This is a genomic window from Mycobacterium yunnanensis (assembly GCF_025823185.1).
Taxonomy (GTDB): domain Bacteria; phylum Actinomycetota; class Actinomycetes; order Mycobacteriales; family Mycobacteriaceae; genus Mycobacterium; species Mycobacterium yunnanensis.
In genome coordinates this window covers 744,838-848,436 of record NZ_JACKVK010000013.1, presented here as the reverse complement: position 1 = coordinate 848,436, position 103,599 = coordinate 744,838, and the positions used below count along the sequence as shown (strand labels likewise).

The 103,599-nt window shown below is 67.6% G+C and carries 83 protein-coding genes, 3 tRNA genes, 3 rRNA genes and 4 pseudogenes (1 of these 93 only partly in view); 53 read left to right on the top strand and 40 right to left on the bottom strand.

Annotated features, from left to right (window positions below; genetic code table 11):
• The first annotated feature begins 48 nt into the window (after positions 1 to 48).
• From H7K45_RS27645 to rrf (H7K45_RS27635), 3 genes are all read left to right on the top strand, one after another.
• Positions 49 to 3,169: ribosomal RNA gene (locus H7K45_RS27645) — 23S ribosomal RNA — on the top strand.
• Positions 3,170 to 3,308: 139 nt separating this feature from the next.
• A 5S ribosomal RNA gene (gene rrf, locus H7K45_RS27640) occupies positions 3,309 to 3,421 on the top strand.
• Between the two features lie 12 nt (positions 3,422 to 3,433).
• Positions 3,434 to 3,546: ribosomal RNA gene (gene rrf / locus H7K45_RS27635) — 5S ribosomal RNA — on the top strand.
• A gap of 84 nt (positions 3,547 to 3,630) precedes the next feature.
• On the opposite strand, the gene H7K45_RS27630 is transcribed toward rrf (H7K45_RS27635), so the two are convergent.
• Both H7K45_RS27630 and H7K45_RS27625 read right to left on the bottom strand, forming a co-directional pair.
• Positions 3,631 to 4,134 (bottom strand): methylated-DNA--[protein]-cysteine S-methyltransferase, encoded by a 504-nt coding sequence (locus tag H7K45_RS27630; RefSeq protein ID WP_263999350.1) that lies wholly within the window; start codon positions 4,132 to 4,134, stop codon positions 3,631 to 3,633.
• Positions 4,134 to 5,633 carry a DNA-3-methyladenine glycosylase 2 family protein gene (locus H7K45_RS27625; protein ID WP_263999281.1) on the bottom strand — a complete coding sequence of 500 codons (1,500 nt, stop codon included), beginning with the start codon at positions 5,631 to 5,633 and terminating at the stop codon, positions 4,134 to 4,136. Before H7K45_RS27625 ends, H7K45_RS27630 begins: the two co-directional genes overlap by 1 nt.
• Positions 5,634 to 6,087: 454 nt before the next feature.
• Between H7K45_RS27625 and H7K45_RS27620 the strand changes: the two are divergent.
• The 4 genes and pseudogenes from H7K45_RS27620 to H7K45_RS31730 all read left to right on the top strand — a co-directional run bounded on the left by H7K45_RS27620 (position 6,088) and on the right by H7K45_RS31730 (position 12,623).
• A pseudogene (locus tag H7K45_RS27620) lies at positions 6,088 to 7,531 on the top strand (DUF3375 domain-containing protein).
• The gene (locus H7K45_RS27615; RefSeq protein WP_263999280.1) at positions 7,528 to 8,106 is read left to right on the top strand and encodes a DUF4194 domain-containing protein; all 579 of its coding nucleotides are present in this window, start codon (positions 7,528 to 7,530) and stop codon (positions 8,104 to 8,106) included. The pseudogene H7K45_RS27620 and the gene H7K45_RS27615 overlap by 4 nt, the downstream one beginning before the upstream one ends.
• Entirely contained in the window at positions 8,099 to 11,482 is a 3,384-nt protein-coding gene (locus H7K45_RS27610; RefSeq protein ID WP_263999279.1) for an ATP-binding protein, read from the top strand. The genes H7K45_RS27615 and H7K45_RS27610 overlap by 8 nt, the downstream gene beginning before the upstream one ends.
• Before the next feature lie 14 nt (positions 11,483 to 11,496).
• A pseudogene (locus tag H7K45_RS31730) lies at positions 11,497 to 12,623 on the top strand (Wadjet anti-phage system protein JetD domain-containing protein).
• A 254-nt stretch (positions 12,624 to 12,877) separates the two neighbouring features.
• Here the strand turns inward: H7K45_RS31730 and H7K45_RS27600 are convergent.
• The 3 genes from H7K45_RS27600 to H7K45_RS27590 form a co-directional block, all read right to left on the bottom strand.
• Positions 12,878 to 13,645 (bottom strand): hypothetical protein, encoded by a 768-nt coding sequence (locus H7K45_RS27600; protein ID WP_263999278.1) that lies wholly within the window; start codon positions 13,643 to 13,645, stop codon positions 12,878 to 12,880.
• The gene (locus tag H7K45_RS27595) at positions 13,642 to 14,319 is read right to left on the bottom strand and encodes a helix-turn-helix domain-containing protein (RefSeq protein WP_263999277.1); all 678 of its coding nucleotides are present in this window, start codon (positions 14,317 to 14,319) and stop codon (positions 13,642 to 13,644) included. The genes H7K45_RS27600 and H7K45_RS27595 overlap by 4 nt, the downstream gene beginning before the upstream one ends.
• Before the next feature lie 309 nt (positions 14,320 to 14,628).
• Positions 14,629 to 16,413 carry an ABC transporter ATP-binding protein gene (locus tag H7K45_RS27590; RefSeq protein WP_263999276.1) on the bottom strand — a complete coding sequence of 595 codons (1,785 nt, stop codon included), beginning with the start codon at positions 16,411 to 16,413 and terminating at the stop codon, positions 14,629 to 14,631.
• A gap of 271 nt (positions 16,414 to 16,684) precedes the next feature.
• On the opposite strand from H7K45_RS27590, the gene H7K45_RS27585 reads away from it, so the two are divergent.
• The 3 genes from H7K45_RS27585 (at position 16,685) to H7K45_RS27575 (ending at position 20,240) form a co-directional block, all read left to right on the top strand.
• The gene (locus tag H7K45_RS27585; RefSeq protein WP_263999275.1) at positions 16,685 to 17,413 is read left to right on the top strand and encodes a beta-ketoacyl-[acyl-carrier-protein] synthase family protein; all 729 of its coding nucleotides are present in this window, start codon (positions 16,685 to 16,687) and stop codon (positions 17,411 to 17,413) included.
• A gap of 70 nt (positions 17,414 to 17,483) precedes the next feature.
• Positions 17,484 to 19,409 carry an ABC transporter ATP-binding protein/permease gene (locus H7K45_RS27580; protein WP_263999274.1) on the top strand — a complete coding sequence of 642 codons (1,926 nt, stop codon included), beginning with the start codon at positions 17,484 to 17,486 and terminating at the stop codon, positions 19,407 to 19,409.
• Positions 19,410 to 19,463: 54 nt separating this feature from the next.
• Complete coding sequence (locus tag H7K45_RS27575) at positions 19,464 to 20,240, top strand: hypothetical protein (protein WP_263999273.1); 777 nt, start codon at positions 19,464 to 19,466, stop codon at positions 20,238 to 20,240.
• Here the strand turns inward: H7K45_RS27575 and H7K45_RS27570 are convergent.
• Entirely contained in the window at positions 20,237 to 21,841 is a 1,605-nt protein-coding gene (locus H7K45_RS27570) for an adenylate/guanylate cyclase domain-containing protein (RefSeq protein ID WP_263999272.1), read from the bottom strand. The genes H7K45_RS27575 and H7K45_RS27570 overlap by 4 nt on opposite strands.
• A gap of 47 nt (positions 21,842 to 21,888) precedes the next feature.
• Here H7K45_RS27570 and nucS point away from each other — a divergent pair, with 47 nt between their 5' ends.
• Positions 21,889 to 22,560 carry an endonuclease NucS gene (gene nucS, locus H7K45_RS27565; protein WP_263999270.1) on the top strand — a complete coding sequence of 224 codons (672 nt, stop codon included), beginning with the start codon at positions 21,889 to 21,891 and terminating at the stop codon, positions 22,558 to 22,560.
• A gap of 13 nt (positions 22,561 to 22,573) precedes the next feature.
• The gene (locus H7K45_RS27560) at positions 22,574 to 22,870 is read left to right on the top strand and encodes an Rv1322 family protein (protein WP_263999268.1); all 297 of its coding nucleotides are present in this window, start codon (positions 22,574 to 22,576) and stop codon (positions 22,868 to 22,870) included.
• A 3-nt stretch (positions 22,871 to 22,873) separates the two neighbouring features.
• Here H7K45_RS27560 and mce read toward each other — a convergent pair whose 3' ends face one another.
• On the bottom strand, positions 22,874 to 23,350 hold the full coding sequence (gene mce, locus H7K45_RS27555; protein ID WP_263999266.1) for a methylmalonyl-CoA epimerase: 477 nt from the start codon (positions 23,348 to 23,350) through the stop codon (positions 22,874 to 22,876).
• An 84-nt stretch (positions 23,351 to 23,434) separates the two neighbouring features.
• Between mce and H7K45_RS27550 the strand changes: the two genes are divergently transcribed.
• From H7K45_RS27550 to H7K45_RS27540, 3 genes are read left to right on the top strand one after another with little or no spacing between them, the layout of a single operon-like run.
• On the top strand, positions 23,435 to 24,616 hold the full coding sequence (locus H7K45_RS27550; protein WP_263999265.1) for an acetyl-CoA C-acetyltransferase: 1,182 nt from the start codon (positions 23,435 to 23,437) through the stop codon (positions 24,614 to 24,616).
• Positions 24,617 to 24,673: 57 nt separating this feature from the next.
• On the top strand, positions 24,674 to 25,072 hold the full coding sequence (locus tag H7K45_RS27545) for a DUF3817 domain-containing protein (protein WP_263999264.1): 399 nt from the start codon (positions 24,674 to 24,676) through the stop codon (positions 25,070 to 25,072).
• A gap of 22 nt (positions 25,073 to 25,094) precedes the next feature.
• Positions 25,095 to 25,985, top strand: a complete 891-nt coding sequence (locus H7K45_RS27540) for a tetratricopeptide repeat protein (RefSeq protein WP_263999263.1) — start codon at positions 25,095 to 25,097, stop codon at positions 25,983 to 25,985.
• A 12-nt stretch (positions 25,986 to 25,997) separates the two neighbouring features.
• Here the strand turns inward: H7K45_RS27540 and glgB are convergent, their stop codons facing one another.
• A complete protein-coding gene (glgB, locus tag H7K45_RS27535; RefSeq protein WP_263999262.1) occupies positions 25,998 to 28,205 on the bottom strand; it encodes a 1,4-alpha-glucan branching protein GlgB in 2,208 nt (735 codons plus the stop codon).
• A gap of 5 nt (positions 28,206 to 28,210) precedes the next feature.
• Positions 28,211 to 30,301 (bottom strand): alpha-1,4-glucan--maltose-1-phosphate maltosyltransferase, encoded by a 2,091-nt coding sequence (locus H7K45_RS27530; protein WP_263999261.1) that lies wholly within the window; start codon positions 30,299 to 30,301, stop codon positions 28,211 to 28,213.
• A gap of 158 nt (positions 30,302 to 30,459) precedes the next feature.
• Between H7K45_RS27530 and H7K45_RS27525 the strand changes: the two are divergent.
• Both H7K45_RS27525 and H7K45_RS27520 read left to right on the top strand, forming a co-directional pair.
• Positions 30,460 to 30,597, top strand: a pseudogene (locus H7K45_RS27525) (DUF3417 domain-containing protein); the annotation flags it as partial.
• Positions 30,598 to 30,632: 35 nt separating this feature from the next.
• The gene (locus H7K45_RS27520; RefSeq protein WP_263999260.1) at positions 30,633 to 31,481 is read left to right on the top strand and encodes a Vgb family protein; all 849 of its coding nucleotides are present in this window, start codon (positions 30,633 to 30,635) and stop codon (positions 31,479 to 31,481) included.
• 4 nt (positions 31,482 to 31,485) lie between these two features.
• Here H7K45_RS27520 and H7K45_RS27515 read toward each other — a convergent pair whose 3' ends face one another.
• The 3 genes from H7K45_RS27515 to H7K45_RS27505 form a co-directional block, all read right to left on the bottom strand.
• Positions 31,486 to 32,919 carry a neutral zinc metallopeptidase gene (locus H7K45_RS27515; protein WP_263999259.1) on the bottom strand — a complete coding sequence of 478 codons (1,434 nt, stop codon included), beginning with the start codon at positions 32,917 to 32,919 and terminating at the stop codon, positions 31,486 to 31,488.
• A gap of 104 nt (positions 32,920 to 33,023) precedes the next feature.
• Positions 33,024 to 35,027: an ATP-dependent DNA helicase gene (locus H7K45_RS27510; RefSeq protein ID WP_263999258.1), complete on the bottom strand. Its 2,004-nt coding sequence runs from the start codon at positions 35,025 to 35,027 to the stop codon at positions 33,024 to 33,026.
• A gap of 6 nt (positions 35,028 to 35,033) precedes the next feature.
• Entirely contained in the window at positions 35,034 to 36,371 is a 1,338-nt protein-coding gene (locus H7K45_RS27505; RefSeq protein WP_263999257.1) for a nicotinate phosphoribosyltransferase, read from the bottom strand.
• 67 nt (positions 36,372 to 36,438) lie between these two features.
• On the opposite strand from H7K45_RS27505, the gene clpS reads away from it, so the two are divergent.
• The 7 genes from clpS (at position 36,439) to rdgB (ending at position 41,458) form a co-directional block, all read left to right on the top strand.
• Positions 36,439 to 36,753: an ATP-dependent Clp protease adapter ClpS gene (gene clpS, locus H7K45_RS27500; protein WP_263999256.1), complete on the top strand. Its 315-nt coding sequence runs from the start codon at positions 36,439 to 36,441 to the stop codon at positions 36,751 to 36,753.
• A 12-nt stretch (positions 36,754 to 36,765) separates the two neighbouring features.
• Positions 36,766 to 37,350, top strand: coding sequence for an oxidative stress transcriptional regulator AosR (gene aosR, locus H7K45_RS27495; protein WP_263999255.1), 585 nt, complete (start codon positions 36,766 to 36,768; stop codon positions 37,348 to 37,350).
• Positions 37,347 to 38,375, top strand: coding sequence for a P1 family peptidase (locus tag H7K45_RS27490; protein ID WP_263999254.1), 1,029 nt, complete (start codon positions 37,347 to 37,349; stop codon positions 38,373 to 38,375). Before aosR ends, H7K45_RS27490 begins: the two co-directional genes overlap by 4 nt.
• 61 nt (positions 38,376 to 38,436) lie before the next feature.
• Entirely contained in the window at positions 38,437 to 39,093 is a 657-nt protein-coding gene (locus H7K45_RS27485; protein WP_263999253.1) for a rhomboid family intramembrane serine protease, read from the top strand.
• A gap of 171 nt (positions 39,094 to 39,264) precedes the next feature.
• The gene (locus H7K45_RS27480; protein WP_263999252.1) at positions 39,265 to 40,038 is read left to right on the top strand and encodes a cyclic nucleotide-degrading phosphodiesterase; all 774 of its coding nucleotides are present in this window, start codon (positions 39,265 to 39,267) and stop codon (positions 40,036 to 40,038) included.
• Between the two features lie 30 nt (positions 40,039 to 40,068).
• Positions 40,069 to 40,851: a ribonuclease PH gene (gene rph / locus H7K45_RS27475; RefSeq protein WP_263999251.1), complete on the top strand. Its 783-nt coding sequence runs from the start codon at positions 40,069 to 40,071 to the stop codon at positions 40,849 to 40,851.
• 7 nt (positions 40,852 to 40,858) lie between these two features.
• On the top strand, positions 40,859 to 41,458 hold the full coding sequence (rdgB, locus tag H7K45_RS27470; RefSeq protein ID WP_263999250.1) for an RdgB/HAM1 family non-canonical purine NTP pyrophosphatase: 600 nt from the start codon (positions 40,859 to 40,861) through the stop codon (positions 41,456 to 41,458).
• Positions 41,459 to 41,461: 3 nt separating this feature from the next.
• Here the strand turns inward: rdgB and H7K45_RS27465 are convergent, their stop codons facing one another.
• Together H7K45_RS27465 and H7K45_RS27460 are read right to left on the bottom strand one after the other, a co-directional pair.
• Positions 41,462 to 41,812 (bottom strand): DUF3817 domain-containing protein, encoded by a 351-nt coding sequence (locus H7K45_RS27465; RefSeq protein WP_263999249.1) that lies wholly within the window; start codon positions 41,810 to 41,812, stop codon positions 41,462 to 41,464.
• Positions 41,809 to 42,195: a hypothetical protein gene (locus H7K45_RS27460; protein WP_263999248.1), complete on the bottom strand. Its 387-nt coding sequence runs from the start codon at positions 42,193 to 42,195 to the stop codon at positions 41,809 to 41,811. The genes H7K45_RS27465 and H7K45_RS27460 overlap by 4 nt, the downstream gene beginning before the upstream one ends.
• Positions 42,196 to 42,297: 102 nt before the next feature.
• On the opposite strand from H7K45_RS27460, the gene H7K45_RS27455 reads away from it, so the two are divergent.
• Positions 42,298 to 42,381 (top strand) — tRNA-Leu (locus H7K45_RS27455).
• Positions 42,382 to 42,384: 3 nt separating this feature from the next.
• On the opposite strand, the gene H7K45_RS27450 is transcribed toward H7K45_RS27455, so the two are convergent.
• Positions 42,385 to 43,383: a GlxA family transcriptional regulator gene (locus H7K45_RS27450; RefSeq protein ID WP_263999247.1), complete on the bottom strand. Its 999-nt coding sequence runs from the start codon at positions 43,381 to 43,383 to the stop codon at positions 42,385 to 42,387.
• Positions 43,384 to 43,473: 90 nt separating this feature from the next.
• Between H7K45_RS27450 and H7K45_RS27445 the strand changes: the two genes are divergently transcribed.
• Positions 43,474 to 44,112 (top strand): HD domain-containing protein, encoded by a 639-nt coding sequence (locus H7K45_RS27445; RefSeq protein WP_263999246.1) that lies wholly within the window; start codon positions 43,474 to 43,476, stop codon positions 44,110 to 44,112.
• A 50-nt stretch (positions 44,113 to 44,162) separates the two neighbouring features.
• Here the strand turns inward: H7K45_RS27445 and H7K45_RS27440 are convergent.
• Positions 44,163 to 44,858: pseudogene (locus H7K45_RS27440) on the bottom strand (sulfatase-like hydrolase/transferase); the annotation flags it as partial.
• Positions 44,859 to 45,038: 180 nt separating this feature from the next.
• Between H7K45_RS27440 and H7K45_RS27435 the strand changes: the two are divergent.
• The gene (locus tag H7K45_RS27435; RefSeq protein WP_263999245.1) at positions 45,039 to 46,391 is read left to right on the top strand and encodes an HNH endonuclease signature motif containing protein; all 1,353 of its coding nucleotides are present in this window, start codon (positions 45,039 to 45,041) and stop codon (positions 46,389 to 46,391) included.
• Here the strand turns inward: H7K45_RS27435 and H7K45_RS27430 are convergent.
• The 4 genes from H7K45_RS27430 to H7K45_RS27415 form a co-directional block, all read right to left on the bottom strand.
• Positions 46,388 to 48,799, bottom strand: coding sequence for a lysylphosphatidylglycerol synthase transmembrane domain-containing protein (locus tag H7K45_RS27430; protein ID WP_263999244.1), 2,412 nt, complete (start codon positions 48,797 to 48,799; stop codon positions 46,388 to 46,390). The two genes, H7K45_RS27435 and H7K45_RS27430, sit on opposite strands and share 4 nt — an antisense overlap.
• A gap of 103 nt (positions 48,800 to 48,902) precedes the next feature.
• Entirely contained in the window at positions 48,903 to 49,712 is an 810-nt protein-coding gene (locus tag H7K45_RS27425; protein ID WP_263999243.1) for an SDR family NAD(P)-dependent oxidoreductase, read from the bottom strand.
• A gap of 33 nt (positions 49,713 to 49,745) precedes the next feature.
• Complete coding sequence (locus tag H7K45_RS27420) at positions 49,746 to 51,311, bottom strand: FAD-binding protein (RefSeq protein ID WP_263999242.1); 1,566 nt, start codon at positions 51,309 to 51,311, stop codon at positions 49,746 to 49,748.
• Between the two features lie 16 nt (positions 51,312 to 51,327).
• Complete coding sequence (locus H7K45_RS27415; RefSeq protein ID WP_263999241.1) at positions 51,328 to 51,768, bottom strand: nuclear transport factor 2 family protein; 441 nt, start codon at positions 51,766 to 51,768, stop codon at positions 51,328 to 51,330.
• A 69-nt stretch (positions 51,769 to 51,837) separates the two neighbouring features.
• Between H7K45_RS27415 and H7K45_RS27410 the strand changes: the two genes are divergently transcribed.
• A complete protein-coding gene (locus H7K45_RS27410) occupies positions 51,838 to 52,728 on the top strand; it encodes an SDR family NAD(P)-dependent oxidoreductase (protein ID WP_263999240.1) in 891 nt (296 codons plus the stop codon).
• Between the two features lie 5 nt (positions 52,729 to 52,733).
• On the opposite strand, the gene H7K45_RS27405 is transcribed toward H7K45_RS27410, so the two are convergent.
• Entirely contained in the window at positions 52,734 to 53,531 is a 798-nt protein-coding gene (locus tag H7K45_RS27405; RefSeq protein WP_263999349.1) for an oxygenase MpaB family protein, read from the bottom strand.
• A gap of 123 nt (positions 53,532 to 53,654) precedes the next feature.
• Here H7K45_RS27405 and H7K45_RS27400 point away from each other — a divergent pair, with 123 nt between their 5' ends.
• Positions 53,655 to 55,424 carry an MOSC and FAD-binding oxidoreductase domain-containing protein gene (locus H7K45_RS27400; protein ID WP_263999239.1) on the top strand — a complete coding sequence of 590 codons (1,770 nt, stop codon included), beginning with the start codon at positions 53,655 to 53,657 and terminating at the stop codon, positions 55,422 to 55,424.
• Positions 55,425 to 55,431: 7 nt separating this feature from the next.
• On the opposite strand, the gene H7K45_RS27395 is transcribed toward H7K45_RS27400, so the two are convergent.
• Complete coding sequence (locus H7K45_RS27395) at positions 55,432 to 56,085, bottom strand: DedA family protein (RefSeq protein WP_263999238.1); 654 nt, start codon at positions 56,083 to 56,085, stop codon at positions 55,432 to 55,434.
• A 44-nt stretch (positions 56,086 to 56,129) separates the two neighbouring features.
• Between H7K45_RS27395 and H7K45_RS27390 the strand changes: the two genes are divergently transcribed.
• Genes H7K45_RS27390 through H7K45_RS27370 form a run of 5 tightly spaced genes read left to right on the top strand, consistent with a single transcriptional unit; the run spans position 56,130 to position 60,198 of the window.
• On the top strand, positions 56,130 to 57,038 hold the full coding sequence (locus H7K45_RS27390) for an enoyl-CoA hydratase (RefSeq protein ID WP_263999236.1): 909 nt from the start codon (positions 56,130 to 56,132) through the stop codon (positions 57,036 to 57,038).
• On the top strand, positions 57,031 to 58,176 hold the full coding sequence (locus H7K45_RS27385) for a thiolase family protein (RefSeq protein WP_263999235.1): 1,146 nt from the start codon (positions 57,031 to 57,033) through the stop codon (positions 58,174 to 58,176). The genes H7K45_RS27390 and H7K45_RS27385 overlap by 8 nt, the downstream gene beginning before the upstream one ends.
• 58 nt (positions 58,177 to 58,234) lie before the next feature.
• Positions 58,235 to 58,438 (top strand): hypothetical protein, encoded by a 204-nt coding sequence (locus H7K45_RS27380; protein WP_263999233.1) that lies wholly within the window; start codon positions 58,235 to 58,237, stop codon positions 58,436 to 58,438.
• A 39-nt stretch (positions 58,439 to 58,477) separates the two neighbouring features.
• Positions 58,478 to 59,479: a patatin-like phospholipase family protein gene (locus H7K45_RS27375; protein ID WP_263999232.1), complete on the top strand. Its 1,002-nt coding sequence runs from the start codon at positions 58,478 to 58,480 to the stop codon at positions 59,477 to 59,479.
• Positions 59,480 to 59,499: 20 nt separating this feature from the next.
• Entirely contained in the window at positions 59,500 to 60,198 is a 699-nt protein-coding gene (locus H7K45_RS27370; RefSeq protein WP_263999231.1) for a 2-C-methyl-D-erythritol 4-phosphate cytidylyltransferase, read from the top strand.
• On the opposite strand, the gene H7K45_RS27365 is transcribed toward H7K45_RS27370, so the two are convergent.
• Together H7K45_RS27365 and H7K45_RS27360 are read right to left on the bottom strand one after the other, a co-directional pair.
• Complete coding sequence (locus tag H7K45_RS27365) at positions 60,176 to 60,901, bottom strand: IspD/TarI family cytidylyltransferase (protein WP_372512656.1); 726 nt, start codon at positions 60,899 to 60,901, stop codon at positions 60,176 to 60,178. The genes H7K45_RS27370 and H7K45_RS27365 overlap by 23 nt on opposite strands.
• Positions 60,898 to 61,320 (bottom strand): PPOX class F420-dependent oxidoreductase, encoded by a 423-nt coding sequence (locus tag H7K45_RS27360; RefSeq protein WP_263999230.1) that lies wholly within the window; start codon positions 61,318 to 61,320, stop codon positions 60,898 to 60,900. Before H7K45_RS27360 ends, H7K45_RS27365 begins: the two co-directional genes overlap by 4 nt.
• Before the next feature lie 175 nt (positions 61,321 to 61,495).
• Between H7K45_RS27360 and H7K45_RS27355 the strand changes: the two genes are divergently transcribed.
• The 3 genes from H7K45_RS27355 to H7K45_RS27345 all read left to right on the top strand — a co-directional run bounded on the left by H7K45_RS27355 (position 61,496) and on the right by H7K45_RS27345 (position 66,133).
• Positions 61,496 to 64,342 (top strand): MMPL/RND family transporter, encoded by a 2,847-nt coding sequence (locus H7K45_RS27355; RefSeq protein ID WP_263999229.1) that lies wholly within the window; start codon positions 61,496 to 61,498, stop codon positions 64,340 to 64,342.
• A 126-nt stretch (positions 64,343 to 64,468) separates the two neighbouring features.
• On the top strand, positions 64,469 to 65,671 hold the full coding sequence (locus H7K45_RS27350) for a low temperature requirement protein A (RefSeq protein WP_263999346.1): 1,203 nt from the start codon (positions 64,469 to 64,471) through the stop codon (positions 65,669 to 65,671).
• Positions 65,672 to 65,716: 45 nt separating this feature from the next.
• Positions 65,717 to 66,133 (top strand): ChaB family protein, encoded by a 417-nt coding sequence (locus H7K45_RS27345; protein ID WP_263999228.1) that lies wholly within the window; start codon positions 65,717 to 65,719, stop codon positions 66,131 to 66,133.
• Here H7K45_RS27345 and H7K45_RS27340 read toward each other — a convergent pair.
• The gene (locus H7K45_RS27340; protein WP_263999227.1) at positions 66,130 to 67,422 is read right to left on the bottom strand and encodes an MFS transporter; all 1,293 of its coding nucleotides are present in this window, start codon (positions 67,420 to 67,422) and stop codon (positions 66,130 to 66,132) included. The two genes, H7K45_RS27345 and H7K45_RS27340, sit on opposite strands and share 4 nt — an antisense overlap.
• A 165-nt stretch (positions 67,423 to 67,587) precedes the next feature.
• Here H7K45_RS27340 and H7K45_RS27335 point away from each other — a divergent pair, with 165 nt between their 5' ends.
• On the top strand, positions 67,588 to 68,253 hold the full coding sequence (locus tag H7K45_RS27335; RefSeq protein ID WP_263999226.1) for a MerR family transcriptional regulator: 666 nt from the start codon (positions 67,588 to 67,590) through the stop codon (positions 68,251 to 68,253).
• Positions 68,254 to 68,268: 15 nt separating this feature from the next.
• Here H7K45_RS27335 and H7K45_RS27330 read toward each other — a convergent pair whose 3' ends face one another.
• Genes H7K45_RS27330 through H7K45_RS27315 form a run of 4 tightly spaced genes read right to left on the bottom strand, consistent with a single transcriptional unit; the run spans position 68,269 to position 72,196 of the window.
• Positions 68,269 to 69,069 carry an ABC transporter permease gene (locus tag H7K45_RS27330; protein ID WP_263999225.1) on the bottom strand — a complete coding sequence of 267 codons (801 nt, stop codon included), beginning with the start codon at positions 69,067 to 69,069 and terminating at the stop codon, positions 68,269 to 68,271.
• Complete coding sequence (locus H7K45_RS27325) at positions 69,069 to 69,929, bottom strand: ABC transporter permease (protein WP_372512655.1); 861 nt, start codon at positions 69,927 to 69,929, stop codon at positions 69,069 to 69,071. The genes H7K45_RS27330 and H7K45_RS27325 overlap by 1 nt, the downstream gene beginning before the upstream one ends.
• Positions 69,908 to 71,116, bottom strand: coding sequence for an ABC transporter substrate-binding protein (locus H7K45_RS27320; protein WP_263999224.1), 1,209 nt, complete (start codon positions 71,114 to 71,116; stop codon positions 69,908 to 69,910). The genes H7K45_RS27325 and H7K45_RS27320 overlap by 22 nt, the downstream gene beginning before the upstream one ends.
• 27 nt (positions 71,117 to 71,143) lie before the next feature.
• Entirely contained in the window at positions 71,144 to 72,196 is a 1,053-nt protein-coding gene (locus H7K45_RS27315) for an ABC transporter ATP-binding protein (RefSeq protein WP_263999223.1), read from the bottom strand.
• Between the two features lie 1,114 nt (positions 72,197 to 73,310).
• Here H7K45_RS27315 and H7K45_RS27310 point away from each other — a divergent pair.
• From H7K45_RS27310 to H7K45_RS27300, 3 genes are read left to right on the top strand one after another with little or no spacing between them, the layout of a single operon-like run.
• The gene (locus H7K45_RS27310; RefSeq protein ID WP_263999219.1) at positions 73,311 to 82,586 is read left to right on the top strand and encodes a type I polyketide synthase; all 9,276 of its coding nucleotides are present in this window, start codon (positions 73,311 to 73,313) and stop codon (positions 82,584 to 82,586) included.
• A 55-nt stretch (positions 82,587 to 82,641) separates the two neighbouring features.
• Entirely contained in the window at positions 82,642 to 83,034 is a 393-nt protein-coding gene (gene acpS / locus H7K45_RS27305) for a holo-ACP synthase AcpS (protein ID WP_263999217.1), read from the top strand.
• A gap of 23 nt (positions 83,035 to 83,057) precedes the next feature.
• The gene (locus tag H7K45_RS27300; RefSeq protein ID WP_263999214.1) at positions 83,058 to 84,395 is read left to right on the top strand and encodes a dipeptidase; all 1,338 of its coding nucleotides are present in this window, start codon (positions 83,058 to 83,060) and stop codon (positions 84,393 to 84,395) included.
• Here the strand turns inward: H7K45_RS27300 and bcp are convergent.
• Complete coding sequence (gene bcp / locus H7K45_RS27295) at positions 84,384 to 84,857, bottom strand: thioredoxin-dependent thiol peroxidase (RefSeq protein WP_263999213.1); 474 nt, start codon at positions 84,855 to 84,857, stop codon at positions 84,384 to 84,386. The two genes, H7K45_RS27300 and bcp, sit on opposite strands and share 12 nt — an antisense overlap.
• A gap of 105 nt (positions 84,858 to 84,962) precedes the next feature.
• Between bcp and H7K45_RS27290 the strand changes: the two genes are divergently transcribed.
• Positions 84,963 to 85,190 (top strand): DUF3618 domain-containing protein, encoded by a 228-nt coding sequence (locus tag H7K45_RS27290; protein WP_263999212.1) that lies wholly within the window; start codon positions 84,963 to 84,965, stop codon positions 85,188 to 85,190.
• A gap of 6 nt (positions 85,191 to 85,196) precedes the next feature.
• On the opposite strand, the gene H7K45_RS27285 is transcribed toward H7K45_RS27290, so the two are convergent.
• Together H7K45_RS27285 and H7K45_RS27280 are read right to left on the bottom strand one after the other, a co-directional pair.
• Positions 85,197 to 85,367: a hypothetical protein gene (locus H7K45_RS27285; protein WP_263999211.1), complete on the bottom strand. Its 171-nt coding sequence runs from the start codon at positions 85,365 to 85,367 to the stop codon at positions 85,197 to 85,199.
• A 539-nt stretch (positions 85,368 to 85,906) separates the two neighbouring features.
• Positions 85,907 to 85,982, bottom strand: a tRNA-Lys gene (locus H7K45_RS27280).
• 160 nt (positions 85,983 to 86,142) lie between these two features.
• Between H7K45_RS27280 and H7K45_RS27275 the strand changes: the two genes are divergently transcribed.
• Positions 86,143 to 87,366, top strand: coding sequence for a L,D-transpeptidase (locus tag H7K45_RS27275; protein ID WP_263999210.1), 1,224 nt, complete (start codon positions 86,143 to 86,145; stop codon positions 87,364 to 87,366).
• A gap of 53 nt (positions 87,367 to 87,419) precedes the next feature.
• On the opposite strand, the gene H7K45_RS27270 is transcribed toward H7K45_RS27275, so the two are convergent.
• Together H7K45_RS27270 and orn are read right to left on the bottom strand one after the other, a co-directional pair.
• A tRNA-His gene (locus tag H7K45_RS27270) sits at positions 87,420 to 87,492 on the bottom strand.
• Positions 87,493 to 87,519: 27 nt separating this feature from the next.
• A complete protein-coding gene (gene orn, locus H7K45_RS27265; protein WP_263999209.1) occupies positions 87,520 to 88,167 on the bottom strand; it encodes an oligoribonuclease in 648 nt (215 codons plus the stop codon).
• A gap of 92 nt (positions 88,168 to 88,259) precedes the next feature.
• On the opposite strand from orn, the gene H7K45_RS27260 reads away from it, so the two are divergent.
• Positions 88,260 to 89,882 (top strand): helicase HerA-like domain-containing protein, encoded by a 1,623-nt coding sequence (locus H7K45_RS27260; protein WP_263999208.1) that lies wholly within the window; start codon positions 88,260 to 88,262, stop codon positions 89,880 to 89,882.
• Between the two features lie 4 nt (positions 89,883 to 89,886).
• Here H7K45_RS27260 and cmrA read toward each other — a convergent pair whose 3' ends face one another.
• Positions 89,887 to 90,693, bottom strand: coding sequence for a mycolate reductase (cmrA, locus tag H7K45_RS27255; RefSeq protein WP_263999207.1), 807 nt, complete (start codon positions 90,691 to 90,693; stop codon positions 89,887 to 89,889).
• A gap of 33 nt (positions 90,694 to 90,726) precedes the next feature.
• Between cmrA and H7K45_RS27250 the strand changes: the two genes are divergently transcribed.
• A complete protein-coding gene (locus tag H7K45_RS27250) occupies positions 90,727 to 92,046 on the top strand; it encodes an MFS transporter (RefSeq protein ID WP_263999206.1) in 1,320 nt (439 codons plus the stop codon).
• Here the strand turns inward: H7K45_RS27250 and H7K45_RS27245 are convergent.
• Complete coding sequence (locus H7K45_RS27245; RefSeq protein WP_263999205.1) at positions 92,043 to 92,831, bottom strand: MmpS family transport accessory protein; 789 nt, start codon at positions 92,829 to 92,831, stop codon at positions 92,043 to 92,045. The genes H7K45_RS27250 and H7K45_RS27245 overlap by 4 nt on opposite strands.
• Before the next feature lie 156 nt (positions 92,832 to 92,987).
• Here H7K45_RS27245 and H7K45_RS27240 point away from each other — a divergent pair, with 156 nt between their 5' ends.
• Together H7K45_RS27240 and H7K45_RS27235 are read left to right on the top strand one after the other, a co-directional pair.
• Positions 92,988 to 93,203: a hypothetical protein gene (locus tag H7K45_RS27240; RefSeq protein ID WP_263999204.1), complete on the top strand. Its 216-nt coding sequence runs from the start codon at positions 92,988 to 92,990 to the stop codon at positions 93,201 to 93,203.
• A 16-nt stretch (positions 93,204 to 93,219) separates the two neighbouring features.
• Entirely contained in the window at positions 93,220 to 93,375 is a 156-nt protein-coding gene (locus tag H7K45_RS27235) for a DUF6131 family protein (protein WP_263999203.1), read from the top strand.
• Here the strand turns inward: H7K45_RS27235 and H7K45_RS27230 are convergent.
• A complete protein-coding gene (locus H7K45_RS27230) occupies positions 93,372 to 93,986 on the bottom strand; it encodes an SACE_7040 family transcriptional regulator (RefSeq protein ID WP_263999202.1) in 615 nt (204 codons plus the stop codon). The genes H7K45_RS27235 and H7K45_RS27230 overlap by 4 nt on opposite strands.
• A 92-nt stretch (positions 93,987 to 94,078) precedes the next feature.
• Here H7K45_RS27230 and H7K45_RS27225 point away from each other — a divergent pair, with 92 nt between their 5' ends.
• Genes H7K45_RS27225 through H7K45_RS27205 form a run of 5 tightly spaced genes read left to right on the top strand, consistent with a single transcriptional unit; the run spans position 94,079 to position 100,184 of the window.
• Entirely contained in the window at positions 94,079 to 95,629 is a 1,551-nt protein-coding gene (locus H7K45_RS27225; protein ID WP_263999201.1) for a carboxyl transferase domain-containing protein, read from the top strand.
• 49 nt (positions 95,630 to 95,678) lie between these two features.
• Positions 95,679 to 97,685 carry an acetyl/propionyl/methylcrotonyl-CoA carboxylase subunit alpha gene (locus H7K45_RS27220; RefSeq protein ID WP_263999344.1) on the top strand — a complete coding sequence of 669 codons (2,007 nt, stop codon included), beginning with the start codon at positions 95,679 to 95,681 and terminating at the stop codon, positions 97,683 to 97,685.
• A complete protein-coding gene (locus H7K45_RS27215; protein ID WP_263999200.1) occupies positions 97,682 to 98,881 on the top strand; it encodes an acyl-CoA dehydrogenase family protein in 1,200 nt (399 codons plus the stop codon). The genes H7K45_RS27220 and H7K45_RS27215 overlap by 4 nt, the downstream gene beginning before the upstream one ends.
• Positions 98,878 to 99,378 carry a MaoC family dehydratase gene (locus H7K45_RS27210; RefSeq protein ID WP_263999199.1) on the top strand — a complete coding sequence of 167 codons (501 nt, stop codon included), beginning with the start codon at positions 98,878 to 98,880 and terminating at the stop codon, positions 99,376 to 99,378. Before H7K45_RS27215 ends, H7K45_RS27210 begins: the two co-directional genes overlap by 4 nt.
• On the top strand, positions 99,378 to 100,184 hold the full coding sequence (locus tag H7K45_RS27205; RefSeq protein ID WP_276070522.1) for an HpcH/HpaI aldolase/citrate lyase family protein: 807 nt from the start codon (positions 99,378 to 99,380) through the stop codon (positions 100,182 to 100,184). Before H7K45_RS27210 ends, H7K45_RS27205 begins: the two co-directional genes overlap by 1 nt.
• 12 nt (positions 100,185 to 100,196) lie before the next feature.
• On the opposite strand, the gene H7K45_RS27200 is transcribed toward H7K45_RS27205, so the two are convergent.
• From H7K45_RS27200 to H7K45_RS27190, 3 genes are all read right to left on the bottom strand, one after another.
• The gene (locus H7K45_RS27200; RefSeq protein ID WP_263999198.1) at positions 100,197 to 100,949 is read right to left on the bottom strand and encodes an enoyl-CoA hydratase; all 753 of its coding nucleotides are present in this window, start codon (positions 100,947 to 100,949) and stop codon (positions 100,197 to 100,199) included.
• Between the two features lie 26 nt (positions 100,950 to 100,975).
• On the bottom strand, positions 100,976 to 102,610 hold the full coding sequence (locus tag H7K45_RS27195) for a fatty acyl-AMP ligase (RefSeq protein WP_263999197.1): 1,635 nt from the start codon (positions 102,608 to 102,610) through the stop codon (positions 100,976 to 100,978).
• Between the two features lie 116 nt (positions 102,611 to 102,726).
• Entirely contained in the window at positions 102,727 to 103,350 is a 624-nt protein-coding gene (locus H7K45_RS27190) for a TetR-like C-terminal domain-containing protein (RefSeq protein ID WP_263999196.1), read from the bottom strand.
• 44 nt (positions 103,351 to 103,394) lie between these two features.
• Between H7K45_RS27190 and H7K45_RS27185 the strand changes: the two genes are divergently transcribed.
• Positions 103,395 to 103,599 carry the beginning of a TIGR03617 family F420-dependent LLM class oxidoreductase gene (locus H7K45_RS27185; RefSeq protein WP_263999195.1) on the top strand. Its footprint extends 773 nt past the window's final position, so the window shows 205 of its 978 coding nt (coding positions 1–205); the start codon lies at positions 103,395 to 103,397; the stop codon falls past the right edge of the window.

Genomic DNA, 103,599 nt, shown 5'->3' with positions numbered 1-103,599 from the left:
GTGGGTTGTTGTGGTGTAATTTCGATTTTGAACAAATTGGTTTTTGTGTTGTAAGTGTTTAAGGGCGCATGGTGGATGCCTTGGCATCAGAGGCCGATGAAGGACGTGGGAGGCTGCGATATGCCTCGGGGAGCTGCCAACCGAGCGTTGATCCGAGGGTGTCCGAATGGGGAAACCCAGCACGAGTGATGTCGTGTTACCCGTATCTGAATTCATAGGGTGCGGGAGGTAACGCGGGGAAGTGAAACATCTCAGTACCCGTAGGAAGAGAAAACAACAGTGATTCCGTGAGTAGTGGCGAGCGAAAGCGGAGGATGGCTAAACCGTATGCATGTGATACCGGGTAGGGGTTGTGTGTGCGGGGTTGTGGGACCATATTTTCTGGGGCTACCTCCTCAGAGGGCAGTGAGAAAGTGTCGTGGTTAGCGGAAGTGGTCTTGGGATGGCCTGCCGTAGACGGTGAGAGCCCGGTACGTGAAAATCCGACGCCTGCCTTGATGTGTGTTCCCGAGTAGCAGCGGGCCCGTGAAATCTGCTGTGAATCTGCCGAGACCACTCGGTAAGCCTGAATACCTTCTGATGACCGATAGCGGATTAGTACCGTGAGGGAATGGTGAAAAGTACCCCGGGAGGGGAGTGAAATAGTACCTGAAACCGTGTGCCTACAAGCCGTCAGAGCCCTCTCCTAGAGTGGGGTGATGGCGTGCCTTTTGAAGAATGAGCCTGCGAGTCAGGGACATGTCGCGAGGTTAACCCGTGTGGGGTAGCCGCAGCGAAAGCGAGTCTGAATAGGGCGTATCCGCACAGTTGTGTGTGGTGTAGTGGTGTGTTCTGGACCCGAAGCGGAGTGATCTACCCATGGCCAGGGTGAAGCGGCGGTAAGACGCCGTGGAGGCCCGAACCCACTTAGGTTGAAGACTGAGGGGATGAGTTGTGGGTAGGGGTGAAAGGCCAATCAAACTCCGTGATAGCTGGTTCTCCCCGAAATGCATTTAGGTGCAGCGTTGCATGGTTCTTGCCGGAGGTAGAGCTACTGGATGGCCGATGGGCCCTACAAGGTTACTGACGTCAGCCAAACTCCGAATGCCGGCAAGTCAACAGTGTGGCAGTGAGACGGCGGGGGATAAGCTCCGTGCGTCGAGAGGGAAACAGCCCAGATCGCCGACTAAGGCCCCTAAGCGTGTGCTAAGTGGAAAAGGATGTGCAGTCGCGAAGACAACCAGGAGGTTGGCTTAGAAGCAGCCACCCTTGAAAGAGTGCGTAATAGCTCACTGGTCAAGTGATTGTGCGCCGATAATGTAGCGGGGCTCAAGCACACCGCCGAAGTCGCGGCAACCGCAAGGTTGGGTAGGGGAGCGTCCTGCACGCCGGTGAAGCAGCAGAGTGATCTAGCTGTGGAGGGTGTGGGAGTGAGAATGCAGGCATGAGTAGCGATAAGGCAAGTGAGAACCTTGCCCGCCGAAAGACCAAGGGTTCCTGGGCCAGGCCAGTCCGCCCAGGGTGAGTCGGGACCTAAGGCGAGGCCGACAGGCGTAGTCGATGGACAACGGGTTGATATTCCCGTACCCGTGTGTGCGCGCCCATGACGAATCAGCGGTACTAACCGCCCAAAACCACGCTCACCGATCACCTTCGGGTGTGAGGGTGTGTGGGGCTGCGCGGGACCTTCGTTGGTAGTAGTCAAGCGACGGGGTGACGCAGGAAGGTAGCCGTACCAGTCAGTGGTAATACTGGGGCAAGCCCGTAGGGAGAGACCTAGGCAAATCCGGGTCTCACACATCCTGAGAGGTGATGCATAGCCGAGTGAGGCGAATTCGGTGATCCTATGCTGCCGAGAAAAGCCTCTAGCGAGCACACACACGGCCCGTACCCCAAACCGACACAGGTGGTCAGGTAGAGAATACCAAGGCGTACGAGTGAACTATGGTTAAGGAACTCGGCAAAATACCCCCGTAACTTCGGGAGAAGGGGGACCCCTTACTGTCATCACCCTTGCGGTGGGCAGCGGTGGGGGGTCGCAGAAACCAGTGAGAAGCGACTGTTTACTAAAAACACAGGTCCGTGCGAAGTCGCAAGACGATGTATACGGACTGACGCCTGCCCGGTGCTGGAAGGTTAAGAGGACCGGTTAACCCCTCGGGGTGAAGCTGAGAATTTAAGCCCCAGTAAACGGCGGTGGTAACTATAACCATCCTAAGGTAGCGAAATTCCTTGTCGGGTAAGTTCCGACCTGCACGAATGGCGTAACGACTTCTCAACTGTCTCAACCATAGACTCGGCGAAATTGCACTACGAGTAAAGATGCTCGTTACGCGCGGCAGGACGAAAAGACCCCGGGACCTTCACTACAACTTGGTATTGGAGTTCGTTACGGTTTGTGTAGGATAGGTGGGAGACTGTGAAACTCACACGCCAGTGTGGGTGGAGTCGTTGTTGAAATACCACTCTGATCGTATTGGGCTTCTAACTTCGAACCGTATATCCGGTTCAGGGACAGTGCCTGGTGGGTAGTTTAACTGGGGCGGTTGCCTCCAAAAAAGTAACGGAGGCGCCCAAAGGTTCCCTCAACCTGGACGGCAATCAGGTGTTGAGTGCAAGTGCACAAGGGAGCTTGACTGCGAGACGTACATGTCGAGCAGGGACGAAAGTCGGGACTAGTGATCCGGCACCCCCGAGTGGAAGGGGTGTCGCTCAACGGATAAAAGGTACCCCGGGGATAACAGGCTGATCTTCCCCAAGAGTCCATATCGACGGGATGGTTTGGCACCTCGATGTCGGCTCGTCGCATCCTGGGGCTGGAGCAGGTCCCAAGGGTTGGGCTGTTCGCCCATTAAAGCGGCACGCGAGCTGGGTTTAGAACGTCGTGAGACAGTTCGGTCTCTATCCGCCGCGCGCGTCAGAAACTTGAGGAAACCTGTCCCTAGTACGAGAGGACCGGGACGGACGAACCTCTGGTCTACCAGTTGTCACACCAGTGGCACGGCTGGATAGCTACGTTCGGACAGGATAACCGCTGAAAGCATCTAAGCGGGAAACCTCTTCCAAGACCAGGTTTCTCACCCTTTNAGAGGGATAAGGCCCCCCGCAGACCACGGGATCGATAGACCAGACCTAGAAGCCCAGCAATGGGTGCAGGGAACTGGCACTAACCGGCCGAAAACTTACACACACCCAAAAACACCAACTTGGGTTTGAAAGCGTGTAACACCACATTTGCACTCACGTGCACTCGCAACCACACGATCTGTGAATCGAACAGACCACACCCCACCACCAAAAAACACCAGTGGGGCGTAAATGAATAGAGTTACGGCGGCAACAGCGGTAGGGAAACGCCCGGTCCCATCCCGAACCCGGAAGCTAAGCCTACCAGCGCCAATGATACTGCCCACACGGGTGGAAAAGTAGGACACCGCCGAACACCCATTAANGTTACGGCGGCAACAGCGGTAGGGAAACGCCCGGTCCCATCCCGAACCCGGAAGCTAAGCCTACCAGCGCCAATGATACTGCCCACACGGGTGGAAAAGTAGGACACCGCCGAACACCCATTAACCTAAGGCCCCCAACTATGCTGGGGGCCTTAGGCATTTCCGGGCCAATATTCCTCTCGTGAAACAGGCGCGATGCTCAATCGAATAGCGTCGCCACGGGTGACAAGTAATTCCGTTCCATTTCCAGTAGATGCTTCTTCTTGGGTAATCCGCCGCCGTATCCGGTCAAATTGCCATTCGCACCTATCACGCGATGGCACGGCACGATGATGCTGATGGGATTGTGGCCGTTGGCCAAGCCCACTGCCCGCGAGGCGCCAGGCGAACCGATGTGACGCCCAATTTCGCCGTAGGACCGCGTTTCTCCATACGGAATGTCGAGGAGAGCGGCCCACACCCGTCGTTGAAATTCGGTGCCGACGAGGTCCAGCGGCAAATCGAATTCGAGCCGCTCGCCGGCGAAGTACGACTCGAGTTGTGCGACGACGTCGGAGAAGAGCGCGTCGTCGGGCTCCCAGCCGTCCCGACTGGGCTCGTGGGTCTGGTCGACCATTCTGAGGTGCTGGAGTCGGCCATCGCGGCCTGCCAGCGTCAGCAGCCCCACCGGGCTGTCCATGGTGCGGAAGTACACGGTGTCCATCATCGATCCTTCATGGTCGTCTTGGGTGGCCAGTAGTTCACGTCGTGCTCGAGCGTCGTCCAAAGATGTTGGGTCGCATACGCTCTCCACGGCCGCCAGCGACCACTGCGCGCGAGCAGTGGCTTTGGGTCAGCTGGCAGGTCCAGTGCCTTGGCCGCCGCGAGAACACCCAGATCGGTCACGGGGAATGCGTCGGGATCACCAAGACCACGCATGGCGATCACCTCGGCGGTCCACGGTCCGATGCCGGGCAGCGTCAGCAGCTGTTGGCGCGCCCTGTCCCAGTCGCACCCCGGATCCAGGGCGACCGTTCCGTCAGCCAGGGCACGGACGAGTGTGGTGAACGTGCGCTGCCGGGTCTTCGGAAACTTGATGTGCGACGGGTCGATGCACGCGAGCTGCTCGACGCTGGGAAACACGTGCGTAAGACCGCCCTTGGGGTCTTCGATGGGGGTGCCGTAAACCTGCGCCAACCGTCCCGCATGCGTTCGGGTCGCCTTCACCGAGATCTGCTGGCCGATGACGACCCGCAGTGCCAACTCCGACTCGTCGACCGTCCGGGGGATGCGCTGCCCCGGCGCCTTGGCGATCGTCGCCGTCAGGTCCGGGTCGGCGCTCAAGGCGTCGATCACCGCTTCGGGATCGGCATCCAGGTCGAGAAGCCTGCGACACCGGGCGATCGCGCTCGACAGGTCGCGAAAGTCGTCGAGAATCAACTCGCACTGCACGTGGTCGGGATGCGGTGTCAGGCTCACCACCCCGTTTCCGGCGGTCAGGCGCAGCGTACGGCGGTACGCCCCGTCGCGAACCTCCTCGACGCCGTGGGCACCGCTGGCGGCGAGGTGACCGAACAATCCCTCGTAGGCGAAGGGTGTGCGCACCGGCAGCCGCAGGCTCAGCACGCCGGACCCCGTCGGCCGGCCCGGGCCAAAGGTCGTGCTGGCGCGCTGACGCAGTGCGCTCGGGGTGGACGCCGTCACCGACATCACCGTCTCGTTGAACTGCCGGATGCTCGAGAATCCCGCGGCGAAGGCCACGTCTCCGAACGGAAGGTCGGTGGTCTCGATCAAAATCCGGGCGGTCTGGGTGCGCTGTGCGCGGGCCAGGGCGAGCGGATTGGCGCCCACCTCGGCCTGCATGAGCCGCTCCACCTGCCGTGTCGTGTACCCCAGCCGCGCCGCGAGCCCTGCGACGCCGTCACGGTCGACCGTGCCGTCGGCGATCAGCCGCATGGCCCGCGCCACCACGTCCCCCCGGACGTTCCACTCCGGTGACCCTGGGGAGGCGTCCGGGCGGCATCGCTTGCAGGCGCGGAAGCCCGCTCGTTGCGCTGCTGCCGCACTCGGGTGGAATCGGACGTTGCGGGCCAGCGGGGGCCGCACCGGGCAACTGGGCCGGCAATAGATCCCCGTCGTGAGGACGGCCGTGACGAACCACCCGTCGAACCGCGCGTCCTTGGACTGAACAGCCCGGTAGCAGCGGCCGAAGTCGTCGTACATACCTAGACACTTACACGTCGGTACCGACAGCACTGGCGGAAATCCGACACGTAAGTCGAGGGCCCACACCGCGATCACGTCAGGTAGGTTCTCAGCGGCGGTGGCACATTTTCAAATGGCATGTCATCCCGATGTCATTTATGACATGAGGTCGAGCCGATCTGGGCTCCGGGGCTACTTGGACCATGACGAGCGACGCCGCCCGCAGCGGTATTGCTATCGCCGTAGCGCTCCCAACAAGGTGTTGCGCCGCGAGCTTTGTCGACCGCGCCAGTTCGTGCCAAGCGAGGTGCCGACACTCCTGGGTGTTAGAGGCACAGCAATCTTGGATCGGCGCTGGTGACGTCGTAATAGCTGTCGACAGAGGGCGGTGATATCGGAGATTACCCGTCGCTGCGTTCGTGATACTCCGAAGCGGGACCAATCCGTCGGTGGGATTCCTTACCCTCTCCTAGTGGAGTACGGGGGGATCGAGGCATTGCGGGAAAGGCACCCGGCTTGGCGATTGCTGCGTGCCAGCAATTCCGCGCTGATCCTGTCCTTCCTTGGTGAGTTCTTCGTCGAAGCCAATCGAGGAGCTCGCGCAGCGAGCGAGGTCGTAGCCGCACTGGATGATCATCTGCACGCATTGAACGTCGAGATCGTCACGGAGGACGGGCAGGAACGGTTCCCCAGGGACGCGCAAACCTATGTAGATCACTGGGCAGCCACCGAAAGTGGGTACTTACGACGGTTCTACCCACCTGGCGACGATGAAGTGCACTACGAGGTCACTCCAGCGTTCGAGAAGGCGTACGCATGGATTATCTCCCTCAAAGGCAGATCCTTTGTGGGCACCGAATCCAGACTGCACACGGTCGTCGAATTGCTTCGACAGATTGTGCACGGAACCGAGACCGAGCCGGATATCCGGCTAGCCGAATTGCACCGCCGTCGAGACGAACTCGACGCCGAGATCGCGGCCGTCGAGGCGGGAATAGTCACCGTGATGGACGCGACTGGGGTGCGCGACCGCTATCAACAGCTGTCAACCACAGCGAGAGAACTTCTATCGGACTTTCGCGAGGTTGAAGAAAACTTTCGACTCCTGGACCGAGCCGCGCGGGAGAAGATCGCCGCGTGGGACGGGTCGAAAGGCGAACTCCTTGCCGAGTTGGTCGGTAGCCGGTCCGAGATCGCTGGCTCGGACCAAGGGCGCAGCTTCCAGTCGTTCTTACGATTTCCTCCTCTCGGACTCACGCCAAGTTGAACTTGCCGGCTTGCTCGCGAAGGTTTCATCGCACAATGCCATCGAAGCGGACCAGCGGATTCGTGGAATCCACCATGACTGGTCTGAGGCTGCAGACCGAGCACAGCGCACCGTCCGGCTGATATCCGAACAGCTCCGCCACTTCCTCGATGACCAGGTGTGGCTGGAGAATCGTCGCGTTCTGGACCTCGTCCGGGTGGTTGAGGCTGCGGCACTGACACTTCGCAATGAGCCGCCAGGATTTGGGTTGGAAGTCGATCAGCCCGGCGTCGAGATCGCGCTGCCCTTCGAGCGTCCGCTCTACCAGTCGCCAGCGGCGGTCGCGGTCGAAAGCCGGGTTCCCGTCGAGACCGAGGAAGTCGACCCCGACCTCCTCTTCGCACAGACATTCGTCGACCAGGCGCGCCTGGCAGAGATCGTCAGGAGTGTCCTGCCCGAACAAGCGTCGGCCTTGCTGTCCGATGTGGTGGCGCTGCACCCGATCGAACAGGGTGCGGCTGAGATAGTTGGCTATCTCGCACTCAACGACGACGACGTGACGGTCGACATGGATGACAGCGACGAGACGTTGCTGGAGTTTTCAGACTCGCTTGACCCTGGCAACACCAAACGGGCGCGGTTGCCGAAGGTAACGGTGCGGCGCCGATGAGCAATGAACACTCAGTCGCCAGCGCCATCATCCGTCTGATGCAGGGCGTCATCTACCGCGAAGCTGACGAGGACACCTTTCTCACGCTGGATCGCCACGGTGCCGGCGTCCGTGACCATTTCGCTGCTATCGGCATCGACGTGGTGGTTGATGACACGGAGGGCTACGCGTATCTGCGGTCCCGGCCAGAGCAGGATGGAGACGAAGCGCTTCCGCGGCTCGTGCGCCGGCGGGCATTGACGTACAACGTCAGCCTGCTACTTGTGTTGTTGCGTAAGCGGCTCGTCGAGTTCGAAACCACTACCAGTGAAGGCCGACTCATACTCACCACCGACCAGATCGTTGAGATGCTCAGACTCTTCCAAGCAGAGTCCACCAACGACGCGCGGGTTGCGGATCAAGCTGAAGCCACCATCAAGAAGACCGCCGAACTGGGCTTCTTACGGCAGCTACATGGCCAGCGAGACCACTGGGAGGTAAGGCGAATACTCAAGGCATACGTTGACGCCCAGACGCTTTCGAACTTCGCGGACAAGCTTCAGGACTACGCCAGAACAGTCGCCACCGATGTGTAGCAGCACCGAACCTGCAGTCGAACCAACAGTTGGCTCAAGGGCCGGTTACCGACTCCAACACGCAGAAGTCCTGAACTGGGGCACGTTCGACACCAATGTCTGGCGATTCACTCCTGGAGCGGACACCGCCCTGCTCACCGGCGACATCGGTTCTGGCAAGTCGACGCTCGTCGACGCACTCACGACCTTGTTGGTGCCGTCCCACAAGGCGGCTTACAACAAGGCTGCCGGGGCGGAATCCAAGGAACGTACTCTCCGCTCGTATGTCGAAGGGCACTACAAGTCCGAGCGCGTCGAGGCCACCGGCCGCTCCCGCGCGAAAGGACTTCGTGAAAAGAAGGGGACCTACTCGGTAATCCTCGGCGTCTTCGCCAATCATGCCTACGACGAAACCGTCACCCTGGCACAAGTTTTCCAGCAGCGCGACAGTACCGGCCAGCCCTACCGATTCTTCGTCACCTCGACGAAGGAGCTGTCGATCGCGACCGACTTCGCTGACTTCGGCTCGGAGCTGCGGGACCTGCGTAAGAGGCTGCGATCCGGGGGCGCTGAAATTTTCGACGAGTTCCCTAAGTACGCAACCTCACTACGCCGATTGCTCGGAATCCGCTCCGAACAGGCGCTCGAGTTGTTCCACCAGACAGTCTCGATGAAGTCGGTGGGCAACCTCAATGACTTCGTCCGTGACCACATGCTCGAACCGACTGACTCAACTGATCGTGTACGCGAAATGATCTCCCACTTCGATGATTTGACCAAGGCGCACGACGCCGTCAAGCGAGCGAGGGAGCAACTAGAGGCTCTTGAACCCGTCGTACAGACCGCGGTGAAGTACGACGACGCACTTTCAGAGCGCGAGTCACTCGAACGTGAGCGATCAGCCGTGCAATTGTTTATCGCCGAGCTTCGCTCCGGTCTACTTTTTGAAGAGCTCACCGCGCTCGAAGCAGAGGGCGCGGCCCTGTGGAACGAGCAGGACACCGCCGAAACAGAACAACAACAGCTCACACACCAACGCGAGGCACTAATCGAGGAGCGGGCCAAGGCGGGCGGGGATCGCATTGGTGAACTGGAGCGACTTGCCAGGGACGCTCGCGAACAGGCCCAGCAGCGAGCCCGAGCGAGGGTGTTGTTCGGTGCTGCCGTGAGCGACGCTGGATTGCAACCGGTTGTTCGCCGGGAGGACTTTGGAGCGTTGTCCGCGCTCACATCAGCCAGGCGGCCACTACTCACGACCGAGAAGCGCACGCTCGATACAGCAACTGCGGACGCGCTTGGGCGCGACAAAGAGCTCGAACGGAAGGCCAAAGCTGTAGCCGAGGAAGTCTCGAGCCTCGAGCAGCGCACCAGTAATCTGCCGCCCGATCAGGTCGAGTTGCGTGCGGAACTGTGTGCAGACGTGGGGTTGACACCCGAAGATCTGCCCTACGCAGGTGAACTGCTCGACGTGTTCGAAGCGCACGCCGACTGGCGTGGAGCCGCCGAACGCGTACTTCGCGGGTTCGCGCTTTCTCTTCTAGTGCCCCAGCAGCACTATGACGCAGTTGCCCGCTGGGCCAACGGCCGTCGACTGAGCTACCGCGGCCGTGGCGCCAAGCTGGTCTACGAACGCGTTGCTCGGCAGCGGGTCCGCCTTCAACCCGCCCGGCATGACGGGCTGCTGCTTGCCGATTGCATCGAAGTCAAGGACGGATCTTTTCGCGACTACCTAGTCGATGAGCTCGTGAAGCGAGCCGATCACCGATGTGTGGGGGACCTCGAGGAGTTCCGGATGCAACGGCGCGCCGTGACCCGGGAAGGACAGGTTCGCTCCGGCGAGCACCATGAGAAGGACGACCGGCACCGCATCGACGACCCTCGACGCTGGGTCCTCGGCTGGGCCAACGAACGAAAGATCGCTGCGCTGTGTGTCGAACTCACCGAGCTTGAGGCTCAGCGTCAAGTGGCCCTAGGCGAAGTAGCGAAGCTCACCGCGCAAAGGGATGTGCTTCAGTCGAAGCTCGATGCGTTCCTCCGCATCGAGGGCTTCCGAGCTTGGTCCGAGATCGACGTCGATGAGGCGGAGTCGCGGGCGAACGACTACGACGCCGAAGGTGCTCGCCTGCAGTCGGGTTCGTCACGACTTGCGGAGATAAGCCGCGCGCTCGAACAACATGCGCTCCGCGCCGTCGCCGTGTCCGAGATGATCAGGAAGCTCACCGGTCGACTAGCGACCACGGCGAAGGCTGCAGAGCACGCACGGCGGGCCAAGGATCGGGACGATCAGATCGTGGCTGCAAGGCCGACTTCAGAGTTGGTCGCCGCACGCGCGACATACCCGGCGCTGAACGAACGGCTTGGCAACAATCGCCCGTCGCGGGCAGCGGACTGTTCGGAGGCGGAGACAACGCTTTCCAACACTTTGCATGGCCGGATCGAGAAGGTGACCAGGGAGCTCAGCGGCTATGCATTGAACCTGGGTCAGTTCATGGTCGCCGTTCTGAATCGTTGGCCTGAGCTTCGCGCGGACATGGACGCCAACGTCGACGCTCGCCACGACTTCCGAGCGTTCCGCGACCGCGTCGCAACAGACGATCTCCCCCGGTTTGAAAGCGAGTTCAAAGAACAGCTGAACAAGAACGCCATCCAAGAACTCGCCGGGCTCAACAACTGGCTCAATCGACAGGCCGCAGCCATCGACGAGCGCGTCGACCGCATCAATGACGCGCTGGGAGCGGTGCCTTACAACCCAGGGCGCTACATCAGGTTGGAGAAGGAGCCGACCACGAATCAGGATGTTGCACAGTTCCGTTCGGACCTCAGAAGTCTGACGAACGACACTCTCGCTGTCGAGGGCGATCAGTATTCCGAGGAGCGCTTCTTAGACGTCAAGCGAATCATTGAACGTTTCCGTGGTCGCGACGGTTACGCCGAATCGGACAAGTCGTGGACTCGGCGCGTTACCGATGTGCGTAATTGGTTCGTCTTTTCCGCATCCGAGCGTGACACCGACTCCGATGAAGAGTGGGAGCACTACAGTGATTCCGACGGCAAGTCCGGCGGCCAGAAGGAGAAGCTCGCCTACACGATCCTGGCAGCATCGCTCGCCTACCAATTCGGGCTTGAGTGGGGTGCTGAGCAGTCTCGAGATTTTCAGTTCGCGGTCATCGACGAGGCCTTCGGGCGCGGCTCGGACGTCTCAACGCGGTACGCACTGAAGCTGTTCGCGACGCTGGGGCTGCAACTCCTCATCGTCACGCCGTTGCAAAAGGTTCACGTCATCGAGCCCTACGTGAAGGCCATCGGATTCGTCGACAATCCCACCGGGACTTCCTCCCGGCTCCGGACTATGACCATCGAGGAATACCGCACACGTCGTGACGGACGACGACCGTGACCGTCGGCTGGACCATGCCTGCTGACATTGCGGCCACAGTCAGGCGTCGATGGGACGACGGTTCGCTACTGAGTGGGTATGCCAATGGTGAGGCGTTCGATCCGATCGAGGTCTCCATTCGCGGCCCCAAACCGTCGGAGGTCGGCGACGATCTTGGAGCCGCCAGAGACTGGATTGCTGCTCTGGACGCCGGCCGGGTCGGCGATCGTCGGTACGGCCTGCACTGGCAGTCCATTGGAGGCAGGCAGATTGGTCGCAATCAACTGCCCGTCCGTGCCGTGGTGTCATCGCGTGAGCAGGCGTGGGAACTGCTCGGTGTGACCGCCGCGGTTCGTCAGTACGACGACCAATTGCTACTTGTCCAGCAGAATCCCAAGGTTCAACGGTGGGTCATCGATCATCCTCTTCGCGCGCTGGAATTGGCTGCCGAGATGCCGCGGTTGATTGCCGCCTTCGAATGGCTCGATGCTTATCGGCATTCAGGGCGGTACCTGCGCGAGATCAGTGCGCCCGGCGTCGACACCAAGTTCGCGGAACGGCACCGGTCAGTTCTGGCGGAGATGTTGGAGGTTCCGGCGACATCGTCGGGATTCCTTGCGGGCCTGGGCCTTAGGGTCAAGCCCGGTTTGGTCCGCTTGAGGCCCGCGCCGTCACTTGGGCTGCCGGACTGCCTTTCCGAACTGGCGGCACGCCCCGAGGAACCCGCATGCGGCTCGCTATCGAGCCGCATGCGGCGGTGATTGTCGAAAATGAAATCAGCTATCTGAGCGTCGACATCCCGGAGCGTGGCGTCGTGATCTGGGGAAAGGGCTTCGAAGTCGACAAGGTCGGACGGCTGCGGTGGCTGGACGACGCCGACGTTCAATATTGGGGAGACATCGACACACACGGATTCGCCATCCTGGACCGACTGAGGGTGTGGCTGCCACGGGCGCGCTCGGTCTTGATGGACAGAGAGACACTGCTAGCCCATCGAGACCGCTGGGGTAGCGAGGACCGTCCCGCCAGGTCGATTCTGACCCGTCTGACGCCTGCCGAACATGACCTCTACGCCGAACTCGTCGAAGACGGGCTGGGTGAACGTGTGCGCCTTGAACAAGAACGAATCGATTGGCGCTGGGTCGAACGACGACTGCATTGAATCAAATTCAGAGTGAGTCGACGCCATCTCCGACCCGCGTGCGTGGGGGAATAGTGAGCGGGCCGCTATTTGGTCGATGACGGTGTTCGTCAGCGCTGCTCAACGTCACCGACTCCTTCGTCCTGCGTTGCGCTGAATGAGTTTTTTGGTATCGCGGTGTGCTCGAAAACAGAGACACTGATGGGCACGCGGACACATCGTCTGAGGCCCTTTGGCGCGCATCGGCGCGATCGGAGCGCTGCGCTTCGCATGCATCATGACCGCGGCAGCTGGCCGGAACCGAGCAGCAGCTCGACCAGGTCCGAAAGTGCGTGGTATCCGTATTCGCGTTGCTCGGTGTCCTCAATCAGCAGCCATGCCGGATGTTGCTGCGGTTTCAGCTCGTGCCAGAGCCTCTGAATGCGGCCCCGATCGCTGCCCTGCACCTGATCGGCGACAGCTTCTGGATCGTCGATGCAGCAGGCGAGGACCGCGGCGTCATGCAGATGACGCTCCGTGTCCCGACTGTCGGCCATGTAGGCCGCGCCCTTCAACCCGAGAGCCGCAATCACCGAGGGGAGGCTGAAACGCACGGTTTGCGAATCAATGTGGACGGTCACGTTGACCGTGCGCTGAAGTGCACCAGTACTGCCGGGCACCCGAAACACTTCATGCCCTAACGCCTTCGGAGGATGCTGCAGGTGATCTCCGACCATCACGTCGACCACGTCGGAACCGCGCTCGAAGCAGTAGATGAATCCGGTCGGCTTGTTCGGCCGGCGCAGCACGAAGCCGATGCTTTCGAGTCGTTCGCTGGCCCCTGCGAAGCTGATCGCGTCCGTCTCGATGTGCAACACGATGTCGATGTCCTCGGTCGGCCGATGCCGCACGCCGATGCGCGCGGCATGCACCTGCACCATCAGTCCGCCGACTAGCGTCCAGCTGAACTCGGGCAACGCATGGACTACTTCGACGGCGAGCGGCCACGGGTGGGCCCAGCCGCCTGGTGGGGCGTCGACCTCCCAGTGCTCGCGCTCGGTCAACTCAGTCGACCGATCATCTCGGCCAGTCGATCCCTGCCCACACCGCGCGCCCGAGAGTCCATCGACTCCATGAGGTCGAGCGCGACCGTCGCCTCGGGCAGCGGGTCTACCGGGAGATCGAGCAGTCGCAGTGTGATCCGACCGCCGGGATCCTCGCGCAGCTTCAGATCGCGCAGCATGCGGTCCGGCCCGACGTAGAGGTAGCCATCGATCTGCGAGGCGCCGTCACCAGCTAGGCCCCAATCGACAGCCAGTGTGGACATCAAGCCCGTCGGCTTCACGCCCGAGTTGCGGAGGTGTGCGGCCAGGGTGTCGGGCGCCATGCGAACGGTTAAACGCAGGCTCGTGATCGTTGCGCGGCGGCGAGTGAACCGCGCGACTTCGATCGGAGTCATAGCGGCCATCCGATCGGCGATGCGCATCTCATTCGGTCCTTCGGCCGGTCGGCCGGAGAGTAGTGCCAGTGCCACCCATGCTGTTGCCGGGAGTGCGGGGCGGCCCTTGCTAGTGGTGCCGTTGTTCTTAGCCCTGTGGACGGCCGCTGACGGGACGACCACGGTGCGGCCGACATATCGCACATGCCCAAGTTCGCCGCTGGCAGCCAGGCGCTGCGCTTGCCGCTGCGTGACACCAAGCAGCGTAGCCGCCTCGGAGAGCTGCATTTCATCGGCCATAGTTATATGGTCGCTTATGCGACTACATAAGTAAATGCCCGCAATTCGCATGCTCGCAGGAAGCCTTGCGCATCCGGTGTCGGCGGAGTCGCTGGAGCAGCGCGGATGACGAGGTTGGTTGTCACGTGAAGAAAACAACGCTTCGGTCCAGCCGCTGGCGTCCGCATCAGGCGCAGGCGGAGTCGGTGGCGACGCGTCCTCGGATGTGACACGAATCTGAGACAGATTCCGTATGACAAGTTGTGGGACAACCAGAATCACCGCAGTTCAGCGCATCGGCATATGACACGGAATCTGAGAACCTAAACGTCAACAGTCGGCCGCCTGCTCGCCGACCTGCAACCGGTACATGCGGGCGTAGGTGCCGTCCTTCAACGCCATCAGATCGCGGTGGCTGCCGCGTTCGGTGACCACACCCTCGTCGACGACGAGGATCACGTCGGCGTTGCGAATCGTGCTGAGGCGGTGGGCAATGATGATGACCGTCTTGCCCTGCGTGAGCCGATCGAGGCCTTCCATCACCGTCGCCTCGGCCTCGGCGTCGAGCGCCGCGGTGGGTTCGTCGAGGATGAGGATCGGGCTGTCGCGGATGAACGCGCGAGCGATGCCGATCCGTTGACGCTGACCACCCGAAAGGGTGAGCCCACGCTCGCCCACCGCACTGTCGTAACCGTGTGGCATCCGCTCGATGAATTCGTGGGCGTTGGCCAGCTTCGCGGCGGCCACCACCTCGTCGTGGGTCGCTCCTGGACGACCGAACGCGATGTTCTCGCTGATGGTCCCGCGAAACAGGACGGTGTCCTGCAACACGAATCCGATCTGTTCGCGCATGGGATGCAACTGGTAGTCGCAGACGTTCACGCCGTCGATCTGAATCGTGCCGGAATCGGTGTCGCGGAAGCGCGGAAGCAGACTCACGACGGTCGACTTGCCGCTGCCCGTCGGCCCGACGATGCCCACGGTCTGGCCCGGATCGACACGAAACGTGATGTCCCGCAACACCGGAGCATCCTTGTCGTAGCCAAAGGTGACCCGGTCGAAGGCGATGGCCCCCTCGAACGCGGGTGGCTTCTTCGCATTCGGACGCTCGGGAACCACGTAATCGGCGTCGAGGATTGCCTTGACCCGTTCGAAGGCGACCGAGACTGCGGCGATGCTGTTGCTCATGACCGCGAGCTCGCGGATGGGCTGGAAGAACTTGGCCAGGTAGGAGAGGAACACCGTCAGCGTCCCGGCGGTCATCACCCCCGAGACGATGAGAAGTCCTCCCCGCCAGAGCACGAGTCCCGTGCACAGCGCGACCGCCAACCCCACGATCGGTGACAGCAAAGCGGACACGCGACGCGCCCGTAGCCACGCACCGATGGTTTCCTGGCTGGCGCGCACGAGCTGCTGCTCTTCGACGTCTTGACGGTCGAAGGCCTGGACCACTTCGACGGCCTCGAGTCCCTCCTGCAGAGTCGACATCAGGTCGGACTGCCGTGCGCGGACGTCTCGCGTGGCCGATCTGATCATGGCGTTCACGCGCCAGACGAAGACCGCGAGGAAGGGGACCACGGCAATCGCGATGAGCGCGAAGTCCAAGCGCAGCAGCAGCATCACCACGACCATGCCGATGATGGTCACGGTGTCGGTCACGATGTTCAGCGTCGACACCGAAGCGAAGTTCTGGATGGTTTGGACGTCGGTCATGATGGTCGACAGGAGCGTTCCGACGCGGTTCTGGTCGAAGAATGCGAGTGAGAACAGTTGTAGACGGTGAAACGTTCTGACGCGCAAGTCATTTGCGACTCGCTGACCGAGCATCTCGGTCGCGTAATTGGACACGTAGAACGCACACCCACTCACCACCGCGATCGCCACCGTGGCCAGGCCCGCCGCCGCGGCAATCTGCCCCTTACCCTCCCCGCCGAGGAGGGGGAGGCACCAGCTGATCCATGCTGGCGGGGGATGATTCCCGACGACGTTGTCCAAGATGGCCTTCAACGGCCATGGGGCGGCCAGGCTCGTGGCGGTCTGCATGGCCATCGACATGACGATGACCGCGATGCTCGTGCGGTAGGGGCGGAGCAGATCCGCGATCAGGCGCAACATCGCGGGTTGTCTCTCTTCCGTCCAGTTCCGACCCGATTCACCACCGCAGCGTCGTGAACGCGCGACGCTGATGATAGTGACGCGACGACCAACGGGACAGGGGAGCGCCGAGCAAGACGCAGGTTGAATCCAATGGTCCACCGGGCCGTTCATTCCATAGGCCGCCTCGTTCCTTCCTGTTCATCCGCTCGTTGCCTGTTAGACGTGTGGTCGGCGGCCGCTTCCGGTACAACATGTGCACCGGCACGCGGTGACGATCGAAGGAGCAAGAATGTTGACGATGCGGGATCACGGCGTCGAGGACTATGCGGACCTGCGGGACATGGACGCCACGGACGTCGGCGTGCTCGCCGACGACGACCGCGCGTGCCTGACCGAACTGGGCGAGTATCTCGTCAGCGCCGACGCATGGCAGCGATTTTCGATATGGCTGCTGCACAAGCACTTCGAGCCCGCCGACGGCGAGCTGTTCGTCGAGAGCGTCATCACGCAACCGAGGAGATTGCAGACCGCGCTGGTCGACCAGTCCGACGTCGACGTGGACACCCTGCATCCGACCGCGATGCGCTTCGACGACTCGGTCGAACGAGGGTTGGGTGTGGTGGGGATGGAATTCTCGCCGACGGCCGACCTCGGAGCTACGTCACCCATCTCCGACGACGACGAGGCCGTCCTGGCGGGTATCGAGCAGCGCCTGCGCGCGCGAGCCAAGACCAATCGCTTCGGAGTGAAGCTCGTCCGCGATCCCCTCGAGCTGGCGCCCACCGAGGTACTGCTCGAGACGTGCGACTTCGGAAACCGGGTCCTCAGCAGCGACGTCACGGGACGCTCGGAGATCGCGCCGAATACGTTCATCGAGACGGTGTGGAACTTCCGGCCCGCGGTAGACGGGGCGGACAGGATCGTGATGCAGGACTGCAACATCGGATGCTTCAGTGAGCCGACAGAAGGCCACACACTGGCTCATGGTCAGGGAGCTGGCGACGACCACGACGACTAGCACCACGATGCGATTCGCTCGCGCGTGACGCCGAGCGGACGCCGCACCTCAGGCGGGACGGGAAGAGATCATGAGCCTGTTCACGTCCTCGATCGACTGGAACCACCAGTTGACGGTGTCCGCGTGGTGGATCGCGCGCACGTGGGCCGCGAGCGCGGCCGCGGCGCTCCTGACAGGAGCCGCACTGACCCGTTTCACCACGTGGGGTCAGCGCTTCTGGCGCGTCACGGGAGGCTTCTTTAGCGGTCGACGTAGCGTCCGAGTGTGGGCGGTGCTGGCGCTGCTCCTCTTGTCGGTCGTCACGTCCGTACGGCTCGCCGTGCTGATGAGCTACTACAACAACGACCTCTTCTCGGCGCTGCAGACCGCGTTCCAAGGCGCCAGCGCGCACGACGTCGCCAAACGAGACTCAGGTATTCACGGGTTCTGGATTGCCATCGCCATCTTCTGCGTGCTCGCGACGATCACGGTGGTCCGGATCGTCGTCGACACGTATCTGACGCAGCGCTTCATCATCGCGTGGCGGGTGTGGTTGACCGACCGCTCGTGCGCCGACTGGCTCGCCGACGACGTCTACTACCGCGCCCAACTCGCGGGGGACGGAGTGGACAACCCCGATCAGCGTATTCAGCAGGACATCGACGTGTTGACCACCGGCGTGGGTGCGAGCACCAACGCACCGACGTACTACTCGCAGAGCATGCTGCCCTTCGGCGCGTTGAACGCGCTGATTTCGGTGGCGTCGTTCGCGACGATCCTGTGGAGACTGTCCGGCACGGTGACGGTGCTGGGGATCGGCGTTCCGCGAGCACTGTTCTGGCTCGTGATCGTCTACGTGCTGGTGGCGTCGGCCGTCACGTTTCGGATCGGCCGTCCCCTGGTCGAGTTGAGCTATCGGAACGAACAGACCAATGCCGCATTCCGCTACGCGATGATTCGCGTGCGTGACGCGGCGGAGGCCGTTGCCTTCATCGGGGGCGCGGGCGCCGAGCGCCGTCGACTCGCCACGGCCTTCGGGGCCGTCATCGGCAACTATCGGCGCTACCTGGGCCGGACGCTGCGCTTGATCGGATGGAACTACTCGGTGACCCAGGCAATCACGCCCCTGCCCTTCCTGGTGCAGGCTCCACGCCTGTTCGCCGGCACGGTCACCTTGGGCGACGTCATGCAGTCGGGCACGGCGTTCGGGAAGATCGAAAGCGGCCTGTCGTTCTTTCGCAACGCCTACAGCCAGTTCGCCAGCTACAACGCCACCATCGTGCGGCTGGACGGCCTGCTGCAGGACAACGCCCGCGCTCGCCGGTCGCCGAGGATGACCAGCGACCCGAGCGTCGACGGAGTGGTGCGCCTCGACGACGTCGAGGTGCGCTCTCTCACGGGTGACCTGCTCGTCGAGGGTCTGCATCTGCAGCTACGACCTGGTGAGCGGTTGGTCATCACGGGCCGGTCGGGAACCGGCAAGTCGACGTTGTTGCGCGGCCTGGCCGGAATGTGGCCAGCCGTGGGCGGCCACTGGCAACGGCCCGACGGGCCCGGCGAGACGATGTTCGTCTCGCAACTGCTCTACCTGCCGCCCGGCACACTGCGCTCGGCGGTGTGCTACCCAGGCAGCGCAACCGATTTCGGTGACGAGCGTCTACGCGGCGTCCTCTCCGACGTGCTGCTCGACCAGCTTGGCGATCGGCTCGACGAGGAACGCGACTGGTCCAAGGTGCTCTCACCCGGTGAGCAGCAACGTGTTTCATTTGCACGGGTGCTGTTGGCCAGACCTGCGGTGGTCTTCCTCGACGAGGCAACCTCTGCGTTGGACGAAGGCGTGGAAGGTGCCCTCTACCGGGTTCTCGGTGACGACCTGCCCAACCTCGTCGTCATCAGCGTCAGCCACGACGGCCTCGTTCATCGCTTCCACGACCAGCACCTCGAACTGCTGGGAGGCGGTGCGTGGCGGTTGAACGCCGTCGACGCCGCCGCCCGCCCCGCGGAGCGGCGACGGTAACCGCCGACACGACTCCGTGTTGGGTCGCCGGCGTCAACGGGTAATGATCACTGCATGGCCCTCATCCCCACGCCCAATGCCACCATCGACGACGCCGACGTGGCGTGCGCGCTGAGCCGGGCGGTCCGGGTGATCAACCCCGTCGTCGACGTCCTGTCACGCGCGGACCCGTTCGGCTTGAAGGACCGCAGCCACCGAATCGGAGACTCCGCCGGATCGGTCGACCGCGCGCTCGACGCGTTGTCGTGGGTGCTCAACACCGCCGACGTTCCGGGCACTCAGGCCTGGCAGGAGATGAGCCTCGACGATCGGATCGACTGGTGGGTGCACCGCGTCGGTGCCGTCGACACCGTCCTGGTCGCGTTCCCGGGGGTATTCGGCGCCGTGGCCGACCGACTGCCGCTACAGGACGCGCTGGGCTTCGCGAACCAGGCCATCGTCTTGTGCGCCGTCGCGCGCGAGTGTGGCGTCGAGGACTACGGCCAGCAGGTGCGTCTGCTGGCGTCGGTGATGTGCGGCCGCGAGCTGCCCGCCGACGCCTATGACGACACCGCCGCGGCAGACGAGCCCGCGTCGGAGCCCGAGTCCTCCCCGCTGGACGGCACGCCACTGGCGCTGCTCAAGCCGCTCTGGCGGGTGGCGGGGCAGCTGCGGGCCGTCGGCGACGAGCTCGGCAAGCGGTCCCGGCCGCGCCGCATCTTCCGTTATCTCGGGATGTTGCCGGCGGTGGGTGCGGTCGCCGACTACTTCGGCGAGTACGGGGCGCTTGTGCGGGCCGCCAAGGCGGGCCGGGCGTGGATCGCGCGTCAGCCGGCGTCCTCGAAGGGCTAGGCCGGCACCGCAAGCCGCGTGGGTTCGTCGTAACCACGCAGCGTGACCGTCTCACCCAGCGTCCACCGGGCGGCCTCCTCCTCGCCCGCTTCGTCCACGGTGTCGGACGAGGCGACGAGGTGGCCGTCGATTTCCTTCGACAGTTCGCACAGCCGAGCGGCCTCGTTGACCGGCTCGCCGATGACGGTGTACTCGAAGCGCTCCTTGGCCCCGACGTTGCCCGCCACCACCTGCCCCGCCGCGACGCCGATGCCGGCCTGCAGTTCGGGCACCTCGGTGCGCAGGCGCTCGGCCATCCCGCGGGCCGCGGCCAGGGCCTCCTCCTCGGCGTTCTCCAACGCGACTGGCGCGCCGAAGACGGCCAGGACCGCGTCGCCCTCGAACTTGTTGACCAGGCCGTGGTGGCGGTCCACCTCGTCGACGACGACGGCGAAGAATCGGTTGAGCAGTTTGACCACCTCGGCGGCTGGCCGACTGGTCACCAGCTGGGTGGAACCGATGATGTCGACGAAGATGACGGCGGCCGGGCGCTCCTCGCCACCCAGTTCGGGTTGCTGTTTCTCGGCCAGCGCCGCCACCTCGCGTCCGACGTGCTGGCCGAAGAGGGCGCGCACCCGCTCGCGTTCCCGCAGGCCGCCGACCATGGTGTTGAAACCGCGCTGGAGCTGGCCCAATTCGGTGCCGTCGAAGACGACGAGGTTGGTCTCCAAGTCGCCCTGCTCCACGCGGTTGAGCGCGGCGCGCACGACCCGGACCGGGGTGGCGGTCAACCACGACAGGATCCACATCAGGATGAAGCCGAAGACCAAGGCGAACAGCGCGAGAACCACGATGGCCCAGGAGAATTGGGTGGGGGTTTGATTCTTCAGGGTCAGGGCGAAGACGGCCGCGAGCAGGATGCCCAGCACGGGGACGCCCGAGCCGAGCGCCCAGAACACGATGATTCTGCCCAGCACCCCGGGGGCGAGTCGCTGTGGGGGAGAACCGACCTCCAACGCCTGCGCCGCGACCGGCCGCAGGGCGAATTCGGTGAACAGGTAGCAGCTCGCCGAGACGACGATGCCGGGAAAACTGATGCCCAAGAACCACTTCGGGATGAACTGGGTGTCATGCAGGCCGTACATGGTGGTGAGCATGACGGTGCCGATGCCCCAGAGGACCAGCGGCACGCGCGTCAGCCGCCACGGTGCGAAGAAGGTGTTGTACTGGTCGGCCTTGGTGGGCGGGCGCTCTTCGATCGCCCAGCGGACGTTCTTCATCACTCGGTAGGTGGCCCACACCGTGCCGACGATCAGTGCGCCGAACAGGTAAGTCGGGACCACGATGAACGTGATCCAGCGGACGTCGGGGGCGAAGACGTTGGGCGTCGGGAAGGCGACGGTGACGACGAGCGTCGCGACGCCGATGCCGATCAGGTTCGCGACGATCACGAACGTCGTCAGGATGACCTGGATGCGCACCCGCCTGCGGAACTGGCTCTCCGAGACCCGGCCCAGGATCCACGAGCCGTATTCGGGCGTTCCCGAGACGTGACCGCTCTGGCTGGTGACCCGCTCGAGCACCCGGCCCAGCCGTTGCGCCGCGTTCTTCTTCTCCGTCATCGTGGCGTCAGCCTAGTGACCCGCACTCGGCCCTCTATGGTGGTTCGGTGCGCCTCGTCATCGCCCAGTGCACCGTCGACTACGTCGGCCGCCTCACCGCCCACCTTCCCTCCGCGCGACGGCTGCTGCTGTTCAAGTCCGACGGGTCGGTCAGCGTGCACGCCGACGACCGCGCATACAAGCCGCTGAACTGGATGAGCCCGCCGTGTTGGCTGGTAGAGGAGAACGGCGGCGAGCACCCCGTCTGGGTGGTGGAGAACAAGACCGGCGAGCAATTGCGCATCACCGTCGAGGACGTCGAGCACGATTCCAGCCACGAGTTGGGCGTTGACCCGGGATTGGTGAAGGACGGTGTCGAGGCGCATCTGCAAAAGCTCCTCGCCGAGCACGTCGAGCTGCTGGGCGTCGGGTACACCCTGGTGCGCCGGGAGTACATGACGGCCATCGGCCCGGTCGACCTGATGTGCCGCGACGAGCTGGGCCGGTCGGTCGCCGTGGAGATCAAGCGCCGTGGCGACATCGACGGCGTCGAACAGCTCACCCGCTACCTCACCCTGCTCAACCGGGACACGGTGCTGGCGCCCGTCAGCGGCGTGTTCGCCGCCCAGCAGATCAAGCCGCAAGCGCGCACGCTGGCCGTCGACCGCGGGATACGGTGCGTCACTTTGGATTACGATCAGATGCGCGGGCTGGACAGCAACGAGTTCAGGCTGTTCTGAGAGAGGATGGGACATGGGCAAGCGCCGCAACCCACCCCGCAGACAGCCCGCACCCCTGTCCTTCGCGTCGTCGCGCCGCGTCGAGGTCGGGCCCGACGGGTACGACTACGAGGTCAAGGCGGTGGCCGCGTCGAGAGCGGCCAAGACCTATAGATGCCCCGGCTGCGACCACGAGATCAGGCCGGGCGTCGCGCACGTGGTGGTGTGGCCCGCCGACGTCGGCGAGTCCGCGGTCGACGACCGCCGGCACTGGCATACGCCGTGCTGGGCGAACCGCGCCAACCGGGGGCCGACGCGGACGTGGTCCTAACCGTCAGTGTGCGGCGTCGGCGGCCGGTTCGACGAGCTCGACGAGGACGCCGCCGGAATCCTTGGGGTGGATGAAGTTGATCCGCGAATTCGACGTGCCACGTCGGGGCGCGTCGTAGATCAGGCGGACGCCGTCGGCGCGCAGCCGCTCGGACAGGGCGTCGAGGTCGCTCACGCGGTACGCGAACTGCTGCAGACCGGGGCCGCGCTTGTCGATGAACTTCGCAATGGTGGAGTTCTCGTCGAGGGGGGACATCAGCTGGACCTGGGTGCTGCCGCTCGGCGCCCCCCGCACTGCCAGCATCGCCTCGCGGATCCCCTGGTCGTCGTTGACCTCTTCGTGCAGCACGATCATCCCGAGGTGGTCGTGGTACCACTTGATCGCGACGTCGAGGTCGGGAACGGCGATACCGACGTGGTCGACGGCCGTCACCAGCGCGCTGGCGAGGGCCGGACGTGCACCGACATGCTCCGTTGTCATTTAGCCACGGTAACCTTCATGGGAATGATTGCGTAAGTGTGATAGGCCACACATTCTCAGAATCGAAGTTCGTGGAGGTTGGACATGACGACGTCGGTGATCGTTGCGGGAGCGCGTACTCCGGTGGGCAAGCTGATGGGCTCGCTGAAGGACTTCTCGGGCAGTGACCTGGGTGGTGTCGCGATCGCCGGTGCGCTGGAGAAGGCCGGGGTGGACGCCTCGGAGGTGCAGTACGTGATCATGGGCCAGGTGCTGACGGCCGGGGCGGGGCAGATGCCGGCGCGCCAGGCCGCAGTCGCCGGCGGCATCGGCTGGGACGTGCCCGCGCTGACGATCAACAAGATGTGCCTGTCGGGCATCGACGCGATTGCGTTGGCCGATCAGCTGATTCGCGCCGGGGAGTTCGACGTGGTCGTCGCCGGTGGTCAGGAGTCGATGACCAAGGCGCCGCACCTGCTGATCGACAGCCGCGCCGGCTACAAGTACGGCGACGTCACCGTGCTCGACCACATGGCCTACGACGGTCTGCACGACGTGTTCACCGACCAGCCAATGGGCGCGCTGACCGAGCAGCGCAACGACGCCGACCAGTTCACCCGCGTGCAGCAGGACGAGGTGGCCGCCCGGTCGCACCAGCGCGCCGCCGCCGCGTGGAAGGACGGCGTGTACGCCGACGAGGTCGTGCCGGTGAAGATTCCGCAGCGCAAGGGCGACCCCATCGAGTTCACCGAAGACGAGGGCATTCGGGCCAACACGACCGTCGAGTCGTTGGCCGGCCTCAAGCCCGCCTTCCGCAAGGACGGCACCATCACCGCGGGGTCGGCGTCGCAGATCTCCGACGGCGCCTGCGCGGTCGTGGTGATGAGCAAGGCCAAGGCGCAAGAGCTGGGTCTGACCTGGTTGTGCGAGATCGGCGCGCACGGCGTGGTCGCCGGGCCCGACTCGACGTTGCAGAGCCAGCCGGCCAACGCGATCAAGAAGGCGATCGCCAAGGAGGGCATCACGGTCGACCAGCTCGACGTCGTGGAGATCAACGAGGCGTTCGCCGCCGTCGCCCTGGCCTCGACCCAGGAGCTCGGCTTGGACGCCGACAAGGTCAACGTCGACGGTGGCGCCATCGCCATCGGACATCCGATCGGCATGTCCGGAGCGCGGATCACGCTGCATGCGGCTCTGGAGCTGGCGAGGCGGGGCTCGGGGTACGCCGTGGCCGCGTTGTGCGGTGCCGGTGGTCAGGGTGACGCCCTGATCCTGCGCCGCCCGTAAGCGTTGCGGGACACATTCAACGACGCGGCGTAGTAGCTGGCGCCGTCGTCGGGCACAATGGCGGCCATGAGCCGTACCATCGACCGCCACCGGACCGCGGGCTGGTTCCGCATCGTCGCCTTCACCGAAGCCGTCACCTGGGTGGGATTGCTGGTCGGCATGTACTTCAAGTACCTCGGATCGCCCCGCACCGAGATCGGCGTGAAGGTCTTCGGCATGGCTCACGGCTTGGTCTTCATCGCCTTCGTCGTGGTGGGCATCCTGCTCGGCTTGGCGTTCGGGTGGTCGCCGGTGACGTGGCTGCTGGCGTTGCTGGGCAGCATCGTGCCGCTCGGCAGTGTGATCTTCCTCATGTGGGCCGAGCGGACGGGTCGCACCGTCTCGCGCGGCGGGCAGGAGCGTGGCGACCGGGGATCTGGAGCCGGCGCCGCCGCGACCGCTCCGCCAGTCGCCTAGACGACGTGCCAGACTTGTCTACGTGACTCGTCCACGACCCTCCGTCGGCCCCGCACTGGCGGGTGCGTTCGATCTTTCCTCGCTCAAGCAGCCCGCACCGTCGCGCGACGCCCCGGCGGGTTCCTCGCCCGGTGGCGTCGAGGTCACCGAGGCCAACCTCGAGACCGAGGTGCTCGGCCGGTCCAATCACGTGCCCGTCGTCGTCCTGCTGTGGACGCCGCGCAGCGACGCCAGCGTCCAGCTCGGTGAGGTGCTGGCGGCCCTGGCGACGTCCGACGGTGGCTCGTGGGCGTTCGCGACGGTCAACGTCGACACCGCGCCCCGGGTGGCCCAGGTGTTCGGCGTCCAGGCCGTGCCGACCGTCGTCGCCGTCGCCGGTGGCCAGCCCATCTCGAGCTTCGAGGGCGTGCAGCCCCCCGAACAGTTGCGACGCTGGGTCGACTCCCTGCTCAGCGCGACCGCGGGCAAGCTCGAGGGCGGCGAGGCCGGGGACGCCGACGAGGTCGACCCCGAGCTCGAGCGGGCCCGTTCGCTCTGGGACGCAGCAGAATTCGACGACGCGCTTGGCGCCTATCAGGCCATCCTCGACGCGCAGCCCAACCATGCCGAAGCCAAGGACGCACTGCGCCAGATCGCCTTCCTGAAGCGGGCGACCTCTCGGCCGGCCGACGCGGTCGCACGTGCCGATGCCGAACCCACCGACGTCGAGGCCGCCTTCGCCGCCGCCGACGTGGAGGTCGCCCAGGATCAGGTGGTCGAGGCCTTCGAGCGCCTCATCGCACTGGTGCGGCGCACCGCGGGCGACGAGCGCGCCGCGGTGCGCTCCCGGCTGGTCGAGCTGTTCGAGCTCTTCCCAGCCGACGACCCGAGGGTCATCGCCGGTCGACGCAACCTCGCCAACGCCCTGTTCTGACGCGGCTGCCGGTCAGACCGGCTCGAACCACAGCGCCGACAGCGGCGGGATGACCATCTCGGCCGACGCGGGCCGACCGTGCCACGGATCGGCGGTCGCTTCGACCGAACCCATGTTGCCGGCCCCCGCACCGTTGTAGATCGTCGCGTCGGTGTTGAGGACCTCGCGCCAGGTTCCCGTGTGGGGCAAGCCCAGCCGGTAGGAGCTGTGCTCCGAACCCGAGAAGTTGAACACGCAGGCGAGCATCGACCCGTCGTCACCGAAGCGCAGGAAGCTCAGCACGTTGTTGGCCGAGTCGTTGGCGTCGATCCACGAGTAACCCTCGGGGCTGGAGTCGCGGGAGTACAGCGCACGCCGGGTCTTGTAGATCTCGTTGGCGTCGGCGGTGAACCGCTTGATGCCCCCGGAGAAGCCCTGCTCGTCGAGCTGGAACCAGTCGACGCCCCGTTCCTCCGACCACTCCGCGCGCTGGCCGAATTCCTGGCCCATGAACAGCAACTGCTTGCCGGGGTGGGCCCACTGGTAGGCCAACAGGGTGCGCACACCGGCAGCCTTTTGGTGGTCGCCGCCCGGCATGCGACCCCACAGCGTCCCCTTGCCGTGCACGACCTCGTCGTGGCTGATCGGCAGGACGAAGTTCTCGCTGAACGCGTACAGCAGGGAGAAGGTCAGCTCGTGGTGGTGGAAGCTGCGGTAGATCGGGTCACGCTGCATGAAGGCCAGCGTGTCGTTCATCCAGCCCATGTTCCACTTCATCGAGAAGCCAAGTCCGCCAAGGTTGGTCGCGCGGGTGACCCCGGGCCACGAGGTGGACTCCTCGGCGATGGTGACGATGCCGGGGGTGGCCTTGTGCACCGTGGCGTTCATCTCCTGCAGGAACTGCACCGCCTCGAGATTCTCCCGGCCGCCGTGGATGTTCGGCGTCCAACCGCCCTCGGGCCGCGAGTAGTCGAGGTAGAGCATGGACGCGACGGCGTCGACGCGCAGCCCGTCGATGTGGAATTCCTGCAACCAGTACAGCGCGTTGGCCACCAGGAAGTTGCGCACCTCGGCCCGGCCGAAGTCGAAGACGTACGTGCCCCAGTCGAGTTGCTCACCGCGACGGGGATCGGAGTGCTCGTAGAGCGCCGTCCCGTCGAAGCGGCCCAACGCCCAGGCGTCCTTGGGAAAGTGCGCGGGCACCCAGTCGACGATGACGCCGATGCCGGCCTGGTGCAGCCGGTCGACCAGGAATCGGAAGTCGTCGGGAGTCCCCAGACGCGACGTCGGGGCGTAGTACGACGTGACCTGATAACCCCACGACCCGCCAAATGGATGCTCGGCGACGGGAAGCAGTTCGACGTGGGTGAAGCCCTGCTCGACGACGTACTCGGTCAACTGGTCGGCCAGTTCGCGGTAGGTCAGACCCGGACGCCACGACATCAGATGCACCTCGAGGGTGCTCATCGGTTCGAAGACCGGGTTCTTGATGGCCCGCTGGGCCATCCAGTCGTCGTCCTCCCAGGTGTACTGGCTCTTGGTGACTCGCGACGCCCGCTTGGGCGGCACCTCGGTGGCGAAGGCCATCGGGTCGGCGCGTTCGGTGGTGACGCCGTCGGCGCCGTGCACGCGGAACTTGTAGAGCCCGTCTTCCGGAAAGTCCGGCCAGAACAGCTCCCACACCCCTGACGAGCCCAGCGTCCGCATCGGGGCGTCGTTGCCACTCCAGTGGTTGAAGTCGCCGATCAGGCTGACGCCCTTGGCATTTGGCGCCCATACGGCGAACGAGACGCCGCTGACCGGCCCGTCAGCCGTGCTGTAGGTCCGCGGGTGGGCCCCCAAAGCCTCCCACAGCCGCTCGTGGCGGCCCTCGGAGAACAGGTGCATGTCGATCTCGCCGAGGGTCGGCAGGAAGCGATACGGGTCGGCGACGGTGTGAACGTGAGGGTCGCCGTCGCCGTTCGGATAGCTGACCTCGAGGCGGTAGTCGATCAACCCGGTGAACGGAAGCGCGACCGCGAACAGGGCGTCCTCCACATGGGTGAAGGTGTAGCGCTCCTTGCCGACGAGCGCGACGACTTCCAGTGCGTTGGGCCGCAGCACCCGGATGACGGTGTGGTCGTCGTACTCGTGGGCACCGAGGATGGAGTGCGGATCGTGGTGCGTGCCCCACAACAGGCGGGAGAGCTCCGACGGATCGGGCCGCAGGTTCTTGGTGGTGACGTCGTTGGTGCTGGTCATGTGAATCAGTCCCTCCGCAGCAGCTCGAGCCGCTTGTCGGTCGGTATGTACGGCATGTTCAGGATGTGTGCGACGGCCCGCCCCGGTTCGATGCGAACGTAATTGGCCTCGCCCCACTGGTATTCGTCTCCGGTGATCTCGTCACGCACCCAGAAGCGGTCGTATGGGGACATGCCGAGCGCTGCCATGTCCAGCCGAAGGGTGCCCTCCTCGGGGCCGAACGCGTTGAGCGTGACGACGACCAAGACGCAGTCACCGCTGATGGGATCGAACTTGCTGTAGGCCAGCAGGGCGTCGTTGTCCACTTCGTGGAAGGTGATGGAGCGCATCTCGGCCAAAGCGGGGTGCAGCTTGCGGATCTCGTTGAGCCGGGTGATGAAGGGCTCGAGCGAATTGCCCGCGGCCAGGGCGCCATCGAAGTCGCGCGGGCGCAACTCGTACTTCTCCGAGTTCAGGTATTCCTCGCTGCCCTCACGTACGGCCTGACCCTCGAACAGCTCGTACCCGGAGTAGACACCCCACGTCGGGCTCATCGTCGCGGCCATCACCGCCCGGATGGCGAACATGCCGGGGCCGCCGTACTGCAGGATCTCGTGCAGGATGTCCGGCGTGTTGACCCACAGGCTTTGGCGGGCGTAATCGGCGTGTTCGGCAATCTGCTCGCCGAACTCGGTCAACTCCCACTTGGCCGTGCGCCAGGTGAAGTACGTGTAGGACTGGGTGTACCCGAGCTTGGCGAGCCCGAACAGCCGGGCCGGACGAGTGAACGCCTCGGCGAGGAACAACACGTCGGGGTCGTCGTTCTTCACCTCGCCGATCAACCACGCCCAGAAGTTCGGCGGCTTGGTGTGCGGGTTGTCGACCCGAAACACCTTGACCCCGTGCGACACCCAGAACCGCACCACGCGCAGCACCTCGGCGTAGATGCCCGCCGGGTCGTTGTCGAAGTTGATCGGGTAGATGTCCTGGTACTTCTTGGGCGGGTTCTCGGCGTAGGCGATCGTGCCGTCGGGCAGGACCGTGAACCACTCGGGATGATCCTTGGCCCACGGATGGTCCGGCGCGGTCTGCAGCGCCAGGTCCAAGGCCACCTCGAGACCCTGGTTGCGCGCTTCGGCCACGAAGTCGTCGAAGTCGTCGATGGTGCCGAGTGCGGGATGCACCGCGTCGTGCCCGCCCTCGTCGCTGCCGATCGCCCATGGCGAGCCGACGTCGTCCGGGGCGGCGGTCACGCTGTTGTTGCGGCCCTTGCGGTGCACCTTGCCGATCGGGTGAATGGGCGGCAGGTACACGATGTCGAAGCCCATGTTGGCGATTCGGGGCAGCGTCTTGCTGGCGGTGTTGAACGTGCCGTGCACCGGCTTGCCTTCGCCGTCCCAACCGCCGGTCGAGCGGGGGAAGATCTCGTACCAAGCGCTGAACCGGGCCAGGGGGCGGTCGACCCACACGCCGTACTGCTCACCGCGCGTGACGAGTTCGCGCAGCGGATAGTCGTGCAGCAGGGCCGTGACCTCGGGTGCCAGCGCGGCACCCGCCCTGGCGAACGGGTCGCCGGGCGTGCGCAGGTTCTGTGCCGCCTCCAGGAGCGGATAGCGGTCTTGGCGAGGGACGGCGGTCGCGGCGCGTTCGAACAGCTGTGCACCGACCAGCAGATCGTTGTCCAGCTCTGCCTCGCCCTGACCGGCGTTCAGCTTCGCGGTGACGTTCTTGCGCCACGTGGCGATGGGGTCACCCCAACCGTCCACCCGGTAGGTCCACAAACCCACGGCATCGGGGGTGAACTGACCGTGATAGGTGTCGGGTTCACCGCCGGGTTCCATCGGCAACCGCTGGGGCTTGACGCGCGGCGAGACGCCGACGACCTCTTCGATGGGCACGGCCTCCACGTGGGGTGTTGCCAGCCCCGGCGGTGCTGCGGCCAACGACGGATAGCTGGTGCCGTGATAGCGCACCACCAGCGTCGCAGACACCGCGTCGTGGCCCTCGCGCCACACCACGGCCTTGATCGGCAGCACCTCCCCGACCACGGCCTTGGCCGGGTATCGGCCGTTGGAAACTACCGGTGCGACGTCGTCGATTTCGATTCGACCGGCCACCACTGCTCCTTACGCCCGCGGTCGAACCGCAGGCTGTCATGTGCTCGATTACCTTGTCGCGCTCTATACCCACCGTAGTGTCCGACTGAACCCCGCGCGCCGGATGGACCGGTCGGCGTGACCGTGACCGCCGCGAGCAGTGGGTAGGGTCAATCCGCGTGAAGGCACTCCGTGGGTTGACCGTTCGCACCCACCTTCCGGAACGTCTCGCCGCGATCGAGCGCCTGTCGGTCGACTTGCGCTGGTCATGGGACGAACCGACGCAAGAACTGTTCGAGACAATCGATTCCACGCTGGCCGCCGACGACGAGCTGGGTCTCGTGACACTCGCATGAGCCGCATCTTCGAAGTCGCCGTCGACGGCGGGCCGTATGCGCTGGCCGCCGGTTCCGACGGCGCGATGTGGGTGACGCTGGTCCATCGCGGCGCGATCGCCCGGGTGGGTGCGGGCGGAGACCTCGAGGTCCATCCGGTGGCCGAGGGCAGCAAGCCGTCGATCATCACCGCCGGTCCCGACGGCGCGCTGTGGTTCACCCGTGCGGGTGACGACCGGATCGGCCGGATCTCCACCGACGGCCACCAGTCGGACTACGAATTGCGCAGTGGGAGTGCTCCGTTCGGGATCACGACCGGTCCCGACGGCGCGCTGTGGTTCACGGCCATGGGGACCGGCGTCATCGGCCGAGTCGACGTCGACGGCGACGTCAGCGAGCAGGCCGTCCCCGGTGGCATGCCGTCGTCGATCATCACCGGACCGGACAACGCGCTGTGGTTCACGCTCAACGGAGCCAACGCCATCGGGCGCCTACACCGCGGCGAGCTCGAGCGCCGGACGGTGCCGACGCCCAACTCGGGGCCCGTCGGCATCGCCCAGACCCACGACGACGCGGTGTGGTTCACCGCGGTGCTCGCCGACAAGGTGGGCCGCATCCCGCTCAACGAGGCGATGCAGGAACTCGACCTGCCTGGCAAGCCGCACGCGGTGGTCGCCGACCCGTCCGGCGGGGTGTGGGTGAGCCTGTGGGGCGCCGACCAGATCGCCCACGTCAGCGCCGACGGCGAGGTCGACACGATCGACCTTCCGGCGGGCAGTGAGCCGCACGGGTTGGCCATCGGAGGCGACGGGGCACTGTGGGTGGCATTGGAGGCCGGCTTCGTGATGCGCTTGCCGACGGCCTGACGCCTCAGCCGAAGCGTGCGAAGCAGCGGTCCTGGTCACCGAGGACACCCAGCCGGAACGCGTCGATGCGGGAGAACCCCGACGGCACCGAATCGCCGTTGACGTCGCTGGCGGCCAGGCCGTTGACGAGGATGCCCGAGACCGCCTCGTCGACGTCGCCCGCGGTGAGCTGGATCGTGTCTCCGGCGGGCGTCGCGATGTTCTCGGTCATCCGCACCGTCGCCACCCCGGTGAGGCACGCGGTCCGCAGCGCGGCCTTGGCGTCGTCGAGGGCCACGCCACCGCGTTCCTTCTGCATCGCCTGCATGAACCGCGACACGACCACCGAGTAGGCGGTGTTGTCGCCGGTGAGCACCCCGCTGCCGTCGACGCTCTGAGCGCCGAGTTCCTCCAGCGCAGGCAGGTCGACGGTGATGGTGTTGGTCGCCGGGCAGTAGGACGCCGGTCCGCCGGAGCGGGCGTCGGGGCAGTCCGATCCGACGAAGACCAGCCGGGGCGGGTCCGCCGGGTCGAACGCGACGTTCATCGCGTCGACGATCGAGGTCACCGACTCCTTCGTGACCGGCAGCTCGCCGGTCTCGTCGTCGGGCAGCAGGACGGGCAGGCCACCGCGCCGCTGCGTGATCTCCTGCAGGTCGATCGCCTTGCACGCCGCGGCACCGTCGGTGAAGCCGAACTGGAACGCCGACACACGCTCGAACGCCGAGCCGTGTTCGTCTTCGCCGGCCTCCCCGTCGCTCTCGGTGAGCAGCGGGTCGCGGAACGCGATCGTCGCGGCGAGCAGGTCGTTGAGCCCGTCGCCGGTGCTGAGGGTGAACCGGGACGAGGACCCCTCGGCGACCGAGCGCATGTACACCCCGGCAAGGCAATCGGCTTGCTGCTCGCCGACGATGGTCGGCGTGCGGTCCGAGAGCAGGCCAGCCTGGTGGGCGACGGAGTGCCCGTACTCGTGGGCGAGCACCATCGTCACCGCCATGTCGCCGTTGGCATCCCGCAACTGCGGCAGCAATTCACCTCGGTCCCAGCCGATGGTGTTCTGGTCGAGGCAGTAGCCGGCGTTGACCAGGCCCGTCACGCTGTCCCCGCAGAAGTCGACGTCGTCGTACTCGGTGGAGTCCCAGGAGACGAGCTCGTCGACCGGCGTGAAGTCACCGTCGAACGTCTCGGCGTAGTGGGTGGTCCAGAACTCCTCGATGTCGCTGACCGCGCTGCCCGCCAGTTCGTCGACGTCTCCGCCGTCGGTGTTGGAGACCTCACGCGAGGGTGGCTCCGCATCGTCGCGCAGGCCCGTCGGACCGTCGACCGCGGGCATGCCCGCGACGCTGAACGGGTTGGCGAACACCGACACCGGCGTGCCACGAAGCGTCGTCGTGCACGACGTGAGGACGAGGGCGCCGGTGGTCACGGCCATCAGGGTCGTCAGGTGCCGTCGCTTCATCGACGCCGCCCCTTCTGCTCCGCCCGGCGCCGGGTCGGCGCGCTGGTGTACGTGCAGGCCAGGATAGAGATGTCCGCGGACCCCGATCCCAACTTCGAGTCGTCCTACCCGTCGCGCAGGCGTTCCAGGGCCCGTCGGACCTGGCTGGGGTCGGTGGTCGCCCAGAACGGCGGCAGCGACGCGCGCAGGAACCCGGCGTAGCGGGCCGTCGCCATCCTCGAGTCCAGAACCGCCACCACGCCCCGGTCGTCGACGCTGCGGAGCAGCCGCCCTGCGCCCTGGGCCAGCAGCAGCGCCGCGTGGGTGGCGGCGACCGCCATGAACCCGTTGCCCCCGTGGGCGGCCACCGCGCGCTGACGGGCCGTGACGAGCGGATCGTCGGGGCGGGGGAAGGGGATTCGGTCGATGAGCACCAGCGACAGCGACGGCCCGGGCACGTCGACGCCCTGCCACAGCGACAGCGTGCCGAACAGCGTGGTGGCGTCGTCGGCGGCGAAGCGGCGCACCAGCGCGGAGGTGGTGTCCTCGCCCTGACACAGCACGGGCGTCGACAGGCGACCGCGCATGGCCTCGGCCGTCGCCTTGGCGGCGCGCATGGAGGAGAACAGGCCCAGCGTGCGGCCGCCCGCCGCGGTGACCAGTGCCTCGATCTCGTCGAGCTGCTCGGCCGACCCGGTGCCGTCGCGGCCGGGCGGCGGCAGGTGCGCGGCGACGTAGAGGATGCCCGACTTGCCGTGGGCGAAGGGCGATCCGACGTCGACGCCCTTCCAGGTGGGCGCCTCGGCACCGGTCAGGCCCCAGGCCCGCGCCATCGAGTCGAACGTGCCGCCGATGGTCAACGTCGCCGAGGTCAGGATGACCGTCGACTGCTCGAAGAGCCTGTTGCGCAACAGCATCGCCACCGACAGCGGTGCCACCCGCAGGATCGCCCGCCGACTCGACCCCCCGGTCGCTCCGCTCCTGCCCGCCGAAGTACCCCGCACCTCGTCCTGGTCCACCCACACCACGTCGGTGCGGTCGGGGATCGCCGGCCCGAAGGAGGTCAGGATGCGCGACGCGGTGTCGCTGACGTCGTTGAGCGCCGTGACGGCTTCGTTGCGGGCGGCTGCCGCCTTGGGATCGGCCGGGGCGGTGTCGATCGCCATCCGGACGCGGTCGGCGGCATCCCGCAGTGCGGTGAGGTAGGTGGCCATCTCCTCGTCGAGGACGTCCTTGCGGCCGGGTTCGGTGTCGTAGAGCGCGGAGGTGAACGTCGCCACCGACGCCTCGAAGCGTTCGGCGGTTTCCGGCTCGACGAGGCGCGCGGAGCGCCGCAGGGCCACGCCGAGCATGGTGGCCGACAACTCGCCGGTGGCCACGCTGGTGACCCGGTCGACGAGTTCGTGAGCCTCGTCGACCACGAGGAGTTGGTGCTCGGGCAGCACGTTGATGTCGGAGATCGCGTCGATGGCCAACAGGGCGTGGTTGGTGACGACGACATCGGCCGTGGCGGCGGTGCCCCTGGCCTTCTCGGCGAAGCAGTCCGCGCCGTAGGTGCACCGGGCGGCACCGAGGCATTCCCTGGCGGACACGCTGACCTGACCCCAGGACCGGTCGGCGACACCGGGAACCACGTCGTCGCGGTCGCCGGTCTCGGTGTCCGACGCCCACTCCATCAGACGCTTGACCTCGCGGCCCAACGCGGTCGTCGCCACGGCGTCGAACAACTCGTCCTGCGGCAGGTCGTCGGAGTCGGTGGCCCCGCCGTGAACCTTGTTCAGGCACAGATAGTTTCCGCGCCCCTTCAGCAGGGCGAACTCGGGGCGCCGCGGCATCTCACCGGTGAGTGCGTCAGCCAGCCTGGGCAGGTCGCGGTCGAACAGCTGACGCTGCAGCGCGATGGTCGCGGTCGAGATCACGACCGGTTCGGCCCGCTCCATTGCCCGCTTGATCGAGGGCACCAGGTACGCCAGCGACTTTCCCGTGCCGGTGCCGGCCTGCACCGCAAGGTGCTCACCGGTCTCGAAGGCGTGGTCGACCGCCTCGGCCATCTCGATCTGGCCGCTGCGTTCGGTACCGCCGAGCGCGCTGACGGCCTTGTCCAACAGTTCCTTGACGTCGCCCGTCACTGCTCCTCAGGCCCGTCGCGTGGCGTCGACCATGCGGGTGGGGATCGCCGGCTCGCCGCTGGAGAGCCCCAGCCCGTCCCACGGCAGGCTGACGAGCCCGGCGGCGACGCGGTTGCGCGCGGCCTGCAGATCGGCGTCGGCGACGACCTCGCCGCCGCGCACCAACGGCTGCGCCAGCGCGGTGGCGACCAACCCGTCGACCTGGACCGCGGGGCTGCTGACCAGCTGCACGACCTCCTCGACGACCGTGCCCGTCGGCTTGGCCAACCGGTAGGCCTGCTTGCGGCCGCCGTGGGACTCCTTGTGGCTGCTGCGCTTGGCGACGGGGACACCGTCGACCTCGACGAGCTTGTAGACCATGCCCGCCGTTGGCGAGCCCGACCCGGTGACCAGGGAGGTGCCCACGCCGTAGGAGTCGACCGGCTCGGCGCGCAACGCGGCGATGGCGAACTCGTCGAGATCGCTGGTCACCACGATGCGGGTGTTCGTCGCGCCGAGCTCGTCGAGCTGCGCGCGGACCTTGCGCGCCAGCACGCCAAGGTCGCCGGAGTCGATGCGGACCGCACCGAGGTCCGGGCCCGCCACCGCCACGGCATTGGCCACGCCCGCGGTGATGTCGTAGGTGTCGACGAGCAGCGTCGTGCCGACGCCGAGCGCCTCGACCTGGGCGCGGAACGCAGCCTGCTCGTCGGGTCCGTCGGGGGTGGTGTGCAGCAGCGTGAACGCGTGGGCGCTGGTGCCGAGCGCGGGAACGCCGTAGCGGCGCTCGGCCTCGAGGTTCGACGACCCCGTGAACCCCGCGACGTAGGCCGCACGCGCCGCGGCGACGGCCGCCATCTCGTGTGTGCGCCGGGAGCCCATCTCGATGAGCGGACGTCCCTCGGCGGCGCTGACCATCCTGGCTGCCGCGGAGGCGATCGCGCAGTCGTGGTTGAAGATGGACAGTGCCAGGGTCTCGAGCAACACGCACTCGGCGAAGGTGCCGTGCAGGGACAGCACGGGGGAGCCCGGAAAGTACAGCTCGCCCTCGGGATAGCCGTCGACGTCGCCGGAGAAGCGGTAGTCGGCCAGGTACGCCAGGGTCGCCTCGTCGAGGAAGTCGGCCACCAGGGCCAGGGCGGTCTCGTCGAACCTGAAGCGCGGCAGTGCTTCCAGGAACCGGCCCGTGCCGGCGACGACGCCGTAGCGACGACCGTCGGGCAGCCGCCGGGCGAACACCTCGAAGGTGGTCCTGCGTTCGGCGGTGCCGTCACGCAGCGCGGCGGCGAGCATGGTCAGCTCGTACTTGTCGGTTAGCAAAGCCGTCGCCGCGCACTCCTCGACAGTGCGATCGTGGGAAGTCACGGTGCCAACCGTATGCCAACCGTGGCCGTTCGGACCGACGCCGAGACGGGTGTCTATTCTTGGCGGCATGGTTACCCCGGCGCGAACCAAGCCAGGGACTCGCGTGGAGCGCGGCGCGGAGACCACCACGGACGAATCGGCGGCCACCGAGAGTCCTTGGGTCACCCTCGTCTGGGACGATCCGGTGAACCTCATGTCGTACGTGACCTACGTGTTCCAGAAGCTCTTCGGGTACAGCGAGCCCCACGCGACCAAGCTCATGATGCAGGTGCACGAGGAAGGCAAGGCCGTGGTGTCGGCGGGAAGTCGGGAAGCCATGGAGATCGACGTGACCAAGCTGCATGCGGCGGGGCTGTGGGCCACCATGCAGCAGGATCGCTGAGCCGGCCCCGTCGTGCGAAAGTGGAAGCGGGTGGAAACCGCTGAGGGCCCGCGGTTTCGGTCGGCGCTCGACGCGCACGAGGCGACGTTGCTGCAAAGCCTGGTCAACTCACTGACCGAGATGCTCGACGAGCGCGAAACATCTTCGCCCACCGACGAACTCGAGGAACTCACCGGCATGCGCACCGGCCACTCGACGCCGCCGGAGGACGACACCATGCTGCGGTTGCTGCCGGACTTCTTCCGGCCTCAGCACGACCATCCGGCGGGCTCGCGCACCGCCGAGAGCCTCAACAGTGCACTGCGCAGCCTGCACGAGCCCGAGATCATCGAGGCCAAACGACATGCCGCTCAACGGCTTCTGGACACCCTGCCCCTGAGCGGCGGCCGATTCGAGATCGCCGAGGACGACGCACACTGCTGGGTGGCATGCGTCAACGACGTCCGGCTGGCGTTGGGCACCATGCTCGAGATCGGCGCCGACGGCCCCGACCACCTGCCTGCCGAACACCCGATGGCGGGTCACCTCGACGTGTACCAGTGGCTGACCGTGCTGCAGGAATACCTGGTTCTGGGGCTGATGGGCAAGCGTTCTTGACCGGCTCCATCACCGACGTCGCGGGCATCCTGGTCGGCAACCACCACCGGCTCGACCCGGACGCGACGCTGGGGACCGGTTGGGCGTGCGGCACCACGGTGGTCCTGGTGCCGCCGGGCACCACCGGTGCGGTCGACGTGCGCGGTGGCGCGCCAGGCACCCGCGAGACCGACCTGCTCGACCCCGCCAACAGCGTGCGCTACGTCGACGCCGTCGTCCTGACGGGCGGTAGTGCCTACGGACTTGCCGCCGCCGACGGCGTCATGGGCTGGTTGGAGCGCCACGACCGCGGTGTCGCCATGGACGGCGGCCTGGTGCCGATCGTGCCCGCCGCGGTCATCTTCGACCTTCCCGTCGGCGGCTGGGCGTGCCGCCCGACCGCCGAGTTCGGGGCCGCCGCGGCCGACGCCGCCGGCGTCGAGGTGCCGATGGGCAACGTCGGCGCCGGGGTGGGCGCCCGGGCGGGCATTCTCAAGGGCGGTCTGGGCACCGCGTCGGTGACGCTCGAGGACATCGGCGTCACCGTCGGCGCCGTGGTGGTGGTGAACGCGGCGGGCAACGTCGTCGACCCGAGGACCGGGCTGCCCTGGATGGCCGACCTCGTCGCCGAGTGGGGACTGACTCCGCCGCCGGCGGATCAGATCGCGGCACTGCAGCGGCGGGAAGCCGAGGAGTCGCCGCTGAACACCACCATCGCCGTCGTCGCCACCGACGCCGCACTGAGCAAGGCCGCCTGCAAGCGCGTGGCCGTCGCCGCGCAGGACGGCCTGGCGCGCACCACGAGACCGTCGCACACGCCGTTGGACGGCGACACCGTCTTCGCGCTGTCCACCGGAGCCGTCGAGGTCGCACCCGCATCCGACACCCCGGCCGCGATGTCGCCGGAGACCAGACTGGCCACCCTGGTCGGGACGGCCGCCGCCGACTGCCTGGCCACCGCCGTGCTTGCCGCGGTCGTCGCCGCCGACACGATCGCCGGCGTCCCGAGCTACCGCGACCTGGTGCCGGGAGCGTTCACGGCGTAGTGGGCCCCGGCGCGCGCCGGTAGCCTCGAGAGGACACGCAGACGCGTCGGAAGGGGCGGCTATGGCGACCAGCGGACCGGGCCTGTCGGCCGACCCGAAGAAGCCGGGCTGGATGATCGGCGGCACCACCGTCCTCGCCTTCGTCGCCCTGCTCTACGTCGTGGAGGCGGTCGACCAGGTGTCCGGCAGCCGGCTCGAGCAGGACGGCATCCGGCCGCTGGAGGTGGACGGACTCTGGGGCATTCTGTGGGCCCCGCTGCTGCACGCGAACTGGGCGCACCTGGCCGCGAACACCGTGCCCGCGCTGGTGCTCGGCTTCCTGGTCTCCCTCGCCGGGATGGCCCGGTTCGTCTACGCCACCGCGATCGTCTGGATCCTTGGCGGCCTTGGCACGTGGGTGATCGGCAACGTCGGCGCACCGGCCGGGGTGGAGACCAACCACATCGGCGCCTCGGGGCTGATCTTCGGGTGGCTGACCTTCCTCATCGTGTTCGGCTTCTTCACCCGCCACGCCTGGCAGATCGTCGTCGGCATCATGGTGTTCCTCGTCTACGGCGGTGTGTTGTGGGGCGCGCTACCCGGCACCTTCGGAGTGTCCTGGCAGGGCCACCTCTGCGGTGGTGTGGCCGGGGTCTTCGCCGCGTACGTGCTGTCCGGTCCGGAGCGGCACGCGAGGGCGAGGCGGCCGGCGAAGACCATCCCGCGCGCCGGCGTATGAGCGCCGCATGCGCTTTGCTGAAACGGCTCGTGGTCGACATTTACGACGCGTCGCACCCCTCGGTTTGGCCGCCGTCGTGCTAGCTCGAAGGTCACGATTCGACCACTTCGAGAAACTCGTGACGAATTGCACTGATGTCTTCGTCGCGAGGATCGCGGGCATGGCAAGCTGATGGGCGTGCGAGTCACCGTACTGGGGTGTTCCGGTAGCGTCACCGGGCCGGATTCGCCTGCCTCGGGGTATCTCGTCACCGCACCGGACACCCCGCCGCTGGCGGTCGACTTCGGCGGCGGCGTGCTCGGCGCGCTGCAGCGCCACACCGATCCCGGCACGGTCGACGTCCTGCTGTCGCATCTGCACGCCGACCACTGTCTGGACCTGCCCGGCTTGTTCGTCTGGCGTCGCTACCATCCCACGCCCCCCGAGGGTCGCGCGCGCATGTACGGACCGTCGGACACCTGGTCGCGGCTTGGCGCGGCGTCCTCGCCCGAGGGCGGCGAGATCGACGACTTCACCGACATCTTCGACGTCCGTCCGTGGGTCGACGGCGAGGCCGTCCAGATCGGGGCCCTGACCGTGTTGCCCCGCAAGGTCTGCCATCCCACGGAGTCCTACGGAATGCGCTTCACCGACCCCTCCGGGGCGACGCTGGTCTACAGCGGTGACACCGGCTACTGCGACCAGCTCATCGAGCTGGCCACCGGCGCCGACGTGTTCCTGTGCGAGGCGTCGTGGACGCACGCCGCCGACCGGCCGCCGGCGCTGCACCTCTCGGGCACCGAGGCCGGCCGCGTGGCCGCCAAGGCCGGAGTGCACGAACTGCTGCTGACCCACATCCCGCCCTGGACGTCGCGCGAAGACGTCATCAGCGAGGCCAAGGCCGAGTTCGACGGTCCGGTGCACGCCGTCGTGTGCAACGAGACCTTCGAGGTGACGGCGCACTAACCCCCGCGGCCCAGCGGTTAGGGTTGGCGGGTGTCCAGACGAGAAGACGGCCGACTCGACGACGAGCTACGCCCGGTAACCATCACCCGCGGTTTCACCAAGCATCCGGCCGGATCCGTCCTGGTCGAGTTCGGTCAGACACGCGTGATGTGCACCGCCAGCGTGACCGAGGGCGTGCCCCGCTGGCGCAAGGGCTCGGGACTGGGCTGGCTCACCGCCGAATACGCGATGCTGCCCGCCGCGACCCACACGCGGTCGGACCGTGAATCGGTGCGGGGCAAGGTCGGTGGCCGCACTCAGGAGATCAGCCGGCTGGTCGGCCGGTCGCTGCGGGCGTGCATCGACCTGGCCGCGTTGGGGGAGAACACGATCGCGATCGACTGCGACGTCCTCCAGGCCGACGGCGGCACCAGGACCGCCGCGATCACCGGCGCCTACGTGGCGCTGTCCGACGCGGTGACCTACCTGTCGGCCGCCGGCCGGTTGTCGGATCCGCGGCCGTTGTCGTGCGCCATCGCGGCGGTGTCGGTCGGTGTCGTCGACGGTCGCGTGCGGACCGACCTACCGTATGAAGAGGACTCCCGCGCGGAGGTCGACATGAACGTCGTCGCCACCGACACCGGGACCCTGGTGGAGATTCAGGGCACCGGAGAGGGCGCGACCTTCCCCCGCACGACGCTGGACAAGATGCTCGACGCCGCGCTGGCGGCGTGCGACCAGTTGTTCGTCGTGCAGCGCGAAGCGCTGGAACTGCCGTACCCCGGGGAACTGCCGGAGCCCACGACGCCGCCGAAGAAGGCGTTCGGAAGCTGAGCCGGCCGTGACCGATCTGTTGGTGGCCAGCCGCAACCAGAAGAAGCTCGCCGAATTGCGCCGCGTGCTCGACGACGCGGGCGTGTCCGGCCTGCGGCTGCTGTCCCTCGACGACGTCGAGGAGTTCCCGGAGGCGCCCGAGACGGGTGCCACGTTCGAGGAGAACGCGTTGGCCAAGGCGCGTGACGCCTACGCGGCCAGTGGACTCGCCGCCGTCGCCGACGACTCGGGCCTGGCCGTCGACGCGCTCAACGGCATGCCCGGGGTGCTCTCGGCGCGGTGGGCCGGCGCCCACGGAGACGACGTCGCGAATCTCGAACTGTTGCTTGGTCAACTGCGCGACGTTCCCGACGACCGGCGCGGCGCGTCGTTCGTCTCGGCGTGCGCGCTGGTGTCGTCGGCGGGGGAGACCGTCGTACGCGGGGAGTGGTCCGGGCACATCGCCCACGCACCCCGCGGCGACGGCGGCTTCGGCTACGACCCGATCTTCGTGCCGATCGGCTCGGACCGGTCCGCTGGCGAGTTGAGCCCGGCGGAGAAGGACGCCGCGTCGCACCGCGGCCGCGCGTTGGGGCTGTTGCTGCCTGCGCTGCGGGCGTCGACCTGATCGTCAGATGTCGTAGGCGGCCTTGATCTGCTTGGTCTGGAAGTGCTCGACGATGATCCCAAGCAACGGAATGGTGCCGGCCAGCAGCACGCCGATGGTCTTGCCGATGGGCCAGCGCACCTTGGTCGCAAGGTTGGCCGCCGACAGCAGGTAGGCGAAGTACACCCAGCCGTGCACGACGCCGATCCAGCTCGGCGGATCCTCGACCTGCACGATGTACTTGAGCACCATCTCGTAGCAAAGGGCGATCAGCCACAGACCCGTCGTCCACGCCAGGATGCGATAGGCGGTGAGCGCCTTGCGGATCGTGTCCGCGTTCGTGCGCGCCGGTGCGTCGGGTTCGGGACTGGTCATGTCGTGGTCCTGTCGTCGGTGTCGGGGCGGCCGTCGGCCTTGGCGAGCTCGGCCAGGTATGCGTTGTACTCGGAGAGCGTGCGGTCCTCGTCGTGGTGCGCGGCGGCCCTGGGCCGCTCGGGCAGCAGACCGTCGGGGATCTCGGTCGGCTTGTCGTGGTCGGGCCTCGGGGGCGGGGCCTCTTCATAGCGGACGAACTTGTAATAGGCATAGAAGCAGAAGCCGCCGAACATGGGCCACTGCAGGGCGTACCCGAGATTCTGGAACGAGCCGGACGCCGACTCGTAGCGGGTCCACTGCCACCAGGCCAGCACCAGGCAGCCTGCGGCGGCGACGAACACCAGCGCGACGAGCGCCGGTCTCCTACGCCGCGTAGTGGACATTCGTCCACGGTACCGCGGCGGACTTGGCTGCGATGAACTCGTCTAGGCGGCCCCATGGTGGCCGACGGAGGGGGCGAAGCCCGGCGGTAGGATCACTTCGCCGCGGGCGTGATGGAATTGGCAGACATGATGGCTTTAGGTGCCATTGCTCGAAAGAGCGTGGGGGTTCGAGTCCCCCCGCCCGCACTCTCACGTCGACCGGGACGTCTTGAACCGGCTCCGGTAGGCACTCGGGGTGATGCCGAGCTCGCGGTGGAAGAGCCGTCGTAGGGACTCGCTGGACCCCACCCCCGTCTGCTCGGCCACCTGGTCCAGTGTCGCCGTCCCACCGGTGAGCAGCGCGCAGGCGGCCTCCAGTCGAGTGCGGTCGACGAAGTGCGCTGGGGTGTGGCCGGTTTCGGCGAGGAACAACCGCGACAGGTGCCGCGGGCTGACTCCGGCCCCGGCCGCAAGACTGGCCAACGTGTGGTTGAGGCGGGGATTCGCGGTGACGTCGTCCATCACCGTGCGCACCACGGAGTGGTCGGTGGGCTGCGCGTCGAGACGCACGCTGAACTGAGACTGGTCGCCGGGACGTGCCATGAAGACGACCAGATCCCTGGCGACCTCCCTGGCGAGCGCCGGCCCGTGGTCGTGCTCGACGAGCGACAGGGCCAGGTCGATGCCCGCGGTGACGCCCGCCGAGGTGACGAATTCGCCGTCGGTCACGAACAGCGACGCCGCGTCGACCGTGACCTCGGGATAGCGCGCGGCGAGGTGGCGAGCCAGCTTCCAATGCGTGGCCGCGCGGCGACCGTCGAGCAGCCCCGTCGCCGCCAGTGGAAAGGCACCCGCACAGATGGACACCGTGCGACGGCTGCGTAGGGAGAGATCGCGGACCGCCGCGACGAGGGCGGTGTCGGCGACGCTGGCCTGCCAGTCCGGAGACCCGGGCACCAGCAGCGTGCCGATGGTCGAAGGAAGGTCGTCGACGCCGGCGTCCGCGCCGTGGCGGGCGCCCGAGCTGGCTACGACGTCGGCACCGGTGATGGAGGCATGGGTGATGCGGTACGCCGCGCCGAAGGCGTTCGCCGAGGCGAAGGCGTCGATCGGACCCGCCACGTCGAGCATCTGAACGCCGTCGTAGAGCAGGACTACGACGTCATGGGGGTTGTCATGGGGATTGATGTCCACATCTGAGGCTTTCATGGCCGTCGACGCACGGCACGTCCTACTCGCCCGGGAGCAGAGTCGAGGTAGCCCGAAGACGGGATCTCATACATGGAAGGGACGATCGTCATGACCGAGAACATTGCCGGGGTCGACGTTCCGGACAGCGCCTTGGCCAAGGATGCCACCGAGCTGATCCGCGACACCACCACCGAACTGATCTATCACCACTCGCGGCGGGTGTTCCTGTTCGGCAGCCTGCAGTCGCGCGCGTTCGGCATCACCCCCGACCCCGAATTGCTGTACGTTGCAGCACTCTTCCACGACACCGGCCTGGTGGCGCCGTACCGCGGCACTGCCCAGCGCTTCGAGATGGACGGCGCCGACGCCGCACGGGAATTCCTGTTGTCGCACGGCTTCTCCCGTCCGGAGACCGACGTCGTGTGGACGGCCATTGCGCTGCACACCACCCCCGAGGTGCCCTACGGGCTGGACCCGGTGACCGCCGCGACCACCGCGGGCGTCGAGACCGACGTGCTCGGACTGCGGTTGGACGCAATCCAATCCGGGGACATCGACGCGGTGACCGCCGCGCACCCGCGGCCCAACTTCAAGGCCCAGATCCTTCGGGCCTTCACCGACGGCTTCGCCGACCGTCCGGACACCACCTTCGGCACCGTCAACGCCGACGTGCTCGAACACTTCGTGCCCGGGTTCCGACGCACCGACTTCGTCGACGTGATCGAGAACTCGGCGTGGCCGGAATGAGTTGCGGCGCCGAGACAGTAGCCACTGTCGTCGGCGGGGCATGTGCGTAACTACCCGTGCTGTCTCGGCGAGAATGCCTTGCCCAGCGCCCGGCGGACGAGACCGTTCGACGTGCCGGCCGGAGGTTGGCGTTCGGCGTACGGCCATGGCCGGTTCCGCTCGGGCACCGAGATCGCCCGAGCCTGCTTGAGTTGGGTGCGCAGATGAGCACGCAATTCGTCGAGACCCGTGTCGTCCCAGCGATTGTCGGCTTCGATCGGGTCGGCGGTCAGGTCGTAGAGCTCCCACTGGTCGTCGAGCGGATCGGTTCGATACGCCTCGTCGCCGAGTCCGTTGGCGGCCAGATGCCGCACGCCCGGCTCGGTCCAGGTCGACGGATCGTCGAAGGTGCGCACCAGCTTCCAGAGGTGGCCCTCGCCGCCGGGAACGTCGTCGTCGTCGTCGACGCGGACCACCAGGCCCTCGAAGTTCGACGCCACATGGGCAGGAATTCGGATGCGAAGCGGCGCAGGGGGATTGACCGTCATACCGATCCCGCGGGCCGCCGCCGAAGCGCCCGTGTCGCCCTCGAGCACGTTGTCACGCGTCATCAGGTACACCGCCCTGCTCTCGTCGGCGGGTGCGCCGTCGACCACCGGCATCAGGTCGCGTCCCGGCAGTGGGTGCACCTCGGAGAAGGATTCCGCGAGAGCGTCGGCGACGACGTCGACGTCGACCCTCGCGGCGCCGAGCAGGGTCGGCACCATCGTGCGGCTGCGGCGATGGGGAAGTTGGTCAGGCCGCGGGGGCTCGTCGGTGCTTTCCGGCTGCTGAAGTGCGTGCCCGCCTCTGAGCGAATTGGCTTAATTCGAAAACTCCTGTGCCACATTGGTTTCAGGAGTCACATCGTCGGATTTCTTGTCGGTGGTCCGTACTAGTGTTCGGGTATGAGTTCGGATCGGGTCGCCGCAGCAGCAGCGGGGATCCGTGCTGCCGTCGCCGAACTCGTCGAGGTGGACTGCGATCAGTTCACCCACCTCGAACTGGTCGAGTTGTTGGGGGAATTGGAGACGGTGACTTGGCAGCTGCCCACAGTCGGGCACCGCGTGATCGCCAGGCTTCAGCGCGAAGCGTCGCCAACAGAATTGGGCGCGAAATCGTTGGGAAGCGTGCTGACACAACGGTTGCGCATCTCCGGCAAGGAAGTCCGTCGCCGGCTCTGCGAGGCCGAGGATCTCGGGCCGCGGACGACCGTGACGGGACAGCCGCTGGCGCCGAAGCTGGCCCCGACCGCCGACGCCCAAGCCGACGGGGTGCTGGGACCCGAGCACGTGTCGGTGATTCGAGGGTTCCTCGACAAACTGCCCGGGTGGGTGGACCCCGAAGTCCGGGAACTCTCGGAGAAGACACTGGTGCGCATCGGGTCCGGCACCGGCCCCGAAGAACTGGGCAACACGGCCAAGACACTCATGACCGCCATCGACCAGGACGGACCCAAACCCGACGACGTGGAACGCGCCAGGAAGCGGTTTCTCCGGTTGGGCAAGCAGCAAGCCGACGGGATGACCCCGTTCACCGGGCTGTTGGACCCCGAAGCGCGGGCGACGATCGAGCCGATCCTGTCCAAGTACGCCGCCCCCGGGATGTGCAACCCGGCCGACCACGAACCGAGAACCTCCGGCACACCAACCCAAGAGCAGATCGACACTGACGACCGCACGGCCACCCAACGCAACCACGACGCGTTGATCGCGATCGGCCGAAGCGTGCTGTCCTCAGGGGAGCTGGGTCAGCACAACGGGTTACCGGTCACCGTGATCGTCTCGACCACGCTCCAGGACCTCGAGACCGGAGCCGGGTCCGGGGTCACCGGGGGCGGGTCACTGCTACCAATGGCCGACCTGATCCGGATGGCGTCGCACGCCCATCATTACTTGGCGGTGTTCGACAAGCACACCAACGAAGCCCTCTACCTCGGCCGCACCAAGCGCCTCGCCTCCGTCGGCCAGCGGATCGTGCTGCACGCCCGCGACCGCGGCTGCACGAAACCCGGGTGCACCGTCCCCGGGTACGGCACCCAGGTGCATCACATGACCGGGTGGGCGAAGAACGGGTTGACCGACGTCGACGACGTCACGTTCGCGTGCGGCGGGGACAATCGCCTCGCCGAAAACGGCTGGACCGTGCAGCTGAAGGATGGGGTCGTGCAATGGATCCCACCCCCGGAACTCGACGTCGGGCAAGCCCGCGTCAACTACCTCCACCACCCCGAAAGGCTTCTGGTCGAGTCGGGCGGCTAGATCATGTCCTTGCGCGTCAGCCAACGCATCACCGGCCAGCCGACGAAGACCGGCAACCAGCAGGTGAGCACCCGGTAGAGCAGGACCGAGGGGACGGCGACGGCGGCAGGCACCCCGAATGCGGTGAGCCCACCGATCAGGGCCGCTTCGACGGCACCGACGCCACCGGGGGTGGGGGCAGCCGAGGCCAGCGTGCCGCCGATCATCGTGACCACGGTGACCGTCACGAACGTGGTGCCGCCGCCGAATGCGCCGACGCTGGCCCACAGTGCCAGTGCCGCACCGAGAGTCGTCGCCGCACACCCCGCGACGATGATCGCCAGTCGCTTCGGCTCGCGCGCCAACTCGGCGAGCTCGCCGCCCAGTTCCTTGACGCGGGGCCGCAATTCGGTGCCAAGCCACCGGCGCAACTTGGGCACGAACGTGAACACGCCGACGATGCCGAGCGCCACGCCGCCGATGAGGTAGAGCACCGTGGTCTTGGGCACGAAGTGCGACAGGTTCGCCGAGGTTCCCGCGATGACACTGAAGAAGATGAGCAACCCCACGTGCGTGATCACCTGCACCGACTGCTGTAGCGCCACCGCCGCGGTGGCCCGCAGCGCGCCAAGGCCGCCCTTCTGGAGGAACCGGGTGCTCAGTGCGAGACCGCCGACGCCCGCGGGTGTCGTGGTCGCGGCGAAGGTGTTGGCCACCTGCATGATCGTGAGGTTGACGAAGCTGACCGCGCCCGAGGCGCACGCCCACAGCGCGGCGGCGGCACCCACGTACGTCAGCGCCGAGACCGCCAGGCCCAGCAGCGCCCACCACCAGTTCGCCGTCCCCAGCTCCGAGAAGAACGCCGGCACGGTGCTGATGAACGGATAGGCGACGTAGACCAATGCCACCAGCAGCACGAGCTGGATCACCTGGATCCGGGTGAAGCGCGTGATGGTCTCGGCCTTGATCTGGTCAGCGCCCGTCTGGTGCATGACCTCGTCGCGGGCGGCCGACATGACCGTGTCCGGATCCATCACCGAGGTCCGAATGTGCTTCGGCAGAGCGGCTTTGGTGAGCCGTCGGGACGCCTTGAGGACGGTGTCGCGATCGAACTCCTCGATCGCCGCTCGCACCGCGGCCTCGGCGCCGAAGATCGCCGTCGTCGTCATGAGCAGGGCGGCGATGTCGGCCTGCAGCAGAACGTCGGTCGCGCCGTACTCGGCGCTGCCGAACCCGCCGACGAGTGCCCGGGTCTCACCCCTGTCTCCGTCACCGACCTCGACGGTGATCTCCTTGCCGCGCAAGTCGCCGTGGGAGATCTGGTGACCGTGCAGCAGGGCCAACGTCCGCCACACCGGTCCAACCAGGGATTCGTCGGCGGAGGTCTCGTCGAGCGCCACGCCTCGCGTTGGAGTGTGGGCGTACAGCGTCCAGCCGCGGTCGAGGGCCGACAACGCGACCGTCGTGCTGCTGGCGACGCCGAGGTCGCCGATGGCGATCGCCATCAAACCGCGGTGTTCGACGGCGCGTCGCATCGAGGCGTGCAGAGGCGCGGTCTCGCTGTTGCGCAACCGCGCTCGGCGCCAGATCTGGCTCATGATGCCGCCGCTGCGCTGGTTGGGCCCGTACATCTCGACGAGCGCCCGCGACCCGGGAACGTCGTCCGCTTCGTCGGTCGCCGCCCAGAGCACCAGCGGGCCGGGCCCGGCGGGGCGCACCACCGTCAGCCCGGTCACCGCGAAACCGCGGCGCGACAGTGCGCGGATGGCACCGTCGAGCGGAACCTCCAGCGCCGGGGTCCCGACGATCAGCACCGTCAACGCCCCGACGAACCAGCCCACCGCCAGCCCCAGCAATGACCGGGCGGGCACCACCGCGCTGACGACGAGATGAATGGGCACGAAGGCCAGGAGCAAGGTCCACCACCAGCGGCGCCAGCGGGCCTCCAGCCACGGGCCGGACACCGTGAGCATCGCGGCGAGCATCGCGATCCAGCGCGGATCGTCGAGGAATTGCGACAACAGTGTCTGCAACCGGTCGTCGAGGTCGAAGTGCCAGCGCGGCGCCGCGAAGCCGCTGGAGTTGATCGACAGGGCGAGCACGGCGATCACCGCGGCCGCGGCGTAGGCGCCCAGCAGCCGCCACCGGCGCGCGGTGATCAACCCGACGAGGATCGCGAACGGCAGCGCGAGGATGGCGATGCCGTAGGCCAGGTAGACCAGGTTCGACTGGGTCGGGGTCAGCAGCGCGACGATCCCGGAGATGGACCGCTCCAGCGCCACCCAATCTCGACGGGTGATGAGCGATCCGGTGATGACGACGATCAGGAACAGCGTGGCCAGGGCCAACCGAAAGATGTCGTTGGTGCGGCGGACGAGGGGCTGCAAGAGGTCGCCGGAAACGGCGACGTCCCGCCCGTCAACTCGCATGCCCGAAGAATGTCTTCCGATCGACCGTCGTGCCACCTGGTCGGCGGCCCGCGGCCAACCTATCCCAGCGAGCATCCGGTTCCCTGGATTCCGCCCCTCCGAGCTACATGTGGGTGCCGCCGTCGACCCGCACCTCGGTGCCGGTGACCCAGTAGGCGTCGGTGCAGCCGAGCATCGCCACGACGCTCGCCACGGCGTCGGGTTTGGCGAACATTGCGCCACCGTTCAACGGCAGCACCGACATGATCTTGCCCATCAACCCGAAGTCCATGTCGTCGGGAAGGCCGGGGCCCACGCTCTGCTTCGATTCGCCGACGCCGTCCGTCATGCCGGAGGAGACCGAGCCGGGCTGCACGCAGTTGAAGCGGATGCGTTCCTTGCTGAACTCCAGGGCCAGCGCGTGCGTCATCGCCTGCACGCCGCCCTTGGAGGCCGCGTACGCCGCCATGTAGGGGTGCGCGAAGGCCGCCGAGGTCGAACTGAAGTTGACGACGGCGGGCGCGGTGCCGTGCCGCAGCGCCGAGATGGCCTCGCGCGTGACCAGGAACGTCCCGAACAGGTTGACGCGCACGATCTTCTCGAAGTCGGCCAGCGTCGTCTCCGCGAAGTGCGCCGACCGCAGGATCCCGGCGGCGTTGACCAAGGTGTCCAGACCGCCCAGCATCGTGACGGCCTTGGCGACCCCGGCGCGGACCGACGCCTCGTCGCCGACGTCCATCAGCACCGTCGAGAGGCGGTCGCGCTGCGCGTCGACGAGCGCCACGGTGTGCTCGAGTCCCGCGGCGCTGACGTCGGCCGCGACGACGGTTCCGCCCTCGTCGAGGATGCGCAGCACGGTGGCCTGCCCGATGCCGGAGCCGCCCCCGGTGATCAAAACCCGACGGTCGGCATAGCGCTGCAGTGACGAGGGCATGGCCGCCAATGATGCCCGTCGGCGGCGCCAGTGTCAGGCAGTCGTGGAAGACGCCATGTGCAGTGCGGCGAGGTGGCTGAACAACATCGACGCGCCGATCGGATTTCCGCCGCCCGGGTAGACGGTCCCGCTGACCGCGGCCATGGTGTTGCCCGCGGCGTACAGGCCAGGTATTGGCCGGCCCGAGGCGTCGAGGACCCGCGCGTCGCAGTCGGTGCGCAACCCGCCCTTCGTGCCGAGGTCGGACAGGCCGAATGAGGCGGCGTGATAGGGCGGTCGGACCAGGGGAACCAGCGGTGACGCGCCGCCGGTGAAGGCGCGGTCGTAGGCCTCGTCGCCGCGGCCGAAGTCTCGGTCGGTGCCGTCGGCGGCCAATTCGTTGAAGCGCGACACGGTGTCGATTAGGTGGCCGGGCGGCACGCCGATCGCCTCGGCGAGTGCTTCGACGGTGTCGGCGGTATGCCACAGCCCCGCCGCGCGGTAGCGCTCGGGTTCGACGAGGGAGACGCTCGTCGACAGCAGCGGCGGGATCTCACCGCCGGTGTCGTCGTAGACCATCCAGAACGGCAACCGCGCGACTCCGGTGGCGAGGTGAGCCACGACGTCGCGGCCCAGCCGGTCATAGGGGGCCGACTCGTTGACGAATCGCCGGCCTCGCGAGTCGACGAAGATGCCGCCCGTCGCCCCGAGGGAGAAGGTGGACCGGCCGTCGGGGTGCGTCAGGCCCGGTGACCACCAGGCCTGATCCATCAGGTCGACGGCGGCCCCGACGCCGACGGCCGCCCGGTGGGCCGCGCCGGTGTTCTCCGTCGCGCCCATGGAGTCCGCCGAACGTCCTGGCACGCGAAAGGTTTCGCGCATCTCGTCATCGTGCTCGAATCCGCCGGCCGCCAGCAGCACGCCCCGGCGAGCCCGAATCCACACCGCGGCTCCGTGGCGCTGGACGACGGCTCCGGTGACCGTGCCGTCGGAGACGACGAGGTCGCTCAGCGGGGACTCGACGTGCACCGCGGCGTGCGGATGGCGTAGCAGGGCGGCGAGTAGGCGCCCGATGAGAGCCCTTCCGCCGGTGAGCAATTCGGGTGCGGGTGCCCCGAGCCGCTCGGTGTCGAGCGGTCCGCGGATGCGGTCGGCGAAGGGGCCCAGGACCTCGGAGTGCAGCGCCCGCGACACGATGTGGCGCATGCCGTCCAGACGCGCGCACGGGGCCGAGCCGAAGTAGTCGGGCCACGGCAGCACCTTGAACGCGAACGACTCGTCGCGCTCGAGGTACTCCACGAGGCGGGCGCCGCCCTCGACGTAGGCCCGCTGTAGATCTCGTGGCGTGCGGTCGCCGACCACGGCGTGGAAGTAGGTCAGCGCGTCGGCGATCGTGTCGTCGACGCCTGCGCGTCGCAGCACCGGGTTGCACGGAAACCACATGCCGCCGCCACCCGAGAACGCCGTCGTGCCGCCGAGCTTGTCGGAGGCCTCGACCAGGGCCACCGAGAGCCCCTCGCGGGCGGCGGTGTAGGCGCCGGTGATGCCTCCGCCCGAGCCGACGACCACCACGTCGACCGTCTCGTCCCATTGTTCGGGTGCGTCGCTCGTCCCGGTCATGGTGTCCACGGTGCGGTCAGAACTTGAGATGCCGTCTGACGTCGCCGATCTGGTCGACGAACATGGTGCGCGTGTCGAACCACCACGTGCCGTCGAGACGGCGGAACGTGTCGCGGTAGCGGCCCGTCACGATCACCTGCAGCGGCAAGTCGGGGGTCGCCTGCACCACGCAGTAGTAGGCGCTCGAGCGTGCGGTCCCGGCCTCGTCGTCGACCTCGACCCGCACGTTGGTGGTGAGGTGCTTGGTCAGCGGCGCCCCGTCGTCGTGCAAGCGCACCGCCATCTCGTACATCCCTCGCACGCCGGCGCTGCCGGTGAACACCGTCTCCGGCCCGCCGCCGTCGACGCCGCAGATGCGGCCGTGTTCGAACAGCGCGGCCACCCCGTCCAGATCGCCAGCGTCGAAGAGTTCGGCATAGGAGTACACCAGGTTCTCGACGTGCCGGGCGCTGTCCATCCCGTCTGACATTACGGTCGTCGAGCCGAATTGGTCACCGGTTCAGCGCACGTGGTTAATCTGACGACCGTGACATCTCACTGGTCGCCCTACCGACTCGGCAATCTCACCGGCAAGCGCATCGTCGTCACCGGAGCCACCAACGGCGTCGGCCTCGCCACGGCGGCTGCGCTCACCCGCGCCGGCGCGCACGTGATCCTTGCCGTCCGCAACGTCGAGTTGGGCGCCCAACGTGCCGCCGAGATCGGTGGTGACACGTCGGTGGTCAAGCTGGACCTCGCCGACTTGTCGTCGGTGCGGGCCTTTTCGGACCGCCTGGACGGTGACGTCGACGTGCTGGTGAACAACGCCGGTGTGGTCGCCCAACGCCGTTCGGACACCGTCGACGGCTTCGAGATGACCCTGGGCACCAACTTCCTCGGACCCTTCGCGCTGACGAATCTGCTGCTGCCGCGGGTGCGCTCGACGATCGTCAACGTCGCCTCCGACGCGCACAAGACCGGGAAGATCGCTGACGACGATCCGCACCTCCGGACCCGGAAGTGGTCGGCGTTTCCGGCGTACGCCCGGTCCAAGCTGGCGGTGATGCTCTGGGGTCTGGAACTCGACCGCCGGTTGCGCCTGGCCGGCTCGCCGGTGACCAGCCAGCTGACCCACCCAGGGTGGGTCGCCTCCAACCTGACCAACCTCTCCGACAAGGGTCTGATGGCCGTGGTCCACACCGTGGCCAAGACCGCGGCCGACGTGCTGGCAAACGACACCGACGCCGGTGCGGCGCCCACGCTGTACTGCATCAGCGAGCCGATCCCGCCGGGCAGTTACGTCGGCATCGACAGTCGGCTCGGGCTCAAGGGCGCCCCCACCCTGAGCGGTCGCTCGGCCGAGGCGTGTGACTACGAGGCGGCTGCTCGGCTGGTCGCCTTCGCCGAAAGGGAAACGGGGACGACGATTCCCGTGTGAACGTGTCAGCCGCGGGCCAGGGCCCAGCGGATGCCACCGACCAGCGTGCGCCCGGCGACCCGCACGGCCGTGGCCTCCAACGGCGGTAGATACGGCAGTCGCAGCGGCAACCGGGCCCACGCCGGCAGCATCGCGACCGAGGTGGCGGCCAGGATTGCATACGGCGGCTTGGCCAGCAGCGGCAGCGGGGGAGTGAGCAGCAGGAACTTGGCCGCCTCGCGCGCGGCGGGCGTGCCGGTGAGCTCCGGTCGGTAGTCCGAGATTCGTTGTCGCAGTTCGGCTTCGGTCCGCGGTGGGTCGACGACCCCGAGTGCGGCGGCGACCCGCGCGGTGTCGGCGACGTACCCGTCGCGGCCGTCCTGATCCAAGGGCTCGGCGCCGTAGAGCTGGTGTGCGCGAAGGAAGCTGTCGACTTCGGCGACGTGCACCCATTCCAGCAGGTGCGGGTCGGACGCCTCGTACGGGCGGCCGTCGGCGGCGACACCGTGCACGCGACGGTGGATGCCGCGGACCTTGTCGACGGCGCGCTGGGCGTCGTCGGCCGGGCCGAACGTGGTGACGGCCAGGAACGTGCTGGTGCGTTGCAACCGTCCCCACGGGTCTCCGCGATAGTCGGAGTGCTCGGCCACACCCGCCATCGCCAAGGGGTGCAGCGATTGCAGCAGCAGCGCGCGCAGGCCTCCGACGAACATCGACGCGTCGCCGTGCACCTGTCTGATCGGGCGGTCCTCACCGAACCATCGCGGGCCGGGAGTGTCGTGAATTCGGGCCCGGTTCTGGGGGCCCTCGGGGCCCGCCACCATCCCGAACAGGCGCTGACCCAGCCCGTCGCGCACCGTCGTCAATCCAGGCAGGGCCACGCATTCGACAGTACGCCCGGGCCGGCGGGGTTATGTTCTGCAGAAGGCGACGGAAGGGTGACGGCGATGGCCGAGCTGATCTCGCTGAACGTCGGCCTGCCCACCGACGTCGACTGGAACGGCCGGGTCGTGCACACCGGCGCGTGGAAGGCTCCCGTCGACGGACCTCGAATGGTGCGTCACCTCAACGTCGACGGCGACGGACAGGGCGACCTCGGTGGGCACGGCGGCGAGAACCGGGCCGTGCTGGTGTACCAACTGGAGTCCTATCGACACTGGAATGCCGAATTCGGTCGTGACGACTTGGCGCCCGGGCACTTTGGCGAGAACTTCACCGTCGACGGGCTGCCGGACGACGAGGTCTGCATCGGCGACCGCTACCGGATCGGCACGGCCGAGTTCGAGGTCACCCAGCCGCGCGTCACCTGCTATCGCGTCGGCATGCGGGTTGGCGTGCCCAGCATGGCCGCGCTGCTGGTGTCGCATCGTCGGCCCGGGTTCTACCTGCGCGTGCTGACCGTGGGCGAGGTGTGCGCCGGGCAGGACGTCGAGAAGATCGCTTCGGGACCCGAAGGGGTGACCGTCGCCGAGATCGACGCCCTGCTGTACCTACCCGACCATCCGCGCGACAGCCTCGAGCGCGCGCTACGGGTGCCCGCGCTGAGCCCGGGGTGGAGGACGTCGCTGCAGAGCCTGGCCGCCCAGGGCGACGGGTCGGCGGGAAACACCGGGCTGACCGCGGCGGCCAGTGCCCCGCCGCCGGCGTGGCCGGGCTTCCGGCCGCTGCGCGTCACCTCGGTACGCGACGAGAGTTCCGAAGTCCGGTCGCTGACGCTGGCCGACCCCGACGGCGGCCGGTTGCCGACGTGGGCACCCGGACAGTCGATTACCGTGCGCCTGCACCCCGATGCCGAAGGCGCGGCGGTCCTGCGGAACTACTCACTGTCCAACCCGCCCGGGGCGGGGAGCTACCGAATCGGCGTCAAGCGGGAACCCCTGGGCCGCGGCAGCGGGTTCCTGCACACCGGAGTGCGGGTGGGCGACCTCGTCGACGTCGCCGCGCCGCGCGGCACCTTCGCGCTGGCCCTGGCCGAGGACCCGCACGGCCCGCCGGTGCTGCTGGTGTCCGCCGGCGTGGGGATCACTCCGGTGCTGTCGATGCTGCACGCGCTCGTCGAGGCGCGCTCCACCAGAAAGGTGTGGTGGCTGCACGGCGCCCGCGACGGTGGCGCCGACGCGTTCGCCGCCGAATGCCACGAGCTGATCGGTCGGCTGCCCGGTGGGCGGTCGCACGTCTTCTACAGCCGGCCGGCGGCCACCGACCGGGTCGGCGTCGACTACACCGGCACCGGCCGGATCTCGGCCGACGCAGTGGAGGCTCTCGGGCCGCCCAAGGATGCCGAGGCCTATCTGTGCGGCCCCGTCGACTTCATGACGACCCTGACGGCCGCGCTCACCGCCTACGGGTTGGCACCCGAGCGCGTCCACAGCGAAACCTTCGGTGCCACGGCGGGTCTCACGCCGGGCATCGCCGCGGGCCCGGCGGTCTCGCCGCATCCACCGGCGGGGCAACCGGGCCAGGGACCAGACGTCGGGTTCGCCCGCAGTGGTCTTACCGTGCCGTGGGGGCCCGCCTACGCGAGCCTGCTGGACTTCGCCGAGGCGTGCGACGTCCCGGTTCGCTGGTCGTGCCGGACGGGCGTCTGTCACAACTGCGAGACGGCCGTGGTGGCGGGATCGGTCCGCTACGACCCAGAGCCGCTCGAACCGGCCGCTCGGGGAAACGTGTTGATCTGCTGTTCGACGCCCGACGGCGAGCTGATACTCGACCTGTAGGTCGTCCTCAGTCGCGGCGCAGCGTGTCCCAGTCGTGCTCGTCTTCCAGCGCGGCGATGGCCTTGCCGGTGCGCTCCTTCATCACCAGAGTGAAGACGACGCCGATCACCACGGCGACGACGAGCGCGACCCAGGAAAACCGCGACAGCCACTTCTCGGCGGCCAGCCCGAGGTAGTAGACGACGGCCGTGGTTCCGCCTGCCCAGACCACCGCGCCGGTTGCATTGGCCACCAAGAACTTTCGGTACGGCATCTTCAATGCGCCGGCCAAGGGCCCGGCGAAGATCCGCAGCAGCGCCATGAAGCGGCCGAAGAACACCGCCCAGACGCCCCACCGCGTGAAGAGCTGCTTGGCCAGAGCGACGTGGCCGGGGCCGAAGTGCTTGGGGAAGCGCCGGCCCAGCCGTTCGAACAAGCTCATGCCGTACCGGTGCCCGATCGAGTAGCCGATGGTGTCGCCGACGATGGCGCCGATGGTGGCCGCTGCCGCGACCCCGGCGGGGTTGACGTCGAGGGTGTGCCGTGAGGCCAGCAGCGCCGCGCTGACCAGGGCGATCTCACCGGGCAGCGGGATGCCCAGGCTTTCCAGGCCGATCACGAATCCGACGACGAGGTACACCGCGATCGGCGGGATGGTTTCCAGCAGGGCGTCGACGCTCACGCGCCAAGGATGCCCTACCCGCGGGGGTAATAGAGTCGCCAGGCATGGCCGACTACCGCTTCGTGACGTATGAGACCTTCGACGAGGGCACGATCGCCCGAATCATGCTGAACCGCCCCGACCAGCGCAACGCCCAGCAGCGCGGTCTGCTCGTCGAACTCAATGAGGCGTTCCTGCGAGCCGAGGCCGACGACGACGTTCGCGTGGTGATCCTCGGCGGCCACGGGCCGATGTTCTCCTCCGGGCACGACCTCGGGTCCAAGCAGGCGATGGCGGAATACGCACCGGGGCCCGGGCAACACCCCAGCTTCCGCTCCGGCGGGGCGACCCGTCAGGGCGCGGAGAAGCTGATGCTCCAGGAGTGGCACCACTTCTTTCAGAACACGTTGCGGTGGCGCAACCTTCGCAAGATCACCGTGGCGCAGGTACACGGCGACGTGTACGCCGCGGCGCTGATGCTGATGTGGTCGTGCGACCTGATCGTCGCGGCCGAGAACACCCGCTTCGCCGACGTCGTCGGTACCCGGCTGGGCATGTGCGGCGTCGAATACTTCGCCCACCCTTGGGAATTCGGGGCTCGCAAGACCAAGGAGTTGATGCTGACCGGTGACACCCTCTCGGTCGACGAGGCCTACCAGCTCGGCATGGTGTCCAAGGTGTTTCCGCTCGACGAGCTCGCCGACCGCACACTGGACTTCGCCAGGCGGATCGCCACGGTGCCGACCATGGCGGCGCTGCTGGTCAAGGAATCGGTCAACCAGACCCAGGACAACCAGGGGTTCTACAACTCGCTGAACGCGTGCTTCACGATGCATCAGCTCAACCACAGTCACTGGACTCAACTGCACGGCGGTGGTTTTCCCGTCGCCAACGAGACCGACGGCGTACCCAACTGGCGGACGGCGCCGCCGGTGGTGCCCTCGGTCAAGGATCAGGTGCGCTTCGATGCGTGAGACGGTCGTCGTCGGTGCCGTGCGCACACCGGTCGGCAAGCGCAACGGCGGCCTGTCCGCCCAGCACGCCGCCGATCTGTCGGCCGTCGTGCTGACCGAACTCGCCGAACGCACCGGTGTCGACCCGTCGGTGGTCGACGACGTCATCTGGGGTTGCGTGTCCCAGGTCGGCGACCAGTCGAGCAACATCGGCCGGTGGGCGGTGCTGGCCGCGGGCTGGCCGGAACACATTCCGGGGACCACGGTGAACCGGGCCTGTGGCTCAAGCCAGCAGGCGCTGGACTTCGCGGTGCACGCGGTGATGTCGGGGCAGCAGGACGTCGTGGTGGCCGGCGGGGTCGAGGTGATGAGCCGCGTGCCGCTGGGGTCGGCCCGGGCCACCGGCATGCCCTACGGGCCGAGAGTGCTCGAACGGTACGACGACTTCGCGTTCAACCAGGGCATCTCGGCGGAGATGATCGCCGCGAAGTGGGGCCTGTCCCGTGCGAGTCTGGACGAGTACTCGGCTCGGTCGCACGAACGTGCCGCCGCCGCGCAGGACGCGGGCGCGTTCACCGACCAGATCGTGCCGGTGTTCACCGACGCCGACGTGGTCACCGCCGACGAGGGAATCCGCCGGGGCACCACGGTCGAGAAGCTCGCCGGGCTCAAGCCGGCCTTCCAAGACGACGGCGTCATCCACGCGGGCAACTCGTCCCAAATCTCCGACGGCGCAGCGGCATTGCTGGTCACCACCGCCGAGAACGCCGTCACCCTGGGGCTCACCCCGCTGGTGCGCTACCGTGCCGGCGCGGTCACCGGGGCCGATCCGGTGTTGATGCTCACGGGCCCGATCCCGGCGACGCGGAAGGTGTTGCACAAGGCGGGCGTCGGCATCGACGACGTGGGCGTGTACGAGGTCAACGAGGCGTTCGCGCCGGTGCCGCTGGCGTGGTTGGCCGAGACCGGGGCCGACGAGGCTCGTCTCAACCCGCTCGGGGGAGCGATCGCGCTGGGCCACCCGCTGGGAGCCTCCGGGGCGGTGCTCATGACGCGGATGATTCACCACATGCGGGACAACGGGATTCGCTACGGATTGCAGACCATGTGCGAAGGCGGCGGTACCGCCAACGCCACGGTCGTCGAGCTCATCGGCTGAGCGTCACCGGTTGCCGACCTCGGGCCCGAGGTGGCGCGTTGAGCGGCACACTAGAGCCATGACCGGACGTCGCGCGGCCGCCCTGGTCTTCGGGCTGCTCGCCCTGACCGCCGGGGGACTGCAACTGTGGGCATTCGCCGCCGGTGACTCCCCGCGGCACCTGGTGCTCGGGCTGTTCGCGGCGTCGGTGGGGCTCAGTGTGCTGGCCGTGGCGGTGTCGCGCCGCGGCCCCCGCTGGCCGGGTGAGCGCTTCCGGCCGTAACCGGGCCCGTTGTCAGGGAGGGCCCGTACCGTCGGCGGCATGACAGAGGGCAAACGCGCCGACCTGGTGCTCTCCGGTGGCGGCGTCAAGGGCGTCGGTCTGGTCGGCGCCGTGGTCGGACTGCTGGACGCCGGCTACCACCTGCAACGCATCTCCGGTACGTCGGCGGGATCGATCGTCGGAGCCGTCGTCGCGGCCGCCACCCAGACGGGGTCGATGACGGGCGCGCAGGTCAAAGAGCTTGCGCTGCAGATCGATTACTCGAAGTTCCTGGATCCAGGCCCCGTCGAGCGGGTTCCGCTCGTCGGACCGTCGCTGGCGCTGCTGCGGGGGTCCGGCATCTACCGGGGCGACTACATCCACGACTGGATCCTCAACCACCTCGCCGACCTCGGCGTGCGGACCTTCGGGGATCTGGCCGTCGACGACGACGAGCTGCCACCCGAGCAGCGGTACCGGCTCGTGGTCACCGTCGCCGACGTCACCACCGGGCAGCTGGTCCGGCTGCCGTGGGACTACCGGCGCGTCTACGGTCTGGATCCCGACGAACAACTGGTCGCCGACGCGGTCCGCGCGTCGATGTCCATCCCGTTCTTCTTCCGCGCCGTGGAGCTGACCGCCACCTCGGGTCTGACCTCGACGCTCGTCGACGGCGGCCTGCTGTCGAACTTCCCGCTCGACTCGCTGGACCGCACCGACGGCAAGCCGCCGCGGTGGCCCAGCTTCGGCATCACGTTGCTGCCCAACCTGCCGCTCGGCGACGACAAGGCCATCCCGGCGCTGGCGGCGCTGCGTCTGCTCGGCGCGCCGCACCTGCTCGAGGAGGTCATCACCACCATGCTCGTCGGCCGAGATCAGGCCTACCTGAACCAGCCGTGGGTCAGTGCGCGTGCCATCCGGGTGGACTCGACCGACGTCGGATTCCTCGACTTCGACATCTCCGACGACGAGGTGGAGGCGCAGTACCTCAAGGGCTACGCCGCCACGGAGGACTTCCTCGCCGGCTGGGACTGGGCGGCATATCTGCGTCGGTATCGCTGATCGTCGCTACTGTCTCGACGATGAGCTCGTCGACGAAGCAGTGCGCGATCGTGCCGCTGATCCACGCCGAGGACGTCGCCGCCGCCACGGTGCCGGTGGCGGGGGAGGCGTCGCTGGTGCGCGTCGTGCGGTCGGTGCATCCTGCGGTGGCCCAGGACGAGGTCGTCGTGGCGACGCAGCCCGCGCTGGCAGGGGCGGTCGAGGAATGCCTGCGGTCCGCCGGGCTGGCGACACGCGTCGCAGTCACCCGTGGTCCGGGGTCGCGGCGCCACGTGCTCCGGGCCGGCCTCGAGCACCTCGACGTCGCACCAGACGGGCCTGGGTGGGTGCTGATCTGCGATCACCGGTATCCGTTGTCGTCGGGTGAGGTCGCCAGCCGGGTGCTCGCCGCACTGGCTGCGGGCGGCGAGGTCGTCGTGCCCGTCGTCGCAGTCACCGACACCGTCAAGACGGTCGACGAGCTGGGCTCGGTGCTCGGCACCGTCGACCGCGCCGCCCTGCGAACGGTGCAGTACCCCCGCGGTCTGACCGCGGCGGCGCTATGGCAACTGGTCGCGGAGGTTCCGCCCACTGCACTGGACGGCCTCGACGAATTCGACGCCGCGCTGCGGGTGGGGCTCGAGGTGGGCGTCGTCGACGGTGACGCCGGTGCGGTTCGAGTCGAGCTGCCGCGCGACGCGCACCTGCTCGACGCCGTCATCGTGAATCGGCGCGACTGATCCTGTCCCGAAGGAGCCGCTCGGCGAGCCGGACGTCGGCGGCGAACGTGACCTTGAGGTTCGTCGAGGCGCCGGGGAACACGTGCACCTCGACGTCGGTGTAGTTCTGCACGCAGGACGCGGTGTCGGTGCCGTCGAAGCTGCCACCCGTAGCGGCGAGGTAGGCGGCCAGCAGGGGCCGAGCCCGAAATGCCTGCGGGGTCTGTACCCGGACCAGGGTGCCGTCGGGCACCGACGGCCGGCCCTGCGCGTCGACTGCCACGACGTCGGACGCGGGGAGCACGGGGATCGCACCGCCCAGGTCGCGAGCCGTCGTCACCGCGGTGTCCATCATCGCCGGCGTCGCCAGCGGTCGGGCGGCGTCGTGCACGAGGACGACGTCGACCGCGCCGGTCTGGATGTCGGGCGCCAAGTGGTGCAGCACGTTCTCCTCCGACCCGTGGCGCGTGTCACCGCCCTCGACGAGTTCGACCTCGACATGCGGCACCTCCGCGGCGATGGTCGCCGCGGCGAGCGCGCGTTCACCGCGCCGGTAGACCAGGATCGTGCGGGTCACGGTCGTCGCACGGGCCACCGCCTCCACCGACCAGGACACCATGCTGCGCCCCGCCAACGGCAGATAGGCCTTGTTGCCGTCGGCCCCGACCCTGGTGCCCATGCCCGCGGCGAGGACCACCCCGACGGCGGCCTGCACCTGTGTCACTCCGCGAGGTCGAATGCCGCGAGCACCTTGGTCGGCCGGACCCGGACCACGAGCTCGCCGGGCACACCGTTGCGGCGCCCGTACTCCTGCGCCCTCTCGGCTCCCATGTAGCGGCCGCCGGTGCGGGTCGCGACGTCCACCAGCTCCTCGGGATCCTCGCTGATCTCCGCGACGCCCTGAACCTGGACGAACGAGTACGGCGGGTGTGGATCGTCGACGCACAGCACCACCCGGGGGTCGCGCCCCAGTGCACGTCCCTTGGCCGTGTCCTTGCCGGTGTTGAAGACCAGGGCGCCGTCGTCGACCACGAACCACACGGGCGCCACCAACGGCCGGCCGTCGGCGGCGACGTAGCCGAGCATCGCGGTGCGGGTGCCCTCGGACAGGAAGGCGATCACGTCATCGGAGAGTTCGTCCACGCCGTCCACGGTAGGCGTGCCGGCCGCGGTACGTGCCGACGCGGTGCGCGCCCCTGAAATTGACAGAGACAGTTTGACGGCCTACATATATTGAGCGCGGCGTTCCGCTCGCACCGGGGTCGATCGTGCCGATGACGCCCGAGGATTCGACATCAGGGGGGCCGGTGACCTCGAGATGAGTGAGACGGGCCCGGCTCGCTCGAAGATCGCCCGCTTCATCCGCGTGTTCGCCCCCTTCATCGTGCTGGGCTGGTTCGCCCTGACCGTGGTGTCCAACGTCGTCGTGCCTCCGCTGGAGACCGTCGGCGAGGCGCACACGGTGTCGATGAACGCCAAGGACGCGCCGTCGATGATGTCGATGAAGGAGATCGGCGCGACGTTCGGTGAGTTCAGCTCGGACAGCAACGCGATGATCATCCTGGAGGGCGACGAGCCGCTGGGTGCGGACGCCCATCACTACTACGACGGGCTGATCAAGAAGCTCGAGGCCGACACCGCCCACGTCGAACACATCCAGGACTTCTGGGGCGACCCGCTGACCGCCTCGGGCGCTCAGAGCAATGACGGCAAATCCGCCTACGTTCAGGTGTACCTGCACGGCAACATGGGTGAGACGCTGGCCAACGACTCGGTGAAGTCGGTGCAGAAGATCGTCGCCGACACGCCTACCCCGCCCGGGGTGAAGACCTACGTCACCGGCGGCGCCCCGCTGGTGTCCGACCAGACCGAGGCCGGCAACACCAGCATCCTCATCGTCACGATCATCACGCTGGTGGTGATCGCGTTGATGCTGGTGTTGGTCTACCGCTCGGTGGTCACCATGCTGCTGGTGCTGTTCATGGTGTTCATGGAACTCGGCGCCGCCCGCGGCATCGTCGCCGTCCTCGGCTACTACGAGATCATCGGGCTCTCGACCTTCGCGACGAGCCTGCTGACCCTAATGGTCATCGCCGCGGGCACCGACTACGCGATCTTCCTCATCGGCCGCTATCAGGAAGCGCGCGGGGCAGGCGAGGACCGCGAGGCGTCCTACTACTCGATGTTCCACGGGACCGCGCACGTGGTGCTGGGCTCCGGGCTGACCATCGCCGGCGCCATGCTGTGCCTCAGCTTCACCCGCCTGCCGTACTTCCAGAGTCTTGGGGTGCCGTGTGCCGTCGGCACCGTCGTCGCCGTCATCGCGGCGCTGACCCTCGGCCCGGCGGTGGTGACGATCGGCAGCCGGTTCCGCCGCATCTTCGAACCCAAGCGCGCCATTCGCTCGCGCGGCTGGCGCCGCCTCGGCACCGCCATCGTGCGCTGGCCCGGTCCCATCCTGGCCGCCACCATCGCACTCGCGCTGATCGGCCTGCTGGCCCTGCCGAGCTACAAGACCAGCTACGACAACCGCCGGTACCTTCCGACCGACATGCCCGCCAACGTCGGCTACCAGGTGGCCGACACGCACTTCAACGCCGCCCGGATGAACCCCGAGCTGTTGATGATCAAGAGCGACCACGACCTGCGTACGTCGGCGGACTTCCTGGTCATCGACAAGATCGCCAAGGCGATCTTCCACACGCCGGGCATCTCGCGGGTGCAGACGATCACCCGGCCCGACGGCAAGCCGATCAAGCACAGCACCATCCCGTTCCAGATCAGCATGCAGGGCACCGCGTCGAAGCTGAACGAGAAGTACCAACGGGATTCGTTCGCCAGCATGCTGCAGCAGGCCAACGACATGCAGACCATGATCGACACGCTGACGCACATGTTGGCGTTGATGGATCAGCTCTCGGCCAACATCAACGAGATGGCGGTCAAGATCACCGATCTGGCCGCGACCGTCAACGAGCTGCGCGACAGCATCGAGGACTTCCAGGACATGTTCCGGCCGCTGAAGGCCTACCTGTACTGGGAGCCGCACTGCTACGACATCCCGCTGTGCCTGACCGGGCGTGGCATCTTCGACGCGCTCGACGGCACCAGTTCCCTCGCCGACCAGGTCGGCGGTCTGGTCACCGACACCCAGAAGCTCGCCGCGCTGACGCCGCAGCTGGCGGCGACGCTGCGACCGCAGCTCGAGCAGTTGCGGTCGGTCAAGCAGATGCTGCTGACCACCTACCAGGTCCAGATGGGCTTCCAGAACCAGCAGTCGGCGATGTCGGAGAACGCCACCGCGATGGGTGACGCCTTCGACGCCGCCCGCAACGACGACACGTTCTACCTGCCGCCGGAGATCTTCTCCAACAAGGACTTCAAGCGCGGGATGAAGAACTTCATCTCACCCGACGGGCACGCCGTCCGCTTCATCATCAGCCACGAGGGCGATCCGGCGACCGAAGAGGGCATCTCCCACATCGACGCCATCAAGCAGGCGGCGAAGGAGGCCGTCAAGGGCACTCCGTTGGAGGGCTCCTCGATCTATCTCGCGGGTACCGCCGCCACCTACAAGGACATGCGGGACGGCTCGTTCTACGACCTTCTGATCGCCGGAATCTCCGCCGTCACACTGATCTTCATCATCATGCTGATCATCACCAGGGCCTTGGTGGCCGCGGCGGTGATCGTCGGCACGGTGCTGCTGTCGCTCGGCGCGTCGTTCGGGTTGTCGGTGTTGCTGTGGCAGCACATCCTCGGACTGGAGCTGCACTGGATGGTGCTGGCCATGTCGGTGATCCTGCTCCTGGCCGTGGGTTCGGACTACAACCTGCTGCTGGTGTCCCGGATGAAGGAAGAACTGCACGGCGGCTTGAAGACCGGCATCATCCGCTCGATGGCGGGCACCGGATCGGTCGTCACCTCGGCCGGGCTCGTCTTCGCCGCGACCATGGCGACGTTCGCCTTCAGCGAGCTGAGGGTCATGGGGCAGGTCGGCACCACGATCGCCCTCGGTCTGCTGTTCGACACCCTGATCGTGCGGACGTTCATGACGCCGGCGATCGCCGCGCTGATGGGCAAGTGGTTCTGGTGGCCGACCGTCGTGCGCTCGCGGGCCGCCATGCGTGTTCCGCCGCCGCCGGAACCCGCCCCGACCCGCTGAGCCGCCGACGACATGGCGCCACCGGCCGAGGTTCGGTACGGTCAACCGCCGTCGGAAGGAGCATCCCGGGTGAACGAGCCGGAACCGTTGCCGTCGCCCGCAGTGCGGGCCCACCGCGTCCGGCCGATGGCCGGGCGTGACCCACACGAGCGCCACCGCGTCGCCACCCCGCTGGAACTGCTCTTCGATCTGACGTTCGTCATCGCCTTCGGCGTGGCGGCCTCGGAGTTCGCCCACGCCTTGGCTGCCGGGCACGCGGGCACCGGCTTCACGGGATTCATCTTCGCCACGTTCGCGACGTGCTGGGCGTGGATCAACTTCACGTGGTTCGCGTCGGCCTACGACACCGACGACTGGGTCTACCGCTTCCTGACGATGGTGCAGATGGTCGGCGTGCTGGTCTTGGCGCTCGGCATCCCGCCGTTCTACGGGTCGATCGAGCACGGTGGCCACCTCGACAACGAGCTGATCGTGGCCGGCTACGTGGTGATGCGCGTGGCGATGGTCGCGCAGTGGCTACGTGCCGCGCGTCAAGACCCGCGCCGCAAGTCCGCGAGCCTGACCTATGCGACCGTGATCGTCGTGGTGCAGGTCGGGTGGATCGCCTCGATCTTCTTGCCGCTGTCGGTGACGTTCGGCCTCGTCCTGTTCGCGCTGCTGGCCGTCGCCGAGATGGCCGGCCCGTGGCTTGCCGAGTCGCGCCGCGGCGGCACGCCGTGGCATGCCCACCACATCGCCGAACGGTACGGCCTGCTGGCCATCATCGCCCTCGGCGAGGGCGTCGTCGGCACCGTCGCGTCGCTGACGGCCGTCGTCGGCGAGCACGGGTGGACGCCAGACGCCGCCATCCTCGCCATCTCGGGTACCGGGCTCACCTTCGGGATGTGGTGGATCTACTTCGCGGTGCCCACCGCCGATCTGTTGCACCGCCACCGAGAGCGCTCCTTCCTGTTCGGCTACCTGCACATGGCGGTGTTCGGCGCGATCGTGGCCACCGGCGCGGGACTGCACACCGCGGCCTACTTCGTCGAGGAGCAGTCGACGCTCGGCTCGACCGGCACGGTGCTGTCGGTGGCCGTGCCCGTCGGCGTCTACGTCGGGTTGATCTTCGTGCTCTACGGGCTGATGGCACGGACCTGGGACGTCCTGCACGTGGTGCTGTTGGTGTTGACCGTCGGCACGCTCGCCGCGGCGGTGATCGCAGCGTCGGCCGGGGTGCCGATGACGGCGTGCCTGCTGATCGTCACGCTGGCCCCGCTGGTCAGCGTCGTCGGCTTCGAGCTGGTGGGGCACCGGCACATGGCGGCCGCGTTGGCCAAGGACGCTTGACAGCCGTCTCGTCGGGTACCCACCCGGTGAGAGACGGGAGGCACCATGGCGAAGGTCGGCAAGAACGGTCGGGCCAAGAAGTCGGAATTGCCAAGCACGCTGCAGAAGTCGCCTGCCAAGGCACAGCAAACGTTCGCAGAGGCGCACGACGCCGCCGCCGAACAGTACGGGGATGAGGCGCGCGCCCACCGCGTGGCCTTCAGCGCGGTCAAGCACTCCTTCGAGAAGGTGGGCGACCGGTGGGAGCCCAAGGAGGAGAAGGGCCCGTCGGACGAGCGGGCCGAGATTGGCGGTCTCAGCGGCAAGGGTGAGACGGCCGAGGGCGTCAACGCCAACGCCACCAAGAAGCACCTGCTCGACGTCGCGAGGCGGCTCGACGTGACCGGCCGATCGACCATGACCAAGGACGAATTGGTCGACGCCATCAAGAAGGCCAACCGCCGCGCGTCGGCGAAGGGTTAGCGCTCCCTTTCGATCGAGCGCTCGCGCTGGGTGTCTCGTTCGAAGCACTCGAGCAGCGAACGTTCTTGCTCGGCCGCCATCAGCCGCCGCGTCTTGCGGCGGGTGATCAGGATGCCGACCACGGCCAGCGCCCACACCGCGTACTGCACCGTCCAGGCGTGCCGGAACGACTCGAAGGAATAGCCACCGGCGGCCCCGAGCAGGACGCCCATCGCCTGCATCACCAACAGCGAGGCGATGAAACCGCCCATGTTGACCATGCCCTGGGCGGTGCCGAGGGTGGAACTCGGATTGAAGGTCCTGGCGAAGTCGAAGCCGACCATCGAACCGGGGCCGCCCACCGAGATCACGACGACCAGCACGACCAGCAGCCACAACGGTGCCCTGGTCGGTAGGGCCAAGACGACGGTCCAGATCAGGGCGTTGCTGGCGATGATCCCCAGAACGATCCACGACCGCCGATGGGGATAGCGGCCGGTGAGGATGCCGATGAGGACGCCTGCGCAGATGGCGGTGACGACGGACACCGTGAGCAACGCTCCGGCCACGTGCGCGGACTGACCTTGAGCGACGGTCAGATAGGGGACGCCCCACATGAGGCAGAACACGGTGACCGAGAACTGTGTGCCCATGTGGGTGAAGAAGCCGAGTCGTGTGCCGGGGCGCAGCCACACGGTCTTCACGCTCGACGCCACGGCGCGCACGGAGAGGTTCTCCGAGGCGACGACCCGCCCGCGCGGCGTGTCCTTGATCAACGTCAGTGCCAACACCATGGCCAGCACGCCGAAGGCCGCCACCGACACGTAGGCGGTCGCCCACGAGGTGCCGGTCAGCAGTGCGAGGAACGGCAGCGCGGACAGCACCTGACCGAGCTGGCCGAAGATGCCGGTCAGTTGGGTCACCAGCGGCACCCGTCTCGGCTCGAACCAATGCGGCACCAGTCGGAGTACCGAGATGAAGGTCAGGGCGTCACCCAGGCCGACGACGGCCCTGGCGCCGATCGCCAGCGGCAACGACTCCGTGAGGGCCAGGAGTAGTTGCCCGGTGGCCATCAGGGCGGCCCCGGCGACGATCAGCACGCGGGAGCCGTAGCGGTCGAGCAGGATGCCGGCTGGCACCTGGGCGCCGGCGTAGACGACGACCTGCAGCACGACGAACGTCGAGAGCAGGCTGGGGCTGGCGTCGAATCGACCGGCGGCCTGAAGCCCCGAGACGCCTAGCGTGGTCCGGTCGAGTACGGCGACGACGTAGGCCAGCAGCCCGGCCGTCCACACCATCCATGCACGCACTCGGACAATCGTCGCGCACCGACGCACCCGATGGCGAATCGCTTTGAAAACTCGACGCGAGCGTGCAAATCTCGCAAACTTACGGGAGGGTCTACAGTAGTCCCATGGCTCGTTGCGGACACGTGTTGATAAAGGCCGTGACCGGCTGTTTGAGGGAGTATTCAGGTGGTTGAGTATCGGCTTGGGGAGTTGTCCGAACTCTCGGGGGTGAGTATCCGCAACATTCGCGCCTATCGTGAGCGAGGTCTCCTGGACCCGCCCCGACGCGAGGGACGCTCGGCCTTCTACGACGACCGTCATCTGTCGCAGCTCGGCACCATCAACGAACTCCTGCGCAAGGGTTACACCTCGGCACACATTGCGGAGTTCCTCTCCAGCATGCGCGAGGGGCATGACCTCGCCGACCTGCTCGGACTGCAGCAAGCAGTATTCGGGCCACCGCGCCCCGCGACGCTCGACATCGACGCAGAGAGCGACGAGGCGCGCGGCCTGGTGAGTTACGGGCTGGCCGAGGTGGTCGACGGCCGCGTGACGTTCGTCGACCCGAACATCGCCCAGGTCGTGGTGGCCGCCGACGAGCCGTTGCGCTACGTCCAGACCATCTTGCGCGTGGCCGACGGCGTGGCCGACCAACTCGACGAATTGGCTCAGTCGGTGGCGGAGTCGGTGCAGGAGAGTCTGCAGGCCGGAGATGGACTGAGCCGGGTGTCGCGCCGTGGCGACGAGGCCGTGGCACGCCGACGGGCCACCGACTTCCGGACGTTGGGGCGCCGGGTCGTCACCGATCGGCTCGAGGACGTCCTGACGCGGTACCTGGCGGCCGCCGAATAGGGCTCGCCGTCCTCGTCACACCCTGGTGGTGGCTGGATCCCCGCCGAACCGCTGCGCCAGCCACACCGGGAGGACGGCCAGCACCGTCAGCGCCGCCGCGACGACGTTGATCACCGGTGCCTGGTTGGGCCGGAACAGATTCCCGAAGATCCAGATCGGGAGTGTCTGCACGGCGGGCCCCGCGGTGAACGTGGTCACGACGATCTCGTCGAAACTGAGCGCGAAGGCCAGGATCGCCCCCGCCACCAACGCACCGCGCATCATGGGGAACGTCACGAAGCGGAACGTCTGCCACGACGACGCCCCGAGGTCCTCCGAGGCGTCCTCCAGATCGGTTCCGAGTCGGCGCAACCGGGCCTGGGTGTTGTTGAAGACGATGACGATGCAGAAGGTGGCGTGCCCGACGATCACCGTGCCCATCCCCAACGTCACGCCGAGCGCGGACGTGAACGTCGCGTTGAGCGCGATGCCGGTGACGATGCCCGGCAACGTGATTGGCAGCACCACCAGGAAGCTGATGGTGTTGCGGCCGAAGAACCGGTGACGCTGCACCGCGAAGGCCACCATCGTGCCGAGGACGAGTGCGATCGCCGTGGCGCCCAGACCGACTACCACCGAGTTCGCCAACGAGGTCCACATGCCGTCGCTGTTCCAGGCGTCGGCCCACCACCGCAGCGTGAAGCCACTCGGCGGGAAGGCGAAGGTGCGCGAGGCGTTGAATGCGTTGACCACGACGAGAACCAGTGGTGCGTAGAGGAATATCAGTACCACGACCGTCCACGCCCGGACGGCCGCGCGAGCTCCGCCCGACAGCATCAGACGTTCTCCAATGCGCCGGTGCGTCGCATCGCGAGCAGGTACAGGATCACCGCGACCAGCGGGATGACCGACAAGGCGGCGGCAAGCGGTTGGTCGTTGGCGGTGACGAGCTGGCCGTAGATGATGTTGCCCAGCATCTGGGTCTTGCCGCCGACGATGGTCACGGCGATGTAGTCACCCAGCGACAGCGAGAACGTGAAGATCGATCCGGCGGCAATGCCGGGAAAGGCCAACGGCGCCAACACCATTCGTAGGGTCGAGAAGTCCGAGGCGCCCAGGTCCGAGCTGGCGTCGACGAGGTGGTTCGGCACCCGGTCGAAGGCGGCGAACACCGGAATGATCATGTAGGGCAACCACAGATACGTCAGGGTGACGACGGTCGCGACCAATCCGTAGCCCGGGGTGTACCCGACCGCCCACGACATCGGACCCTCGGGGGACAGCATCACCCGCCAGGCGTAGGCCTTGACGAGATAGCTGGCCCACAGTGGTGTCGTCACCGCCACCACCAGGGCCAGCCGCGTGCGCGGCGAGGCGACCTTGGCCATGTACAGACCAAGGGGCACCGCCAGCACTGCGCAGATCACCGTGACCAGCAGTGCGACGCCCACCGTGCGGATGGTGACCGTGCGGAAGACCTCGTCGGTCAGCACACGGACGACGTTGTCCCCGGTGACGGTGTGCACCACCGCGCCGGTAAAGGAGTTGGTGCTCCACAGGGCCGAGACCAACAGCACCGCAAGCGAACCGAGGTACGCGACCACCAGCCAGGCCATGGGTGGCACCAGCAGCAGGGCCAGGGTCAGTCGGTTCCGTCGGCGGCCCGACTCTGCCGTCACCCCTTGATCTGCTGCCACTTGCTGACCCACTCGTCGTAGGCCGTGCACTCGTTGCCGCTGCCGTCGACGCACTGCTTCTGCGGTGTGGTCCAGTAGTGCAACTGCGACGCGTACGCCTCGTCGGTGGCGTGGTAGATGTCGCAGAAGTCCTTCTCGGAGGTGAACTCACACGCCTTGGTCTGCGCGGGCGCCTCGCCGAAGTATTCGGCGACCTGCGCGTTGACCTTTGGCGAGGTGATCCAGTCCATCCACTTGTACATGCAGTTGGGGTGCGCGGCCTTCGACGAGACCATCCAGGTGTCCGACCACCCGGTGGCGCCTTCCTTGGGCAGCACGGTGTTCACCTGCACCTTGTTCTCGGTGCCGATGGTGTTGGCGATGACCTGCCAGGTGGTGCCGATGACCGACGTGCCGGACTCGAACGCCTGGACTTCCTTGGTGTAGTCCGACCAGTACTCGCCGACGTTCTCGCGCTGCTTGGTGAGCAGGTCCACGGCGGCGTCGAGCTGGGCGGAAGTCAGGGAGTAGGGGTCCTTGATGCCCAGATCCGGCTTGGTCTTCATCAGGTACAGCGCGGCGTCGGCGATGTAGATGGGGGAGTCGTAGGCGGTCACCTTGCCCTTGTACTTGCCGGCGTCGTCGAACACCGCACTCCACGAATCGGGCGCATCCTTGACGTCGGCGACGTTGTACATCAACAGGTTTGCGCCCCAGCCGTGCGGGATGCCGTACATCTGACCGTCGACGGAGTTCCACGGCTTGTTCTTCAAGAACTCCGAGATCGTCGAGTAGTTGGGCACCAGCGCGGTGTTCACCGGCGCCACGTCACCGGCGTAGATCAGTCGCAACGTGGCGTCACCGGAGGCGGAGACGCCGTCGTACTGACCGGTCCGCATCAGTTGCACCATCTCGTCGGAGGTGTTGCCCACCTTGACGTTGACCTTGCATCCGGACTGTTGCTCGAACGGGGTCACCCAGTCGACGGTCTTGTCATTCGAGCCGTTCTCGGCGTAGCCGGCCCAGGCGATCAAGTTGAGTTGGCCCTCGCCGTTGCCGAGTGAGCCGAGCGCCTCCATCTTCGGTGGCGCGGTGCCGGCGTCCCCGCCGCCGCCGGAACCCGAGCTGGAGCATCCGGTGAGCGTGCCGACCACCAGGGTCGTACACGCGGCGACCGTCAAGCCGATCCGCGACGCGCTGAGTTTCATGGGTCTCCCTTGGTTTCCGTGGGTGGTTCAGTTGGAGAGATCGTGGACGGCGCCGTCAGGCCACGCCAGCGTGACCGGCGCGCCGTGGCCCAGGTCGTCGGGCAGGGCGTGCGCGGCGTTGAGCACCGTCGCGGTCAGGGTGACGCCCGCCTGAGCGCCGACCCGGGCGACCGCGGCCACGCGCGTAGTGGGTCCGGCGTAGATCACCTCCGCGACGGTCGCGTCGACGGTGCGGTTGCCGGGCAGGGAGGCCGTGCCGGTCGGCAGCACCGCGATGCGTTCGGGCCGCACGGCGAACAGCCCCCGGCGGCCGACGAGTGCCTCGGCGGCGTCCCCGTCCAGCACGTTGGAGGTGCCGACGAAGTCGGCGACGAAGCGGTTGACGGGGTTCTCGTAGACCTCGCGGGCCTGGCCAATCTGTTCGATGCGGCCGTCGTTGAACACCGCGAGGCGGTCGCACAGCGTCAACGCCTCGTCCTGGTCGTGGGTGACGATGACGAAGGTGATGCCGACCTCGCGTTGAATCGCCTTGAGCTCGACCTGCATCTGCTCGCGCAGCTTGAGGTCCAGCGCGCCGAGTGGTTCGTCGAGCAACAGGACCCGGGGCCGCCCGACCAGGGCGCGGGCCAGTGCGACGCGCTGGCGCTGACCGCCGGAGAGCTGCGCGGGCTTGCGGGGCCCGTAGTCGGCCAGGCGCACCATCTCCAGCGCTTCGCCGGCCCTGGTGCGTCGCTCCGCCTTGGACACGCCGCGCACTCGCAGCCCGTATTCGACGTTCTGGGCGACGGTCATGTGGGGAAAGAGGGCGTACTCCTGAAAGACGGTGTTGACGTCACGTCGGCGGGCCGGCAGCGCGGTGACGTCGACGCCGCCGAGCTCGATGGTGCCCGCGGTCGGTTGTTCGAAGCCGGCGATCATCCGGAGCACGGTCGTCTTGCCAGAACCCGACGGGCCGAGGATGGCGAACAATTCACCGTCGAAGACGGTGAGATCGGCGCCCGCCACGGCCACGATCGAGTCGCCGAACACCTTGCGAACGCCGACGAGTTGAATCTGGGGTTCGCTGGGGCCCGGTGGCATGGGCTGAATCGTATGGATCGGTCGTTCGTGGCGCAGCGCAACGTATGGAATCCGCGGGAGCGACCACTCGAGCCGACGCATTTCGTCGTGAGGCCCTCGGGACGAGGAATCGGCCTCGAAGGCGTGGCCAGCTACCCGCGGTCCGGGGCCAGGGTTCGACGCGGGCCGCAGCTGGCGGCCGTCCCTCGGTGCCTTGGGCCGCGCACGCCCGTCGACCGGGCCATTTCGTCACGCCGTGGTGCGCCGGGTTGCCGTCCGGCGTGCCGCGATGCCCCTCGGTTTTGCCAATGGGAGGGAACGGCGGCTGCGCGCGTGGGCGGCGTGGGCGGGGCTGGGCGTCATCGGCGCAAGTCGGAGGCGGTGCCGGCGCCGCGGGGGCGGGCTCGGGCCGGCCGCCGCGCCCGCCGGCGAGTGCGGAACGACGGTCGGCGGATCCGACTCGTGCGTCGCCGTGCCGTTCGCCATGCGACCGTCGCCCGCGCGACCGGCTGCCGCGCCATCGTGGACGTGAGGGGTCCCTCGACGCGGTCGGCGGCGTCACACGGGTCGGCGAGCGGACGTCCGACGCCTCTCGACACCCGTCAGGTTACCGATCAGTAAGATTTCCCAGCAAACTTCTTCACGGAGTTTGGATCACCGACTGGACATTCGAGCCGCCCGTGTCGACTCATAGTCGTCGGGCCACTCGCCGACGCGCGCCCACTCACTCAACATAACGATTGGATAACGATACTGCTGTGATCTGCGGACTTGTGGCTACTCAACCGTAACCACTCGCCAACAGGACGTTTGTCCCGGGACCGACTCGGCCGCGCGTGGGCCCGTGTTACCCGTGGCACGGTTACCCGTGCGTAGAACTCGCCAGTAACCATTTTCGGGCCGAAACTGGCTCTAGCTCTTATGACACTCTTAGTAGGGCCGCCCGACCGTCCGGATGGCCCCAGAGACGACCCGAGCTTGCCGGGGTGAACACCCGGTACCGAACCGCGGAACCCGCAGGGGCGCGGGCCTCACCGCCGAGGACGCAGTAGACGCGTGCGACAGACCGTGCGGCCCCGACACGTGCAGAACGAGAAGCGATACGCGCGAGAGCGCACCGAGGAGATGGCAAGACGTGACGATCAACGAACACGACAGGGTTACCACCGGGCGCACGGCAGGGTCGGCCCCGACGCCGTTCGGCCAGGCGCACGCGCTCGTCGACCTCCTCAACGCAGGTGAGCCCTACGCGGTCGCGTTCGGTGGCCAAGGCGGCAACTGGCTGGAGAACCTCGAGGAACTGATCAGCTCGGCCGGTATCGAGTCCGAGATCAGCGAGGTCATCGGTGAGGCCGCCCTGCTGCTGCAGCCCGTCGCCCGGGAACTCGTCGTCGTCCGCCCGATCGGCTTCGAGCCAATGCAGTGGGTGCGCGCACTCGCCGCCGACGAGCCGCTGCCGACCGCCAAGCAGCTCACCACCGCCGCGATCTCCGGACCTGGCATCCTGCTGACCCAGCTGGCCGCCATCCGCGCCTCGATGCGCCAGGGGCTCGACCTCTACGGCACGCCGCCAGTGGCGACGGCCGGACACTCCCAGGGCATCGTCGCGTGCGAGTCGCTCAGGGCGAAGGGCACGCGCGACGCCGAGCTCCTCGCCATGCTGCAGCTGATCGGTGCGGCCGGCTCGCTGGTCTCGCGGCGACGCGGCATGGTCGGCCGCGGCGACAAGTCGCCGATGGTCTCGGTGACCAACGTCGACCCGGCCCGCATCGCCGAACTCCTCGAGGAGTTCTCCACCGACGTTCGCACCGTGCTGCCGCCCGTGCTGTCCATCCGCAACGGCAGGCGCTCGGTCGTCATCACCGGTACCCCCGAGCAGCTGTCGCGCTTCGAGCTGTACTGCAGCAAGATCACCGAGAAGGAAGAGGCCGAGCGCAAGAACAAGCTGCGCGGCGGCGCGGTCTTCAGCCCAGTCTTCCACGGCATCCAGGTCGAGGTCGGCTTCCACACCCCGCGGCTGGCCGACGCGATCGACGTCGTCGACGGCTGGGGCGCGAAGCTCGAGATCGATTCCGAGCTGCTGCATTACTTCGCCAAGGCCATCTTCACCGACCCGTTCGACTGGGTCGAGGAGGTCGAGCGCCTGCACGCCTCCGGCGCCCGTTGGATCGTCGACCTCGGCCCCAGCGACACCATCACCCGCGTCACCGCACCGGTCATCCGGGGCCTCGGCGTCGGCATCGTGCCCGCGGCCACCCGGGCCGGGCAGCGCAACCTCTTCACCGTCGGCGCGGCGCCCGAGGTCGTCCCCGCGTGGTCGAGCTACGCGCCGTCGGTCATCTCGCTGCCGGACGGCTCGGTCAAGCTCTCCACCAAGTTCACCCGGCTCACGGGTCGCTCGCCGATGCTGCTGGCGGGCATGACCCCGACTACCGTCGACGCCAAGATCGTCGCCGCGGCGGCCAACGCCGGTCACTGGGCCGAGCTGGCCGGTGGCGGCCAGGTCACCGAACCCATCTTCGACCGCCGCGTCACCGAGCTGACCGAACTCCTCGAGCCGGGCCGCGCCGTGCAGTTCAACACGCTGTTCCTCGATCCCTACCTGTGGAAGCTGCAGGTCGGCGGCAAGCGCCTGGTGCAGAAGGCGCGTCAATCCGGCGCCCCCTTCGACGGCGTCGTCGTCAGCGCGGGCATCCCCGAACTCGACGAGGCCGTCGCGATCATCGAGGAGCTCAACGAGGTCGGCATCGCCTACGTGTGCTTCAAGCCCGGCACCGTCGAGCAGATCAAGTCGGTCATCAAGATCGCCGCCGAGGTTCCCGACCGCGAGGTCATCGTCCACGTCGAGGGTGGCCGCGCCGGCGGACACCACTCGTGGGAGGACCTCGACGACCTGCTGATCTCCACCTACGGCGATCTGCGCAAGCTGTCCAACATCACGCTGTGCGTCGGCGGCGGCATCGGCACGCCCGAGCGCGCCGCGCAGTACCTGTCGGGTGAGTGGGCCAACGCCTACGGCTTCCCGATCATGCCGGTCGACGGCATCCTCGTCGGCACCGCGACCATGGCCACGCTCGAGGCCACCACCTCGCCTGCGGTCAAGCAGCTGCTGGTCGACACCACCGGCACCGAGCAGTGGGTCGGCGCTGGAAAGGCGCAGGGCGGCATGGCATCCGGGCGCAGCCAGCTCGGCGCCGACATCCACGAGATCGACAACGCGGCGTCGCGCTGCGGTCGTCTGCTCGACGACGTCGCCGGTGACGTCGACGCGGTCGCCGAGCGCCGCGACGAGATCATCGCCGCGATGGCACTGACCGCCAAGCCGTACTTCGGCGACGTGGCGGACATGACCTACCTGCAGTGGCTGCAGCGCTACGTCGAGCTCGCCATCGGCGACGGTGACAGCACGGCTGACACCAAGCGACCCGACTCGCCGTGGCTCGACGGCAGCTGGCGCGACCGCTTCGAAGAGATGCTCAAGCGCGCCGAGGCCCGCTTGCACTCGCAGGACTCCGGACCCATCGACACGCTGTACCCCGCCACCGCGGAAGGCGAAGCGCTGCTGGAGGATCCGCAGCGCGCGCTGGCCGAACTGCAGTCGCGGTACCCGGATGCCGGCGAGGTCAAGCTGCACCCGGCCGACGTGCCGTTCTTCACCACGCTCTGCAAGACCCTTGGCAAGCCCGTCAACTTCGTCCCCGTCATCGACAAGGACGTCCGGCGCTGGTGGCGCAGCGACTCGCTGTGGCAGGCCCACGACGCGCGCTACACCGCCGATCAGGTGTGCGTGATCCCCGGCACCGAGGCCGTCGTCGGCATCACCCGCGTCGACGAGCCCGTCGGCGACCTGCTCGACCGGTTCGAGAAGGCCTCGGTCGACGAGGTGCTCGCCTCGGGCGCCGAGCCCACCGCCGTCGTCTCGCGCCGTCAGGCCCGTGCCGACGTGACCGGTCCGCTTGGCGTGGTCCTCGACTCACCCGACGTGCTGTGGGCCGGTCGCGCCGCGATCAACCCGGTGCACCGCATCGGTGCGCCAGGTGAGTGGCAGGTCAACGAAAATCGTTCTGCGACACATCCGTCGACGGGTTCGCGGCTCGAGCTCGACGGCGACCACGTCAACCTCAGCGTGCCGCTGTCCGACATCTGGATCACCATCAGGTTCACCCTGCCGTCGACCACCGTCGACGGCGGCATGCCGGTCGTCACCACCGAAGACGCCTCGGACGCCATGCGCGCCGTGCTGTCCATCGCCGCGGGCGTCGACGGCGTCGATGCGCTGCCGCCGGTGACCGAGGCGAGCGGAGCGACGGGGAATGATCGGGCCGACAGCACGACGGTGTCGGTGTCCTGGGATCCCGAGGAGGTCGCCGACCACACCGGCGTCACCGCCACGTTCGGCGCCCCGTTGGCGCCGGGCCTCACCCTGGTCCCCGACGCGCTCGTGGGCCGATGCTGGCCGGCTGTGTTCTCCGTCATCGGCGCAGCAGTGACCGACTCCGGCTTCCCTGTCGTCGAGGGTCTGCTGAGCCTGGTGCACCTCGACCACGCCGCGCACCTGCTGGCCCCGATGCCGACGAGCAAGAGCGAATTGACCGTCACCGCAACGGCTTCGGCCGCCGTCGACACCGAGGTCGGCCGCGTCGTCCCGGTGTCGGTGACCATCCGTGACTCCGAGGGCACCGAACTGGCGACGCTCGAGGAGCGGTTCGCCATCCGCGGCCGCACGGGCGCCGTCGAATTGACGGACCCGCCCAAGGCCGGCGGTGCCATCACCGACAACGCCACCGACACCCCGCGTCGTCGCCGTCGCGACGTCTCGGTCACCGCGCCGACGGACATGAGTGCCTTCGCCGTGGTCTCCGGTGACCACAACCCGATCCACACCGACCGCGCCGCCGCGCTGCTCGCCGGGCTGAAATCGCCCATCGTGCATGGCATGTGGCTCTCGGCCGCCGCGCAGCACGTCGTCACCGCCACCGACGGTCGGGCCACCCCGCCCGCGCGCCTGGTCGGCTGGACCTCGCGCTTCCTCGGCATGGTCATGCCCGGCGACGAGATCGACTTCCGAGTCGACCGGGTCGGCATCGACCGCGGTGCCGAGATCGTCGAGGTCACCGCCAAGGTCGGCACCGACCTGGTGATGTCGGCGACGGCTCAGCTGGCCGCGCCGAAGACCGTCTACGCCTTCCCCGGTCAGGGCATTCAGTCCAAGGGCATGGGCATGGAGGTCCGGGCCCGGTCCAAGGCCGCCCGCAAGGTGTGGGACACCGCCGACAAGTTCACCCGCGAGACGCTGGGCTTCTCGGTGCTGCACGTGGTGCGCGACAACCCGACCAGCCTGATCGCCAGTGGGGTGCACTACCACCACCCCGAGGGCGTCCTGTACCTCACGCAGTTCACCCAGGTGGCCATGGCCACCGTCGCCGCGGCCCAGGTCGCGGAGATGCGTGAGCAAGGTGCCTTCGTCGAGGGCGCCATCGCGTGCGGTCACTCCGTCGGTGAGTACACCGCGCTGGCCTGCGTGTCCGGCGTGTACCCGCTCGAGGCGCTGCTCGAGGTGGTCTTCCACCGCGGCAGCAAGATGCACGACATCGTCCCGCGCGACGAGAACGGCCGCTCGAACTACCGGCTGGCTGCGATCCGCCCGAGCCAAATCGACCTCGACGACGACGACGTCACCGACTGGGTGGCCGAGATCGCCGAGCGCACAGGCGAATTCCTGCAGATCGTGAACTACAACCTGCGCGGTTCGCAGTACGCGATCGCCGGCACGGTCCGCGGTCTGGAGGTCCTGGAGGAGGAAGTCGAGAAGCGCCGCGAGATCTCCGGCGGCAAGCGCTCGTTCATCCTGGTGCCCGGTATCGACGTGCCGTTCCACTCCGAGGTGCTGCGGGTCGGCGTCGCCGACTTCCGTCGCTCGCTGGAGCGGGTCATGCCGCGCGACGCAGACCCCGCGCTGCTCGTCGGCAAGTACATCCCCAACCTGGTGCCGCGGCCGTTCACCATGGACCGCGACTTCATCCAGGAGATCCGCGACCTGGTGCCCGCCGAGCCGCTCGACGAGATCCTCGCCGACTACGACACCTGGCGCACCGAGCGACCGCACGAGCTGTGCCGCAAGGTCGTCATCGAGTTACTGGCATGGCAATTCGCCAGCCCGGTGCGGTGGATCGAGACCCAGGACCTGCTCTTCATCGAGGAGGCTGCGGGCGGCCTTGGCATCGAGCGCTTCGTCGAGATCGGTGTCAAGAACGCGCCGACGGTCGCCGGCCTGGCCACCAACACCTTGAAGCTGCCGGAGTACTCGCACAACACGACCGAGGTGCTCAACTCCGAGCGTGACGCCGCGGTGCTGTTCGCGACCGACACCGACCCGGAACCGGACATGGAGACCGACAGCGCACCTGCCGCTCCCTCGGACGCTCCAGCCGAGTCGGCGCCGGCCGCCGCCCCCGCCGCCGCGGCGGCTCCGGCCGCCGCCCCGTCGGGTGGCCCGCGGCCGGAGGACATCGTGTTCGGCGCGGACGACGCGACGCTGTCGCTCATCGCCTTGTCGGCCAAGATGCACGTCGACCAGATCGAGCCGCTGGACTCCATAGAGTCCATCACCGACGGCGCGTCCTCCCGACGCAACCAGTTGCTCGTCGACCTTGGTTCCGAGCTGAACCTCGGCGCCATCGACGGTGCGGCCGAAGCCGACTTGGGTGGGCTCAAGGCTCAGGTCACCAAGCTGGCCCGCACCTACAAGCCGTTCGGCCCCGTGCTCTCCGACGCGGTCAACGATCAGCTGCGCACGGTGCTCGGCCCCTCGGGCAAGCGTCCGGCCGCGATCGCCGAACGCGTCAAGAAGGATTGGGAACTCGGCGACGGCTGGGTCAAGCACGTCACGATGGAAGTGGCGCTGGGCACCCGTGAGGGCACCAGCGTCCGTGGCGGCAACCTCGGCCACCTGCACGAGGGCGCCCTGCCCGACGCGGCCACCGTGGACCGGGTCGTCGACGCGGCCGTCTCGGCCGTCGCCGGCCGCCGCGGCATCGCGGTGTCGCTGCCGTCGGCAGGCGGCGCAGGGGGAGGCGTGGTGGATTCCGCCGCGCTCACCGAGTTCGCCGAGAAGGTCACCGGCCGCGACGGCGTGTTGGCCTCGGCGGCCCGGTTGATCCTGGGTCAGCTCGGCGTCGACGCCCCGGTCAACGTGGGCGAGACGGTCAGCGACGCCGACCTCATCGACCTGGTCACCACCGAACTCGGTTCGGACTGGCCACGTTTGGTCGCCCCGACGTTCGACGGTCGCAAGGCGGTGCTGTTCGACGACCGCTGGGCCAGCGCGCGCGAGGATCTGGCCCGACTGTGGCTCAAGGGCGAGGACGAGATCGACGCGGACTGGTCGAGGCTCTCCGAGCGCTTCGAGGCCGCCGGTCACGTCGTCGCGAGCCAGGCGAACTGGTGGCAGGGCAAGGCACTGGCCGCCGGACGCAACGTCCACGCGTCGCTCTACGGCCGCGCGGCCGCCGGTGCGGAGAACCCCGGCACCGGGCGCTATGACGGCGAGGTCGCGGTCGTGACCGGTGCGTCGAAGGGATCCATCGCGGCGTCGGTCGTGGCGCAGCTGCTCGACGGTGGAGCCACGGTCATCGCGACCACCTCGAAGCTGGACGACGACCGGTTGTCCTTCTACAGGGAGCTCTACCGCGACCACGCCCGCTTCGGTGCCATGCTGTGGGTGGTGCCGGCGAACATGGCCTCCTACAGCGACATCGACGCACTGGTGAGCTGGGTCGGCACGGAGCAGTCCGAGAGCCTCGGGCCCAAGTCGATTCACCTCAAGGACGCCCTGACCCCGACGCTGCTGTTCCCGTTCGCCGCGCCGCGGGTCGCCGGTGACCTCTCCGAGGCGGGTGCGCGCTCGGAGATGGAGATGAAGGTCCTGCTGTGGGCCGTGCAACGGCTCATCGGTGGGCTCTCGCACATCGGCTCGGAGCGCGACATCGCGTCGCGTCTGCACGTGGTGCTTCCCGGATCGCCGAACCGCGGCATGTTCGGCGGTGACGGCGCCTACGGCGAAGCCAAGTCCGCATTGGACGCACTGGTGACGCGTTGGAAGGCCGAGACCTCCTGGTCGCAGCGAGTGTCGTTGGCCCACGCCCTCATTGGCTGGACCAAGGGCACCGGACTGATGGGCCACAACGACGCCATCGTCGGCGCGGTCGAAGAGGCCGGTGTGACGACGTACACGACCGAGCAGATGGCCGCCATGCTGCTCGACCTCTGCGACGTCGAGTCCAAGGTGGCGGCGGCCCACGCCCCCATCCACGCCGACCTGACCGGTGGGCTCGGCGAGGTCGACATCGACATGGCCGAGTTGGCTGCCAAGGCCCGTGAAGACATGGCCGCCGAGAGCAGCGCGACGCCGTCCGACGACGACGCGTCGAGCACCATCAAGGCCCTTCCGTCGCCGCCGCGCGGTTACGCCGCGGCACCGCCGCCGGCATGGGGCGAGGTCGACGTCGACCCCGCCGACATGGTGGTCATCGTCGGTGGCGCGGAGCTCGGCCCCTACGGCTCCTCACGAACCCGCTTCGAGGCCGAGGTGTCCGGAGAGCTCTCCGCCGCAGGCGTTCTCGAGCTGGCCTGGACCACCGGTCTGGTCAAGTGGGAGGACGACCCGAAGCCCGGTTGGTATGACACCGCGTCGGGCGACCTGGTCGACGAGGGCGAGTTGGTGGAGCGCTACCACGACGCCGTCATCGAGCGGGTCGGCATCCGCGAGTTCGTGCCCGACGGTGCGATCGACGCCGATCTGGCTGCGCCGCTGCTGGTTTCGGTGTTCCTCGACAAGGACTTCACCTTCGTGGTGTCCTCTGAGGCCGACGCCAGGGCGTTCGTCGGATTCGATCCGGAACACACCGTGATCTCACCGGTCCCCGGTGGCGGTGACTGGCAGGTGACTCGCAAGGCGGGCACCGAGATTCGGGTTCCCCGCAAGGTCAAGCTGTCGCGGACCGTCGGCGCCCAGATCCCGACCGGGTTCGATCCCACGGTGTACGGGATCAGCCAGGACATGGTGAACTCGATCGACCGGTTGGCGCTGTGGAATCTCGTGGCCACCGTCGACGCGTTCATGTCGTCTGGCTTCACCCCGACGGAGTTGATGCGGTGGGTGCACCCCAGCCTCGTGGCCAGCACGCAGGGCACCGGCATGGGCGGCATGACGTCGATGCAGACCATGTACCACGGCAATCTGCTTGGCAAGAACAAGCCGAACGACATCCTCCAGGAGGTCCTGCCGAACGTCATGGCAGGCCACGTCGTGCAGTCCTACATCGGCAGCTACGGCTCGATGATCCACCCGGTCGCGGCGTGCGCTACGACGGCGGTCTCCGTCGAGGAGGGCGTGGACAAGATCCGCCTCGGCAAGGCGGAATTCGTGGTCGCGGGCGGTTATGACGACCTGACGCTGGAGGCCATCATCGGCTTCGGAGACATGGCCGCGACAGCGGACACCGAGATGATGCGCGCCAAGGGCATCAGCGACGCCAGGTTCTCCCGCGGCAACGACCGGCGGCGCCTCGGCTTCGTCGAGGGCCAGGGTGGCGGCACGATCCTGCTGGCCCGTGGCGATCTCGCCCTCGAGATGGGGCTGCCGGTGCTGGCCGTCGTGGGCTACGTGTCCTCGTTCGGTGACGGTGTGCACACCTCCATTCCGGCACCGGGTCTCGGAGCGCTGGGCGCCGGGCGTGGCGGCAGGCAGTCCGAGCTGGCCAGGTCACTGGGCAAGCTCGGGGTGAGTGCCGACGACATCGCGGTCATCTCCAAGCACGACACGTCGACGCTGGCCAACGATCCCAACGAGACCGAGCTGCACGAGCGGCTGGCCGCGGCGATGGGGCGCTCACCGGGCAACCCGTTGTTCATCGTCAGCCAGAAGAGCCTTACGGGTCACAGCAAGGGCGGTGCGGCGGCGTTCCAGATCATGGGCATGTGCCAGATGCTGCGCGACGGCGTCATCCCGCCCAACCGCAGCCTCGACTGCGTCGACGACGAGATGGCGCACGCCTCGCACTTCGTGTGGGTACGCGAAACCCTGGACATGGCAGGTCGATTCCCGCTCAAGGCGGGTCTGATCACCAGCCTGGGCTTCGGCCACGTCTCGGGTCTGGTGGCCCTGGTCCACGCGCAGGCGTTCCTGACTGCGCTGAGCCCGGAGCAGCGCGAGGACTACCAAAAGCGCGCAAACGATCGCGTGCTCGAGGGCCAGCGTCGTCTGGCCTCGGCCATCGCGGGCGGTCCGGCCATGTACGAGAAGCCGGCCGACCGACGCTTCGACCATGACGCGCCCGAGAAGCGTCAGGAAGCGGACATGCTGCTCGATCCCGCGGCGCGCCTTGGCAAGAACGGTCGGTATGGGGCGTGAGGCCCCGGCGGAGGCCATGCGCGAGGCGCCGGGGGGCTCGGCTAGCGTTCCAGCCATGAGCATCGTCGGGGTCGGCATCGACCTGGTCTCCATCTCGGACTTCGCCGAACAGGTCGACCAGCCGGGCACGGTGTTCGCCGAGACGTTCACCCCGGGTGAGCGTCGGGACGCCGCCGACAAGAGTTCGTCGGCGGCGCGCCACCTGGCGGCCCGGTGGGCGGCCAAGGAGGCCGTGATCAAGGCGTGGTCGGGGTCGCGGTTCTCCAAGCGGCCGGTGCTGCCCGAGGACATCCACCGCGACATCGAGGTGGTCACCGACATGTGGGGCAGGCCGAAGGTGCGATTGTCCGGCGACATCGCCGAGCACCTCAAGGACATCACCATCCACGTGTCGTTGACCCACGACGGCGACACCGCGGCGGCGGTGGCGATCCTGGAGTCCGCCTAGCAGGAGCGACTAACGTCGTTCCCATGAGCGACATCGTCTCCCGCGTCCAGTCGGTACTGCCCTCGGTGCGAGCCGACCTCGAGGCCCTCGTCCGCATCGAGTCGGTGTGGGCCGACCCTGGTCGCCGCGACGAGGTGCACCGCACGGCGGAGATGGTGTCGAAGTTGTTGGCACGAGCCGGTTTCGACGACGTGCGCACCGTCAGCGAGGGTGGCGCGCCTGCGGTCATCGCGCGTCGGCCCGCGCCCGACGGCGCCCCCACGGTCCTGCTGTACGCCCACCACGACGTGCAGCCAGAGGGTGACGCGACCCAGTGGGCGTCGGCGCCGTTCGAACCCGCCGAACGCGACGGCCGGCTCTACGGTCGCGGCACCGCCGACGACAAGGCGGGCATCGCCACCCACCTCGCGGCCATCCGTGCCTTCGACGGCGACCTGCCGGTCGGCGTCACGGTGTTCGTGGAGGGGGAGGAGGAGTCGGGATCGCCGTCCCTTGGTGCTCTGCTCGCCGCGCACCAAGACCTCTTGGCCGCCGACGTCATCGTCATCGCCGATTCGATGAACTGGACCACCGAGACCCCTTCGCTGACGGTGTCATTGCGCGGCTTGGCCGACTGCGTGGTCGAGGTGGCCACCCTGGATCACGGACTGCACTCGGGCATGTGGGGCGGCGTGGTCCCGGATGCGGTGAGCGTCCTGGTGCGCCTGCTGGCCAGCCTGCACGACGACGATGGCAACGTCGCGGTCAAGGGACTGCACGAGGGCACCGCGGCCGACGTGGAGTACCCGCCGGAGCAGGTCCGCGAGGAGACCGGAATGCTCGACGGGGTCACCGAGATCGGGTCGGGCACGGTCGCCGAACGGCTGTGGGCCAAGCCGGCGATCACGGTCATCGGGCTCGACGCCACGTCGATCGCGAAGTCGTCCAACACGTTGATACCGCGCGCCCGCGCCAAGGTCAGCATGCGGGTGGCCCCCGGCGGTGACGCCCGGGCTCATCTCGAGGCGCTCACCCGTCACCTCGAACGGCATGCGCCGTGGGGGGCTCGGGTGACCGTCACGCCGGGCGATCTGGGGCAGCCCTACGCGATCGACGCGACGGGTCCGGTCTACGACGCCGCCCGCTCGGCCTTTCGGCAGGCCTGGGGCACCGATCCCGTCGACATGGGCGTCGGTGGGTCGATTCCCTTCATCGCCGCGTTCGCAGCGGCCTTCCCGGAGGCCAAGATCCTCGTCACCGGGGTGGAGGATCCGGCCACCCAGGCACACGCCGTCGACGAGAGCCTCGACCTGGGGGTGCTGGAACGGGCGGCGACCTCGGAGGCGCTACTGCTCGAAGCGCTGGGGGCGCTAGACCGCTAGCTCGCGGCGCAGCTTGGCCACGTGACCGGTGGCCTTCACGTTGTACTGGGCGACTTCGATCTTGCCCTCCTCGTCGACGACGAACGTGGAGCGGATGACGCCCTGAACGGTCTTGCCGTACATCGACTTCTCCCCGAAGGCGCCCCACGCGGTCAGGACGGTGCGGTCAGGGTCGGACAGCAGTGGGAACGTCAGCCCCTCGGCGTCGCGGAACTTGGCGAGCTTGGCGGGCTTGTCGGGGGAGATGCCGACGACGTCGAGGCCCGCACCGTTCAGCTCCGCCAGGCTGTCCCGAAAGTCACAGGCCTGCTTGGTACAACCCGGCGTGGAGGCAGCGGGATAGAAGTACACGACGACCTTGCGCCCGGCGAAGTCGGCGAGCGAGACGGTGTTGCCGTCGGCGTCGGGGAGGCTGAAGGCGGGGGCGTCGTCGCCCACCGCGAGGCGCGGGGTCGCTGGCATCGGTCGGTGTTCCCTTCGGTCGGGTGCGCGACTGCGGTGTGGGCCGCGTCGCGTGGCTGCTCTAGGGTAATTCCCCAAGACCGCACCGCGATTGAAGGGGCTGACGTGGCCGACCGGGATCCCGACAAGATCAAGCAGGACATCGACGTGGCGCGAGAGCAGCTGGCGCAGACCGTGGATGCCCTCGCCGAACGGGCCAACCCGGCTCGGATCGCCGATGACGTCAAGACCGGTGTGGTGCAGTTCGCGAAGAAGCCTGCGGTGGCGATGACGCTTGCGGCGCTGGGCACGATCGTCGTGGTCCTGGCGATCCGGCGGGTCACCAACCGCTGAGACGCCTCAGCGACGCCGGAAGCGGCCGAACCGAAAGAGATCGAGGAACGAGAACCCAGGCGGGTTCGCCACGAGCCCCAGCCTGGTGCAGGTGTAGACCACGACGGCCCGATCCTCGCGGCCGTCCGCCGTGGCGGGGGACGCGACGATGGGTGGGGCCGCACCTGCGGTCGACATCAGCTAAGACCTCGTCACTTTCTCCAATACCGGGCTGATTGCCCGTGGCTACGCGTGTAGCTAACCCCGATGGTAGCAGGTGTTGCCCGCCCTGCATGGCACGTCGTCGATCTGTTTGCGCTGGTTGGAGCTGTCAAGATCGCGGCTTTCGTTTACCTGACGGCAGAGAATTGGTCAACGGGCAGCGGTTCCAGCACACGACGGGACCGGATCGGTGAAATGGCGCAGTTAATTGACTTTGGCATCGGTCGCTATCGGAGAGTGGCCGTCGGCACCGGAAGGGTCGCCACTCAGGCGGACGCGTTCGCCGGTTGACCTGGCGATCAGGGGGCCAGGCCGCCGGTTCGGGTGAATTGCATTGTCGTGCGGTGACGACCGAATTTGGCGTGTGCAATGACCGTCGCCATTTCGTCCGAGAAATGTCATCGACGCTTGAATTAACGGCACGGGAATCCCATTCCTGGGAATGGCCGATGCCGGGCGGGACGACTTGATTGCCCCAAAACCAAGGAATCGGGCCGTCTCCGACCCGATTCACGTGGTGCGCCGTCAGGGTTTCGAACCCCGGACCCGCTGATTAAGAGTCAGCTGCTCTACCAACTGAGCTAACGGCGCGCGTGGAAGACGATAACAGTCTCTGCGGCCTGGGGTGAAATCCGGTCACCCGGGGGCGCGGGGACCGGCTCCGACGACCGCGCTGGTGTCGTCGGCCTCGCCTAGACTGCTGGCAGGCGGGTGGGAATGACTCGTGAATCAGCTTGGAAGGTGTATGAGCATGTGGCAGGCCCAATCGGCAGTCCGCACGCGCCGGATGCGCAACTGGTGGGTGGCCTTGGTGATGGTGCCGGCCGTCGTCCTCGGGGTCGCCGCGTGCAACTCCACGCCCACCCCGGCGCCGCAGCCGCAGACCATCGAGGACAAGGGCACGCCGTTCGGTGATCTCCTGGTTCCCAAGTTGAGCGCGTCGGTGACCGACGGAGCGGTCGGTGTCACCGTCGACTCGCCGGTGACCGTCAGCGCGGAGGACGGCGTCCTCGGCTCGGTGACGATGACCAATGCGGAGGGCTCGACGGTCGCCGGTCGGCTCAGCCCCGACGGCCTGCGCTGGATGACTACCGAACCGCTCGGCTACAACAAGAAGTACACGCTCAGCGCTCAGTCTCTGGGGCTGGGCGGGGTGACGAGTCGGTCGATGACGTTCCAGACGCACTCTCCGGAGAATTTGACCCGGCCCTACCTGTTGCCGTCGGACGGTGACGTCGTCGGCGTCGGTCAGCCCGTCGCCATCCGGTTCGACGAGAACGTGCCGAACCGCCTCGCCGCGGAGAAGGCCATCACGGTGACCACCAATCCTCCCGTCGAGGGCGCGTTCTACTGGCTGAGCAACCGCGAGGTGCGGTGGCGTCCGCAGGCGTACTGGACGCCCGGCACGACGGTCGACGTGGCCGTGAACACGTACGGGGTGGATCTGGGCGACGGGCTGTTCGGCCAGGAGGACGTCACCACCCGTTTCACGATCGGTGACGAGGTGATCGCCACCGCCGACGACGACACGAAGACGCTGACGGTCCGGCGCAACGGCGAGGTCGTCAAGACCATGCCCATCTCCATGGGCAAGAACAGCACTCCGACCAACAACGGCACCTACATCATCGGCGACCGGTTGTCGCACATGGTGATGGATTCCTCGACCTACGGGGTGCCGTCGAACTCCCCGAACGGCTACCGCACCGAAGTCGACTACGCCACCCAGATGTCCTACAGCGGCATCTACGTACACGCCGCGCCGTGGTCGGTGGGCAGCCAGGGCTACAGCAACGTCAGCCACGGCTGCCTCAACGTCAGCACCGCCAACGCCAAGTGGTTCTACGAGAACACCAAGCGCGGCGACCTCGTCGTGGTCACCAACACCGTGGGAAGCGTGCTGCCAGGGGTCGACGGGCTCGGGGACTGGAACGTGCCGTGGGACCAGTGGAAGGCCGGCAACGCCAACGTCTGACGCGGCCCCGGAAAGCAGAAAGTCGGAGGGCGCGAACGCCCTCCGACCTGCTGGGTGGCTGACGGGACTCGAACCCGCGACAGCCAGGATCACAACCTGGTGCTCTACCAACTGAACTACAGCCACCATTGCCGCCGAGGCGGCCCGTCGATCTTAGCCGGTCGAGTGGCCCGTGGCCGAATCGCCGGACCGCGCGTCGTCGGCTGGCGGCCCCAGTTCGGCGGCGATCGCGGCGATGTCGCTGGTCGAGGGCCCAGGGGGAGGCACGAAGGCGGTGCTGCGGTAGTACTTCAACTCGCGAATCGACTCGTGGATGTCGGCGAGCGCGCGGTGGGCGAGCCCCTTCTCGGGCTGGCCGAAGTAGATCCGTGGATACCACCGGCGGCACAGCTCCTTGATGGAGCTGACGTCGATCATGCGGTAGTGCAGGAAGTCGTCCAGCGCGGGCATGTCGCGGGCGATGAAACCGCGGTCGGTGCCGATCGAATTGCCGGCCAGCGGGGCGGTGTTCGGCTGCTTGACGTGTCTGCGGATGTAGTCGAGGACCATCGCCTCGGCTGCTGCCACGTCGACGGTGGACGTCCGCACCTCCTCGGTCAGTCCCGACTTGCGGTGCATCGTCGCGACCACGTCGACCATGCCGTCGAGCGCCTCGTCGTCGGCGTGGATGACGACGTCGAGGCCGTCGCCGAGGAGGTTCAGTTCGCCGTCGGTCACCAGGACCGCAATCTCGATGAGACGGTCGGACTTGAGGTCCAGGCCCGTCATCTCGCAGTCGATCCACACCAGTTCGTCACGCACAGCGGTCAACAGTATTCGCACAGCCCGACACCGGTCGCCCAGACCCGTCCTCGACGGCTCCCGGACCGACCGCGACCAGTATTCTCGCCCGCATGAGCGAAGACGCGACCGTCACCCCCGCACGACGCATCGCCGCTGGGTACGCCGTCGGAGGACTGGCGTTGGAGCTGGGTTCGGTGGTGGTCAACGGCCCGTCCGGGTCGGTCGCGGACCCAGGAGCGCAGGTCCGGATCCCGCTGGCGACGGTCAACCGGCACGGCCTGGTGGCCGGCGCGACGGGCACCGGCAAGACGAAGTCGCTGCAGCTCATGGCCGAACAACTCTCCGCGGCCGGCGTCCCGGTGGTGATGGCCGACGTCAAGGGCGACCTGTCGGGACTGTCGCGTCCCGGTGCTCCGGGGGACAAGGTCACCCAGCGGTCGGCCGACACCGGCGACGACTGGGCTCCGACCGCCTACCCGGTGGAGTTCCTGTCGTTGGGCACCTCTGGCATCGGCGTACCGGTTCGCGCGACCATCACCAGTTTCGGCCCGATCTTGCTGTCGAAGGTGTTGGGGCTCAACGCAACTCAGGAGTCGACACTTGGCCTGATCTTCCACTGGGCCGATCAGAAGGGGCTGCCGCTCCTTGATCTGAAGGATTTGCGATCGGTCATCCAATTCCTCACCAGCGCCGACGGCAAGCCCGAACTCAAGGCGCTCGGCGCGGTGAGCACGACGACCGCGGGCGTCATCCTGCGCGCCCTGGTCAACCTCGAGGCCGAGGGCGCCGACACGTTCTTCGGCGAGCCCGAATTGGAGCCCGACGACCTGATGAGACTCGACGCCCAGGGCCGCGGGGTCATCACGCTGCTGGAACTCGGCGCGCAGGCGGCCCGGCCGGTGATGTTCTCGACGTTCCTGATGTGGGTGCTCGCCGACCTGTTCACCACGCTGCCGGAGGTCGGCGACGTGGACAAGCCGAAGCTGGTGTTCTTCTTCGACGAAGCGCACCTGTTGTTCGACGACGCGTCCAAGGCGTTCCTCGAGCAGGTCGAGCAGACCGTCAAGCTGATTCGCTCCAAGGGCGTCGGGGTGTTCTTCTGCACCCAGCTGCCCACCGACGTGCCCAACGACGTGCTCTCCCAGCTCGGCGCCCGCGTGCAGCACGCGCTGCGCGCGTTCACGCCCGACGATCAGAAGGCGCTGTCGAAGACCGTTCGCACCTATCCGAAGACCGACGTCTACGACCTGGGGGAGGCGTTGACGTCACTGGGCACCGGCGAGGCAATCGTCACCGTGCTCTCGGAGAACGGTGCGCCGACCCCGGTGGCGTGGACGCGGATGCGCGCGCCGCGTTCGCTGATGGACACCATCGGCCCCGATGCCATCTCGGCGGCCGCGAAGGCGTCACCCCTGCAGGCCGAGTACGGGCAGACGGTCGACCGCGAGTCGGCCTACGAGCGCCTCAACGCCAAGCTGGCGCCTCCACCGGCTGCACCACCTGCACCTGCGGCGCCGGATGCGCTCCCGCCGCCGCTGGACGGCGGGTTCGACGGTGGGGCCTACTACCCGGGTCCGGTCGCCGCGCCCGTGCCGGAGGGGCCCAGCTTCGTCGACGAGGTGATCCACAGCTCGGCGTTCAAGAGCTTCATCCGGTCGGCGGCCACCGTTGCGGGACGGGAGATCACCCGCAGCGTGTTCGGGACCGGCACCCGGCAGCGCCGGCGTCGCTGAGCGGTTACTCGCCCCCGAGTTTCTTGTAGACCGCACCGACGATCGGCGTGACGATCGACCTCGGGGCGTAGCCGCTGGCCACCGACATCGCCTTGGAGGTGACGCCGGGGACGACGCGCATCTTGTTGCGCTCCAGGCCGTCGAGCGACAGCTTCGCGGTGTGCTCGGTGGAGATCCAAAGGAAGTCGGGGATCAGCTTCTCGACCAACGACTGCTCGTCGGGGTCGGGCAGTTCGGTGCGCACCGGCCCGGGCGCCAGCACGGTGACGTGGACGCCGAGTGGTTTGACCTCGCCGCGCAGCGATTCGCTGAAGGTGTTCACGAATGCCTTCGACGCCGCGTAGGTCGCGTTGTTGGGAATCGGCGAGTTACCCGCCGCGGATCCGGAGATGAGGATGCCGCCGGCCCGGCGTTCGACCATGCCCGGCAGGACGGCCAGCACCAGGTCGTGCACGCCGAGCACGTTGAGTTGCACCTGCGCCTTCTCGCCGTCGGCGTCGAGCTTGGCGACGGGCCCGAAGGTGGCCGTGCCGGCGTTGGCGCACAGGATCGACACGTTGCGCGTGGCGAGCTCGGCGCACAGTTCGTCGCGTGCCGCGGGGTCGGCCAGGTCGACGGCGCGCACCTCGACGGTCACGCCGTAGCGTTCGGTCAGCCTGCTGGCCAGCGCGGTCAGCACGTCCTCGCGGCGGGCGGTGATGATCAGGTGGTGCCCTCGGGCGGCGAGCTCGGTGGCCAGCGCTTCGCCGATGTTCTGCGAGGCGCCGGTGACGACGGCGCGCGCGTCGGGACTGGGAGCGGGTACGGACATGGGCCCAATCGTAGGTACCAATAGAGTGCGGTCATGACCAGCCCCGCGGGTACTCGGACCGCGGGGCGTTTCCCCGTCATCGCGTGGGCGTCGTGGGATTGCGGCGCAACCGGAGTCAACGCCATCGTCGTCACGTTCGTCTTCTCGGTGTATCTGACCGAGCAGGTCGGTGCGGGTCTGCCGGGCAGCACGACGCCGACGGCCTGGCTGGGGTGGGCGTTGTTCGCCGCCGGGCTGGCGGTGGCGGCGCTGGCCCCGGTCACGGGCATCTGGGTGGACGCGGCACACCGCAGGCGCACGGTGCTGGCCGTGCTGACCGTCGTCGTGATCGCGTTGACCGCGTCGATGAGCGCCATCCGTCCCGAGCATCGATATCTCTGGGTTGGTCTCGTGCTGCTGTCGGTCACGGCGGCATGCAGCGACTTGGCGACGGTGCCCTACAACGCGATGCTTCGTGAGCTGTCGACCCCCGACACGTCGGGGCGGATCTCCGGATTTGGCGCCGCCTCAGGCTATTTGGGCAGTGTGCTCCTGCTGCTGGTGGTGTACTTCGGCTTCATCGGCGGCGGCGACGGTGACACCAGCGGGCTGTTGGGCGTGTCCGCCGACGACGGGTGGCCGGTGCGGTTGGTCATGGTGGTGGCTGCCGCCTGGTTCTTGGTGTTCGCCGTCCCGTTGGTGCTGGGCACCCGTACCAACGTCGACGCGTGGGCACCCGAGGCTCCTGTCGCCGCACCCGGTGTGATCGGTGCGTACCGAAAGTTGGGGGCCGATCTGAAGGACCAGTGGCGGCGCGATCGAAACGTCGTCTACTACTTGGCGGCGAGTGCGATCTTCCGCGACGGGTTGACGGGCATCTTCACCTTCGGTGCGGTGCTGGGCGTCTCGGCCTACGGGGTGTCCAGGGCCGACGTGCTGCTCTTCGGCATGTGCGCGTTGGTGGTCGCGGCCACGGGGGCCGTTCTCGGTGGCCTGCTCGACGATCGCATCGGCTCCAAGCCCATCATCGTCGGCTCACTGACTGCGATGATCGTCGTCGCCCTGGTGATGATGACGCTGCACGGGCCGTCGGCCTTCTGGGTGTGTGGGCTGTTGCTATGCCTGTTCATCGGTCCCGTTCAGTCCTCGGCGCGGACCACGATGATGCGAATGTCGGTGGAGGGCAAGGAAGGTGCCGCCTTCGGGCTCTACACCACGACGGGGCGGGCCGCGACGTTCCTTGCGCCGATCCTGTTCACCACGTTCATCACCGTGTTTGGCACCGACCGCGCCGGGATGGGCGGTCTGGTCACCGTCCTGGCGTTGGGTCTGCTGGCGATCTGCTTCGTGCGCGTGCCGCGGTATTCGGCCTAGCGACTACCCAGCGCGGTGCACAGCGTCAGCCCGGTTCCGGTGTTCTGCTGGGTTTCGGTGCCGTCGATGGTGATCGAGCAGGTGAGCTCGCGACCGACGTTGACGATGCTGACGCTCGCCGAGCTGTTGGCCGCCCCGGCGAGCTGAACTTCCTTCTGCCACGGCAACATCACGTTGAACTCGGTCTGCAGTACGCCGCCGCTGTCCAGGTACAGGATGCTGATGGCCCGGCCTTCACCGGCGACGGAGTAGACCACGGTGTGGCTGTCGTTCGGATTGGTCGACGTCGTGGGCGGTATGACCCCCGGCGTCGTCGTCGGCGAGGTACTGGGAATCCGGGTGGTGGTGGGCGTCGAGGCGGTGCTGCTCGGGGTGGACGGACGGGTCGCGGTGGGCTCCAGCGGCGTCTGGGGTGGCGCGACGACGGTGTCTTGGTGCGAGCTGTCGACGATGACCAGTCCGATCACCATGCCGAGGACGACCAGCAACACCATGCCGGCGGCGGCCCACAGCCACCGCCGCGGGTTGGGTCCGTCTGGTTTGGGTGGGTCCGGTGGCGCACCGCCCGGGGGGTTCGGCGGCCCGTAGGTGCCGGTCGCATAGGGGTCGTAACCGTAGGGCGAGTACGCGGGCAGCTGCTCGGTAGGCCTCGAACGGTCCGCGTCCGCGGCCCCGGCACCCTGGTACGGCGCCTGCTGACCGTATGGCGATCCGGGGAAGGCGGGGTAGTTGTACGTGCCGGGGTGTTCTTGATCCCACCCGTCGCGGCGCGACGAATCCGTCATCTCCACCTCATGCCTGCAGGGTACCTGCGTCGGCGGCCGGCCCGACGGAGCTCGTGACCACCGCCGCCGAGGGCGCGACGGGGTGTTTATCGCAATTATCGGGCGGGTAAACCGGTCGCGACGCCGCACGGGCGGTCAGCGACATGGAGGTTCAGCATGCGAGGCAGCGGAATCATCGGCACCATCCTTCTCGTGTGGTTGCTGATCGGCGTCTTCGCCGCCTACCAGCGGGACTACTTCAAGTCGTCTGAAACCAGTTGTGCGACAGCCGGATCGATAGCCCTGACGGTGGTTGCCGGCCCGCTCAACTATGCGGGCGCGAACCCGAAGGTCGCCGACTGCAACATCAACGTCCCCCAGCCCAGTCAGTAGCGAGCGAGGTGTAGGCATGATCGCCCTTGGTGTTCTCTTGGTCATTCTCGGTCTGGTGTTCGCCGTCCCGGTGTTGACCTACGTGGGCGTGGTCGCGCTGGTGATCGGCGCGGTGTTCTGGTTGCTCGGCGCGCTGGGTCACGCCGTCGGCGGCCGCCGCGTCTGGTACTAACTGCGGCGGGTGAGCGCGGCCAGCGTCATGGCCCGCAGCATCGCGCGCGACGAGTCCCGCACGGTTCCGGGGCGCACGCTGTGCGGTGTGGAGTTCAGCAGGCCGAACGCGGCGTGGGCGGCCAGGCGGGCGTCGGCGTCTTCGAGGTCGCCGTCCACGGCACGAAGCACGTCGACCCACAGTTCGACGTATTGACGTTGTGCGCGACGCACCTGGCGCTTGGCCGATGCCGGTAAGTGGGCCAGGTCGCGATCCTGAATTCTGATCAGCTCGGGTTCGGTCAGCGTGAAGTCGAGGTGGAAGTCGACCAGTCCGTCGAGAGCGGATGCCGCGTCGGGCGCGCCGGCCACGACGACGGTGGCTCCCTGCAGCAGGCGCGTGCTGATCCCGACGAGCAATTCGACGAGCAGGGCCTCCTTGTTGGGGAAGTGGCGATAGATCGCCGGTCCTGACACGCCCACGGCCGCACCGATGTCTTCGAGTCGCACGCCGAGGAAGCCATGTTCGGCCATGAGGCGCTCGGCGGCGGCGAGCAGCTGCGACCGCCGGTCGGACTTCGCCCGGCTGCGCGGTGTCCCGCCTGTCGTGGCCGCCGTCTTCGCCGTCGCCACCTCTGCCCCTCTCGGCGATTGCCCTTTTCGGTTAACGATGACTAACGTAGCATCAGTTAGCGACGGTTAACCAGAATGGACGGACACGGCCCTTGCCCACCCAGACGACCCATCGTGACCAGCACCTGACCTTGGTGGCGGAGCTGCGCGACAAGCTGGCGGCCGCGGCGCTCGGCGGGCCGCCACGTGCCAGGGAACGCCACGTCGGCAGGGGCAAGCTGTTGCCGCGCGACCGGGTCGACGGCCTACTCGACCCTGGCAGTCCGTTCCTGGAACTGGCCCCGCTGGCTGCCGACGGCATGTACGACGACGAGTGCCCCGGTGCCGGTCTCATCGCGGGCATCGGTCGGGTGTCCGGCCGGGAATGCATGATCGTGGCCAACGACGCCACGGTCAAGGGCGGCACCTACTATCCGATCACGGTCAAGAAACACCTTCGCGCACAAGAGATTGCGGCCCAGAATCGGCTGCCGTGCCTCTACCTCGTCGACTCAGGCGGAGCCTTCCTGCCGCGCCAGGACGAAGTGTTCCCCGATCGCGAGCACTTCGGCCGAATCTTCTTCAACCAGGCCAACCTCAGTGCCCAGGGCATCCCGCAGATCGCCGCGGTCCTCGGTTCGTGCACCGCAGGCGGCGCCTACGTGCCCGCGATGAGCGACGAAGCCGTCATCGTGCGCAACCAAGGCACCATCTTCCTTGGCGGGCCACCACTGGTGAAGGCCGCCACCGGCGAGGTGGTCACGGCCGAGGAACTCGGCGGCGGCGACCTGCACTCACGAGTCTCCGGCGTGACCGACCACCTGGCCCACGACGATCGCGACGCGCTGCGGATCGTCAGGGACATCGTGAGCACGCTGGGCCCGCGCACGCCCACGCCGTGGGAGGTGGCGCCGACGGTCGAGCCCGCCGCCGACCACACCGAGCTCTACGACGTCGTGCCCACCGACTCGAGGGTTCCCTACGACGTTCACGAAGTGATCACCCGAATCGTCGACGGGTCCGGCTTCACCGAGTTCAAGGCCGAGTACGGCACGACGCTGGTCACCGGTTTCGCCCGCATCCACGGCCACCCCGTCGGCATCGTCGCCAACAACGGGGTGCTGTTTGGCGAATCCGCCGTCAAGGGAGCGCATTTCATCGAGCTGTGCGACAAGCGCTCGGTGCCCCTGCTGTTCCTGCAGAACATCGCCGGCTTCATGGTGGGCCGCGACTACGAAGCGGGTGGCATTGCCAAGCACGGCGCCAAGATGGTCACGGCGGTGGCGTGCGCACGGGTACCGAAGCTGACCGTGGTCATCGGCGGCTCGTATGGGGCGGGCAACTACTCGATGTGCGGGCGGGCGTATTCGCCTCGCTTCCTGTGGATGTGGCCCAACGCACGCATCTCGGTGATGGGCGGCGAGCAAGCCGCATCGGTGCTGGCGACCGTGCGAGGGGACTTGACCCCGGAGCAGGAAGAGGCCTTCAAGGCCCCCATCCGCGCGCAGTACGAACACCAGGGCAACCCCTACTACTCCACCGCACGGCTGTGGGACGACGGCGTGATCGACCCGGCGGACACCAGAACCGTGGTGGGACTGGCCCTCTCCGTTGCCGCACAGGCTCCACTCGAGCCCGTGTCCTACGGCGTCTTCAGGATGTGACCCGGTGACCTTCGAGACCTTCGACACCGTGGGCGAGCGCAGCGACGGGATGTTCGACACCGTGCTGGTGGCCAATCGAGGTGAGATCGCCGTGCGGGTCATCCGCACACTGCGCGCCATGGGCATCCGCTCGGTGGCGGTCTACAGCGACGCCGACAGCGACGCGCGCCACGTCGCCGAGGCCGACGTCGCGGTGCGACTCGGTCCCGCGCCGGCCAGGCAGAGCTACCTCGACGTGGACGCGGTGGTGCGCGCCGCACTGCGCACCGGCGCCAAGGCCGTTCACCCCGGATACGGATTCCTCTCCGAGAACGCCGAATTCGCGGCGGCCCTTGCGGCGGCAGGCATCACGTTCATCGGCCCGCCGGTGGGCGCCATCCAGACGATGGGGGACAAGATCGCGGCCAAGGCCGCGGTGTCGGCGTTCGGAGTGCCGGTGGTGCCCGGCATCTCGCGACCCGGGCTCACCGACGCCGACCTGGTCGACGGCGCACCGGAGATCGGGTTCCCCGTGCTGGTGAAGCCGTCGGCGGGTGGTGGCGGCAAGGGCATGCGGGTGGTCCACGACGCGGCCGATCTGCCGGCCGCGCTGGCCTCGGCGCGCCGTGAGGCGGCGTCGGCGTTCGGTGACGACACGCTGTTCCTCGAGCGTTTCGTGCTGAATCCCAGGCACATCGAGGTGCAGATCGTGGCCGACGGGCACGGCAACGTCGTGCATCTGGGGGAGCGCGAGTGCAGCCTCCAGCGACGCCATCAGAAGGTGATCGAAGAAGCGCCGTCGCCGCTGCTTGACGCCGAGACGCGCGCCCGCATTGGTCAGGCAGCCTGCGACACGGCCCGCAGCGTCGACTACACCGGGGCGGGCACCGTCGAATTCATCGTCTCCGCCGACCGGCCCGACGAGTTCTTCTTCATGGAGATGAACACCCGGCTCCAAGTCGAGCACCCGGTCACCGAACTCGTCACGGGCCTCGACCTCGTCGAGCTGCAGGTGCGCGTGGCCGCCGGCGACGGGCTGCCCTTCGGTCAGGACGACGTCGTGCTGACCGGGCACGCCGTCGAGGCGCGCGTGTACGCCGAGGATCCCGCCAACGGCTTCCTGCCGACCGGTGGCACGGTGCTCGACGTCGTGGAAAGCCCACGCACGCGCAACGACTCGGGCATTCGCGCCGGCACGGTCGTCGGCAGCGACTACGACCCGATGCTCGCCAAGGTGATCTCCCACGCCCCGAACCGGTCCGGGGCGTTGGCCGTCCTGGACGCGGCGCTGGCCGAGACGGCGGTACTGGGAGTGACCACCAACGTCGACTTCCTGCGGTTCCTGCTCGCCGACCCCGACGTGGTGGCGGGGCGGCTCGACACGGGTCTGCTCGATCGGCGGACGCCCGACTACGTCGGTGTCACGGCCACCGACGAGGATCTGGTGGCGGCCGCCGCCTACCGCTGGCTCTCGCGCTGGCCGGCCACGAGCGGTGATCTCTGGGGTGTGCCGTCGGGCTGGCGCATCGGGGCACACGCGGCGACGACGACACGGCTGCGGGCCGGCGAGCGGACCGAGCACGTGCACGTCGCAGGCACCCCGCAGCGCGCGACGGTGCGCATCGAGGACGGCGAGACCCGTTCTCTGACGGCATCTCTGGACGGCCGCGCCCTGACGATGACACTCGACGGGACGAGGTCGCGGTACGTGGTGGCGGCCGACGGCGGGGTGTCGTGGCTGTCCGGCGGCGGACGCACCGTCGCGGTCCTTGAGGTGCGCGAGGCACCCGTTCGGGCGGCCGACGAGGCAGCTGGGAACGCCGAATTGGTCAGCCCCATGCCGGGATCGGTCGTCGCCACGGGCGTCGACGACGGCGCCGCGGTGACCGCGGGTGCCGTCGTGGTGACCGTCGAGGCCATGAAGATGGAGCACGCGTTGACCGCACCGGTCGACGGCGTCGTCGAACTTCTCGTCGCCGTCGGCGAGCAAGTCAAGGTGGGCCAGCCGCTGGCCCGGATCGTGGCCGGCGGCGCCGGCAATGTCGCCGAAGCATCTACGAAGGAGACTGAGGCATGAGCGAATTCTTGTCCACCGCAACGCTGCCCGACCACTATCAGCAGCTCGCCAAGACCGTCCGCGACTTCGCCCGCAGCGTCGTCGCACCCGTGTCGGCCACGCATGACCGCGAGCACTCCTTCCCGTACGAGGTCGTCGCAGGCATGGCCGACATGGGACTGTTCGGTTTGCCGTTCCCCGAGGAGTACGGCGGCATGGGCGGTGACTACTTCGCGCTGTGTCTGGCGCTCGAGGAACTCGGCAAGGTCGACCAGAGCGTGGCGATCACGCTCGAAGCGGGTGTGTCGCTGGGGGCGATGCCGGTGTACCGCTTCGGCAACGACGCCCAGAAGCAGGAGTGGCTGCCGCTGCTGTCATCGGGCGAGGCGCTCGGTGCGTTCGGTCTGACCGAGGCCGGCGGTGGCACCGACGCGGGCGCCACCAAGACGACTGCCAAGCTCGACGACGGTCACTGGATCATCAACGGCAGCAAGCAGTTCATCACCAACTCCGGCACCGACATCACCAAGCTGGTCACGGTGACGGCGGTGACCGGCGAGGTGGACGGTGCCGGAGGGCAGGAGCGGAGCGACACGGGGGGTGGCACCAGGAAGCAGATCTCGTCGATCCTCGTGCCCGTCCCCACGGCGGGCTTCACCGCCGAACCCGCCTACGACAAGGTCGGCTGGAACGCCTCCGACACCCACCCGCTGAGCTTCGACGACGTCCGCGTCCCGCAAGAGAATCTGCTGGGGGAGCAGGGTCGCGGATACGCGAACTTCCTGCGCATCCTCGACGAGGGCCGCATCGCGATCGCCGCACTGTCGGTCGGCGTCGCGCAGGGCTGCGTCGACGAGTGCGTGAAGTACGCCAAGGAGCGCGAGGCGTTCGGCGCGGCGATCGGCACCAATCAGGCCATCGCCTTCAAGATCGCCCGGATGGAGACGCGCGCGCACGTGGCCCGTGCGACGTACTACGACGCGGCCGCACTCATGTTGTCGGGCAAGCCCTTCAAGAAGGCGGCCGCCGTGGCCAAGCTCGTCGCCAGCGAGGCGGCGATGGACAATGCGCGCGACGCCACCCAGGTCTTCGGCGGCTACGGCTTCATGAACGAGTACCCGGTCGCGCGGCACTACCGCGACAGCAAGATCCTCGAGATCGGTGAGGGCACCACCGAGGTGCAGCTCATGCTGATCGCCCGCGAGGCGGGCCTGTGACGGCGGAGGAGACGCAGAGGAGAGTCGTCACCCAGCGCGGCCTGTGGTTCGAGGAGTTCGAGACCGGGGTGCTGTATCAGCACCGGCCCGGCCGGACCGTCACCGAGGCCGACAACGTCCTGTTCACCACGCTCACCATGAACACCCAGGCGCTGCACCTCGACGCCGCGTTCGCCGACGCGCTGCCCCCGTTCAACCAGCGGCTGGTGAATTCGATGTTCACGCTGTCCACCCTCGTCGGGCTGTCCGTCGCACAGCTGACGCAGGGCACCATCGTGGGCAACCTGGGCTTCGGCGAGATCGCGTTCCCGAAGCCGCTGTTCCACGGTGACACGCTGTACGCCGAGAGCGAGGTGCTCGACACGCGCGAGTCCAAGAGCAGGCCGGGCGAGGGCATCGTCACGTTCTCCCACGTCGGGCGCAACCAGCACGGCGACGTCGTCGCCACCGCGTCGCGAAAGACCCTGGTGCGCAAGCGTCCCGCGGCGGACTCCTGATGCTGCTCGCACCCGGGCCGGCGTGGTTGTTCTGCCCCGCCGATCGCCCCGAGCGGTTCGAAAAGGCCGCCCGCGCGGCCGATGTCGTGATCCTCGACCTGGAGGACGGGGTTGCGGCCGCGGATCGGGAGGGAGCACGCGCCGCGCTGCTCGAGACCCGGCTCGACCCCGCGACGACGGTGGTGCGGGTCAACCCGGTCGGCACGCCGGATCACGCCCTGGACCTGACGGTGTTGGCCCAGACCGACTACACCACCGTCATGCTGGCCAAGACCGAGTCTGCCGAGCAGGTGCGGTCGCTGGCACCGTGGGACGTCGTGGTGCTCGTCGAAACCCCGCTGGGCGCACTGGCGGTCGCCGAGACCGCACGGGTCGACAACGCGTGCGCGGTCATGTGGGGTGCCGAGGACTTGTTCGCCGCGACCGGGGGCACCGCGAACCGGTGGCCGGACGGCAGCTACCGCGACGTCGCCGTACACGTTCGCTCTCAAAGCCTCCTAGCCGCAACGGCCTACGGCAAGCTTGCGCTGGATTCGGTGTACCTGGACATCTCGAATCTCGACGGGCTGCGGGCCGAGGCCGACGACGCGGTCGCCGTCGGCTTCGACGCCAAGGTGGCGATCCATCCCACCCAGGTCGACGTGATTCGGGCGGCGTACGCCCCGACCGACGACCAGGTGGCGTGGGCGCGCGCGGTGCTCGAGGCCGCGGGGTCTCGACGCGGCGTCTTCCAATTCGACGGTCAGATGGTCGACATGCCGGTACTACGACGGGCCCAGCGGATCGTGCGGCTCTCCGGGGGTTGAGCCACGGAGGCGCTACCTGCGCTTCGCGGCGGCCAAACGTGCGGCGAATTCGGGGGATTCGATGGAGGTGGCCTGCGGCCCGATCTCGACGTCGACGGCAAGGCGGTGCTGTTCGGAGTCGACGACCCCGGGGTTCGCCGTCGCCCGCATCGAGGCCTTGGTGGCGATTACCACGTCGCGGGGAGCCGCCGCCGGGCCCGCCGCCAACTCGCGGGCCGCGGCCACCGGATCGTCGGCCACCTGCAGCGCGAGCCCGTGCTCGACGGAACTCTCAGCGTCGAAGCGCATCCCGAACAGCAGTGACGCGCGGGCCACCTGGGGACCGACCGCGCGCTGCAGCATCCACGTCGCACCGCCGCCGGGGTGGATGCCAAGCTTTTGGAATCGGGGGTCGTACATGGCACGAGGGCCCGAGATCCGAACGTCGGCGGCCAGCGCCAAGTTCAGTCCCGCGCCGACCGCGGCGCCGTTGACCGCGGCGATGGTCGGCAGCGCGCAGTTCGCGATAGCGAGGAAGCCGTCGTAGATCACCCGCAGGCCGTCCTCGGCGGCGGCGCCGAGTGCCGTCAGGTCGGCGCCCGCGCAGAAGGCCTTGCCTGCGCCGGTGACGATCACCGCGTGCACCCCCTGGTCGGCTTCGGCGGCGTCGACGGCCGCCCGCAACGCCGCGGAGATCTCGGTGGTGACCGCGTTGCGCCGGTCGGGATCGTTGACCGTGATGAGAGCGACGCGGTCCTCGACATGGCTCAGTACGAGATCGGACACTGCTCGACAGTAGTGGATCGGCCGGGCTAGGCGACCAGCGAGAGTGCGTGGCCGCGACGCAGCTTTCCCGACGGTGTCTTGGGGATGACGCCGGGTTGCAGCACCGCGACGTTGCGGGGCCGCACGCCGACGTCGCCGAACACCTCGTGGGCCACCTGGCGTTCGATGCGACGCACCTCGTCGGGGTCGTCGTAGGCGTTGGATTCGACTGCAACGGCGAAGGTTTCGCGAGTCAGGCCGGCGTTGAGGCGCACCGCGACCGAGCAGCCGGCCCGGACACCCGCCACGCGGCTGGCGGCGCGTTCGATGTCGGTGGGGTAGATGTTGCGCCCGGCCATGATGATGACGTCCTTGACCCTGCCGCACACGACGATGTCGCCGACCTCGGTGAGGTAGCCCATGTCGCCCGTGTCGTACCAGCCGGCCTTGTCTTGCGCACCGATGAAACCGGCCATGGTGACGTAACCGTTGGTGACCGGCTTGCCCCGCACCTGGATGACCCCGACGGCGCGTTCGGGCAGCACCGCGTCGTCCTCGTCGACGATGCGCACGTGCAACCCGTCGATGGGCTTGCCGAGGGCGACCAGGCGGCGAGTGTTTCCCTTGGTGGCGGGCACGGCGCGGTGCAGCACTGCCATCAGGTCGGCGTCGACCTCGTCGACGACCATGCCGGCACCGCACTCGGTGAACGACACCGCGACGGTGGTCTCGGCCATCCCGTAGGCCGGCACGATGGCCTCGGGCCGCAACCCGAACGGGGCGCCCGCCTCGCACAGGTCCTCGACGTCCGCCGGGTCGACCTGCTCGGCGCCGGACAGCGCCCACCGCAACGACGACAGGTCGAACTGACCCTCCTCTGCCTGCCTGCGGAGGCGCTTGGCGAAGAGGTTGTAGGCGAAGTTGGGCGCCGCGGTCATGGTGCCCTTGTACTTGTCGATCAGCTTGGCCCACAACAGGATGTCGCCCAGGAAGTCCATGGGGGTGACCTTGACCAGCTCCGCGCCGAAGTACATCGGCACCGTCAGGAAGCCCGTCATGCCCATGTCGTGGAAGCACGGCAGCCAGCTGACTATCACGTCGGTGTCGGTGTCGAAGTTGGCGCCGACGAACATCGCCTCGGCGTTGGCCACCACGTTGGCATGCGAGATGCAGACGGCCTTGGGGAACCCCGTCGAGCCGGAGGTCAGCTGCATCAGTGCGAGGTCGTCTTCGCCGGTGTCGACGGGGTCGACCGGGTCGGCGGCCAGCAGTTCCTCGACGGTCAACACTCGGATGCCGCGTTCGGCCAGCACCGGTGCGGCGGCGGTGAACGGATCGCTGACGACGACCACCTTCGCCTCGATCATGCCGATGACGTCCATCGTCTCCAGCGCCCACCGCTGAAGGTCGGTGCGTGGGGTTGGCTGGTGCAGCATGGTCAGGCTGGCGCCGCGCATCCAGATGCCTTGGGCGGTCGGGGCGATCTCCACCGGTGCGCCCGCCAGCACGGCCACGGCGTCACCGTGGGTGATGCCTGCGCCGGCCAGCCCGCCCGAGATGCGGCGCGCACGCTCGTAGACCTGTTTCCACGTATGTCGGACCGGCGCGTGGGGGTCTCCGGTCGTCATACCGTTTAGGCTCTGGTGAGCGTTGGCGAACATCGTCTCGGTGAAACTGCTCACGAAAATGCCTTTGGCTCGGTCGAATCTGTACCGGTGCGTGGTCGGGTGACGTCGTCGTCGAGAGCCCATGCTCGACGTCGTATCGGAGCAGCGCGCCGTGCCGCGCCGCGTGGTGATCAAAAAGTGATGGTCCCACTCGAGGCCCACCCCGACCTGACCAGAGCGGTGAGATCGTCAACCCACGCGTCGTCGAGCGGCGCGTCGTGGCGGACGATGATCCGGAAGATCGCGCTGCCCACGACGACTTCGGCCAGCAGCGGCAAGTCTGGGACGTCACTCGGCAGGTCGGGCTCGTCGCCGATCCGGGTGCGGAACGTGGCCAGGCTCTCGGCGAACCGTGACGTCATCTTGGCGTGGACGTCCGGGTCGGCGACGGTGTCGGCGATCAGCCCCGGCAGCGCGATGCGGACCTCCGGTCGGTCGAACATGCTTCGCGTGGCCTCCACCAGCGCGCGGATGTCCGCCACGACGTCGCCGGAGGCGCTTGGCACGGCGGTGACCTCCGCGGGCAGGATTGCCTCGTGCACCAGCTGCGCCTTGCCGGAGAAGCGCCGGTAGATCGCGGCGGTGGTAGTGCCGGCGCGGGCCGCGATCGCGGAGAGGGACAGCGCGGTGTAGCCGGTCTCGAGTAGAAGCTCGCGGGTGGCGTCGACGATCGCGGCGTCGATCCTGCGATCGCGCGGCCGCCCCGCCGACGACCGGACCGAGTCCTTGTCATCCCCGGGCCGATCTGTTCTCATGATTTCAATATAGACCGCATCGTATTGTTATTGGAGGTCGCGGCGTGAAGGTCATGACGGCACTGTTCGGCCCTACCGACGCTGCCGAACGGGCCGCCCTGCTCCGGGAAGCCGGGGCCGCGGGGGTGTTCACCTTCGAGGGTCCGCGCGAGGTATTCACCCCGCTGGTGCTTGCGTCGACGGTGGAGGGCCTGGATCTGATGACCAACGTGGCGATCGCGTTGCCGCGCAATCCGATTCAGCTCGCGC

Excerpts from the sequence above, each read along its gene's own strand:
- H7K45_RS27630 (WP_263999350.1), bottom strand. The coding sequence starts at position 4,134 with ATGGACACCGTGTACTTCCGCACCATGGACAGCCCGGTGGGGCTGCTG.
- H7K45_RS27625 (WP_263999281.1), bottom strand. The coding sequence starts at position 5,633 with ATGTACGACGACTTCGGCCGCTGCTACCGGGCTGTTCAGTCCAAGGAC.
- H7K45_RS27615 (WP_263999280.1), top strand. The coding sequence starts at position 7,528 with ATGAGCAATGAACACTCAGTCGCCAGCGCCATCATCCGTCTGATGCAG.
- H7K45_RS27610 (WP_263999279.1), top strand. The coding sequence starts at position 8,099 with ATGTGTAGCAGCACCGAACCTGCAGTCGAACCAACAGTTGGCTCAAGG.
- H7K45_RS27595 (WP_263999277.1), bottom strand. The coding sequence starts at position 14,319 with ATGGCCGATGAAATGCAGCTCTCCGAGGCGGCTACGCTGCTTGGTGTC.
- H7K45_RS27590 (WP_263999276.1), bottom strand. The coding sequence starts at position 16,413 with ATGTTGCGCCTGATCGCGGATCTGCTCCGCCCCTACCGCACGAGCATC.
- H7K45_RS27585 (WP_263999275.1), top strand. The coding sequence starts at position 16,685 with ATGTTGACGATGCGGGATCACGGCGTCGAGGACTATGCGGACCTGCGG.
- H7K45_RS27580 (WP_263999274.1), top strand. The coding sequence starts at position 17,484 with ATGAGCCTGTTCACGTCCTCGATCGACTGGAACCACCAGTTGACGGTG.
- H7K45_RS27575 (WP_263999273.1), top strand. The coding sequence starts at position 19,464 with ATGGCCCTCATCCCCACGCCCAATGCCACCATCGACGACGCCGACGTG.
- H7K45_RS27570 (WP_263999272.1), bottom strand. The coding sequence starts at position 21,841 with ATGACGGAGAAGAAGAACGCGGCGCAACGGCTGGGCCGGGTGCTCGAG.
- H7K45_RS27560 (WP_263999268.1), top strand. The coding sequence starts at position 22,574 with ATGGGCAAGCGCCGCAACCCACCCCGCAGACAGCCCGCACCCCTGTCC.
- mce (WP_263999266.1), bottom strand. The coding sequence starts at position 23,350 with ATGACAACGGAGCATGTCGGTGCACGTCCGGCCCTCGCCAGCGCGCTG.
- H7K45_RS27550 (WP_263999265.1), top strand. The coding sequence starts at position 23,435 with ATGACGACGTCGGTGATCGTTGCGGGAGCGCGTACTCCGGTGGGCAAG.
- H7K45_RS27545 (WP_263999264.1), top strand. The coding sequence starts at position 24,674 with ATGGCGGCCATGAGCCGTACCATCGACCGCCACCGGACCGCGGGCTGG.
- glgB (WP_263999262.1), bottom strand. The coding sequence starts at position 28,205 with ATGACCAGCACCAACGACGTCACCACCAAGAACCTGCGGCCCGATCCG.
- H7K45_RS27520 (WP_263999260.1), top strand. The coding sequence starts at position 30,633 with ATGAGCCGCATCTTCGAAGTCGCCGTCGACGGCGGGCCGTATGCGCTG.
- H7K45_RS27515 (WP_263999259.1), bottom strand. The coding sequence starts at position 32,919 with ATGAAGCGACGGCACCTGACGACCCTGATGGCCGTGACCACCGGCGCC.
- clpS (WP_263999256.1), top strand. The coding sequence starts at position 36,439 with ATGGTTACCCCGGCGCGAACCAAGCCAGGGACTCGCGTGGAGCGCGGC.
- H7K45_RS27485 (WP_263999253.1), top strand. The coding sequence starts at position 38,437 with ATGGCGACCAGCGGACCGGGCCTGTCGGCCGACCCGAAGAAGCCGGGC.
- H7K45_RS27480 (WP_263999252.1), top strand. The coding sequence starts at position 39,265 with ATGGGCGTGCGAGTCACCGTACTGGGGTGTTCCGGTAGCGTCACCGGG.
- H7K45_RS27465 (WP_263999249.1), bottom strand. The coding sequence starts at position 41,812 with ATGACCAGTCCCGAACCCGACGCACCGGCGCGCACGAACGCGGACACG.
- H7K45_RS27460 (WP_263999248.1), bottom strand. The coding sequence starts at position 42,195 with ATGTCCACTACGCGGCGTAGGAGACCGGCGCTCGTCGCGCTGGTGTTC.
- H7K45_RS27450 (WP_263999247.1), bottom strand. The coding sequence starts at position 43,383 with ATGAAAGCCTCAGATGTGGACATCAATCCCCATGACAACCCCCATGAC.
- H7K45_RS27445 (WP_263999246.1), top strand. The coding sequence starts at position 43,474 with ATGACCGAGAACATTGCCGGGGTCGACGTTCCGGACAGCGCCTTGGCC.
- H7K45_RS27435 (WP_263999245.1), top strand. The coding sequence starts at position 45,039 with ATGAGTTCGGATCGGGTCGCCGCAGCAGCAGCGGGGATCCGTGCTGCC.
- H7K45_RS27430 (WP_263999244.1), bottom strand. The coding sequence starts at position 48,799 with ATGCGAGTTGACGGGCGGGACGTCGCCGTTTCCGGCGACCTCTTGCAG.
- H7K45_RS27425 (WP_263999243.1), bottom strand. The coding sequence starts at position 49,712 with ATGCCCTCGTCACTGCAGCGCTATGCCGACCGTCGGGTTTTGATCACC.
- H7K45_RS27420 (WP_263999242.1), bottom strand. The coding sequence starts at position 51,311 with ATGACCGGGACGAGCGACGCACCCGAACAATGGGACGAGACGGTCGAC.
- H7K45_RS27415 (WP_263999241.1), bottom strand. The coding sequence starts at position 51,768 with ATGGACAGCGCCCGGCACGTCGAGAACCTGGTGTACTCCTATGCCGAA.
- H7K45_RS27405 (WP_263999349.1), bottom strand. The coding sequence starts at position 53,531 with ATGGTGGCGGGCCCCGAGGGCCCCCAGAACCGGGCCCGAATTCACGAC.
- H7K45_RS27400 (WP_263999239.1), top strand. The coding sequence starts at position 53,655 with ATGGCCGAGCTGATCTCGCTGAACGTCGGCCTGCCCACCGACGTCGAC.
- H7K45_RS27390 (WP_263999236.1), top strand. The coding sequence starts at position 56,130 with ATGGCCGACTACCGCTTCGTGACGTATGAGACCTTCGACGAGGGCACG.
- H7K45_RS27385 (WP_263999235.1), top strand. The coding sequence starts at position 57,031 with ATGCGTGAGACGGTCGTCGTCGGTGCCGTGCGCACACCGGTCGGCAAG.
- H7K45_RS27380 (WP_263999233.1), top strand. The coding sequence starts at position 58,235 with ATGACCGGACGTCGCGCGGCCGCCCTGGTCTTCGGGCTGCTCGCCCTG.
- H7K45_RS27375 (WP_263999232.1), top strand. The coding sequence starts at position 58,478 with ATGACAGAGGGCAAACGCGCCGACCTGGTGCTCTCCGGTGGCGGCGTC.
- H7K45_RS27370 (WP_263999231.1), top strand. The coding sequence starts at position 59,500 with ATGAGCTCGTCGACGAAGCAGTGCGCGATCGTGCCGCTGATCCACGCC.
- H7K45_RS27355 (WP_263999229.1), top strand. The coding sequence starts at position 61,496 with ATGAGTGAGACGGGCCCGGCTCGCTCGAAGATCGCCCGCTTCATCCGC.
- H7K45_RS27350 (WP_263999346.1), top strand. The coding sequence starts at position 64,469 with ATGGCCGGGCGTGACCCACACGAGCGCCACCGCGTCGCCACCCCGCTG.
- H7K45_RS27345 (WP_263999228.1), top strand. The coding sequence starts at position 65,717 with ATGGCGAAGGTCGGCAAGAACGGTCGGGCCAAGAAGTCGGAATTGCCA.
- H7K45_RS27330 (WP_263999225.1), bottom strand. The coding sequence starts at position 69,069 with ATGCTGTCGGGCGGAGCTCGCGCGGCCGTCCGGGCGTGGACGGTCGTG.
- H7K45_RS27320 (WP_263999224.1), bottom strand. The coding sequence starts at position 71,116 with ATGAAACTCAGCGCGTCGCGGATCGGCTTGACGGTCGCCGCGTGTACG.
- H7K45_RS27315 (WP_263999223.1), bottom strand. The coding sequence starts at position 72,196 with ATGCCACCGGGCCCCAGCGAACCCCAGATTCAACTCGTCGGCGTTCGC.
- acpS (WP_263999217.1), top strand. The coding sequence starts at position 82,642 with ATGAGCATCGTCGGGGTCGGCATCGACCTGGTCTCCATCTCGGACTTC.
- H7K45_RS27300 (WP_263999214.1), top strand. The coding sequence starts at position 83,058 with ATGAGCGACATCGTCTCCCGCGTCCAGTCGGTACTGCCCTCGGTGCGA.
- bcp (WP_263999213.1), bottom strand. The coding sequence starts at position 84,857 with ATGCCAGCGACCCCGCGCCTCGCGGTGGGCGACGACGCCCCCGCCTTC.
- H7K45_RS27285 (WP_263999211.1), bottom strand. The coding sequence starts at position 85,367 with ATGTCGACCGCAGGTGCGGCCCCACCCATCGTCGCGTCCCCCGCCACG.
- H7K45_RS27275 (WP_263999210.1), top strand. The coding sequence starts at position 86,143 with ATGTGGCAGGCCCAATCGGCAGTCCGCACGCGCCGGATGCGCAACTGG.
- H7K45_RS27260 (WP_263999208.1), top strand. The coding sequence starts at position 88,260 with ATGAGCGAAGACGCGACCGTCACCCCCGCACGACGCATCGCCGCTGGG.
- cmrA (WP_263999207.1), bottom strand. The coding sequence starts at position 90,693 with ATGTCCGTACCCGCTCCCAGTCCCGACGCGCGCGCCGTCGTCACCGGC.
- H7K45_RS27250 (WP_263999206.1), top strand. The coding sequence starts at position 90,727 with ATGACCAGCCCCGCGGGTACTCGGACCGCGGGGCGTTTCCCCGTCATC.
- H7K45_RS27245 (WP_263999205.1), bottom strand. The coding sequence starts at position 92,831 with ATGACGGATTCGTCGCGCCGCGACGGGTGGGATCAAGAACACCCCGGC.
- H7K45_RS27240 (WP_263999204.1), top strand. The coding sequence starts at position 92,988 with ATGCGAGGCAGCGGAATCATCGGCACCATCCTTCTCGTGTGGTTGCTG.
- H7K45_RS27235 (WP_263999203.1), top strand. The coding sequence starts at position 93,220 with ATGATCGCCCTTGGTGTTCTCTTGGTCATTCTCGGTCTGGTGTTCGCC.
- H7K45_RS27220 (WP_263999344.1), top strand. The coding sequence starts at position 95,679 with ATGTTCGACACCGTGCTGGTGGCCAATCGAGGTGAGATCGCCGTGCGG.
- H7K45_RS27215 (WP_263999200.1), top strand. The coding sequence starts at position 97,682 with ATGAGCGAATTCTTGTCCACCGCAACGCTGCCCGACCACTATCAGCAG.
- H7K45_RS27205 (WP_276070522.1), top strand. The coding sequence starts at position 99,378 with ATGCTGCTCGCACCCGGGCCGGCGTGGTTGTTCTGCCCCGCCGATCGC.
- H7K45_RS27190 (WP_263999196.1), bottom strand. The coding sequence starts at position 103,350 with ATGAGAACAGATCGGCCCGGGGATGACAAGGACTCGGTCCGGTCGTCG.